This is a genomic window from Chryseobacterium glaciei (assembly GCF_001648155.1).
Lineage (GTDB): Bacteria > Bacteroidota > Bacteroidia > Flavobacteriales > Weeksellaceae > Chryseobacterium > Chryseobacterium glaciei.
On sequence record NZ_CP015199.1, the window covers coordinates 1,773,874 to 1,889,216 of the forward strand.

The 115,343-nt window shown below is 34.2% G+C and carries 104 protein-coding genes (2 of these 104 only partly in view); 75 read left to right on the forward strand and 29 right to left on the reverse strand.

Going from position 1 to position 115,343, the window contains the following annotated elements:
• Positions 1-1,911, reverse strand: partial view of a transcription-repair coupling factor gene (gene mfd / locus A0O34_RS07885; protein ID WP_066753465.1) — the 5' portion only. The gene continues 1,461 nt to the left of window position 1, outside the view; only the first 1,911 of its 3,372 coding nucleotides appear in the window; it begins with the start codon at positions 1,909-1,911; the stop codon falls past the left edge of the window.
• Positions 1,912-2,167: 256 nt separating this feature from the next.
• On the opposite strand from mfd, the gene A0O34_RS07890 reads away from it, so the two are divergent.
• From A0O34_RS07890 to A0O34_RS07990, 21 genes are all read left to right on the forward strand, one after another.
• Complete coding sequence (locus A0O34_RS07890) at positions 2,168-2,560, forward strand: hypothetical protein (protein ID WP_066753468.1); 393 nt, start codon at positions 2,168-2,170, stop codon at positions 2,558-2,560.
• 182 nt (positions 2,561-2,742) lie between these two features.
• Positions 2,743-3,033 (forward strand): hypothetical protein, encoded by a 291-nt coding sequence (locus A0O34_RS07895; RefSeq protein ID WP_066753471.1) that lies wholly within the window; start codon positions 2,743-2,745, stop codon positions 3,031-3,033.
• A gap of 127 nt (positions 3,034-3,160) precedes the next feature.
• The gene (locus tag A0O34_RS07900; RefSeq protein ID WP_066753474.1) at positions 3,161-4,660 is read left to right on the forward strand and encodes a GH3 auxin-responsive promoter family protein; all 1,500 of its coding nucleotides are present in this window, start codon (positions 3,161-3,163) and stop codon (positions 4,658-4,660) included.
• Positions 4,661-4,729: 69 nt separating this feature from the next.
• Positions 4,730-5,092 carry a hypothetical protein gene (locus A0O34_RS07905; protein ID WP_066753477.1) on the forward strand — a complete coding sequence of 121 codons (363 nt, stop codon included), beginning with the start codon at positions 4,730-4,732 and terminating at the stop codon, positions 5,090-5,092.
• 93 nt (positions 5,093-5,185) lie between these two features.
• The gene (locus tag A0O34_RS07910) at positions 5,186-6,421 is read left to right on the forward strand and encodes an MFS transporter (protein WP_066753480.1); all 1,236 of its coding nucleotides are present in this window, start codon (positions 5,186-5,188) and stop codon (positions 6,419-6,421) included.
• 90 nt (positions 6,422-6,511) lie between these two features.
• Positions 6,512-8,614, forward strand: a complete 2,103-nt coding sequence (locus A0O34_RS07915; protein ID WP_066753483.1) for a T9SS type B sorting domain-containing protein — start codon at positions 6,512-6,514, stop codon at positions 8,612-8,614.
• A 116-nt stretch (positions 8,615-8,730) separates the two neighbouring features.
• Positions 8,731-10,791 (forward strand): T9SS type B sorting domain-containing protein, encoded by a 2,061-nt coding sequence (locus tag A0O34_RS07920; RefSeq protein ID WP_066753485.1) that lies wholly within the window; start codon positions 8,731-8,733, stop codon positions 10,789-10,791.
• Between the two features lie 153 nt (positions 10,792-10,944).
• The gene (dnaB, locus tag A0O34_RS07925; protein WP_066753487.1) at positions 10,945-12,525 is read left to right on the forward strand and encodes a replicative DNA helicase; all 1,581 of its coding nucleotides are present in this window, start codon (positions 10,945-10,947) and stop codon (positions 12,523-12,525) included.
• Positions 12,526-12,785: 260 nt separating this feature from the next.
• Positions 12,786-13,262 (forward strand): ribonuclease HI, encoded by a 477-nt coding sequence (gene rnhA / locus A0O34_RS07930; protein ID WP_066753489.1) that lies wholly within the window; start codon positions 12,786-12,788, stop codon positions 13,260-13,262.
• A 167-nt stretch (positions 13,263-13,429) separates the two neighbouring features.
• Positions 13,430-15,688: a T9SS type B sorting domain-containing protein gene (locus A0O34_RS07935; protein ID WP_066753491.1), complete on the forward strand. Its 2,259-nt coding sequence runs from the start codon at positions 13,430-13,432 to the stop codon at positions 15,686-15,688.
• A gap of 244 nt (positions 15,689-15,932) precedes the next feature.
• Complete coding sequence (locus tag A0O34_RS07940) at positions 15,933-18,197, forward strand: T9SS type B sorting domain-containing protein (RefSeq protein WP_082891127.1); 2,265 nt, start codon at positions 15,933-15,935, stop codon at positions 18,195-18,197.
• A 181-nt stretch (positions 18,198-18,378) separates the two neighbouring features.
• Positions 18,379-20,379, forward strand: coding sequence for a T9SS type B sorting domain-containing protein (locus A0O34_RS07945; protein WP_066753496.1), 2,001 nt, complete (start codon positions 18,379-18,381; stop codon positions 20,377-20,379).
• A gap of 129 nt (positions 20,380-20,508) precedes the next feature.
• Positions 20,509-21,135, forward strand: coding sequence for an NAD(P)H-dependent oxidoreductase (locus tag A0O34_RS07950; RefSeq protein ID WP_066753498.1), 627 nt, complete (start codon positions 20,509-20,511; stop codon positions 21,133-21,135).
• A 31-nt stretch (positions 21,136-21,166) separates the two neighbouring features.
• Positions 21,167-22,738: an L-aspartate oxidase gene (gene nadB / locus A0O34_RS07955; protein WP_066753500.1), complete on the forward strand. Its 1,572-nt coding sequence runs from the start codon at positions 21,167-21,169 to the stop codon at positions 22,736-22,738.
• Between the two features lie 22 nt (positions 22,739-22,760).
• Positions 22,761-23,402 (forward strand): hypothetical protein, encoded by a 642-nt coding sequence (locus A0O34_RS07960; RefSeq protein WP_157885979.1) that lies wholly within the window; start codon positions 22,761-22,763, stop codon positions 23,400-23,402.
• Positions 23,403-23,412: 10 nt separating this feature from the next.
• Positions 23,413-24,273, forward strand: a complete 861-nt coding sequence (gene nadC / locus A0O34_RS07965) for a carboxylating nicotinate-nucleotide diphosphorylase (RefSeq protein WP_066759577.1) — start codon at positions 23,413-23,415, stop codon at positions 24,271-24,273.
• A 209-nt stretch (positions 24,274-24,482) separates the two neighbouring features.
• The gene (locus A0O34_RS07970; protein ID WP_066753504.1) at positions 24,483-27,119 is read left to right on the forward strand and encodes a TonB-dependent receptor; all 2,637 of its coding nucleotides are present in this window, start codon (positions 24,483-24,485) and stop codon (positions 27,117-27,119) included.
• A gap of 95 nt (positions 27,120-27,214) precedes the next feature.
• A complete protein-coding gene (locus tag A0O34_RS07975) occupies positions 27,215-27,655 on the forward strand; it encodes a hypothetical protein (protein ID WP_066753506.1) in 441 nt (146 codons plus the stop codon).
• A gap of 32 nt (positions 27,656-27,687) precedes the next feature.
• Positions 27,688-28,680 carry an aspartate-semialdehyde dehydrogenase gene (locus tag A0O34_RS07980; RefSeq protein WP_066753508.1) on the forward strand — a complete coding sequence of 331 codons (993 nt, stop codon included), beginning with the start codon at positions 27,688-27,690 and terminating at the stop codon, positions 28,678-28,680.
• Between the two features lie 54 nt (positions 28,681-28,734).
• Entirely contained in the window at positions 28,735-29,733 is a 999-nt protein-coding gene (locus A0O34_RS07985) for a cation diffusion facilitator family transporter (RefSeq protein WP_066753511.1), read from the forward strand.
• A 214-nt stretch (positions 29,734-29,947) separates the two neighbouring features.
• Entirely contained in the window at positions 29,948-30,841 is an 894-nt protein-coding gene (locus tag A0O34_RS07990; RefSeq protein WP_157885980.1) for a hypothetical protein, read from the forward strand.
• A 91-nt stretch (positions 30,842-30,932) separates the two neighbouring features.
• On the opposite strand, the gene A0O34_RS07995 is transcribed toward A0O34_RS07990, so the two are convergent.
• A complete protein-coding gene (locus A0O34_RS07995) occupies positions 30,933-31,367 on the reverse strand; it encodes an exosortase F system-associated membrane protein (protein WP_066753515.1) in 435 nt (144 codons plus the stop codon).
• On the reverse strand, positions 31,354-31,884 hold the full coding sequence (xrtF, locus tag A0O34_RS08000) for an exosortase family protein XrtF (RefSeq protein WP_066753517.1): 531 nt from the start codon (positions 31,882-31,884) through the stop codon (positions 31,354-31,356). Before xrtF ends, A0O34_RS07995 begins: the two co-directional genes overlap by 14 nt.
• Positions 31,885-31,934: 50 nt before the next feature.
• Here xrtF and A0O34_RS08005 point away from each other — a divergent pair, with 50 nt between their 5' ends.
• The 6 genes from A0O34_RS08005 (at position 31,935) to A0O34_RS08030 (ending at position 36,059) form a co-directional block, all read left to right on the forward strand.
• Positions 31,935-32,954, forward strand: coding sequence for an aminoglycoside phosphotransferase family protein (locus tag A0O34_RS08005; protein ID WP_066753519.1), 1,020 nt, complete (start codon positions 31,935-31,937; stop codon positions 32,952-32,954).
• Positions 32,955-32,982: 28 nt separating this feature from the next.
• Positions 32,983-33,393 carry a RapZ C-terminal domain-containing protein gene (locus A0O34_RS08010; RefSeq protein WP_066753521.1) on the forward strand — a complete coding sequence of 137 codons (411 nt, stop codon included), beginning with the start codon at positions 32,983-32,985 and terminating at the stop codon, positions 33,391-33,393.
• 95 nt (positions 33,394-33,488) lie between these two features.
• On the forward strand, positions 33,489-34,202 hold the full coding sequence (locus tag A0O34_RS08015; protein ID WP_066753524.1) for a nucleotidyltransferase family protein: 714 nt from the start codon (positions 33,489-33,491) through the stop codon (positions 34,200-34,202).
• Positions 34,203-34,210: 8 nt separating this feature from the next.
• The gene (locus A0O34_RS08020) at positions 34,211-34,963 is read left to right on the forward strand and encodes an LOG family protein (RefSeq protein ID WP_157886111.1); all 753 of its coding nucleotides are present in this window, start codon (positions 34,211-34,213) and stop codon (positions 34,961-34,963) included.
• Positions 34,964-35,021: 58 nt separating this feature from the next.
• Positions 35,022-35,492, forward strand: coding sequence for a DUF6702 family protein (locus A0O34_RS08025; RefSeq protein WP_228394368.1), 471 nt, complete (start codon positions 35,022-35,024; stop codon positions 35,490-35,492).
• A 69-nt stretch (positions 35,493-35,561) separates the two neighbouring features.
• Positions 35,562-36,059: a hypothetical protein gene (locus A0O34_RS08030; protein WP_066753529.1), complete on the forward strand. Its 498-nt coding sequence runs from the start codon at positions 35,562-35,564 to the stop codon at positions 36,057-36,059.
• 87 nt (positions 36,060-36,146) lie between these two features.
• Here A0O34_RS08030 and A0O34_RS08035 read toward each other — a convergent pair whose 3' ends face one another.
• Positions 36,147-37,568, reverse strand: a complete 1,422-nt coding sequence (locus A0O34_RS08035) for a DUF5689 domain-containing protein (protein ID WP_066753537.1) — start codon at positions 37,566-37,568, stop codon at positions 36,147-36,149.
• Positions 37,569-37,593: 25 nt separating this feature from the next.
• The gene (locus A0O34_RS08040; RefSeq protein WP_066753539.1) at positions 37,594-40,470 is read right to left on the reverse strand and encodes a carboxypeptidase regulatory-like domain-containing protein; all 2,877 of its coding nucleotides are present in this window, start codon (positions 40,468-40,470) and stop codon (positions 37,594-37,596) included.
• A 240-nt stretch (positions 40,471-40,710) separates the two neighbouring features.
• Between A0O34_RS08040 and A0O34_RS08045 the strand changes: the two genes are divergently transcribed.
• Positions 40,711-41,901, forward strand: coding sequence for an endonuclease/exonuclease/phosphatase family protein (locus A0O34_RS08045; protein WP_066753540.1), 1,191 nt, complete (start codon positions 40,711-40,713; stop codon positions 41,899-41,901).
• A 48-nt stretch (positions 41,902-41,949) separates the two neighbouring features.
• Complete coding sequence (locus tag A0O34_RS08050) at positions 41,950-42,375, forward strand: DUF6146 family protein (protein WP_066753542.1); 426 nt, start codon at positions 41,950-41,952, stop codon at positions 42,373-42,375.
• A gap of 48 nt (positions 42,376-42,423) precedes the next feature.
• Here the strand turns inward: A0O34_RS08050 and A0O34_RS08055 are convergent, their stop codons facing one another.
• Positions 42,424-43,020: a superoxide dismutase gene (locus A0O34_RS08055; protein ID WP_066753545.1), complete on the reverse strand. Its 597-nt coding sequence runs from the start codon at positions 43,018-43,020 to the stop codon at positions 42,424-42,426.
• 201 nt (positions 43,021-43,221) lie between these two features.
• Positions 43,222-45,141, reverse strand: a complete 1,920-nt coding sequence (gene rho, locus A0O34_RS08060) for a transcription termination factor Rho (protein ID WP_066753546.1) — start codon at positions 45,139-45,141, stop codon at positions 43,222-43,224.
• 144 nt (positions 45,142-45,285) lie between these two features.
• Here rho and A0O34_RS08065 point away from each other — a divergent pair, with 144 nt between their 5' ends.
• The 4 genes from A0O34_RS08065 (at position 45,286) to A0O34_RS08080 (ending at position 49,318) form a co-directional block, all read left to right on the forward strand.
• Positions 45,286-45,675, forward strand: a complete 390-nt coding sequence (locus tag A0O34_RS08065; RefSeq protein ID WP_066753550.1) for a DUF4293 family protein — start codon at positions 45,286-45,288, stop codon at positions 45,673-45,675.
• A 332-nt stretch (positions 45,676-46,007) separates the two neighbouring features.
• Positions 46,008-46,928 carry a M28 family peptidase gene (locus A0O34_RS08070; RefSeq protein ID WP_066753552.1) on the forward strand — a complete coding sequence of 307 codons (921 nt, stop codon included), beginning with the start codon at positions 46,008-46,010 and terminating at the stop codon, positions 46,926-46,928.
• Between the two features lie 178 nt (positions 46,929-47,106).
• Positions 47,107-48,945, forward strand: coding sequence for an ABC transporter ATP-binding protein (locus tag A0O34_RS08075; RefSeq protein WP_066753554.1), 1,839 nt, complete (start codon positions 47,107-47,109; stop codon positions 48,943-48,945).
• A 22-nt stretch (positions 48,946-48,967) separates the two neighbouring features.
• Positions 48,968-49,318 (forward strand): DUF1801 domain-containing protein, encoded by a 351-nt coding sequence (locus A0O34_RS08080; protein ID WP_066753558.1) that lies wholly within the window; start codon positions 48,968-48,970, stop codon positions 49,316-49,318.
• Between the two features lie 223 nt (positions 49,319-49,541).
• Here A0O34_RS08080 and A0O34_RS08085 read toward each other — a convergent pair whose 3' ends face one another.
• The 5 genes from A0O34_RS08085 to rsfS form a co-directional block, all read right to left on the reverse strand.
• Positions 49,542-50,195 carry a phosphatidylserine decarboxylase family protein gene (locus A0O34_RS08085; protein ID WP_066753563.1) on the reverse strand — a complete coding sequence of 218 codons (654 nt, stop codon included), beginning with the start codon at positions 50,193-50,195 and terminating at the stop codon, positions 49,542-49,544.
• A gap of 4 nt (positions 50,196-50,199) precedes the next feature.
• The gene (locus A0O34_RS08090) at positions 50,200-51,072 is read right to left on the reverse strand and encodes a phosphatidate cytidylyltransferase (protein WP_066753564.1); all 873 of its coding nucleotides are present in this window, start codon (positions 51,070-51,072) and stop codon (positions 50,200-50,202) included.
• Between the two features lie 23 nt (positions 51,073-51,095).
• A complete protein-coding gene (locus A0O34_RS08095) occupies positions 51,096-51,677 on the reverse strand; it encodes an LUD domain-containing protein (RefSeq protein WP_066753565.1) in 582 nt (193 codons plus the stop codon).
• Positions 51,678-51,812: 135 nt separating this feature from the next.
• A complete protein-coding gene (gene ftsH / locus A0O34_RS08100; protein WP_066753568.1) occupies positions 51,813-53,828 on the reverse strand; it encodes an ATP-dependent zinc metalloprotease FtsH in 2,016 nt (671 codons plus the stop codon).
• A gap of 16 nt (positions 53,829-53,844) precedes the next feature.
• Positions 53,845-54,213, reverse strand: a complete 369-nt coding sequence (gene rsfS / locus A0O34_RS08105) for a ribosome silencing factor (RefSeq protein ID WP_066753570.1) — start codon at positions 54,211-54,213, stop codon at positions 53,845-53,847.
• 84 nt (positions 54,214-54,297) lie between these two features.
• Here rsfS and A0O34_RS08110 point away from each other — a divergent pair, with 84 nt between their 5' ends.
• On the forward strand, positions 54,298-55,014 hold the full coding sequence (locus A0O34_RS08110) for a biotin--[acetyl-CoA-carboxylase] ligase (RefSeq protein WP_066753571.1): 717 nt from the start codon (positions 54,298-54,300) through the stop codon (positions 55,012-55,014).
• Here A0O34_RS08110 and A0O34_RS08115 read toward each other — a convergent pair.
• From A0O34_RS08115 to A0O34_RS08130, 4 genes are all read right to left on the reverse strand, one after another.
• Positions 55,008-56,120 (reverse strand): LptF/LptG family permease, encoded by a 1,113-nt coding sequence (locus A0O34_RS08115; RefSeq protein ID WP_066753572.1) that lies wholly within the window; start codon positions 56,118-56,120, stop codon positions 55,008-55,010. The genes A0O34_RS08110 and A0O34_RS08115 overlap by 7 nt on opposite strands.
• A gap of 90 nt (positions 56,121-56,210) precedes the next feature.
• On the reverse strand, positions 56,211-57,341 hold the full coding sequence (tgt, locus tag A0O34_RS08120; protein WP_066753573.1) for a tRNA guanosine(34) transglycosylase Tgt: 1,131 nt from the start codon (positions 57,339-57,341) through the stop codon (positions 56,211-56,213).
• Between the two features lie 66 nt (positions 57,342-57,407).
• Complete coding sequence (locus A0O34_RS08125) at positions 57,408-57,776, reverse strand: DUF4296 domain-containing protein (protein WP_066753574.1); 369 nt, start codon at positions 57,774-57,776, stop codon at positions 57,408-57,410.
• Positions 57,773-58,489: a polyprenol monophosphomannose synthase gene (locus A0O34_RS08130; protein WP_066753575.1), complete on the reverse strand. Its 717-nt coding sequence runs from the start codon at positions 58,487-58,489 to the stop codon at positions 57,773-57,775. Before A0O34_RS08130 ends, A0O34_RS08125 begins: the two co-directional genes overlap by 4 nt.
• A 178-nt stretch (positions 58,490-58,667) precedes the next feature.
• Between A0O34_RS08130 and A0O34_RS08135 the strand changes: the two genes are divergently transcribed.
• The 4 genes from A0O34_RS08135 (at position 58,668) to A0O34_RS08150 (ending at position 62,463) form a co-directional block, all read left to right on the forward strand.
• Positions 58,668-59,234, forward strand: coding sequence for a DUF4271 domain-containing protein (locus A0O34_RS08135; protein WP_236848498.1), 567 nt, complete (start codon positions 58,668-58,670; stop codon positions 59,232-59,234).
• A 12-nt stretch (positions 59,235-59,246) separates the two neighbouring features.
• Entirely contained in the window at positions 59,247-59,987 is a 741-nt protein-coding gene (locus A0O34_RS08140) for a uroporphyrinogen-III synthase (RefSeq protein ID WP_066759579.1), read from the forward strand.
• A gap of 89 nt (positions 59,988-60,076) precedes the next feature.
• Positions 60,077-62,125: a S9 family peptidase gene (locus A0O34_RS08145; protein ID WP_066753583.1), complete on the forward strand. Its 2,049-nt coding sequence runs from the start codon at positions 60,077-60,079 to the stop codon at positions 62,123-62,125.
• Positions 62,122-62,463, forward strand: coding sequence for a hypothetical protein (locus A0O34_RS08150; RefSeq protein ID WP_066753586.1), 342 nt, complete (start codon positions 62,122-62,124; stop codon positions 62,461-62,463). Before A0O34_RS08145 ends, A0O34_RS08150 begins: the two co-directional genes overlap by 4 nt.
• A 157-nt stretch (positions 62,464-62,620) precedes the next feature.
• On the opposite strand, the gene A0O34_RS08155 is transcribed toward A0O34_RS08150, so the two are convergent.
• Complete coding sequence (locus A0O34_RS08155) at positions 62,621-63,106, reverse strand: SRPBCC family protein (RefSeq protein WP_066753588.1); 486 nt, start codon at positions 63,104-63,106, stop codon at positions 62,621-62,623.
• 200 nt (positions 63,107-63,306) lie between these two features.
• Between A0O34_RS08155 and A0O34_RS08160 the strand changes: the two genes are divergently transcribed.
• The 11 genes from A0O34_RS08160 (at position 63,307) to fabF (ending at position 74,875) form a co-directional block, all read left to right on the forward strand.
• The gene (locus A0O34_RS08160) at positions 63,307-64,854 is read left to right on the forward strand and encodes a sensor histidine kinase (RefSeq protein ID WP_066753593.1); all 1,548 of its coding nucleotides are present in this window, start codon (positions 63,307-63,309) and stop codon (positions 64,852-64,854) included.
• A 95-nt stretch (positions 64,855-64,949) separates the two neighbouring features.
• Complete coding sequence (locus A0O34_RS08165) at positions 64,950-65,636, forward strand: response regulator transcription factor (RefSeq protein ID WP_066753598.1); 687 nt, start codon at positions 64,950-64,952, stop codon at positions 65,634-65,636.
• Positions 65,637-65,716: 80 nt separating this feature from the next.
• Positions 65,717-66,325, forward strand: coding sequence for a hypothetical protein (locus A0O34_RS08170; protein ID WP_066753601.1), 609 nt, complete (start codon positions 65,717-65,719; stop codon positions 66,323-66,325).
• Between the two features lie 19 nt (positions 66,326-66,344).
• Positions 66,345-66,713 (forward strand): hypothetical protein, encoded by a 369-nt coding sequence (locus tag A0O34_RS08175; RefSeq protein ID WP_066753603.1) that lies wholly within the window; start codon positions 66,345-66,347, stop codon positions 66,711-66,713.
• A 65-nt stretch (positions 66,714-66,778) separates the two neighbouring features.
• The gene (locus tag A0O34_RS08180; RefSeq protein ID WP_066753606.1) at positions 66,779-69,457 is read left to right on the forward strand and encodes a TonB-dependent receptor domain-containing protein; all 2,679 of its coding nucleotides are present in this window, start codon (positions 66,779-66,781) and stop codon (positions 69,455-69,457) included.
• A 133-nt stretch (positions 69,458-69,590) separates the two neighbouring features.
• The gene (locus A0O34_RS08185) at positions 69,591-70,463 is read left to right on the forward strand and encodes a helix-turn-helix domain-containing protein (RefSeq protein ID WP_066753609.1); all 873 of its coding nucleotides are present in this window, start codon (positions 69,591-69,593) and stop codon (positions 70,461-70,463) included.
• Positions 70,464-70,548: 85 nt separating this feature from the next.
• On the forward strand, positions 70,549-70,965 hold the full coding sequence (locus A0O34_RS08190; RefSeq protein WP_066753611.1) for an OsmC family protein: 417 nt from the start codon (positions 70,549-70,551) through the stop codon (positions 70,963-70,965).
• A 343-nt stretch (positions 70,966-71,308) separates the two neighbouring features.
• The gene (locus tag A0O34_RS08195) at positions 71,309-71,914 is read left to right on the forward strand and encodes a TetR/AcrR family transcriptional regulator (protein WP_066753614.1); all 606 of its coding nucleotides are present in this window, start codon (positions 71,309-71,311) and stop codon (positions 71,912-71,914) included.
• A gap of 10 nt (positions 71,915-71,924) precedes the next feature.
• Positions 71,925-73,193, forward strand: coding sequence for an acetyl-CoA C-acetyltransferase (locus tag A0O34_RS08200; RefSeq protein WP_066753617.1), 1,269 nt, complete (start codon positions 71,925-71,927; stop codon positions 73,191-73,193).
• A gap of 10 nt (positions 73,194-73,203) precedes the next feature.
• Positions 73,204-73,629 carry a PaaI family thioesterase gene (locus A0O34_RS08205; protein ID WP_066753624.1) on the forward strand — a complete coding sequence of 142 codons (426 nt, stop codon included), beginning with the start codon at positions 73,204-73,206 and terminating at the stop codon, positions 73,627-73,629.
• Position 73,630: 1 nt separating this feature from the next.
• Entirely contained in the window at positions 73,631-74,875 is a 1,245-nt protein-coding gene (fabF, locus tag A0O34_RS08210) for a beta-ketoacyl-ACP synthase II (protein ID WP_066753626.1), read from the forward strand.
• A gap of 175 nt (positions 74,876-75,050) precedes the next feature.
• On the opposite strand, the gene A0O34_RS08215 is transcribed toward fabF, so the two are convergent.
• The 3 genes from A0O34_RS08215 to msrB form a co-directional block, all read right to left on the reverse strand.
• Entirely contained in the window at positions 75,051-75,431 is a 381-nt protein-coding gene (locus A0O34_RS08215) for a cupin domain-containing protein (protein ID WP_066753627.1), read from the reverse strand.
• 1 nt (position 75,432) lies between these two features.
• A complete protein-coding gene (locus A0O34_RS08220; protein WP_066753630.1) occupies positions 75,433-76,188 on the reverse strand; it encodes a murein L,D-transpeptidase catalytic domain family protein in 756 nt (251 codons plus the stop codon).
• Between the two features lie 127 nt (positions 76,189-76,315).
• A complete protein-coding gene (msrB, locus tag A0O34_RS08225) occupies positions 76,316-76,759 on the reverse strand; it encodes a peptide-methionine (R)-S-oxide reductase MsrB (protein ID WP_066753632.1) in 444 nt (147 codons plus the stop codon).
• Positions 76,760-77,000: 241 nt separating this feature from the next.
• Here msrB and A0O34_RS08230 point away from each other — a divergent pair, with 241 nt between their 5' ends.
• Both A0O34_RS08230 and A0O34_RS08235 read left to right on the forward strand, forming a co-directional pair.
• Positions 77,001-78,245, forward strand: coding sequence for a DUF445 domain-containing protein (locus A0O34_RS08230; RefSeq protein WP_066753634.1), 1,245 nt, complete (start codon positions 77,001-77,003; stop codon positions 78,243-78,245).
• 26 nt (positions 78,246-78,271) lie between these two features.
• On the forward strand, positions 78,272-79,156 hold the full coding sequence (locus tag A0O34_RS08235; RefSeq protein ID WP_066753636.1) for a hypothetical protein: 885 nt from the start codon (positions 78,272-78,274) through the stop codon (positions 79,154-79,156).
• 31 nt (positions 79,157-79,187) lie between these two features.
• On the opposite strand, the gene A0O34_RS08240 is transcribed toward A0O34_RS08235, so the two are convergent.
• Together A0O34_RS08240 and A0O34_RS08245 are read right to left on the reverse strand one after the other, a co-directional pair.
• On the reverse strand, positions 79,188-80,225 hold the full coding sequence (locus A0O34_RS08240) for a quinone-dependent dihydroorotate dehydrogenase (RefSeq protein WP_066753638.1): 1,038 nt from the start codon (positions 80,223-80,225) through the stop codon (positions 79,188-79,190).
• Positions 80,226-80,634: 409 nt separating this feature from the next.
• Positions 80,635-81,330: a pseudouridine synthase gene (locus A0O34_RS08245; protein ID WP_066753640.1), complete on the reverse strand. Its 696-nt coding sequence runs from the start codon at positions 81,328-81,330 to the stop codon at positions 80,635-80,637.
• A gap of 436 nt (positions 81,331-81,766) precedes the next feature.
• Here A0O34_RS08245 and A0O34_RS22585 point away from each other — a divergent pair, with 436 nt between their 5' ends.
• From A0O34_RS22585 to A0O34_RS08270, 6 genes are all read left to right on the forward strand, one after another.
• Complete coding sequence (locus tag A0O34_RS22585; RefSeq protein ID WP_228394370.1) at positions 81,767-82,468, forward strand: hypothetical protein; 702 nt, start codon at positions 81,767-81,769, stop codon at positions 82,466-82,468.
• Positions 82,469-82,482: 14 nt separating this feature from the next.
• Positions 82,483-82,842, forward strand: coding sequence for a transposase (locus A0O34_RS22590; RefSeq protein WP_236848492.1), 360 nt, complete (start codon positions 82,483-82,485; stop codon positions 82,840-82,842).
• Positions 82,843-83,015: 173 nt separating this feature from the next.
• The gene (locus tag A0O34_RS08255; protein ID WP_066753642.1) at positions 83,016-83,216 is read left to right on the forward strand and encodes a hypothetical protein; all 201 of its coding nucleotides are present in this window, start codon (positions 83,016-83,018) and stop codon (positions 83,214-83,216) included.
• A 51-nt stretch (positions 83,217-83,267) separates the two neighbouring features.
• Positions 83,268-84,809: a glycine--tRNA ligase gene (locus tag A0O34_RS08260; RefSeq protein ID WP_066753644.1), complete on the forward strand. Its 1,542-nt coding sequence runs from the start codon at positions 83,268-83,270 to the stop codon at positions 84,807-84,809.
• A 108-nt stretch (positions 84,810-84,917) separates the two neighbouring features.
• Positions 84,918-85,736 (forward strand): lipocalin/fatty acid-binding family protein, encoded by an 819-nt coding sequence (locus tag A0O34_RS08265; RefSeq protein WP_066753646.1) that lies wholly within the window; start codon positions 84,918-84,920, stop codon positions 85,734-85,736.
• 100 nt (positions 85,737-85,836) lie between these two features.
• A complete protein-coding gene (locus tag A0O34_RS08270; protein WP_066753648.1) occupies positions 85,837-87,366 on the forward strand; it encodes a hypothetical protein in 1,530 nt (509 codons plus the stop codon).
• Positions 87,367-87,391: 25 nt separating this feature from the next.
• Here A0O34_RS08270 and A0O34_RS08275 read toward each other — a convergent pair whose 3' ends face one another.
• The gene (locus tag A0O34_RS08275) at positions 87,392-88,693 is read right to left on the reverse strand and encodes a M48 family metalloprotease (RefSeq protein ID WP_082891250.1); all 1,302 of its coding nucleotides are present in this window, start codon (positions 88,691-88,693) and stop codon (positions 87,392-87,394) included.
• An 83-nt stretch (positions 88,694-88,776) separates the two neighbouring features.
• Between A0O34_RS08275 and A0O34_RS08280 the strand changes: the two genes are divergently transcribed.
• Complete coding sequence (locus A0O34_RS08280; protein ID WP_066753650.1) at positions 88,777-89,916, forward strand: serine hydrolase domain-containing protein; 1,140 nt, start codon at positions 88,777-88,779, stop codon at positions 89,914-89,916.
• A gap of 24 nt (positions 89,917-89,940) precedes the next feature.
• On the opposite strand, the gene A0O34_RS08285 is transcribed toward A0O34_RS08280, so the two are convergent.
• Complete coding sequence (locus A0O34_RS08285; protein ID WP_066753652.1) at positions 89,941-91,212, reverse strand: Y-family DNA polymerase; 1,272 nt, start codon at positions 91,210-91,212, stop codon at positions 89,941-89,943.
• A 279-nt stretch (positions 91,213-91,491) separates the two neighbouring features.
• On the opposite strand from A0O34_RS08285, the gene A0O34_RS08290 reads away from it, so the two are divergent.
• The 16 genes from A0O34_RS08290 (at position 91,492) to A0O34_RS08365 (ending at position 107,896) form a co-directional block, all read left to right on the forward strand.
• Complete coding sequence (locus tag A0O34_RS08290) at positions 91,492-91,875, forward strand: hypothetical protein (RefSeq protein WP_157885981.1); 384 nt, start codon at positions 91,492-91,494, stop codon at positions 91,873-91,875.
• A 71-nt stretch (positions 91,876-91,946) separates the two neighbouring features.
• Positions 91,947-92,453 (forward strand): hypothetical protein, encoded by a 507-nt coding sequence (locus A0O34_RS08295; protein WP_066753656.1) that lies wholly within the window; start codon positions 91,947-91,949, stop codon positions 92,451-92,453.
• 147 nt (positions 92,454-92,600) lie between these two features.
• Positions 92,601-93,101, forward strand: a complete 501-nt coding sequence (locus A0O34_RS08300) for a M15 family metallopeptidase (protein WP_066753657.1) — start codon at positions 92,601-92,603, stop codon at positions 93,099-93,101.
• Between the two features lie 188 nt (positions 93,102-93,289).
• Complete coding sequence (locus A0O34_RS08305; RefSeq protein WP_066753659.1) at positions 93,290-94,327, forward strand: patatin-like phospholipase family protein; 1,038 nt, start codon at positions 93,290-93,292, stop codon at positions 94,325-94,327.
• A 476-nt stretch (positions 94,328-94,803) separates the two neighbouring features.
• Entirely contained in the window at positions 94,804-94,974 is a 171-nt protein-coding gene (locus A0O34_RS22325) for a hypothetical protein (protein WP_157885982.1), read from the forward strand.
• 312 nt (positions 94,975-95,286) lie between these two features.
• Complete coding sequence (locus tag A0O34_RS22550) at positions 95,287-98,952, forward strand: hypothetical protein (RefSeq protein ID WP_185097277.1); 3,666 nt, start codon at positions 95,287-95,289, stop codon at positions 98,950-98,952.
• Between the two features lie 29 nt (positions 98,953-98,981).
• Complete coding sequence (locus A0O34_RS08320) at positions 98,982-100,568, forward strand: hypothetical protein (RefSeq protein WP_066753661.1); 1,587 nt, start codon at positions 98,982-98,984, stop codon at positions 100,566-100,568.
• 65 nt (positions 100,569-100,633) lie between these two features.
• Positions 100,634-102,175: a hypothetical protein gene (locus A0O34_RS08325; RefSeq protein WP_066753662.1), complete on the forward strand. Its 1,542-nt coding sequence runs from the start codon at positions 100,634-100,636 to the stop codon at positions 102,173-102,175.
• 69 nt (positions 102,176-102,244) lie between these two features.
• On the forward strand, positions 102,245-104,368 hold the full coding sequence (locus A0O34_RS08330) for a DUF3990 domain-containing protein (RefSeq protein WP_066753664.1): 2,124 nt from the start codon (positions 102,245-102,247) through the stop codon (positions 104,366-104,368).
• A gap of 13 nt (positions 104,369-104,381) precedes the next feature.
• A complete protein-coding gene (locus A0O34_RS08335; protein ID WP_066753666.1) occupies positions 104,382-104,747 on the forward strand; it encodes a hypothetical protein in 366 nt (121 codons plus the stop codon).
• Positions 104,748-104,970: 223 nt separating this feature from the next.
• Positions 104,971-105,150, forward strand: a complete 180-nt coding sequence (locus A0O34_RS08340) for a toxin glutamine deamidase domain-containing protein (RefSeq protein ID WP_066753667.1) — start codon at positions 104,971-104,973, stop codon at positions 105,148-105,150.
• A 9-nt stretch (positions 105,151-105,159) separates the two neighbouring features.
• The gene (locus tag A0O34_RS08345) at positions 105,160-105,504 is read left to right on the forward strand and encodes a hypothetical protein (protein ID WP_066753668.1); all 345 of its coding nucleotides are present in this window, start codon (positions 105,160-105,162) and stop codon (positions 105,502-105,504) included.
• Between the two features lie 75 nt (positions 105,505-105,579).
• Positions 105,580-106,500, forward strand: a complete 921-nt coding sequence (locus A0O34_RS08350) for a helix-turn-helix transcriptional regulator (RefSeq protein ID WP_066753670.1) — start codon at positions 105,580-105,582, stop codon at positions 106,498-106,500.
• Between the two features lie 132 nt (positions 106,501-106,632).
• A complete protein-coding gene (locus A0O34_RS08355; RefSeq protein WP_228394371.1) occupies positions 106,633-107,178 on the forward strand; it encodes an energy transducer TonB in 546 nt (181 codons plus the stop codon).
• Between the two features lie 3 nt (positions 107,179-107,181).
• Complete coding sequence (locus tag A0O34_RS08360) at positions 107,182-107,613, forward strand: nucleoside deaminase (RefSeq protein WP_066753674.1); 432 nt, start codon at positions 107,182-107,184, stop codon at positions 107,611-107,613.
• Positions 107,614-107,701: 88 nt separating this feature from the next.
• Entirely contained in the window at positions 107,702-107,896 is a 195-nt protein-coding gene (locus tag A0O34_RS08365; protein WP_066753676.1) for a hypothetical protein, read from the forward strand.
• Positions 107,897-107,980: 84 nt separating this feature from the next.
• Here the strand turns inward: A0O34_RS08365 and A0O34_RS08370 are convergent, their stop codons facing one another.
• The 5 genes from A0O34_RS08370 to A0O34_RS08390 all read right to left on the reverse strand — a co-directional run bounded on the left by A0O34_RS08370 (position 107,981) and on the right by A0O34_RS08390 (position 113,744).
• Entirely contained in the window at positions 107,981-108,514 is a 534-nt protein-coding gene (locus tag A0O34_RS08370) for a GNAT family N-acetyltransferase (protein ID WP_066753678.1), read from the reverse strand.
• Positions 108,515-109,273, reverse strand: a complete 759-nt coding sequence (locus A0O34_RS08375) for a type III pantothenate kinase (RefSeq protein WP_066753680.1) — start codon at positions 109,271-109,273, stop codon at positions 108,515-108,517. It abuts the gene before it with no gap.
• A 74-nt stretch (positions 109,274-109,347) separates the two neighbouring features.
• Entirely contained in the window at positions 109,348-111,189 is a 1,842-nt protein-coding gene (locus tag A0O34_RS08380) for a M1 family metallopeptidase (protein ID WP_066753681.1), read from the reverse strand.
• A 216-nt stretch (positions 111,190-111,405) separates the two neighbouring features.
• Positions 111,406-111,873: a DinB family protein gene (locus tag A0O34_RS08385; protein ID WP_066753684.1), complete on the reverse strand. Its 468-nt coding sequence runs from the start codon at positions 111,871-111,873 to the stop codon at positions 111,406-111,408.
• Positions 111,874-112,055: 182 nt separating this feature from the next.
• Entirely contained in the window at positions 112,056-113,744 is a 1,689-nt protein-coding gene (locus tag A0O34_RS08390) for a DUF6909 family protein (protein WP_066753686.1), read from the reverse strand.
• Positions 113,745-113,959: 215 nt separating this feature from the next.
• Here A0O34_RS08390 and A0O34_RS08395 point away from each other — a divergent pair, with 215 nt between their 5' ends.
• A protein-coding gene (locus A0O34_RS08395; RefSeq protein ID WP_066753690.1) for a glutamine synthetase III family protein crosses the window boundary here: on the forward strand, positions 113,960-115,343 show its 5' portion. 812 nt of this gene lie beyond the right edge of the window; only the first 1,384 of its 2,196 coding nucleotides appear in the window; its start codon is at positions 113,960-113,962; its stop codon lies beyond the right edge, outside the window.

The window sequence follows — 115,343 nt, forward strand, 5'->3', positions numbered from 1 at the left end:
ATTTACCGGAAAATCTTTTAACCTTTCTTTAAAACTTCTGTAATGTTGAAAGGCCAAAATCGTTGTTGGAACTAAAATCGCAACCTGCTTCCCATCTGTCGCCGCTTTGAAAGCAGCACGAACAGCAACTTCTGTTTTACCGAAACCTACATCTCCGCAGACTAACCTGTCCATTACAGTATCGGCTTCCATATCTTTTTTTACGTCAATGGTTGCTTTTTCCTGATCGGGAGTATCTTCATAAATAAAACTTGCTTCCAGCTCATTTTGAAGGTAAGAATCTGGTGTAAAAGCGAAACCTTTTGCCGTTTTTCTTTCAGCATATAATCTGATAAGGTCGAAAGCAATCTGTTTTACCTTAGCTTTTGTTTTTTGTTTTAATGATTTCCAGGCGGGCGATCCCAACTTGCTTAGAACAATTTCTTTTCCGTCCGGCCCATTGAATTTTGAAATCTTATGAAGTGAATGAATACTTACATATAATAAGTCTCCATTTTTATAAGTCAGTTTAAAACATTCCTGAATTTTACCGTCATTATTCACCTTTACCAATCCCATGAATTTTCCAATTCCGTGATCGATGTGAGCAATGTAATCTCCAATTTTCAGAGACATCAGATCTTTTAGGGTAAGCTGTTCAGATTTTGCGAAGTTGTTTTTCGCTTTATATCTTTGGTAACGGTCGAATATCTGGTGATCTGTGTAGACCAAAAGCTTGTGGTCGTTATCTACAAATCCTTCATGAAGTTCAGATTTAAAGCTTTTAAAAGGTACTTCATGCTCCAGTTCTTCAAAAATAGATTCGAGTCTTTCTTTTTGCTTTTCTGTAGAGAAAGAAATCCAGGTTTCGAAACCTTCACCTTGTTTCTCTTCTAAATCTTCAATTAATAATTCAAAGTTTTTATGAAAAGTTGGTTGTGAAGTCTGCTCAATTTTAACCTCAGAAATATCTTTTAAACCTTCAATCGAAACACTGCTGAAATCAACTGTTTTAAATTTTTTATAATCAAACAAAAATTCCTGATCAGAAATAAATAATTCCTGTGGCGCTCTGTGAGCTATATCTTTACTTAATGTTTCAAATTTTTCCAGAGACTTTTCGTAGAATGATTTAATTCTCTGAAGTCCTACAACTCCATTTTTAGAAACAACAAAACTCTCTTTCGGCAATAATTGAAGCAAAGAAACTCTGGTTCCTGAAACTGAAAAGTTCATATTGGAAACCAATTGTAATTCTTTAACTTTCTCGATGGAAAGCTGGGTTTCAATATCAAAAGTTTTTATGCTTTCAACCTCATTTCCAAAAAAAGTTACACGGTAAGGCTTTTCGTAAGAATAAGAAAAAACGTCTACAATTCCTCCTCTCACAGAAAATTCGCCCGGTTCGGAAACAAAATCCGTCTGTTGGAAATTGTAATGCGTAAGTAATTCATCCACAAAATCAAAGTCAAGCTGGTCGCCCACTTTGATCTGATGAGAAATTGCTTTAAAATCTTCTTTCTTTAAAACCTTTTCCGATAAAGCCCCGGAATAAGCAACAATAACTTTCGGAGATCTGCCTGAATTTATTTTATTTAGAACCTCAGTTCTTAAAACCAAATTGGCATTCTGCGTTTTTTCAACCTGATAAGGCTCAAGATGAGTTGCAGGGAAATACAAAACCTTCTCTTTTCCCAGCAGATCTTCCAGTTCTGTATTGATGTATAAAGCATCTTCCTTATCATCAACTACATAAAGAATTGTATGTTTTTGCGTTAAGAAAAGTTCTGCTACAAAAATAGAACCCGAAGATCCTGCACTTCCTCTTACAGAAATGTGTTGATTATTTTCCAGTTGAGTAAAAATTTCTTTTCCAAATTCCTTTTTCAGTAAATCCGGAAGAAACTTTTCGTTGATTGTTTTTAACTGCATAAATAGTAATGGTGTAAAACGACAAAAGCGATTTCGGGAGTTTTCCGAAACCGTTTAAGACAACACAAATATAAGGATATTTTTTTCGACAATAAAAAATTGCGGATTACTCAAAATTTAAAATAAATAAGATAAAAATCATTAAATCTTAATTTTTTACTAAAAATTCTAATTAAAAGTTAAACTAATTCTATTATTTCCACTCGGCATAGAATTTGGCTAATCTACCTTACAAAACTCTTAAAGAAATAATATTATGAAAAAAGCAATTAAAATTTTAGGTATCTTTATATTGGTACTTGTCACGGCAATGTCATTCTCATCTTGTAGTGATGATGACGACCCAACAAACAATGATTTCTTCGCAGGAACATACAAGGGAAAGGTATCTTACAAAGATGGAAGTACAGATATTAACACCGACAACGGTAGCGTATTTGTAACAAAAATTGCGAGTGGTACAAAGTATAACTTCGCATTTTCGAACAGTATTCCTGATCTTAATGGGATCGAATTCAATCAAGAAGGTGATCATACATTAGTAATGATAGGATCAAACGGAACTTCTTACATAAGAATTGATAATAACGACTTGAAAATCGTATACATCAAGGATGGTAAAACCTGGACAGCCAACTGTACTCGTTAAACCAACTTTTCATACATATGTTAGGACCTGCTTTCGGAAACGGAAGCAGGTTTTGTTTTTTTAATAAAATACTTTAATATTTTTTTAATCTGTAATAAACTTTAGTTAAGTTTCTAAAAGTGAGTTTCTCAGTCCGATTTTTGCATAACTTTGATTCAAGAAAAACAAATAATACAATTATTATGAAAAAATTAATCACAGCAATGTCAATAGTATTAGGACTAGGATTTGCTACTGCTCAACAAACAGCTCCCGCAGCAGCTACCAAAGCTACTCATCAGGTAACAAAAACGGCTAAAACGGTAGATACAAAAGCTGCAAAAGTAGCAGATACTAAAATGGCAAAGCCTGCAGCTACCTCAACAACAGCTGTTAAAATGAAAAAAGACGGAACTCCTGACAAGAGATATAAAGAAAGTCAACATCTGAAAAAAGATGGTACCCCAGACAAAAGGTATAAGACAAACAAATAAACTCAACTTATAGTTGTTATTTTCATAATCAAATTTCGAAGAACCGATGATACTCATTCATCGGTTTTTTTATTTCATATTTCATTAAAATAGCATCAAATTATTTAGTTATTTATAAATTTGAACCATGTTAAACTTCCTAAAGAAAAATATAGCGCTGTCTTGGGCAAAAAAGCACGTCCGAAAGGCTGAAGAATTCAAGAAAAATGCAGAAAAAAACCAAGAAGATTTGCTTTTATCTTTAATAGAAACAGCAAAAAAAACGCTGTTTGGAAGAGAGCATGATTTTGAAAACATCCATTCTATTCAAGAATTTCAGGAAAAAGTTTCCGTTGCAGACTATGAAGATCTTAAACCTTACATTGAAAGAGTAAAAAAAGGTCAGGCCAATATTTTATGGACAGAAACTCCTGAGTATTTTGCAAAAACTTCTGGAACAACTTCAGGCGCAAAATATATTCCAATTTCTAAGGAAGGAATGCCATTTCAAATTGCCGGAGCTCAAAGCGCGTTATTCCATTATATTGCTCAGAAAAACAGCGCTGATTTTGTAAAAGGAAAAATGATTTTTTTACAGGGAAATCCCGAATTGGAAGAAGTTTTCGGGATAAAAACAGGACGACTTTCAGGAATTGTGGCTCATCACATTCCAAATTATCTTCAAAAAAACCGTTTACCGAGTTTAGAAACCAATATGATTGAAGATTGGGAAACTAAAGTCGATAAAATTGTTGAGGAAACAGAAAAAGAAAACATGACTTTGATCTCTGGAATTCCACCTTGGTTGATCATGTATTTTGAAAAATTAATTGAAAGAAACGGCAAAAAAATCAAACAACTTTTCCCAAACCTTCAACTTATCGTTACCGGCGGAGTTAATTATGAACCTTACCGCGATAAAATGGAAGAATTATTGGGTGGAAAAGTTGATATTATTCAAACATTTCCAGCTTCGGAGGGATTTTTTGCGTTTCAGGACGACTATAAAAAAGAAGGACTTTTACTTTTAACCAATCATGGAATTTTCTATGAATTTATTCCTTTAGAAGAATACGGAAAACCGAATGCGAAAAGATTAACCTTAAAAGAGGTTGAACTTAATAAAGATTATGCTTTAATTTTAACGACAAATTCAGGTTTGTGGGCGTATTCAATTGGTGATGTGGTAAGATTTATTGATAAAAATCCGCACAGAATTTTGGTAAGCGGAAGAACAAAGCATTTCACCTCAGCTTTCGGAGAACATGTGATTGCTTTTGAAGTTGAAGAAGCTATGAAAGCAACCGTAGAAAAATATCCCGCTCAAATCACGGAGTTCCATCTTGCTCCAGAGGTGAATCCTGCGGAAGGACTTCCCTATCATGAATGGTTTATAGAATTTGAAAAAGAGCCGGAAAATTTAGATTTATTTAAAAATGAACTTGATGAACAGCTCAGAAAACGAAATACTTACTATGATGATTTGATCTCAGGAAATATTCTCCAAAAACTTCATATCAGCAGATTAAAAAAGAATGCTTTTCATGAATATGCAAAATCTCAGGGGAAATTGGGCGGTCAAAATAAAACACCAAGACTGGCAAATGACAGAAAAATAGCAGATTTATTAGAAATCTATAAATTTTAAACACATTTTTTTGATTCCGGAAACATATATTCGAAAAAAATTATAAATTTGGAAAACTAAAAAATTAGAATGAAAGCATCTGTACTTTTAAAATCATCTTTGTTAACGTCTTTATTTGTAATTTCTTCTTGTGCAACTACAAAATACTCAGAAGACATTTCTAAGAATAATTATTCTAACCTTGAAGCAGGAAAAATGTATGTGGTTAAAATGAAAGACGGTTCTAAAAATCAAAAAATGTTGTTCCGTAACGTAGATGGCGACAACCTTATTGGTACAGCTGGAAAAAAAGACAGCACAGAGGTTATCATTCCAAAATCTAACGTAGCTTCAGTAAGAGACAGTAGAAAGGCAAGAATTACTGCAGGAGCTGTTGTGATTGGTGCGGCAGGTGTTGCGGCATTGGTTTTAAGTTCTTCAAGAGCTGACTAAAATAGATTTTATCTTTCAGCTTCTATTTGATTTATCATTTAAAAAATCATAATATCACTAGCCTTAAATGAATATTTAGGGCTATTTTTGTGAATGATTTCGTTTACCCCGCTAAAAACATTGCAAAATGTTGAATTCAGGAATCTTCTTACAGGAAGATTTTTTATTGTTTTAGCCTTTAGAATGCTCGCTACTTTACTTGGATGGTGGGTGTATCAATTAACAAAAGATCCGTTTTCCATTGGTTTGATCGGTCTTTCGGAAGTAATTCCGGCCGTAAGCTGTGCTTTGTACGCTGGCCATGTTATTGATATGAATGAAAAAAAGAGGCTTTTACTCATTTGTAATTACGCTTATTTTTTTCTGATCGGATTATTGCTTATTCCGGCTTTTCTGAATGTACAAATGCATTTTACAGGACATCAAATTACCTATTTTATCTACGCTGTTATTTTCTTTACGGGGATTGCAAGAGCTTTTATTGGACCAATCGTTCCTTCGATGATTCCAAAAATTGTTAAAAAAGATAACCTTCCCAATGCTGTAACTTTAAATCAGGCAACTTTCTTAATATCATCTGTTTGCGGACATGCCATTGGAGGATTTCTTATTGGTTATTTTGGAGTAAAATGGACATTAGTTGTTATCATTTCATTAATAATTTTCGCTTCAATATTTTTCTGGCAATTAAAAAAACAATACTCTGAACACAAAAAAGAAGAAGTAAATGTGGTGGAAAGTATGCGTGAAGGAATCTCTTACATCTTTAAAACCAAGGAAATACTAGGTGCATTATGCCTTGATATGTTCGCCGTTCTTTTCGGTGGCGCTGTTGCAATGATCCCTGTATTTGCTACTGATATTCTTAAATCAGGTGCTGAAGGTTTCGGATTATTAAATGCTGCCTCAGATATTGGCTCTATGTGTATTATAATAACTTTATCTATTATTCCGTTAAGAAAAAACCAAGGGAAAGTATTGCTTGGAGTGGTAACGGGATTTGGATTATGCATTATAGGTTTTGGATTATCTCATATGTATTGGCTTTCGTTCATGTTCTTAGTATTAAGCGGAATGCTTGACGGAATTTCGGTAGTGATAAGAGGAACAATTGTTCAGTTGAAAACCCCAGACCACATCAGAGGACGTGTTTTAAGTGTAAATTCTATTTTCATCATGTCGAGCAACGAAATGGGACAGTTTGAAAGTGGAGTTATGGCAAAATTACTAGGAGTAGTGCGCTCTGTAGTGTTTGGAGGAACAATGACGGTGCTTATAGCATTACTTGTGGGAACTACCAATTCTAAGCTTAGAAAAATGCAATATTAAACCAATATACCGCATTTCATTAAATATATAATAAAAACTTTAATTAAACGTTAATAATTTTTTATATTTGCTTTATAAAATTTCCCCTTTATGAAAAAACTTCTACTCATTTTTCTGATACCTTTATGTCAGATATTTTATGCACAAGAAGATTGTGCTACAGCTTTAGCTGTTTGTGGAAACTCAGGGTTTTCCTACACACCTTCCGGATTCGGAACACAGGAGCTTCCAGATGGGAACTGTGGTATTTATGTAGAAAAATACTCTGTTTGGTATAAATTTACAATTGCCACAGCAGGAACTCTAACTTTTGTAATTACTCCTTTAACAACAGCAGCAACAGATTATGACTTTTACGTTTGGGGACCAAATGTGAATTGTGCTACTAAAGGAAACACTATTAGATGCTCGACTCCCTATACAAGCGGGGCTACAGGTCTTAATATGACTTCAACAGATTTATATGATGGTGCCGGAACATCCGGTAACGGAGACGAATGGGTAAAATACATGGACGTTTTACCGGGTCAGACGTATTACCTTTTAGTAAATAACTATTCAGCTAATACCAACGGATTCTCTTTAACTTGGGGTGGAACAGCTACTTTGGCTTCTCCATTTAATGATCCTGCTCTTACTCCCAACCCGTTTATAGCACCTGGAACGCCTAACGCAAACCCGGCAAATCCAAATGAGGTAATTGTTTGTACAAGTCCTGCAGTTTTTGATTTCAGTACTTTATCAGCGGGTATCGTTAATAACAATCCAAACTTTACTGTAACTTATCATACATCTCAAAATGATGCATTGTCTGGAGCGAGTCCAATCGTAACACCAATTACAGTTAACACAACAACGACGTACTATTACAGCATCCATTATACGGATCCTACAAACCCTGCTAACCCGATCAACTCCTGTAGGCAGATAGGTACGTTTAAATTTAAACTCGGAAATATTACTGCTAATGATGTTACAATGAATGCTTGTAACAACAATAATGCAGGTATTGCAACATATGATCTTACTTCTACAGCTTTAGCCGTATTGAATGATCCTACTGCGACCCAGAAGTATTACCCGACAATGGCAGATCTTAATGCAGGAACTAATGAAATTACAAATCCTGCGAACTATGTATCTTCAACAGGTGTAGTGTATGTAAAAGTAACAACTCCTCAGGGTTGTGCCGATACCGCTACGATAACATTGAACTTCTTCCCGGTTGTCATTGTAAATGATGCAACATTAAGAGCTTGTTTTATTGAAACGAATCCTTCAACAGGTTTATTCAATCTTACCAACGCTTCGGTTACAACACAAGGAGGTATAACTAAAAAATATTATCCATCTTTAACAGATGCAATAAACGGTACAAATGAAATTAACCCTACAACGGCAGCGGCATATATCGCTCCAAATGGTGTAATTTACATTAAAGTAACAAACGGAAACAACTGTTACGCTATAGCTAAGGTGACTCTAATTGTAATTCCTCCAGTTTATTCTACGGTGTTACAAGACAAGATCATCTGTATGGAAGACAAGACTACACTAGATGCAGGTCCAGGATTCAATGCATACGAATGGAGCACAGGAGCTACCACTCAATCTATCAGCAACGTAGGGGTTGGAACTTATTGGGTGAAATTGAAAACAGGAGACTGTACAGCAATTCAAACGGTTAAAATTTATCCTTCTGAGCAACCTGTAATCTCTACAATTGATATTTCAACTACTACTGTTACAGTGTATGTTGTGGCTGGAACTGCTCCATATAAATATTCAATGGACAATATCAACTGGCAAGATTCTAACGTTTTCGCCAATGTACCAAGAGGTAACAATACGGTATATGTAAAAGATTCATACGACTGTGAGCCTATTCATGTTGAAATTGTAGTTCCAAATCTTATCAACGTGATCACTCCAAACGGAGATGGTGTAAATGATGTGATTGATTATTCTGCATTAGCAAATAAGCAAAATCTTATATTCAACATTTTTGACAGATACGGAACTAAGATCTTCCAGGCTGACAAAACGAATGGCTATAAATGGGACGGTACTTCCAATGGTGGTAAAAAAGTTCCTACAGGAAATTACTGGTACTCTGTGACGTGGAATGAGACTGATAAAAAAAGCACTCCTTTCAAATACTCAGGATGGGTAATGGTTAAAAACAGAGAATAATTAATAATATATTAAGAAAAACCGCTTTTTCAAGCGGTTTTTTTTACTTCACGAATACTATATTCATATTTTGTTAATATTTTCGTTATTTTTGTTTCATAAAAAGTCAGTTAAAAATGAAAAAATACCTACTTCTTTTAATCTTATTTTTTTCGCAGCTATATTTCTCACAGTCGGATTGTATTACAGCGATCCCCGTATGTGGAAATTCTGATTTGTCCTATACATCTTTAGGTCATGGTGACGTTACGGAAGATCTTATGGGATGTCTTGCATCGGATGAAAACCACTCAGTTTGGTACACATTCACTATTGCAACTTCCGGAACTCTAACTTTCATGATCACACCAAACGTTAATGCAACGGATTATGATTTTGGTGTATATGGCCCGAATCAGACTTGTGGCGCATTAAGTCCTCCTATCAGATGTAACTACGATGGTACAGATGGTCCTACAGGATTAAGCTTAGCAATCACGCACCCTACTGTAACAGGTAGATTGAGTGGTTTCATGAACGTAGTTGCAGGCGAAACTTACTATCTTGTAGTAGATAACTGGGATGGTAGTACAGACGGATTCTCTTTAACATGGGGAGGAACGGCTACTTTAACGTCTGCATTTACAGATCCTGCATTAACACCCAATCCTTTTGTACCGCCAGGTGTAGCAGGACCAACTCCAGACTCTCCACGCGAAATCTTGAGATGTGCGTTACCTACAACATTTGATTTTAGTACTTTAACTAATGCTATTATAAACGGTAATCAAAACTTTACGATTACTTATCATACTACAGGTAATGATGCTGTAACAGGTGACAATCCGATCACAGCTCCAATTACAGTAAACGCAGGAATAATATATTATTACCGAATAAAATATACTGATCCCGCGAACCCCACGAACCCTATTAATGGATGTTTCCAAACAGGAACCTTCAAATTTGTTCAGGGAAATATTACCGCCCGGGATGCCACAATATATGCCTGTAACAATAACAATATAGGTACGGGATTATTTAATTTGACAACAGCAGATGTTTATTCAGGTAATGTTACAAAAAAATATTACCCTACGATGGCTGATCTGAATGCCGGAACTAACGAAATTACAAACCCTGCAAACTATACTTCAGGAGAGAAAAAAATATTTGTAAAAGTAACCACAACAGATGGATGTTCTGATACTGCTGAAATCACATTAAAATTCTATCCTTTAGTAATAGTAACTGAAGCAAGCCTTGAGTCTTGTTATATTGAAACAGCTATCACAACTGCGGTATTCAATTTAACAACAGCAACCGTTTCTACGCTTACAAATCCACCTAAAAAATTCTATCCGACGTTAGCTAACGCAACAAGTGGAACGAATGAAATAGGAAATCCTACTATTTACATTGCTACAACAGGTTCTGTATATGTAAGAGTGTACAGTGCGGATGGATGTTATTCAATTGCTAAAATCAACCTTAAAGTTTTACCTCCAGTAAAATCAACTGTTCTAAAAGACAAAACAATCTGTCTTGAAGATAAAACGACTTTAGATGCAGGCGGAGGATTTGATGGATACGAATGGAGCACAGGAGCAACAACTCAATCTATCAGCAATGTAGGAGTTGGTGAATACTGGGTAAAACTGAAAACTGGAAAATGTTATACATTACAAGTAGTACATGTATATGCAACTCAACAACCTGTTATCTCAAGCATTGATATCACAAACAATACAATCACAGTAAACGTAAACGGCGGAACTGCACCTTACAAATACTCTTTAGACGGTATCACTTGGCAGGATTCTAATGTATTTTCAGATCTTCCAAGAGGAGAAGTAAAAGTATATGTAAAAGATTTCTACGACTGTAACCCTATCGATGTACAGGTAACTGTTCCTAATCTTCTTAACGCGATTACGCCAAACGGAGATAACAAAAATGATTTTATAGATTATTCTGCATTATCTTATAAGAAAAATCTACAGTTTATCGTTTACGACAGATACGGAAATAAGCTTTACACAGCCGATAAAACCAGAGATTACAGATGGGACGGTACAGCAAGCGGTAAGAAAATTCTTACAGGAACTTACTGGTACAGTATCTCTTGGAACGAAAATGACAAAAACAATACTCAAACAAAATATAGTGGATGGGTACTTGTAAAAAACAGAGAATAATTTAATTCTTATATATTTAAAAATCACCTCAATTTTGGGGTGATTTTTTTATTAACACAACCCGCCTTTTATTGATGGTATTTTAAAACAAATCTGGCGGAAAATGTTAGTTACTATTTTCAGATTATTTTTGAAATAACCTATCTTTGCACAATGGCGCAGAAAGAAACATTATCATCTCTTACCCACGGAAACTTCGCGAAAGAGTTGTCAATTGCTGATGGAAAAATGCCTCCTAATGCAGTAGATTTTGAAAGATTGGTTATCGGTACTTTTTTAATTGATAAAAAAGGGCTAGACCATTCCATTGACCTTCTTACTCCTGAAGTATTTTATGATCCGAGACATCAGGTGATTTTCACAGCCGTTCTAAAATTATACGAAGGAAACCATCCTGTTGATTTAATGACAGTTATTCAGGAACTTAAAAAGGAAGAGAAACTTCTTTTGGCGGGTGGTGATCACTATATTGTTGATCTTACGATGGGAGTCAGCTCCTCTGCGCATATTGAATATCACGTTCGTGTTATCCTTGAAAAATATATTTTAAGAAGTTTAATTAATGTTTCCGCCAACGTAATTGATTCGTCATACAAGGAATCTACCGACGTTTTTGAACTTTTAGATAAAGCCGAACAGTCATTCTTTGAGATCACCAACGGAACCATCAAAAAAGGTTTCGACACAGCAAACTCATTGGTAAAACAAGCGATTGAAACCATTAAATCCCTAAAAGACAAAGAAGGAATCTCCGGAGTACCTTCAGGATTTAGAGATATCGATAAAGAAACCGGGGGTTGGCAAAATTCCGACCTTATCATTATTGCTGCCCGTCCCGCGATGGGAAAAACAGCGTTTCTACTTTCGATGGCGAGAAATATTGCTGTAGGACATAAAATTCCGATGGTACTTTTCTCTCTGGAGATGGCGTCTGTACAGTTGATCACCAGAATGATCGCCTCTGAAACAAGAATTTCATCCGAAAAATTAAGAAAAGGAACTCTGGATGACGAAGAATGGCAAAGACTTTTCTCCAACGTTTCCGAGCTGGAAAATGCTCCGCTTTTTATTGATGAAACTCCTTCCCTTTCGATATTCGATTTCCGCGCAAAATGCCGAAGACTGGTAATGCAGCATGATGTAAAACTAATCATGGTCGATTATCTCCAACTGATGACAGCTGGTAGTGGTGGAAAAGGTGTTGGAAACCGTGAACAGGAAATTTCCATGATCTCACGTTCATTAAAAGCAATTGCAAAAGAATTAAATGTTCCTGTAATTGCACTTTCACAGCTTTCAAGAAGTGTGGAAACCCGTCCCGGAAAAAGACCTCAACTTTCAGATCTAAGGGAGTCCGGAGCGATTGAGCAGGATGCGGATATTGTGTCATTTATCTTCAGACCGGAATATTACAAAATTACTGTTTGGGATAATGATGATGAAGGACAGGAAACAACAACAGAAAACCAAGCCGAGCTTATTATTGCAAAACACAGAAATGGTGCTACAGCAGACGTTAGACTATCTTTCTTAAAACATTTTGCGAAATTTGGAGATATTGAACACGCGACAGGCGGAGGTTTCCCTTCTGATTTCGGCACACCTGAACCTAGTGGTTTTGATAAAATAAAAACGACCATTCAACCGGGTGCAGCATTTGACTTACCGGATAGTTCTAAACTTTCAGGTTCTTCGATGAATGACTTTGATGATGAAGATGATTTTCCTTTTTAAAATTTAAGGATAATTTTACTTATAAAGACTTTCATATTAAGTCCATATTTTTTTGACACTTAAGTATTTTAAGTTTAAAATAAAGCTCATTAAAGAACACTTAAGTTTTCAAAAATCTTTGATTTTTATCTTATTTGTACTTTTTATTTTTAAAGTAATAAACTCTAAAACTTAAGTGATCTAAAGTGTTTAAATAATAAAGCTTTTGTGGTTAATTATTTAAAAATTTCAAACGATTTTAATTTTTACATACAACAGATTTGAGAATCGAAATATACACAGACGGCGCCTGCAGCGGAAATCCCGGAAAAGGAGGTTACGGAATCGTCATGCGCGTACCTGAAAAAAATTATCAGAAAACTTTCTCAAAAGGCTTTCGTAAAACAACCAACAACAGAATGGAACTTCTGGCTGTCATTACAGCGTTGGAAAAATTAAAATCTCCCGACAACGACATTCACGTCTTCACCGATAGTAAATATGTATCTGACGCCATCAATCAAAACTGGATCGCCGGATGGATAAAAAGAGGCTGGAAAAATGTAAAAAACCCTGATCTCTGGAAAAAATTCATTGAACTTTACAATACCCACAAACCCAAAATGCACTGGATTAAAGGGCATGCAGGGCACTTTGAAAACGAGTTATGTGATAAATTAGCTGTTGCTGCCGCTGCTTCAGGCAATTTGGAGATTGATACCTATTTTGAATCTCTCGAAAACAACTCTCTCTTTTAATTTAATTTTAATAAATCTAAATTTAGGTTAACAATTTTAATTATTTCGCCACTCAAACTACTTTTTATTACAAAATAATCATTATTTTCTGTAAGATTAACATTGAATACATATTTATTGATTAGGATTTAATATCTTTACGCGTCTAATTTAAAGTGCGTTACTAAATGATAAAAAAACTACTCGCTTATTCTACTATTGTTTTTTCCAGCTTTTTCGGAAAAGCTTCTGCTCAAACGTATCAGCTCACAGGAAATCCTGTTACTACAACAGGATGGACAATGGTTTCTCCCACACAGGTAAACACTGATTTTATTCAGCTTACCCCGGATACGAACAACCAATCGGGATCTATAAGACTGAACGATCCAATCAACTTAAAATACTGTGATAAATGGAGGGTTGAATTTGATTTCAGAATGGACTCCAACCAAACCGCTAACGGAGATGGTCTTGCATTCTGGTATCTGGCAAATCCGCCTGTAGCAAGTGTATTAGGCTCAGGTCTTGGAGTTTCTCAAAATGCCGTTGGTTTAATTGTAGGATTCGACACTTACAACAACACAACTACCGCTGTAATGAGCAAAGTTCACGTTGCATACGGGCAGGTTGTTAACACTACCGACACCAACAACGTAGAATTCTTTAATGTCGCAGGAAGTTCTTTCCACTCCCCGGATATGAATACAACTTTACCATTTCAGGGAACAACTTATAAACATGTTGAAGTAACGGCTGAAGTAAATTCTGCCTCTCCTACTGGCTGGACGATCAAGATTACAATTGATGGAAACATTATCTGTAATCAGCCTTTTGTTCCTTCAGGTGCAGCTGCTGCAATGACGATCGGATATTTCGGATTTTCTGCTTCAACAGGAGGAAACAGATCAAGACATTCTATTAAAAATGTAAAAATTTACACCGATAAAGTTCCAATTCTACAACCAACTGTTACACAATCTTTCTGTCCTAACCCGGGAACAGGATCCGCAACTGTGAATTTGACTTCATATAATAATCAGTTTGTTGCGACTCCAGCTAACTACACTTTTACTTATTATGTATTAGGAAGTTCAACGCCAATTGCTAACCCGACAGCGTATCAATATAACGCCAATACAACAATAACAGTTGTTGTAAAAGATAATGCCGGAATACTGTGTGATAATGCTGATGGTAAGATACAGTTATCACTATCGCCATTCAGCGCAAATAATGCAACACTTACAGAATGTAATAACAACAATATAGGATCTGCAACATTCAACCTTACAACAACGAATGTAACCGGTGTTCTTGGAGTTACCAAAAAGTACTACAAAACAATGGCAGACCTCAACGCGGGAATCAATGAGATCACCAATCCTTCAGCGTATACTTCTGGAGCAGGAGTTGTTTTTGTAAAAGTAACAACCTCACAAGGATGTACTGGTTCAGCACAAATTACACTAGCTTTCCACCCGCTTGTTGTTGTAACTGATGCTACTTTACGATCATGTTTTATTGAAACTGCACCAACAACGGCAGTATTTAATTTAACTACAGCAAATGTCACAGCGCTTGGCAGTACTACAAAAAAATACTACCTAACATTAGCAGATGCAACAGCAGGAACCAACGAAATTGTAAATCCTACAACATATATTTCGGCTAACGCAACGATATATGTAAAAGTAACAACTACAGCAAACGGCTGTTTCAGTTTTGCGAAAATAAATCTTGTCGTTTTAACTCCGGTTACATCATCAGTTTTAAAAGACAAAATCATATGTATTGATGCTAAAACTACTCTTGATGCAGGGGCAGGTTTTGACGGATACGAATGGAGCACCGGAGCAACAACTCAGACTATCACTAATGTTCCTGTAGGAATTTATTGGGTAAAATTAAAAACCGGAGGCTGTATCACAACTCAAATTATAAAAGTAAATCCTTCTGCACAACCTGTAATTTCAAGCATTGATATTAATAATAATACAATTACTGTAAATGTAAACGGAGGAACTCCACCTTACAAATACTCTCTGGACGGAATCACTTGGCAGGACTCTAATTATTTCGAAAACCTTGCAAGAGGAGAAGTAAAAGTTTACGTTAAAGATTTCTACAATTGTGAGCCTATCCAAGTACAAATCACGGTTCCTAATTTGATCAATGCAATTACTCCAAACGGAGATAACATTAATGATTTTATTGATTATTCTGCGCTTGCCTACAAGAAAAACCTAGTGTTTACAGTATTCGACAGATATGGAAATAAGCTTTTCCAAGCTGATAAAATCAAAAATTACAGATGGGACGGCACTGCTTCCGGCAAGAAAATAGTTACAGCCACTTACTGGTACACTATCTCTTGGAATGAAAATGATAAAAACAATACTCAAACAAAATATTCTGGCTGGGTACTTGTAAAAAATAGAGAATAATATATTTAAAACTCACTCCATAATCGGAGTGAGTTTTTTATGAACTATATATCTGCCTTTCAAGCCAATCTCAATTTGGGAACATTGTGGTTTATATTTTTAACTAGAATTACGTTTTTAACTATATAAATGATTTTTTATTACAATTATAATAAATTAAATTACATAATTAACATTTTTAGAATGTTAAATAATAGAAATTCAATATATTTACAACATTAATAATCTAACCAACTTGCTTCAAATGAAAAAAACTTTACTCACTTATTTTTACATCATTTTACTCTGCTTGTCTGGAAAAATGTTTTCTCAGACTTATCAGCTTACAGGAAACCCTGTGGTAACCACAGGATGGGACTTGGTCTCAAGCGCGAACATCGCTGGTGGTGATTTTGTACAGCTCACAGCAGATACGGGAGGACTTTATGGCGCAATAAAACTGGCAGCTCCTATCAATTTGAAATATTGCGATAAATGGAAAGTAGAATTCGATTTCAGAATTGATGGAAACGGAACTACTGCATTCGGAAGAGGAGACGGATTTACATTTTGGTATCTTGCTAATCCTCCGGCAGGATTTGTATCAGGAGGAGGACTTGGAATTCCTGCAAATGCAAATGGTCTTATGGTAGGTTTTGATATTTTTAACAACACTACTGAAGGACAAATGAGTAAAGTTCACGTTTTATACGGAACAAACAATGGTCTTAATAATAATATTGAATACAATACAACTCCTGGAAGTACTTTCCATTCTCCGGATCTTATCGCAACTCAGCCGTTTGTAGGGCCTACTTACAAACATGTTGAAGTAAATGGAGAAACCGATCCTGCCATCCCAACAAACTGGCTTATCAAAATAAGAATCGATGGAGTATTAATTACTGATCAATCGTTTGCACCATCAGGAGGAGCAATAGGGATGACAACCGGATATTTTGGGTTTTCAGCAGCAACAGGAGGTGCCAGTGCAAGACACTCAATTAAAAATGCAAAAATTTTCATCGATAAAGTTCCTATTTTAACAAATACGATCACTCCTTTTGTATGCGTAAACCCTGCAACAGGAACAGGAACTGTAGATTTAACATCATACAACACTCAATTTGTAGCTAATCCTGCCAATTACATTATCACTTATTTTGGACCTGGCGGAGTACCTATTACCAACCCAACCAACTTTCCATATTCTGGAAACACAACAATAACGGTAGTGGTTAAAGATCCATCATCTACATTATGTGATAATGGAGATGGGGTCATTAAATTAAATCCAACTCCTTTCGCTGCCGTTGATGCAACATTAACCGGGTGTAACAACAATAATGCTGGAGTAGCAATATTTGACCTTACAACAGCAGCTGTAACAACAGTTACCGGAGTAACAAAAAAATTCTACCCAACATTAGCAGACCTCAACGCAGGAACTAACGAGATTTTAAATCCAACTACATATTCTTCTGCTCCAGGTTTTATCTATGTAAAAGTAACAACTCCCCAAGGTTGTGTTTCTAATGCAAAAATTACACTAAACCATTTCGCCGTTGTAACAGTAAATGATGTAACATTGAGAGCTTGTTTCATTGAAACAAATCCTTCAACGGGTTTATTTAATCTTACGAATGCTTCTGTAACAACACTGGGAGGAATTACTAAAAAATATTACCCGTCTTTAGCTGATGCACAAAACGGCACAAATGAAATTCCGGCTACAGCAGCAGCGGCATATACAGCTCCAAATGGTGTAGTATACATTAAAGTTACAAACGGAAACGGATGTTATGCGATTGCAAAAGTAACCTTAATCGTAATTGCTCCGGTTTATTCAGCTGTTTTGAAGGATAAAACAATTTGTATGGAAGACAAAACCACTCTGGACGCAGGGCCTGGATTTAGTTCATATCAATGGAGTACAGGAGCTACAACTCAATCTATCAGCAATGTAGGAGTTGGAACATATTGGGTGAAAATTAAAACAGGAGATTGTATAGCAACTCAAAAAGTAACAATTTTCCCTGCAGAACAGCCTGTTATCACAAATGTTGATATTTCAACTACAACAATCACCATTAATGTAATGGGAGGAACTCCGGCTTATCAATATTCAATGGATAATATTAACTGGCAGGATTCTAACATATTCAAAAATGTACCGAGAGGTGACAATAAAGTATATGTAAAAGATGCTTACGATTGCGAACCTATTGATATCACGATTGTTGTTCCTAATATTATCAACGTAATTACTCCAAACGGAGACGGAATAAACGACGCTATTGATTATTCTGCATTAGCTAATAAGAAAAACCTTGTCTTTAATGTATTCGACAGATACGGAGCTAAGATCCATCAAGGCGACAAATCTACAAGATACAGATGGGATGGAACTATCGCAGGAAGAAAAGTTCCCACAGGAAGCTACTGGTATTCTGTAACATGGAATGAAAATGATAAGAAAAATACGCCTTTCAAATACTCAGGATGGGTATTGGTTAAGAATAGAGATTAAGACAGAATTATTCTATATAAAAGAATCACTTTAAAAGTTTAAAGTGGTTCTTTTTAGAATAGACCCCTAAAAGCGGAACGGTGTATTAAATTTACGTTTAATCTATTTTTCACTAATTATTTACTGATAAATCGCTAAAACACTGAATATTAATTATATCACAAAAAACAACCTATACAAAATGAAAAAACCTATACTTTTTTATTTATTTATCATTTTAGTTTCCTTTCCTGCACATCTTTTTTCACAAACTTATCAACTTGCAGGAAATCCTGTAAACACAACGGGATGGACAATGGTAGCGCCTACAGTTGTGAATACAGATTTTGTACAGCTTACTCCGGACACCAATGATAAATCCGGTTCTATACGCCTAAACGACCCAATTAACTTAAAATATTGTGACAAATGGAGAGTAGAATTCGACTTTAGAATGGATTCAAACCAAACCTACAACGGTGACGGAATAGCATTCTGGTATTTAGCCAACCCACCCATTGCCAGCGTATTGGGATCAGGAATCGGAGTTTCTCAAAACGCAATAGGTTTCATTACAGCTTTTGACACTTACAATAATGCAACAGGAAGTTCAGGAATGAGTAAAGTGCATGTCGCTTACGGACAGGTTGCCAACACTTTAGATACCAATAATTCTGAATTCTTTAATGTTCCGGGAAGCTCTTTCCATTCGCCAGACCTTAACGCAACATTACCATTTCAGGGAACAACTTATAAACATGTTGAAGTGAGCGGAGAAGTAGACCCAGCCGCTCCGGCCAGTTGGATTGTAAAAATAAGCATTAATGGTACGTTGATCGTCAATCAATCCTTTGCTCCATCTGGTGCAGCCGCAGCAATGACTGTGGGATATTTTGGATTTTCAGCTTCTACAGGAGGTGCAAGATCAAGACATTCTATTAAAAATGTAAAAGTTTATGTAGATAAAATTCCTCTTTTACAAACCGCAATTACTAAGACTCTCTGCCCAGACTTAGCAGGAATGTCAAGTATTGATTTAACATCATTGAACCCGCAGTTTACAGCAAACCCTAATAACTACAACTTTACATATTATATTACAGGAAGCGGAACTCCAATTCCCAATCCTACCAATTTTCAATATAATTCAACCACCAATATTTCTGTTGTCATAAAAGATCCAACATCTGTATTGTGTGATAATAATGATGCAACGGTAGTTTTAAAAGTCGCCCCAACCGTGACAGTTAACGATGCAACATTGAGAGCCTGTTTCATTGAAACAAATCCTGCAACAGGTTTATTTAACCTTACTAATGCTTCTGTAACATCAACACCCGGAACTACTAAAAAATATTATCCTTCATTAACAGATGCGCAAAACGGAACAAATGAAATCAGTTCCACCTTGGCAGCAGCTTATATCGCTCCAACTGGTGTTGTATACATACGAGTAACCAATTCAGATGGCTGTTTTTCAATTGCGAAAGTAAATTTAATTGTACTCGCTCCGGTTTATTCTACCGTTTTAAAAGATAAAACAATCTGTATTGAAGACAAAACGACACTAGATGCAGGTTCTGGATTCGGTGCTTACGAATGGAGCACAGGAGCGATAACACCATCCATCAATAATGTTAGTGTTGGAACGTATTGGGTAAAACTAAAAACAGGAGACTGTACTGCCATTCAGACTGTGAAAGTTTATCCTTCAGAGCAACCGGTAATTACAAGTGTTGATATTTCAAGCAATGATGTAACAGTACATGCAATGGGCGGAAGTGCTCCTTACAAATATTCAATGGATAATGTTAACTGGCAGGATTCAAATGAATTTAAGGATGTTCCGAGAGGAGATAATAAAATTTATATAAAAGACGCTTACGATTGCGAACCTATCGACATTACGATTGTTGTTCCGAATATCATCAACGTAATCACTCCAAACGGAGACGGAATAAACGACGCTATTGATTATTCATCTCTTGCAAGCAAACAAAATCTTGTATTCAATGTTTTCGACAGATACGGAGCTAAAATCCATCAAGGTGACAAATCCACAAGATACAGATGGGACGGAACCATCGCAGGAAGAAAAATTTCTACAGGAAGCTACTGGTATTCTGTAACATGGAACGAAAATGACAAGAAAAATACACCAATTAAATATTCAGGTTGGGTACTGGTTAAGAATAGAGATTAATACAATATCCATTTCAAATAATAAAAGAATCACTTCAATTTTTTTGGAGTGATTCTTTTTTGCATAATTTAGTACGAGATATTTCGTTTTAAGCTTATTTTATTCACATCCAATTCCTAAATTTGTCATATGAATTATTTGGAAGCTTTAAGCAGAAGATATTCTGTAAAGAAATTCAACCACGAAATTATTCCTCAGGAAACACTTCACAACATTCTTGAGTCAGGAAAGCTGTCTGCAAGTTCGCTAGGCCTTCAACCCTACAAAATTACAGTGGTGGAAAGTGAAGAAATGAAGCAAAAATTAATTCCGGCATTTTATAATCCATCACAAATATCTACATGCTCTCATCTTATTGTCATTATTTCAAAAAAGACAATTGGAGAAAGCTATATTCAAGGTTATTTTAATCATATTTCTGAAGTAAGAGATGTTCCGTTAGAGAACCTCGACCTCTTCAAAAACAGCATCAATCAACATATTACTCAAAAAAACAACGATGAAATTTTCAATTGGGCAGAAAAACAATCTTATATAGTTTTGGCTAATTTAATGTATGCCGCAGCTATAGAAAATGTTGACACTTGTCCTATGGAAGGCTACCGTCAAGATCTGATTGAAGAAATTCTAAACATCGATCCCGAAACAGAAAAAGTGACTGTCACTCTGGCATTAGGTTACCGTTCTGAGGAAGATCATTTCCAACACATGAAAAAAGTAAGAAAACCAAACGAAAAATTGTTTAAATTTATTTAATTATTTAGACGATTGTACTTAAAGCAAGCATATGATAAAAGCGGATGTATTAGTAATTGGTTCCGGTATTTCGGGACTTTCTTATGCCATAAAAGTTTCTGAGCAACTTCCCGATGCCAAAATAATCATAGTTACAAAATCTGATGAAGACGAAAGCAACACCAAATATGCACAAGGCGGTTTAGCAGTAGTTACAGATTCTAAAAATGATAATTTTGAAAAACATATTGAGGACACCATGCGTGCCGGAGACGGTGAAAACAAACGCGATGTTGTAGAAATGGTCGTAAGGGAAGCTCCGGCAAGATTCAACGAAATCGTAGAATGGGGCGCTAATTTTGACAAGAAAAATGGAGAATTTGCTTTAGGAAGAGAAGGCGGCCATACGGAAAACAGAATTGTTCACCATAAAGACATTACTGGTTTCGAGATCGAAAGAGCCCTTTTGGAAACAGCTAACAAGAGCCCAAACATTGAGATCCTAGATCATCATTATGTAATCGATATCATTACACAACACCATGTGCCGGGCAAAGAACTAAACCAAGGCGACATCCATTGTTATGGAGCTTATATTTTAGATGAAAAATCTAAAACGATAAAAAAAATCACGTCCAAAATCACTTTGGTTGCTACGGGAGGAGCAGGACATGTTTATAAAAACACCACTAATCCAAAAATTGCAACAGGTGACGGAATTGCTTTTGTAGCCCGTGCGAAAGGTCAGGTTTCCAATATGCAGTATTATCAGTTTCACCCAACAGCTTTATATAGCAAAATTGATGGAATGTTATTTTTAATTTCAGAAGCTGTACGTGGAGATGGTGCAAAATTAAGAACAAAAAGAGGCGAAAAATTCATGCAGAAATATGATGAGCGTGAAGAATTAGCCTCAAGAGATATTGTTGCAAGAGCAATTGACAATGAAATGAAAGTTTCCGGTGATGAATATGTCGGCTTAGACTGTCGCGACATGGATCATGAAAAGTTCTTGGAACACTTCCCAAATATTTATAAAAAATGTAGAGAAGAAGCAATCGATCCTTTCACTCAATTGATTCCTGTAGTTCCAGCTTGTCATTATTTGATGGGCGGAATTGAAGTTGACAAAGATGGACAATCATCCATCAAAAACCTTTTTGCTGTGGGAGAATGTACAAACTCAGGATTACACGGAGCCAATAGACTTGCTTCCAATTCTTTACTTGAAGGTTTAGTTTTCGGACACAATGCCGCCATGAAAACAATGGCATTACTTAATGAAAATAATTTCAACTTTGATGATTTAAAAGCCGTTCCGGAATGGAATGAAGAAGGCATGAAAATCATGGACGAAATGGTAATCGTTTCATATTTAAGAAAACAACTTCAGGAAATGATGAGCGACCTTGTCGGAATCGTAAGAAGCAACAAACGTTTAAATATGGCGCTACAAAAACATCAGGAAATTGCCGCCGCTGTTGACGAGATCTACCACTACTCTATTCTTTCTCCACAATTGTCTGAACTGAGAAATTTAACAACCGTTGCTCACCTCATCATCACCCAATCTATGGAAATGACTGAGAATAAAGGAGCATTTTATAATAAAGATTTAGCTTAAAAAAGTTTTAAAGCAAGGATCAATGGAGATATTCAGCTTGAGAATTTTGACAATTGTTAATATTTTATACTTTTTAAGGGTATTAATGCTGGCAATTGTTTTTGGAATTTTTTGGCTTCTTATTTTCGTTTTAAAACATCACAGTTTAGGCTATTTTATGGGATGGGCATTTTTTTTCCTCTCCGTATTTTTAGGAAAAGATCTATTTAATTATTTAAAAAAAATCATTATTTCCAGAGCAAAACATCCACTTCCTTTAAATCTACTATGCAACATTATTGGATTGGGAAAATCGTATAATTTTGGAAAAGATAAATTTGATTTAGATGAAATCATTAATGACAATAAACTTCCTTTAACTTTTAATTACATAAATAATCATCAACATCCGATTTTACAATTTAATAAAGACAAAATCCTCTTTCACAATCAGGAATATGACTGGAAAGATTTTCGCTGGAAATATTTTTTCTACTCCGAAAACCCTAATGCATATAAACCAAAAGGTGAATATTTAATAGAATTTTCAGGTATCAACCAACACAATATTCGAATAAAAAATAAAATAGAGTTCGGAAAAATAAAAGCTAAAGAAAATGAAGTAATTTTGCTTTTCGTAATTCATGATTTGCTATTCGGAAACAGAGCATCTTACTATTACTAAAATTAAAAATATGAAAAGACCAGCTTACGTTACAGATAAAGTTTTAAAACAATTCATAAAAAACGCTTTAGAAGAGGATATTCAGGATGGAGATCACTCTACCCTTTCTACAATTCCGAAAGATCTTGAGCAGAGTGCGAAACTTTTAGTAAAGCAAAACTGTATTTTGGCAGGTGTAGAATTGGCTGAAATCATTTTTAAAACTTTTGATAAAAACTTAAAAGTTGAGAATTTCATCAAAGACGGAGCTCCTGCAAAAGTTGGAGATGTTGCTTTCATCGTCACTGGAAGCGCAAGATCTATACTTTCCACAGAAAGGCTTGTCTTAAACTGCATGCAGAGAATGAGCGGAATCGCAACCCTTACCAATGACTGGGACTCTCGATTAGTAGGTACTAAAACTAAACTTTTAGATACAAGAAAAACAACTCCTAATTTCAGAGTTTGTGAAAAATGGGCAGTTGCAATCGGTGGCGGAACCAATCACAGATACGGACTTTACGATATGATCATGCTCAAAGACAACCACATTGACTATAATGGAAGCATTACCAATGCAGTGAAAATGGCTAAAGATTACATCAAAAAGAACAAGAAAAAACTAAAAATAGAGGTGGAAACCAGAAACCTTGAAGAAGTTGAGGAAGCCATCAAAGCAAAAGTTGACAGAATCATGCTTGATAATATGAATGTAAAGATGATGAAACAAGCCGTAAAAATGATTAATGGCTCTTGTGAATCCGAAGCATCAGGAGGAATTACCCGCGATATGTTAAAAGAAATCGCTTCTACAGGGGTGACTTATATCTCTGCAGGAGCCTTAACTCATTCCGCAGAGAATATGGATTTGAGTCTCAAAGCCGTGAAATAGCGTTGTATTTTTAATAAAAACAACCCCTATTTGTTAAAAATTCAATAATATGATTTTTTTCATGCGAAAATTCGATTTTAGTTTAAATTTCTAACAATCAATAGCTTACAAGTTATTAAGATTGAGTAAAAATTAACATACAGTTAATATTAGTTAAAATTTATTTCCCCAATTTTGCAGAAAATTAAATCTAACTATTACTCACGATTATGAAATTAATCAACAAATCGATGCTAACTGCGATAATTACTTTATCAACTGCTAGTGTCTATTACGCTCAACAAGTTCAGGATTCAACAAAAACAAAATCCAAAGACATTGAAGAAGTGATATTAACCGGTGTTGCAGATATCGCAAAAGATAGAAAAACACCAGTTGCTGTTTCAACAATCAAAGAAGCACAAATTGTTGAAAAATTAGGAAATCAAGAATTTCCTGAAATTTTAAATACTACTCCATCTGTATATGCAGTTAAAGGAGGTGGTGGTTTCGGTGAAGGGAAACTTAACATTAGAGGTTTTGATCAAAGAAATATTGCAGTAATGATTAATGGTGTTCCTGTGAATGATATGGAATCAGGAGCTGTATATTGGTCTAACTGGGCAGGTATGTCTGACGTAACTTCTGCTATGCAGGTACAAAGAGGACTAGGTTCTTCTAAACTTGCAATTGCGTCTGTTGGAGGTACGGTAAACATCTTAACAAGAGCTGCTGACAAAAAACAAGGTGGTACTGTTTCACTTGGTTTAGGAAATGATGGTTATTTAAAAACACTTTTCGCATATAACACAGGTAAATCTGCTAGCGGATGGTCATCATCATTCTTAATGAGCAGAACAGCAGGAGCAACTTATGCTAACGGAACAGATTTCGAAGCTTATAACTATTATTTTGCATTAGGTTATAAAAAACCTGGAGGCAAACATGAGTTCCAATTTACAATGACTGGAGCTCCACAATGGCATAATAACAGATTTACATTTGTTCCTATGTCTGATTATTTTAAATATGGAGGACAAGATGGAGAACCAAATAGAAAATACAATCCAGACTGGGGTTACAGAAATGGAGAAGAACTTTCTAATAGAAGTAACTACTACCACAAACCTGTTTTATCTTTAAACTGGGATTGGAATATTTCTGAAAAATCTAAGTTAAATACAGTATTTTATGGTTCTTTCGGTCGTGGAGGCGGTGTAAACGGTAATGTTGGACGACTAGGAACTAAAGCATATAATGATGCTACTTTCAAAACAGCTGACGGTCAAATTAACTGGGATGCTATTTTTGCTGCAAATGCTGCAACTCCAGTAAATGCAACAACCCCTAGTGCAAATACAATAGCTCAGGTATCTTCAGTAAACTCTCATAACTGGTTTGGTGCAATTTCTAGTTTCAACCATAAAATTAATGATAACTTCAATTTCTCTGTAGGTATTGATGCAAGATATTATTACGGTTATCACTATCAGCTTATTTCAAATCTATTAGGAGCTAGCGGATTCAAAGATACAGGTAATAAAAACCAACCTTACAATATTGTTTCTAATTCGTTTAATCCAAAACCATCTTGGAATCCGTTTGGAGGAAAAGTAAACGATATCAACGATATGGTAACTTTTGACAATGATGGAGAAGTATTATGGTATGGTGGATTTGGTCAATTAGAATATACTAATGACAAATTATCAGCTTTCGTACAAGGTGCTATTTCTAATCAAGCTTTCCAAAGAATTGACAACTTTATTGTAGATGGACAATCTCTTCTTAATGGAACGTTAATAAGCCCGACAAATCAACCGACAGCTACTAACCCTGTCCTATATCAAAAAACAGGATTTAAAAATATCCTTGGTTACAATATTAAAGCTGGAACTAACTATAATATTGATGAGCACCATAATGTTTTCGCTAATATTGGATACTACTCTAAACAGCCGTTTTTAAACTCTGTATATCCAAATAACAAGAACTTTCTTAACCCTAACTTGACCAATGAAAAAATCTTTGGAATTGAATTAGGATATGGTTTCAGATCAGGAATATTCAATGCTAACGTTAACCTTTACAGAACTTCTTGGAAAGATAGATTCTTAAGAAGAACAGGTATTAATTTTACAGACCCTAATACGGGTACTGTTTACAATAATGCTTATGCTAACATTCAAGGCATTACTGAAATTCACCAAGGTATTGAAATTGACGCAACTGCTAATGTACACAAAATGTTATCCCTAACAGGTATGTTGTCAATGGGAGATTGGTATTACAAAGGGAATGCTACAAGTAACCTTTTTGCAGAAACTAATGAACCTATTAACGTAAATAATGCACCAACAACAACTTTATACCTAGACAAAGTGAAGGTTGGAAGCTCAGCGCAATTTACTGCTGCTGCAGGATTTACATTCAAACCTACAAACTGGTTCTCATTTGATGGGATGTATAGAGGTATCAAAAATCTTTATGCTAACGTAAACCCTATCAACTTCCAAAATGAAGCTTCTGGAGAGAAAGGTGCACTAAAACTTCCTACATTTGGTTTAGTAGATTTAGGGATTACTTTTAAAATTAAATTAAAAGATCCTAAACAATACTTTACTGTAAGAGGAAACGTATATAATGTATTGGATAAAATTTATATTTCTGAATCAAATACCAATACCTTTGCAGACCTTACTAAAACAGAGTATGGAGCAATTAATTCAACTCTTACTCCTGCACAACTTACTACAAACTATGCAGCTTATCAAGCAGCAGGAAATTGGAATGGAGTTAGTCAACAAAACCAAGTTTATTTCGGATTCGGGAGAACATGGTCTGCAACATTATCATTCAACTTCTAATAATATAAAAACATTAGATTTTATAAATATCAATCCCGGCTTATCGCCGGGATTTTTGCTATATTTGTGACTAGAAAAAAAGAAAAAATAGGATTATGGATTTTTACAAGATTTTTCTTAGTGCTCATAAAGGATTTGGGTATTTAGAGTTACTTTTAATAACATTATTTGTTATTGCCCTCTTAACCACAATGTTCGGATACAGTGGAAAAGTGAATAAATTTCTAAAGAAGACTACACTCTTCACAATGATTTTTTTCCACGTGCAGTTCTTAGTTGGAATATGTTTATTATTCATATTCTCACCAGGTTTCAAAGCCGCTTTAGATGCTGGAACATTGATGAAAGATGCATATAGCAGACAAACATTTGTAGAACATCCATTCTCTATGCTAATTGCAGCAGTATTAATGACAATCATTAATAAAAAAGTAAAATCTAGCGATACTATTTCTTTGAAAATTGTAATTATGGGATTAATTGCAGTTGGTTTATTTGCATTCGCATTTCCATGGACAAGAGTCTTTGGAGCTTAATTATATATTAATTTAAATTTTTTAATCAAACAATGAAAGTAGCTGTAGTAGGTTCAACAGGAATGGTTGGACAAGTGATGCTTAAAGTTCTCGAAGAGAGAAATTTCCCTGTAACAGAATTAATTCCGGTAGCTTCGGAAAGATCTATTGGTAAACAGGTGAAGTATAAACAGGTAGATTACACTATCGTAAGCATCGACGACGCTATAGCTGCCAAACCTGATATCGCAATTTTCTCGGCAGGAGGTTCAACATCGCTTGAATATGCACCAAAATTTGCAGAAGCAGGTATTACAGTGATCGATAATTCTTCTGCTTGGAGAATGGATCCTGATAAAAAATTAGTGGTTCCGGAGATCAATGCAAATGTATTGACGAAGGAAGATAAAATCATTGCAAACCCGAACTGTTCTACGATTCAGTTGGTGATGGTTTTAGGTCCGCTAAACAAAAGATATGATTTAAAAAGAGTAATTGTTTCTACCTACCAATCTGTAACAGGAACTGGAAAAGCTGCTGTAGATCAATTAAACGGAGAAATAAACGGAGACGATTCTGTTGCAAAAGTATATCCTTATCAAATTTTTAAAAACGCACTTCCACATTGTGATGTTTTTTCCGATGATGATTATACGAAAGAAGAAATTAAATTAATGAAAGAGCCTAAGAAGATTTTAGGTGACGATACATTTAATTTAACGGCAACGGCAGTAAGAGTTCCGGTTCAGGGAGGACATTCTGAAAGTGTAAACATCGAATTTGAAAACGAATTCGAACTTGATGAAGTAAGAAAGATCTTAGCTGAAACTCCCGGAGTAATTGTAATGGACAACGTTAAGAACAACGAATATCCAATGCCTCTATATTCAGAAGGAAAAGATGAAGTATTCGTCGGAAGAATCAGACGAGACCTCTCGCAGCCGAAAACACTGAATCTCTGGATCGTAGCAGACAATCTGCGAAAAGGAGCTGCAACCAACGCAGTACAGATCGCAGAATACCTGGTAGCAAACAACTTAGTATAAACTAACAAAATAAAAAAGAGTCTCAAAATTGAGATTCTTTTTTTTATCAAACTTATGAACGTTCAGAAGAATATCAATAAAGATAAAATAGGCTTCCAAAAATGGATCGCTGCTTTTGGAGTTATCTTATTCATCGGAAAACTCGTTGCATGGAAACTTACAAATTCCGATGCCGTATTTTCTGATGCGATGGAAAGTATCGTCAATGTCATCAGTGCATTTATGGGGCTTTACTCTTTACATCTTGCTGCAAAACCAAAGGACGAAGACCATCCTTACGGCCACGGAAAAGTAGAATTCGTAACAGCGGGAATAGAAGGTGCTTTGATCGCTATTGCGGGTATCATGATTATCTATGAAGGTGCAAACAGCTTAATAACTGGCAAAATATTAAATAAACTTGACTGGGGAATCTGGATCATTGCCGCCACTGCAATCGTTAATTATTTTCTGGGTTATATTTCCATTAAAAAAGGAGAAAGCGAAAACTCATTAGTTCTTATCGCTTCAGGAAAACATTTGCAGTCGGACACTGTTACAACATTGGGTGTTGTGATCAGTTTAGTGATTGTTTATTTCACTAAAATTTATTGGATAGATTCTGCTGTTGCCTTACTTTTTGGAGCTTACATCATTTTCGTAGGCTATAAAATAGTCCGTAAATCTTTAAGCGGAATTATGGATGAACAAGACCCAGATCTTTTAAACCAAATCGTTAAAGTTCTGGAAAACAACAGAAAAATTGAATGGATTGATGTTCATAATATGAAAATCCAGCAATTTGGAGCCTCGCTGCATATCGATGCGCATATTACGCTTCCTTGGTATTACACACTTCGTGATGCCCACAAAGAAATGGAAAACGTGATTATTCTTTTAGCTAAAAATACAAAACGTACCGTAGAGTTTAATTTTCATATGGATGATTGCAGAACGATTTCATGTCCAGTTTGTCAGATCGCAGACTGTCCTGTTCGCGAAAGAGAATTCGTAAAAAGAGTTGAATGGACGGCAGAAAATGTTACCCGAGAGGTTAAACACACGATAAATTAATTTGAAAGCAATCATTTTTATTAAAATTTCTTTTTTTTCCATCCGTTAAACAATACTACAAACAAACTTCAACACATCCAAAACAAACTAAAAATCAATAACTTACAAAATGTAGTATAATTGTAGAAGCCCAAAAATAAAGATTCATTATACATATTGTTATAATTTTGCTCTTAAATATTAAGACACTTTTTTAACTAAAAAACAAAGTATAATGAAAAAACATTTTCTTCTCATCATATTATTAAACATCATGACTTTTGGACAAGTTGGCATAAATACAGCTGACCCAGAATCCACATTTGATATAAAAGCACAAAATCCATCTGGAATCTCGACAAGGCCTGAAGGGCTTCTTATTCCAAGAGTAGACAGAGAAAGAGCACAATCTATGATTGGTGTAAAAAATTCTACTCTCATTTATGTAGATGATGCAACAACAGGTACGCAAGCAGATACAGCTCAGAACATCAATAATCCCGGATATTATTATTTCAATGGAACAGCTTGGGCAAAACTTGATAATGAAGCAACATTAGCAAATAATGGAGACGGAACTTATACATATATTTCTGAAAATGGAAATACAACATCTATAAAAGGTAACGGAACCTTAAGCGGTACAGGAATAATACAAGTAAATACAGGTACAAATGCTACTGATGCATTATTCACAAATGCATCTATCAGTATTAGCGGTGGAACTCCGGGACAAGTATTGACTACCAACACCTCAGGACAACCTTATTGGAATACCCACAAAAACGTTTTAAACATTAGAAGAGTTAATTCAAATCAAGCATTTAATCCTTTAAGTGATGACGTATTACTTGTTGATTTAATAGGCATGCCAAGCACTGGTACAGTGACCATAACCTTTTCAACACATCCACTTTTCCGAGGTACTAAAGGAAGAGTATTTACAATAAAAAGAGTTGACGATGGGCCCGCAAATCTTGTTATCGGAGGAGGGATCGCATCAGGTGTAGTAAGTATTTTTGATGATACAGAGACTCAAATTGTTGTTCCTCCAAAAACTACAATACAACTTCTACAGGAATCTGATGACTTAACCGGATTTAAGTTTCAGACAATTTCAAAATTTTAGTTCTTTCAATTTTTAATTGTTTATTGCAAACTTCGGCTTTGTAAAAATTACACTTACGGGGTCGAAGTATTTTATATATATAGAAAGGAAGCTAGTTTTTCTTCAGCATTTGCTTTCTATAATAAAAAAGTGGTATAATCAATAGCAAGATCAAAGGCTGAATCACAAATCTTCTCATATAAAAAGAAAACAGATAACCAACTTCAAATCTGTCATAAATACAATACAGATAAATCGGGAAGGTAATTGCGAAAATTATTGTTATTAATAAAGCTCCTTGAATCGTCCATTCTTTATTTTTAAATATAAAATGAATGATTACACAAGAGAATAATAAGTTTAAAATAAATCTGAAAAGATGCCCAATAATTAATTTTCCCCACTCAAAATCGGGAAATGGAATATTTTTATTGGCTTCATGAAAATAGTTGAGAAAAGGATCATAGAAGATTTTGTCCTCAAGCGCTCTCACACCTATAAGTCCGCACACTCCTATTATTACGAGAAACCAACTAAGAATTTTCATTTTTTAAAGCAAAGAATTTAATCCAAACAAGCCAAAGCAGAACCACACTACCATAAATAACAGCCGGAAAAGCATAATCATGTGCAATTTTTCCGTATTCTTTATGATCTGTAAATACAATATTCAAACCTGCAATCCTCAGAACATTCATAACATGAAGCAGTAAAAGACCGATTAACGCAAAAGCAAATGTCTTGAAACCTTTATAAAAAGCAAAAACAAAAGATACAAACAAAATCATGACAGAAACAGCATTACACCCCTCCACCATTTTTGTTGCATAACCCGTTTTCACATGAAACCAAACCGATTCGCCTGCAACATCATCATGTAATTTTGTAGGATAATTCATAGTATTCTGAACATACATCACCTGATCCGCGATCATTTTTGAAAAAGAATCGAGACCTTTTCCTTTAAAACCATTCAGATAAAACTGATACCCAAAAAGCAACACCAGATAGATGATGATGAAACGCAATAAAATGCTTAAAACTGGTTTAAAATCCTTTAGCATATCGCAAAGATAAAAAATCAACTGATAATTAGTATATTTGTTTCCATATTATGACTTCCGAAAACGCAAAACGATTTTTTGAAAACTATATCGGTGAAAAATCTTATGAGTTCATCACATTGGCCCAAAGCGGTTCTGCGAGGGTAAATTTCGTGGCAACATCCGATAACAAAAAGTACATTATCACTTACAATGAGAATCTTCCGGAGAATGAAAGTTTTTTTTATTTTTCAGAGATATTTTCTCAACTAAACCTCAACACTCCAACTATTTTCGCCATTTCTGATGACCGAAAAATATATATTCAGGAGTTTTTGGGCGGGAATACACTTTCTGAAATTATCTCAAAAGAAGGTTTATCCGAGAATGTAAAATCTTTGGTAAAACAGACGCTTGAAAAACTTTTTCAGCTTCAAATTCAGACTCAGGGGAAAATAGACTTTAATCAAACTTTTGAATATGAGAGTTATGATGAGCTTCCCGTGATACACGATTTATATTACTTTAAAAACTTCGTGGCCGATATTCTTGAACTTGAATATCACAAGTCTACTCTACTAAAAGAATTTAAAAAGATCGTCAACCTCATCGAAAACCTTGAACCAAAAGGATTAATGATCCGTGATTTTCAGGCAAGAAATATTATGGTGAATGAAAATAATGATGTTTCATTTATCGATTATCAGTCTGCAATGAAAGGTCCGTTGATGTATGATGTTATTTCTTTTCTATTTCAGGCTAAAGCTAATTTTCCTGAAGATTTTAAAAATGAAATGCTTCAATTCTACATTCAACAATTTGAAAATAAAGAAACCCAACTTCAACTAAAAGGTTCGGTTAAGCCAATTCAGATGATGAGATTCTTACAGGTTTTGGGAGCTTATGGTTTCAGAGGATTAATTCAAAGGAAACAACATTTCATTGCAAGCATAGAAAAAGGCATTGAAAACATTACAGAATTTGCTCAAAATTGGGAAAATATGAAAGATTATCCTGAAATTGAAAAAGTGATACAACAGTTGAATTTGGAGAAAACGAAGTTGAAAATTGAGGAAGTTTTAAACCATTAAAATCCACAACAATTAAATATAAAAGAAAATGCTACACATAGACATTCACAGTTTTTCATACAAAAAAGGAGGAATTCCTAAGGACGAATCAGGAAACGGAGGTGGTTTCACTTTCGACTGCAGAGGAATTTTGAATCCCGGAAGAGTTGAAGAATATAAAATTCAGACAGGAAACGACATCGGCGTTCAGGAATATCTTGAAACAAAAACCGAAATGCCTCAATTTTTAGAACTCATAAAAAGCATGGTTTCAATTAATATCGATAATTATCTGGGAAGAGGATTTGAAAACTTACAGATCAATTTCGGATGTACGGGCGGACAACACAGATCGGTTTATTCAGCAATAAAAATTGCTCAGTTTATTGAAGAAAAATATGGTGAAAAAGTTGAGATCAGCCTTCACCATGACGAACAACACCAACTGAATCATAAGTAATAAGTAATGTGCAATAGGTAATATTTTTAACTTCGTTAATTTATTATTTATATATTCATCATTACTCATTACCAATTACTCATTACCCATAAAATATGAAGGCTTTAATTTTTGCAGCAGGAAAAGGTACCCGTCTGAAACCTTTTACAGATCATCATCCAAAAGCTTTGGCTAAGGTAAATGGCATTCCGCTTTTAGAAAGAAATATAACTTATCTTAAAAGTTTTGGAATCACGGATTTTGTCATTAACATCCATCATTTTGGAGATCAGATAGTTGAATTTTTAAAGAAAAACAATAATTTCAATTGCAATATTGAAGTTTCGGATGAAGCCAATGAATTGTTGGAGACCGGCGGTGGTTTGATTTTTGCTAGAAGATTCCTTGATCATGGGGAAGATTTTTTAATCATGAATGCTGATATTTTAACAGATATAAACATCACTGATCTTGTAAACTATCACAAAAAGATAAAAGATTTCGCTACTTTAGCCGTTTCGGATAGGGAAAGTTCAAGAAAATTACTTTTCAATGATGAACTGGTTTTAAGAGGCTGGCTCAATGTCCAAACCGGCGAACAAAGACTTGCAGAATTTAATAAAGGATTCAAGGCGTTGGCTTTTAGCGGCGTGCATTGTATCAACCCTATCATTTTTAATAAAATAAAAAGAACAGGCAAATTTTCTATTATGGAAGAATATCTGGATCTGATGCATACCGAGAAAATACACGGTTTTGTACACGACAACATCCTGGTGGATGTGGGAAGACCAGAATCTATAATAGTAGCCGAAAAACATTTTAAATAATCTTCATGATGGAACTTGATGGAACGAGAGATGAAAGTTTGGTAAATCCGGAACTTGATATTAACGAAACAAAACTTCACAATAGTTTAAAACAAAAAGCCTGGGACGAGATCATTACCAAGGATAGTTGGATGGTTTTCAAGGTGATGGCGGAATTTGTAGACGGTTATGAAAAACTGGCTAAAATTGGCCCATGTGTGTCTATTTTTGGGTCTGCAAGGCTAAAGCCCGAAAGCAAATATTACGAAATGGCCGTAGAAATTGCCGAGAAAATCACAAAAATCGGTTTCGGAATCATCACCGGAGGCGGTCCAGGAATTATGGAGGCCGGAAATAAAGGTGCTTTCAATGCAAAAGGAAAATCGATCGGTTTAAATATTGATCTGCCTTTTGAGCAGCATTTCAATCCTTATATCAACAAGTCTTATTCAATGAATTTTGATTACTTCTTCGTAAGAAAAGTAATGTTCGTAAAATATTCTCAAGGTTTTGTCGTAATGCCGGGAGGATTCGGTACCTTGGACGAGCTTACGGAAGCAATGACGTTAATTCAAACCAACAAAATAGGGAAATTCCCAATCGTTTTGGTAGGATCTGAATTTTGGGGCGGATTACTGGATTGGTTTAAAGCAACTTTGTTAAAAGAAAAAATGATCGCAGAAGATGATCTTGATCTTTACAGAGTGGTAGACACGGCTGACGAAGCTGTTGCACATATCAAAGCGTTTTACGATAAGTATTCTGTGAACGTAAATTTTTAATTGGCATATTATTTGTGAACTATAAACTACAAACATGATTGTAAATCTATTAATTAAAATGAAAAAACTTATATATATATCAGGAATATTAACATTTTTTACGTTAATGAGTTTCATGAATGTAGACTTTTTCTCTTCAATGACTAAAGTTGATTATATTGATGGAAGCAAGACGTTGAAGTTTACCACAAAGATGAATACGAACCATATTTCGGATGCCATAAAAATAAATCCTAACACAGCAGGATTTGAAGCAGAAGTAAAGAAATATGTAAATAATAACTTTGACGTGTACGTTAATGGCTCTCCAAAGACAATTACCTTCACAGGTAGCCAGGTAAGCGGAGAAACAGTTTGGGTATATTTTGAAACCAGCGGAGTTTCAGACATAAGTACCATGAAAATTAAAAATACAATACTTTTAAGCGCTTTTCCAAAGCAGATTAACTTGGTTAATATTGCTTATAAAGGAAGTCAGAAAACAATGAACTTCCAACGAGGAAAAGAAGTGAATGAAGTTTCTTTTTAAAAGAAAAAATTTAGTTTAAATAATAGACCACTGTTTTTTGCAGTGGTTTTTTTTGTTAAGATTTAGATTATGAAATATTATTTATTAAACAATAAACAGACTGTATTCTTTTATGCATTTTTTAGGCAGATCGATTTATCATTAGATAGATCGAGATGGACATCCTTTAATGATTTACAATATTACTACTCCGATAAAATTTCTCCGGAACATGTAATTAAATATTCTGACAATATTCCTTTTGAAGAAAAATCAATAACAAGAATTAATAAATTTAAGTTTTTTTTCAAAAAAGGATTAAGAGAAGAAGAATTTGAATATTTCAAGAATCTTCTATTATTATTTGATAAATTTCTTAAATCTAATGAGATAAATTACATTATACAGATGGAAAAATTAAGAATAGATATAGCAGTATTTTACAATAACGTCTTGGGTTCAAAAATGTCAAGAAAAGACTTGAAAAGAACAATGAAAATTGAGCATTATTACCAAAACCCTTTAATACAAACCATTGAATTAAAAGAATTCGTACCAAATGATTTTGAAGATAAATTAATAGTTTAAAATTATGATAAACAATAAATCCGCCTCATTGCTGAGACGGATTCGTTTATTTATATAAGAATATTGCTATTCTAAACTATATTGATATTACTCAATTCTGATATTATCAATCTGAAGATCATAATTTCCTGAAGTACCTGTTTTGATCGCAAACATATCTTTTCCAGCAGTTAGGTTAAGATCTGTTAAACCTGTAAGATTTAACTCAACCAGTCTCCATTGTCCATTTGTATTGATTGATCCTGTATATGCGTTAGCACTTTCAGTATCTAAAATCGCACCAGTTGTAAATGTTCCTAGGTTGAATGTATAGAAGACAGGCGTACTACCCGTTGTTTTATATACGTTGAAAGAAAGCGATTTTCCTGTTGCTGTACCTTTGATATAAAACGTAATTCTTTTCGGAACTGCAGGCAATCCTGTAGCAGCCGTAGAGGTAAATACATAATCGTTTGCTGTAGGAATCCCTTTAATCTGAAGTGAATTTGTTCCGTTAAATCCTAAACCAGTACCTTGAGTTGCATAAGGCTTAAGTCCGAAACTATTTACACCTGATAAGAAAGTCGCCCAGTTTTCAAAATCAGAACCAGGGAAAAGGTTCACAGCAGAAGCTGAAGGGTTTTCCGGCGCTCCTGGAGAGAATCTTTCACCAGTGAACACCATATCATCCAAACTTCTGATATAAGCCTGCTCTGTAAATACTGTAGCAGTAGGGTTACTTGGATTTGTATAACGGCTCAGGCAAAGAACGATATCTCCACTTTTTGCATATTTAGGAGAGATTGGTGATTTAGCAAACGTTGCATAATTACTGAAACGAAGGTCTAATCTCGCAGCTTTTTTATCTGTAATATAACGATCTCCTGTTGCCGTATCATCACCAAAATTCTTTGTTAATTCAGCATCTTCGAACTGAACATTTTTAATTTTGATAAGTTGGTTGATGTGCGCCCCATTTTTAAGAGCATCAGCGATAGAATTAAATTCTAATGGCTTCATTACAGCAACTATCGGTTTTTGTCCATCACAAACTCTTGCAATGTAATTAGAAACTTTATTTGGATTAATCCTTCCTACAGAGTAGCTTGGATCATATGAACCAATTTTAATATTCCCATTAGAAGCCTGAACAATAAGTCCCTTTAAGTTAATTCTAACCAAAGCTCCTGTAGGAAAATCTAAATACTGATTTCCTCCATCAATATCAATCTCTATACCTTGTGTTGGATTTTCAGGCTTATCCTGAAGGAACATCATTTTATAAATGTTTCCAGATTCATCATTTGAACCTACATAAGCTTCAACGATATAATCTTCTTTAACAATATCAGCATCAGTAGGTTTAGGTTTTGCAATTGTTGCAAGATCTGTTAATTTATGATTAGCTGCAGCAAATTTGTTTGTACACTTAATTTCCGGAACATCATAATCATCGGATTTTACACAAGACGATAACGTCAACATTGAAAGGGCACTAAATACAGCCGCTTTAAAATATATATTTTTCATTGTTTTCGATTTTTAAAGTTATTTATTAGAATCTAAATTGAAGATTAACAAAATAAGATCTTCCTTGAGAGTACCAGTATTTAGGAGCAAATACCATATTTCCACTATCATAATCATTTGCATAATCATTATAGTTAACGTTTCTGGTCTGTTCAAATCCTCCTGTAATATAATTTTTATTATTAAGAATATTATTAACAGAGGCAGACACCAATACATAATACTTTCCGAACATCCACGATTTACCTGCATTGGCATTCAAGAAGAATGAGCTAGGCAGTTTTGTAGGTGTAAGAACTCTTGCTAACTCTTCATCAGTTACATTGTCATAAGGTACTCCCGGTGTATTTGGATTGGAATAAAATCTTTCCGTTCTCGTTACCGGAGAAGGATCTAGATATGAATGTCCGAAATAGTTCCAGTTTGCACCAACCCACCAGTATTTAGGGCTGCTATATCTTAGACCTATGTTATATGCCTCTTGAGGCGTTCCTCCTTGTTTGTAATTTTTTAACGTAGCCTCACCCATATTAGTATATGATCTTGATACTAAATTACCGTTACCATCAAGCTCTCTGAATGTTCCAACTGCGTCAGAAGCAAAATAAACTGTAGGGTTATTGGTATAAGTATATTGTCCTAAACTTAATAATCCACTAGCCGTTAATGTAGGAGTAATTTTAACTTGTGCACCAAGCTCAACACCCATATTTCTCTTATTCGCGCCTGCAAGTACCTGAGTAATAAATGCACCGTCCTGAACAGGAGTCTGGTCGCCATTTTCACTCAATGTAGTCAACTTAACTCCTTGTGCAAAGTATCTTTGAACACTTGTCTCATTCTGAGTATTAACAAGATAACCTGTCAATCTCACCTTAACAATCGGAGTAGCTATTACATAACTCAAATCATTGGCATCAATAACAACGTTTTTGATATTTGGAGTTACAACCCCACTTACTCTTGCATTGAAATAAATATCATTTAAGAAAGGTGACTGTGAGAAGTAAGCTCCATTATAAACTAGGAAATTTCTACCGTTGATTCTATAGGTAATCTGACCTTTAACACCAACATTCCAAAAGTTTTTCTGTTCTCCTTTTCCGTAAGATGACGGATATAAATAATGTTGGAATAAGCCCTCTCTGCTATTATTTGTATATCCGAATAATCCAGAAACAAAAATATCAAATTTCCCTGTTGAGAATTTAACTGCCGGATTTACTTTTACCTCCTGTCTTCTGAAAATATAATCATACCCAATCTTGTCTCCTTCTCTTTTAGCAACAGAAGCATCGGATTCTTGTATATTATATTTCCCCCAAACGCTTCCTGCATCAGTATTAGAAGCAAATGCGTCCATATTCAGTGCAAAATCAGCACCTAACAAATCATTTACCTCTCTGTACTGCTCAGATTTATAATTTTGATAAGACACATTTAAAATAAAACGAGAAGTATCATTAAAGTTATACGTATAATGTGTTGATACATTGAATGTTTTATCATCTTTCACATCATCCACAAGGTAATATGCAGCTCTTCTTCCTCCAAATTGAGGCATATAAAGATCTCCGTTTCTATTGGCATTATAAAGATTATCCCAGTTGATTTGCGTATGTGATTGATCATCATTGGTCCACCAATCAGTAGTAATTCCAATATTCTCAGCTTGTGCAGGAGCTGGATTTTTATAATTCAACCAATAACTTGGCAAATTACGGTAGTATGTTGGCGAAGGGTTGTTCGCTCTATACCAATCCAATCTTGAACTATAGTCCTTACCGAACTGATAAGATACAGATGTCCATAGTTGAGATTTCTTATTGATTTTCCAGAAATCCTGTAATTGAAGCAATGGCTGGAAACCTCTTCTTACTCTCTCACTTCTTTTTTCTCCATCTTGCCAACCCCAGTAAGAGTTATAATGAATTCCTCTGAAATCATATACTTCCTGAGTATTTGGGCTGGAAGTACTTCTATTATATTTAGAACCAATGGCATTGAATGTCATGGAATGGTTGTCATTGAATTTTTTTTCAATCCCAAGATAACCGCTGTATGCGTCATAGAAAGTACCATCCTGTATTCCTTCCTGAGCCCATCTTCTGGCAATCATTCCAGTAAAAGCCCAGCCTTTACTACTCATTCCAGAAGAATATCTATAAGATAATCTATTGGTATAGTTTCTGTTCGTTAATGAGTATGTCAGCTGACTTCCTTTTCTATAATCACTCGCTTTTGTATTTTTATAAATAACCGAGCTGTTTCCACCAAATGCATATTCTGAAGGAGCATGATTTGCTGAAATTTCAGGGTATCTTGTGATTTCGTTAAGACCACCCCAGTTTCCAAAATCAACATTACCATTATCAGATTCAACCATAGAAACACCATTCAACATTGATTCTACAGACCTTCCGTCAATTCCTCTTGGACGGAACCAGTAAAATCCTAGATCAAATGCCGCGATTCTACTGAAGACATCCTGAGAAGACTGTAGCAAACCTACTGTTGAAGATTGGTTGTTACCACCTTCATCACTATTGTCGCTGTCTATAATTGTCAATCCCTGATCTGCGTTTGTAAGGGTCGGATAAAGAGTAATAGATCCTAGATCCTTTCTTTTCTCGTCACTGGTTACGTCAAACTCCATTACTTTTGTTTCGTAATTCGGTTTTGCAATCAGAATTTGGTAATGCCCCGGCTGCAAATCAACAAACTGGAAATATCCAATTTTATCGGCCGTTACATCATTGTCATTCCCTTTAAGATCTACTTCTGCCCTTTCAATGGGCTTCCCGTCAGCATCTTTAAGATACGCAAATACAGTAGTCTGCGCAAAATAGAATGAAGCGGGAAGTAAAGTAAATAAAGAGACTAATGATAGTTTTTTAATCATGAGTATATTATTTTTTTTTAAATACTTTTTACCTTAATTATCAATAGGTTAAAACTTGGGGGCACAAATTTAGTCAAAATTTATAATTAACAATTTTTTTAACATTATTTTTTCTTAACATTGCAAGCTTTTAAGATAAAAACGAGTAGCTCTTCATTAAATTATTATAAATTTACAAATAATTAAAACTGAAAGAGTTAAAAAAAAGTAAATTTGTCGATTAATTAATTTTAATATTAAATGAGAAAATTTTTAAGTTTTATTGCTGTGATTTGTGCGGTAATGACTTTTGCACAACAGCAAGGTAAATTAAGAAAAGTTGCCGCAGTAGGCTTTTTAAATGTAGAAAACCTTTGGGACACGATACGTTCCGCAGACTATATAGACGGCACGAAAGACATAAAAAATCCGGCTTTCCATAGAAGTATTCCTTTGGATTCGATTAAATTTTTAGAAGCCGAAAAATATGATGGAAATTGGAGCGACAGTTCTCTAAAAGGTAAAAAAGCAGTAAGATATCAAAGTGGATCTGAGGAATTTACGCCAAGCAGCGGTAAAAATTACAATACTAAAATTTACAAAGCAAAATTGGCTAATGAAGCTAAAGTAATTTCAGAACTTGGTTCACAATACACAAAAACGGCTCCGGCAGTTGTTGGTTTAATCGAGGTTGAAAACAGACAGGTTATTCAGGACTTAATTAAGCAACCAGCTCTGGCAAAATTCGATTACGGAATTATTCATTACAACTCTTATGATTACAGAGGAATTGATGTCGCTTTGATCTATCAAAAAAGAAGATTTACAGTAACAAATTCTCTTAAAAAAGAATTGAAAGTTTACGGTGACGACGGAAGAAGAGAATACACAAGAGATATTTTGGTAGTTACAGGCTTCCTAGATAATGAAAAAGTAGCATTCTTCATGAATCACTGGCCTTCAAGAAGAGGTGGTGAAGCGATTTCTTTACCAAAAAGAAACGCAGCCGCAGCTTTGCTAAAACAACAAATGGACAGTATAAGAACCGCAGATCCTACGACGAAACTTTTCGCAATGGGTGATTTTAATGATGATCCTGTGAGTTCAAGTTTAAAAAATCATTTAAAAGCTCAGGCAAGTCCGAAAGATTTAAGTGATGCAAATCCTTATCTTAACTTAATGTATCCTTTATACAAAAAAGGAGTTGCTTCTTTGGCTTATCAGGATGCACCGAACTTATTTGATCAGATTATTGTTTCTAAGAATTTAATTTCTGATCAAGTAATGAAAGAATATTCTGTTTTCAAGGCTGAAATTTATGCCCCGGCATATTTAGTCAATAAAGAAGGAAATTATAAAGGCTATCCTTTCAGATCCTGGAATGGGGATCAGTTTACAGGAGGCTACAGTGACCACTTTCCTGCATTTGTGATACTTCAAAAAGAACCTTAAAATATAAAGCACTCGATTCGGGTGCTTTTTTTGTGTAACTTTATGAATATGAAAAATTTAATTCTACTATTATTCATCATATCTATTCCTTTTAGTTGTTCAGCACAAGCAAATCATCCTAAGAGCGATAAAGAAAAATCAGAAATGAAAGCTGAAAAGAATGATGATGGTGAATGGGACCTTACAGTAATAGATACCCAATTTGATTATTTCCTGAGCGCAGTTGCAAAACCGATAAGTCAATATTCAGAATCATATTTAAAAACTAAAAATACTTTTCTGGTTAGTGAATGGAATTCCTATTACACTTCAGGAAGATATCGAAATGTAATTGAATCTTCCATAGATTATGATCCGAAAGAAAATTATGGCTTGAAATTCGAATATAAATTATACCAGGTTTTCGCTTATGTAAATTGGAAATACGGATTACGCATGAACGGACTTTCCGGAAGTGATGCTATAAGACAATAAAAAAGGTTCAGAATTTTCTGAACCTTTTATTTTTATATAGTCTGAAGATTATTTGTTGAATAATTCCTCAACTTTATCCCAGTTTACAACAGAGAAAAACGCTGAAACATAATCAGGCCTTCTGTTTTGGTAGTTTAAATAATAAGCGTGCTCCCAAACGTCTAATCCTAAAACCGGAGTTCCTTTAACGTCTGCAACAGGCATTAATGGGTTGTCTTGGTTTGGAGTAGAAGAAACAGAAACAGAACCGTCAGCATTCTTAACTAACCAAGCCCATCCAGATCCGAATCTTGTTTTAGCAGCTTCAGAAAAATCAGTTTTGAATTTTTCAAGACCACCGTAAGCTTCGATAGCAGCTTTTACATTTCCTACAGGCTCATTGCTTCCTCCTGGAGTTAAAACTTCCCAGAATAAAGAGTGGTTGAAGTGACCTCCACCGTTATTTCTTACTGCAGGCTTGTCAGTTCCAGTCTGGCAGATCTCTTCGATCGTTTTTCCAGCTAATTCTGTACCTTCGATTGCTTTATTTAAATTGTCGATATATGCTTGGTGATGTTTTGTATGGTGAATCTCCATAGTTTTTGCATCAATAGTTGGCTCTAATGCATCGTAAGCATATCCTAATTTTGGTAATTCAAATGACATAATTTTATTTTTAATGTTATAATTCAAAGTTAGCCAATAAATGACCGGTTATCAAAAATTGGGGATTATTTTAATAAATCTTTAACATTGATAGACTAGATTCTATAATAGTTTTAATTAAAAAATTTAAGTTTAGAAAAAATCAAAACAAAAAGCACAGATATAAAACCTGTGCTTCTCATTTAACAATATTAAATTAAATTATTTATTCATGGACATCAAGAACTCTTCATTATTTAAAGTTCCTCTGATGTTTTTATTTACAAATTCCATTGCTTCAATAGGATTCATTTCAGAAAGATATTTTCTGAAGATCCACATTCTCTGAGAAGTAACCTCATCTAGCAATAGATCATCTCTTCTTGTACTGGAAGAAATAAGATCAATAGCAGGATAAATTCTTCTGTTAGCAATTTTTCTGTCTAATTGAAGTTCCATGTTTCCGGTACCTTTGAATTCTTCAAAAATAACTTCATCCATTTTAGAACCTGTATCGATAAGTGCTGTTGCAATAATCGTTAAAGATCCACCACCTTCAATTTTTCTTGCCGCTCCGAAGAATCTTTTCGGCTTGTGAAGAGCATTCGCATCAACACCTCCAGAAAGAACTTTACCAGAAGCAGGCGTTACCGTATTGTAAGCTCTTGCTAATCTTGTAATTGAGTCTAATAAAATCACAACATCATGTCCGCATTCAACCATTCTCTGAGCTTTCGCTAAAACAAGGTTGGCAACTTTTACGTGTTTATCTGCCGCTTCATCAAATGTAGATGCAATAACTTCTGCATTTACACTTCTTTCCATATCGGTAACTTCTTCAGGACGTTCGTCGATCAAAAGAACCATCATATATACTTCCGGGTGATTGGATGCGATAGAATTAGCAATATCTTTCAACAACATCGTTTTACCGGTTTTCGGCTGTGCAACGATCATTGCTCTTTGTCCCTTCCCGATTGGTGCAAATAAATCAACAATTCTTGTAGACATTGTAGAGTTATCTCCTGCCAAGTTGAATTTCTCTTCAGGAAAAAGTGGAGTTAAATATTCAAAAGCAACACGATCTTTAATAAATGCAAGATCACGGCCGTTCACTTCTACTGGTTTTAATAAAGAAAAGTATTTTTCACCTTCTTTTGGAAGTCTTACAATACCTCTTACCGTATCACCAGTTTTCAACCCGAAATTTCTGATCTGTGCAGTAGAAACATATACATCATCCGGAGAAGAAATATAGCTAAAATCTGAAGAACGTAAAAATCCGTAGTTATCCGGTAATATCTCTAAAACCCCTTCAATACTAACCATTCCATCAAAGTTGAACTCCTTTCTATGGTGTTCCTGATGATCTTCGTTTCTGTCAGAATTCCTGTTTTGATTTTGATTAGGGTTCTGGTTTTGATTCGAATGTTGGTTTTGGTTTTGATTCTGGTTTTGCCCTTGGTTAGGGTTTTGAGCCTGTCCCTGATTAGGATTTTGATTTGAGCTCTGACCTTGGTTCGGGTTTTGATTTTTATGTTGGTTTCCACTGTTCTGTGGATGGTTTTGTCCTTTTTGAGGTCTTGCCTGCGGTTGTTGTTGAGGGTTGCTAGGCTTTTCTTCTGCTGCTGGAGCAGATTCCTGAGGTTCTGTGTTTTTAGGAGCTTGAGGTTTTTCCTGAACAGGACTTTCTACATTACTTGTATTTGTAGGAAGTCTTTTTCTTTTTTTCCTTGCAGCTTCTGCCTTTGCCGCTGCATCATCATTTGCAGTTTCAGCTTTTGGAGCTTGAGGTGTTACTTCTTCGGAAACAATCTCTTTTTCAACAGCTTTTTCTTCTTCTTTTGGTTTTGTTTCTACCGGAGCTTTTGCCTCAGGCTTTGGTTTTGGCGTCCTTTTCGGAGCAGCCTTTTTTACAGGAGCTTTCGCTTCTTTCTCTGGCGGATTTTCTTCAGTATTCATACTGCTTTCTGTGGCGTTGAAATAATCTTTTGCAACTTTAGGGTTAGAAGCCTGAAAATCAAGAACTGCAAAGATTTTATCATTCTCATTGCTGTTTCTTGCAACTTTAACGCCCAAATCCTTTAAGATTTTAGTCAGTTCCGTTACGGATTTTGACCTTAACGTTTCTATGTTAAACATATTTAATGTAAAAATGTAATTAATTGTGAGTAAGAAAAGTAAGTCCGGTGACTATTGTTTTCAAGTACATTGTATAATGCAAATCTACACTTATTTTTGAATTGTGCAAAATTTATGCTACTTTTGCCTAGAATTAAATATTCAATGCTACAAAGAATACAGACTATATGGGTTTTTCTGGCAGTTTTAGCTGCTGTGTTTCTGTTCGTTACAGGACAAGATGTTGCCGTTTTCGGCAGTATTCCTGTGATAAATATTGGTAGTGTGGTACTTGTTTTGGTTGGATTACTAAGTGTATTTAGCTTTAAAAACAGAAAAAGACAAATTTTGCTTAATCATATCAGCATCATTATAAACGTTTTGTTGATTGGTGTATTGGCGTACTGGATACTAAACTTACCCGGAGGAATTCAACTTCCTGAGAAGGGTATTGAGCCGATTTTTCCTTTGATTGCGATTATCTGTCTGCTTATTGCAAACATTTATATCCGCAAAGATGAGAGGCTCGTGAAATCTGTAGACAGACTTCGATAACCGAAACAACGATTTTTTGAGTAAGAACAGCTTCCCTTGGGAGCTGTTTTTTTATGTTTTTATTATATTAATTTATCACAAGGCTAAACAAAGTCTTTTTATTATTGAATATTTTAAAAGAAAAACAAAGCCGCTTCGCCTATTTTTGAAAGACAAAATAATTATCCGATTGTATTACTCTGATAAGTTTACGCCTTAGTTTATCTTAAAAAACAGAGAATTAAAGAAAATCTTTGTCTATCCTTGCGATAAAAGAAGTTTGCAAAAAATTTAATAAGATTTATTGCAACATTTTATTTTAAATTGCGACAGATTATTAAAATTATCTATTCATGAAAAAACTAGCTTATCTTACTCTATCCCTTTTCTCAGCATTTACTTTCGCTCAGGAAGTTTCTAAGGAAAGAATAAATACCGTAATTTCAACGTTGGCATCAGACGAAATGAAAGGCCGTGAAATCGGAACTCCTGAAAATGAAAATGCAGCAAATTATATCGCCAAGCTTTTCAAAGAAAATAATTTAGAATACTGTACAGGAAATTCTTATCTGGTTCCATTTACTTATAAAGGAAAAACTGTTTATAATGTTTGTGGAGTTCAAAAAGGAAAAACAGATAAATATCTAGGTTTCTCAGGACATTTTGATCACATTGGAATGAACAATAAAAGTGGAGATAACATCTATAACGGAGCTGATGATGATGCAAGCGGAATCACAACTTTAGTTGGAATTTCAGATTATTTCAAAAACAAAAAGCCTGAATTCTCTATGGTTTTCATGGCATTTAATGGAGAAGAAAAAGGAATGTTAGGTTCTACAGCGATTGCTGATGATAAAAATTTAGATAAAATTTACAATAACTTATATGCTCTTTTCAATTTTGAAATGGTGGCTACAGAGTCTCAATTCGGGAAAAATGCAGTTTTCATGACGGGTGATGAGTTTTCTGATCTTGATGAGCTTTTCAATAAAAGTGCAGTGAACGGATTAAAAATCAACGCTGATCCTTACGCTTCAGAACAATTATTTTACAGATCGGATAATGTGAACTTTGTTAAGAAAAAAATTATTGCTCACTCAATCTCAACAGCTGATATGACGAAAATTAAACATTATCACCAAGTGAATGATGATGTAAGCATTGTTGATTTTGATAATATGGGCCAAATAATCAATAATTTTGGGAAGACTTTGGAAAAATTGAGTCCTAAGAATTTCGCACCAAAATATAACGATAAAGTAAAGTTTTAATAAAAAATAAAAGAGTGTTACCCTATAAAAGTAGTACTCTTTCTTTTAAATATAGATTTTAACAAAATCACGCTGTAACAAAAAAGATTCTATTGGGACATATTACTTAAAGTAAAATAGGATTTAGAACGTCTTATCATTATATTTTAATTAATTTTGCTATCCAATTTTTCATTGAATGAACGAATATAAAAAAATACTAAAGTTCGCGAGGCCGCACCAAAAATATATCTACGGAAGTTTATTTTTCAACATATTATATTCTGTATTTCAAATAGCTTCTTTAGGAACTATTTTACCGGTTTTGGGAATGCTTTTTGGCACCATAAAGCCTGAGAAATACGAATCTGCTCCCATCTATTCGGGAGATATCTTAGATCTTTTCACTTATTTAAAAGAATATTCTAATTATTATGTACAAAAATTAGTCACGGATCATGGTGCGTTGACAGTACTTGCATGGTTGTGTGTTATTACGGCTTTTACTTTTTTATTGAGAAACGTATTTCGATATTTGGGATCGTTTTTATTGATTAATTATCGTGTCGGCGTTACCAAAGATCTTCGTGGCGCTATGTACCGCAAAATACTTTCTTTACCCGTTTCATTTTTTACAGAAAGCAGAAAAGGAGACCTTATGTCTCGTATGTCTAACGATGTAGGCGAAGTTGAAGGTAATATTTTAGGAAGTTTAGTTGAGCTTATTAATGCTCCATTCATGCTAATCAGTACGCTGGTTACTTTATTTTTCTTAAGTACAGAAATGACCCTTTTCTCTTTATTGGTTTTGCCTGTAATGGGAACAATGATCGCTTTGGTTGGGAAAAGCCTTAAAAAAGACTCACACGAAGCTCAAAACGAAATGGGAACTATATTTTCCATTGTAGATGAAACCTTGAAATCATCAAAAGTCATTAAGATTTTTAATGCTGAAAAAATAATGGATAATCGTTTTATGCAGTCAATGCAAAAATGGATATCCAGCTCAATAAGATTAGGCAGAAAAAAAGAACTGGCATCGCCAATGAGCGAATTTTTAGGATCAATTACATTCTTAATCATCGCTTGGTACGGAGGAAAACAAATCATTGTAGAGCAAAGTATTTCACCAGCTGATTTCCTTGTGTTTTTAGGTATTTTCTTCCAAATTTTACCTCCTGTAAAAAGTTTATCAACGTCTATTTCTAACGTTCAGAAAGGAGAAGCTTCTCTTAAAAGAGTATTGGAAATTCTGGATGCAGATGTGAAAATCGAAGAAGTAGCAGAACCCGTTTCAATTACTACACTTCAACAAAATATCGAGTTTAAAGACATCGGATTCTATTATGATAAAGATAATTTAATTCTTAAAAATTTCAACTTAACCATCCCGAAAGGGAAAACGGTTGCTTTGGTTGGACAAAGTGGAAGTGGAAAAACGACCATTGCCAATCTTTTAGCAAGATTTTACGATGTTTCTGAAGGTGAAATTTTAATTGATGGCGTTAGCATTAAACATTTAAAATTACAGGAATACAGAAAACTGTTGGGAATGGTAACTCAGGAATCAGTATTATTCAATGATTCTGTTTTCAATAACATTTTGATGGGTAAGCCGGATGCAACGAAAGAAGAAGTAATTAATGCTGCTAAGATTGCCAACGCAGACGCTTTCATCACGCAGCTTCCTAATGGATACGACACCAATATCGGAGATGATGGCGGAAAGCTTTCCGGAGGTCAAAAACAAAGAGTTTCTATCGCAAGAGCAGTTCTTAAAAACCCACCAATCATGATTTTGGATGAAGCAACTTCAGCTTTGGATACAGAATCTGAAAAATTTGTTCAAGATGCTTTAGAAAAAATGATGGAAAACAGAACTTCTTTGGTTATTGCACACAGACTTTCAACCATTCAAAAAGCCGACTGGATTGTAGTAATGGAGAAAGGCGACATCGTAGAACAAGGAAGCCACCACGAGCTTATTGCAAAGAGAGGTGTTTATCACAAACTTGTTGAGCTTCAAAATTTTGATTAAATCTTTTTAAATTATATTTAAAATGAACCCAATACAAGAGTACTTCTACAGAATTAAAGAGCCTGAAAGAAGTACTCTTCTTTTTTTAAGGAAAAAAATATTAGAATCTGACACAGAAAATATTACTGAAACATTGAGTTTTGGGCTTCCATTTTTTAAGTTTAAAAAGAAAATGCTGTGTTATCTATATTACAGCAAAAAACATCAGAAGCATTATGTAAGTTTTTACCACGGTGACAGGCTCGAGCATCCGGAATTGATTCAGGAAGGCAGAAAGAAGTTTAAAATCCTTTTAATTGATATGGAAGAGGATTTACCTGTGGAGCTGATTTTGAGGTTGATTGATGATGTTAAACAGTATATTAGGGCTTAGGATTTAGAACTTTAAGCTACTTTGTGTTATTAAGTTTTGGCTATTTTGGTTTAATTGTTAAACGGGCTAAAGCCCGTTCCTATTGATGAAAAATATTACGTTTAAAATTCTTATTACAATTCGAATTCGTGTTCATTCGTGAAAAAATTTGCGTCATTTGTGTTTAAACAAAAAAAGACCGCTCCTCTCGAAACAGTCTTATATATATTTTTTTGATTAAATCTTAATCTTTCATTCTTGCAATAACATCCAATCCACCTTTTGTGATATCTCCGATCTTACATGTGATTTCCGTATCTAAAGGCAAGAAAACATCCATTCTTGAACCGAATTTGATGAAACCGAATTCATGTCCAGCTTTCGCCTGATCTCCTTCATTACAATAGAAAACGATTCTTCTAGCCACATATCCTGCGATCTGTCTGAAAACTACTTTATGGTTCGTCATACTTTCAACAGCAACGGTCGTTCTTTCATTTTCTGTAGAAGATTTCTCGTGCCATGCAACAAGATATTTTCCCGGGTGATATTTTTTGTAAATCACTTTTCCAGAAACCGGATATCTACAGATATGAACATTCAAAGGTGACATAAAGATGGAAACCTGAATAGCTTTCCCTTTGATAAACTCGTCTTCGTCTACTTCTTTGATCATTACTACTTTCCCGTCAACAGGAGCAATAACGTTCTCTCTGTGTTCCAAAATGTCACGGTTCGGAACTCTGAAGAACCAAAATACCAAACTGTAAACAATCAATAATGGCATAATGATCAGTAGTGACCACATTTTAAGAAAATAAATAGCCAACACACTAATAATAATAAATAGTATCGTTGCTACAGTGATCGTCCCTTTTGACTCCTTATGTAATTTCATGAGATTAAATAAATTTTTCTAAAATAAAGTACAAATATACGACAGGTGCGCAAATTAAAAAACTATCAAGCCTATCTAATACGCCACCATGCCCCGGAAGGATGTTTCCGCTGTCTTTTACACCGAAATTTCTTTTCAGTTGGCTTTCTACCAAGTCTCCTAATGGTGCAAATGCAGCCACCAAAAATCCAACAACCATCCAATTTCCTCTAAGCTCCGGCTGATAATGTTCGATGAAGTATGATAAAACTAAAGTTAATACTACTCCACCAATATATCCTTCCCAAGTCTTTTTAGGAGAGATTTTGGGAGCCATTTTATGTTTTCCGAAGAACTTTCCTGTTAAGTACGCAAAAGTATCGCTGCTCCATATCAGAACAAATAAGAAAAGAACTTCTAAAGAGAATGTATTATCGTAAGTCGAGAACTTTGGTAAACCTAATGCAAAACTAAACGGAAGAGCCACGTAAATGACTGTAAAAATCAGTTTTCCGCTATCGAAGTACAATTCGTTGGCATATTTAAATAAAGTAATAACAGCTATTAAAATCAAGGCAAGAGCCAATATTTCGCTCAGTCTGAAATTAAAATAAAAGTCGTGGTAGAAATATCTCTTGGAAAACATGTAAAAAATAACAAGGATAACAGGAAATACCACCCATTTTTCATATCCGTTTCCAAATTTCATGATCTTCACACATTCCCACGATCCTACGATCATTAGAAAAGAGATCAAACCGTAATATAAATATTGCTGTTTAACGAGATCCGGAGAAATACTGTTGATCAATTGAGCTCCAAGCGGAGTTGTACAAAGAATGATAACTGCAACGTAAACAATTCCGGAAAGGGTTCTTTGAATAAGATTTTTGTCCAAGATTTAAATTTTAGAAGTTGATGCTAATCTTCAAGCAGCAATAAAAACAGTTTTGTATTGGCATTAGAAGAAGTATCTAATTTTGACTGATTTCCGCTGATGGAAGTAAGGTTTTTAATATTTCCGTTCCTTTTAATTTTCCCCATAGCATCATTAAGATTATTCACGATCTGTGATACATTGGCCATAATAATGATCTTATTCGGCAGTCTTGAAGAATGATAGTGCAGGATATTATTGTGAGAAAGCATGATTCTTCCATCGTAAGCAATAAGATACTCACAGGTGATGAAAGCCGCATCATTGGAATGCTCAAAATCTGAAGTATAAGGAGTTTTCACAACATTCAGAAAATTCTGAAGTTCTTTATCCCAACAAAACATATTGTTGATCCCTTCTATCTTTACAATTTGATTTAAAGTCTGTAGAGCTTCCGCTTCATCTGCACAGTAATTGAAAAAGCCTCCGGAATGCGTAAATAATTGCGCAAACTTATAGTCGAGATCCGCATTTTTAAGCGAGTCCCCTAGTTTCTCCAAACTCTGTTTGTCTTCTTCCTCAGGTTGGTTGGTAAGTTTGCTTACAATTCTCTTGAATAAACTCAACTTAATTTATTTTTAGTCAACTTTATACAAAAATAGAAAATTAATTACAATAGATTCTAAAAATGTACCCTTAAATATGAAAAAACCTGACAATTTTGTGTTGTCAGGTTTTTGTAATATGTTTTTTGAAGTATTTTAAAGTTGAGTCGGGCTTTCTGGAGCCTGAATTTCACTTCCCTCTTCTTTGTCTTTGATAATGATTTCCTCATTCGGTTCTTTCGCTGCTGCGATCGTGCTTGTAACAGGTCTTTCTGTTAACTCAGGATCCCATGCTCTTTTTCCGAAGATGTCCTCAAGGTCTTCACGGAATATCACTTCTTTTTCTAAAAGTTTATTCGCCAAAGCATCAAGCTTATCTTTATTCTCAGTAAGAATCTGAACTGCTCTCTGATATTGATTTTCAATAATTGATTTTATCTCAACATCAATTTTATTAGCTGTTTCCTCAGAATATGGTTTACCGAAGTTATATTCAGACTGGCCTAAACTATCGTAGTAAGAAATGTTACCGATATTTGGACTTAATCCATACACAGTAACCATTGCCTGAGCTCTTTTCGTTACACTTTCCAAGTCAGATAATGCACCTGTTGAAATATTGTTGAAAATAACCTGCTCTGCTGCTCTACCTCCTAACGTTGCACATAATTCGTCCAACATCTGTTCAGTCGTTGTCAATTGTCTTTCCTCAGGAAGATACCAAGCTGCTCCTAAAGAACGTCCTCTCGGTACAATCGTTACTTTTAACAATGGAGCTGCATGCTCTACTAACCAAGAGATTGTAGCGTGACCAGCTTCATGATAAGCAACTCTCTTCTTTTCTGAAGGTTTGATCGCCATATTTTTCTTCTCAAGACCTCCGATGATTCTGTCTACAGCATCAAGGAAATCCTGTTTTGTAACTGAAGTATGACTATTTCTAGCTGCGATCAATGCCGCTTCGTTACAAACGTTAGCAATATCCGCTCCACTGAATCCAGGAGTTTGTTTTGCTAAGAAATCTCTGTCAACTGTATCATCAAGCTTAATTTTAAGCAAATGAACATCAAAAATCTCTCTTCTTTCGTGTAATTCCGGAAGGTCTACATAAATAGAACGGTCAAAACGACCTGCTCTCATCAAGGCTTTATCTAAGATATCAGCTCTGTTGGTTGCAGCCATTACGATTACGTTCACATCTGTTCCAAATCCGTCCATTTCTGTAAGAAGTTGGTTCAATGTATTTTCTCTTTCGTCGTTTCCGCCTGAGAAATTGTTTTTACCTCTTGCACGTCCGATAGCATCAATCTCATCAATAAAGATGATTGCCGGAGATTTTGCTTTTGCCTGAGCAAACAAATCTCTAACTCTTGAAGCACCTACTCCTACAAACATTTCAACAAAATCAGAACCTGAAAGCGAGAAGAACGGAACCTTAGCTTCACCTGCAACAGCTTTAGCCAATAATGTTTTCCCTGTTCCCGGAGGACCTACTAATAGAACTCCTTTCGGAATTTTACCTCCCAGTTTTGTATATTTTTCAGAATTTTTCAAGAAGTCTACCACTTCCTGTACTTCTTCTTTTGCTCCTTCCAATCCTGCAACATCTTTAAATGTTACCTGAATTCTTTCTTTTTCGTCGAAAAGTTTAGCTTTAGACTTACCGATAGAGAAGATTTGTCCGCCAGGGCCTCCGCCACCCCCCATCTTTCTGAAAAGAAGGAAATAGAATAATCCTAAAATCGCGATCCAGATCAAAGCTGAAAATAAGATATCCATGAACGGGTTTTTTCCCGCGCCGTAATCTTTAGTCGTTTTAATCGCCGGATTTGTTGCTTTTACCTGTTCAAATTTTTGAAGGAAAAGTTGAAGATCTCCATATTTCACAGAATAATCTGCTTTTGGAGCCATCTCAAAACCTGATAACGGATTGTTGTCTTTGGCTTCTTTACTTACCATTGCTGTTTTTGCAGCTTTAGTTAAGAAAATATCAGCCTTTTCGGTGTCTTTGTATATAATAATGTTCTGAACTTTCCCCGTCTGCAATTCTCTGAAGAAACCATCTTCATCAATAGATTTTGCACTATCGCCTCCTAAAAAATTGGAACCGAAGAATAACAAAAGAGCTATGATCGCAATCGGAAAAAACCAGTTAAATCCTTTATTGTTCATTTATACTTTTTAAAATTTAATATTCATATTCAATTTTTGTGATTGCGGCATCTCCCCAAAGTTCCTCAATGTCATAATACTCACGAGTTTCTTTCTGGAAAATATGAACCACTACGGTAACGTAATCTACCAAAACCCACATAGAGTTTTCGGTACCTTCTACATGCCAAGGCCTATCCTGAAGATCGTTTCTCACTTTTTTCTCAACACTTCCTGCCAATGCAGATACCTGTGTGTTTGAGTTTCCGCTACAAATTATAAAAGTCTCTGCTACAGAGTTCTCAATTTTTGAAAGATCAAAAATCATGATATCTTCACCCTTTACGTCTTGGATGGCTTCAACAATTTTATCTATTAGTGCCTGCTTTTCTGCTGTTTTATTCATTAAAATATCTATAATCTGCAAATTTATTGTTTTTCTTTTACTTTAGCCTTACTTTTAGCCTTTTAAAGTCTTAAAGTTTTCTTAATGGGTCAACTATTCTATCAAAAAGAGTCTCTTTCTACTAATGACGAAATATCTCAGTATTTACTTTATGATAATTCGGATTTTATTGGTCTTCATACTTTCAACCAGACAAGAGGTCGCGGACAGTATGGAAATACGTGGATTTCAACAGCTGAAAAAAATTTAGCTTACACTTTAGCCGCTAAAGCCGAAAATTTCACGCTTACTGATTTTTTGTTCAATTATTATACCGCAATTGCCATCAGGGATTTCCTTGCCAATTTGACTGAAAATATAGTGAAAATAAAATGGCCGAACGACATCATCCTTAAAAATAAAAAAATCGTCGGAATTTTAATTGAGAAGAAAAAAATCAACCAAAGCAATTATTATATTATTGGATCGGGTATTAATATTTTGCAGGAAGAATTTGATGACATTTCGAAGGCCGGATCACTTCTAACCCAAACTGGGATACGATTTGACTTAAAAGAATTCACGGAAAACTATCATAAATTCTTAATTGAAAGATTAAAAAACATTCCGTCTGAACAGGAAATAATGGATCAATTTAATGAAAATCTATTCCGAAAAGATGAAATTTCAGTTTTTGAAATTAATGGAGAGAGACAAAATGGCATTATAAAATATGCCGATGAAAAAGGTGAGTTATATATCGATCTTGAAAATGACGGATTAAAATCTTTTTATCATAAGGAAATAAAACTGCTTTACTGATTCGCTCTTTTCAGGTATAAATACAATGCAATCGGGAAGAAGATGATGTTCGGAAACCACATGGCCAAAGCCGGTGACATACTTTTATTTTCCGAAACAACCTTTAAAGCTTCGAATGAAAACACAAATAAGAAGGCTAAGGAAATTCCTATTGCTAAGTTAATTCCCAATCCTCCTCTTTTCTTTTGAGAAGATAAAGATAGCGCCAAGAAAGTTAAAATAACAATGGAAATAGGCATTGAAGTCCTCTGATGAAGCTCATTAAGATGGGCATTCAGGTTACTGTTCCCTTTTTCTGTTTCTCTTTGGATGAATTTCAGAAGTTCGGGCGTTGTTTTATTCTGACCCAACAATTCATTCGGGAAAAGTTCGTCAGGATTGTGCCCGAAGCTTTTTCTTAATTCAGGGCCGTTTCCTAGTTTTTCGGTATCGTCTTTATTGATTGTTTTTTCGAAATAATTACTTAAAACAAATTGTTTTTTAACCTTGTCCCAAAGCACATCAGAAGCTTTAAGTTCGTAAGTCATCTTTCTATTCTTATCAAATTTTTGAAAGACAAAACCGGAACCTCTTTTTTCTCCTTTGTTCCAGGAATTAACAAAAATATATTCCGTTCTGCTTAATTGCGCGGAAACCGGAGCTGTACCCAAAACTTTCTCTTTATTCCTCGCATTATAAGTGTATGCCTCAAGCTGATTTTTCTGAATATTCGCCCAAGGAAGCACAAAATGATTGATTACCAACGACAAACAAGCAATAAACAGAGACGTAATTAAGTACGGCTTTGCAAACCTGTGAAAGCTTGCTCCACTACTGATAATGGCAACAATTTCCGTATTATTTGCCATTCTGGATGTGAAATAAATCACAGAAATAAACACCAAAATGGACAGGAAAGTCATGACCAAGTTGATGATCCAGAAAGGATAAAAATGAATAAGAAAATAGGTTAAATCTAATTTTGGATCTATAAGTTTAGCATTTTCAATTCTCGGAATTTTCTGCTGAACATCGATTACCAAAACTACTACAGACAGCAATATCAACATGAAACTGAAAGTCCCAAGGTATTTTTTAATGATATATCGGTCTATAATTTTAAGCATTATTTTCTTTTTTTTAATGCGTTTTTGCAATTTAATTTAATAGGATTTCATCCTATTCTCTGGTAAGTCGTCCCTTTGGGACTCCTTTTCTTACAATCTTTGTCTAAGAATCGGAACTACAGAATTTTTCCATTGATAGAAATCTCCTGCAACAATATGTTCTCTCGCCACTTTTACCAAATCTAAATAAAATGCCAAGTTATGAATTGATGCGATTTGTTTTCCTAAATATTCTTTAGAAACAAACAAATGGCGCACATACGCTTTTGAATATTCTTTATCTACAAAACTCGTCCCAAATTCATCCAAAGGCGAAAAATCGTTCTTCCATTTTTCATTTTTCATGTTCATAACACCTTGCCAAGTGAACAACATTGCGTTTCTGGCGTTTCTTGTAGGCATTACACAATCCATCATATCAATTCCTAAACCAATGGATTCCAGAATATTCCACGGAGTACCAACTCCCATTAAATATCTTGGTTTATCTTTTGGTAAAATATCGGTAACCTCATCGGTAATTCTGTACAATTCATCTTCAGGCTCACCAACGGAAAGTCCGCCAATTGCATTTCCTTCTGCACCTGCTTCCGAAATTACTTCCGCTGAAATTTTTCTTAAATCTGAATAGGTAGAACCCTGAACGATAGGGAAAAATCTTTGTTTGTGGCCGTATAATTCTGGATTTTGTTCATTCCAATCGATACATCTTTTTAACCAACGATGCGTCATTTCCATGGAAGCTTTTACCTGATTGTATCCACTTGGATAAGCAACACATTCATCAAAAGCCATAAAAATATCTGCACCGATCTGTCTTTGGATTTCCATAGATTTTTCCGGAGTGAATAAATGATAACTTCCATCGATGTGAGACTTGAATTTCACCCCTTCCTCAGACATTTTTCTGCTTCCTGAAAGGGAAAAAACCTGAAAACCTCCCGAATCCGTAAGAATAGGAAGATCCCAGTTCATGAATTTATGTAAACCTCCCGCATTCTGCATCGTTTCCATGCCGGGACGAAGGTATAAATGATAGGTATTGCCCAGAATAATTTGAGCTTTAATGTCTTCTTTTAATTCTCTTTGGTGGACTGTTTTCACACTCGCAACAGTTCCCACAGGCATAAAAATAGGTGTTTGCACTTTACCGTGATCGGTCATAAGTTCTCCTGCTCTTGCCTTACCTTCAGAGGTTTTTTCTATATTAAAAAATTTCATTCGTATACTTTTAAATCATCGCCATTGGCCGTTTTATTTTGCCTAATGGAATACGTTTCTGCATTGTTATCTTGCAAAAGACGGTACATTACCATCTTTTTTTAATTTGTCTTTTATATATTGATCCGCTTTTGGATCTTTTTCCAACAGTTTTTTCTGAGCATCGTCTGCGATACCCTTCATCTGGTCTTTTACAACATAATATTTAAAACTTTCAACAAAATCTGTAGATTTTATGTTGTGAGCTTTAAGGATATATCTTGTTCCGGCCTCCAGATTTTTATTCTGATACATGAAAGTTGCCTGATCGTTGATTGACAGGTCAGCAAGAATCTCGGCCATCGTATCTTTATCCACCAAGTTCTTTGGTTTATCTACATAATCACTGCATGAAAATATGCATGATAAAACGAAAATGAAGATCAGCTTTTTCATAATCTGTTGATTAATGATTTCCACTTTAAATTTAAAACACCAAAAACCGCTTCATGAATGATTCCTCCATTCATTTTGCTTTCTCCCAATATTCTGTTTGTAAAAATAATAGGTACTTCTACAATTTTATAGCCTTTTTTAAAAGCTCTGAATTTCATTTCGATCTGAAATCCGTACCCTTTTAATCTAACATTATCCAATCCTATCTCTTCTAAAACTTTTCTTGAAAAACAGACAAAACCTGCTGTTGTATCATGAATCGGAAGTCCTAAAACAAACCTCACATATTTCGAAGCAAAATAAGAAAGTAAAACTCTTCCCATTGGCCAGTTTACCACATTTACTCCTTTTGAATAACGGGAACCGATCGCCATATCTGCATTTAAACAAGCTTCAAACAATTTAGGAAGATCACTTGGATTGTGAGAAAAATCGGCATCCATTTCAAAAATATAATCATAATTGTTTTGAATTGCCCATTTAAACCCGTGAATATAGGCCTTTCCCAAACCGTCTTTCACATGTCTTATCGACAAATGTAAAGTGTGAGGAAACTTCTTCTGAAGATCTTTTACAATGTTGGAAGTTCCGTCCGGAGACGAGTCATCCACCACCAAAATATGAAAGTCATCTTCCAACGCAAAAACCGCGGAAATTATACTTTCTATATTTTCCTTTTCATTATAAGTTGGGATGATGACGAGTTTTTTCATTTCAATTTGCAAAGATAGTTTATTTAACCTTTTTATTTTATACAAAATAATCTATAATTTTGCAAAAAACATTCCTTTGCCGTTATCACAAAATTTTATTAATAATGTAAGAATACCTGAGAACAACGATTGGGTAATCTTTATATTGTTGGGTTGTATATTTTTATACCTATTTATGATGAATATCATAGAAAGAGGCGCCAACCTAAAAGACTTTTTGCTTCAAAAATATTTTGACGCAAGCAATAACCTTCCGAGTTGGATCATTACGTCCTGTGTAATGGCTCTTACTTTGGCAGTTTTAATCTCTCAATATATTCCGATTGTACCTAAATATGTTGCCGATCTGAGTGTTTTGGGGTATCAATTGAATAAATTTGGATATAGTTTAACAATAGTTATTCTATTTTATTTCATAAAAACGACTTTAGGGTTTGTTTTTTATCAAAGCATAGGTGATGGTAAAAAATGGCTGGTTTTTTATTTTACCTCCACCAAATTTTATTTCGTTTTGTCATTTTTATTAATAATTTTATGTGTAACCCACTACTATTTCCCTATTGACAGAAATAAAATGTTTTTATACTATTTGTTCTTCTTTTCTTTTGTATTCATTTTCAAAGTTTTTTTCTATTTATTTCACAAGAACAATGTTTTACCTGAAAAATGGTATTATAAATTTTTGTATATTTGCACCCTCCAAATCGCACCTTTATTGTTGCTTTGGAAACTATTATTTTTTTAATAAATGTCAATGATGAGAATAAAGTCTATATTGGTTTCTCAACCAGCGCCTAGTGAGTCTTCTCCATATTTGGAAATAGCGAAGAAGGAAAAAATAAAGATTGACTTCCGCCCTTTTATCCACGTCGAAGGAGTTGACAACAAAGAACTTAGAACACAGAAGATAGATCTAACGCAATACACTGGAATTATTTTTACCAGCAAAAATGCGATTGATCACTATTTCAGACTTGCAGAAGAATTGCGTTTCAGCGTACCAGATACGATGAGATACATCTGCCAGTCCGAAGCAGTTGCCAACTATCTTCAAAAGCATATTGTGTACAGAAAAAGAAAGATCAGTTTTGGGGAGAAAAACTTCTCAGACTTGGCTCCGCTTTTCAAGAAATTCCCTACTGAGAAGTATCTATTACCTTCTTCAGATGTTTTAAGTCCGGATATCATTAAAACTTTAGATACCTCAAACGTAGATTGGACAAGAGCGATCATGTACAGAACAGTTTGCAGTGATTTAACGGATATTACGATTAAAGATTACGACATGTTGATCTTCTTTAGTCCACAAGGAATTAAATCTTTACAACAAAATTTCCCTGAATTCAAACAGGACGAAACTAATATCGGTGTTTTCGGTAACACAACATTAGCAGCAGCCGAAGAAGCAGGATTAAGAGTAGATTTAATGGCGCCTACAAAAGAAACGCCATCCATGACAATGGCCCTTGAAAAATACATTAAAGCGCTTCATAAATAGCTTTTACTATAAAATATAAATCAGCCGTCTTTTCAATTAAAGGAAAGATGGCTTTTTTTTAACTAAATTTGAACAAGAATTAATATTGAATGGAAGCTCCACAGGCAAAAAAAATAGAAAAAACACTAGAAATACACGGAGATAAAAGAACTGACAATTATTTCTGGCTCAATGAAAGAGAAAATCCCGAAGTCATAAAATATCTTGAAGAAGAAAACGCTTACGAAGAGTTTATGATGAAGGACACCGAAGAGCTTCAAGAAGAGCTTTACGAAGAAATGAAAGCCCGCTACAAAAAAGACGATGAGTCTCTACCCTATTTCTTCAACGAATATTGGTACATTGTACGTTATGAAGAAGGAAAAGAATATCCTATTTTTTGCAGAAAACATAAAAGTTTAGACAATACAGAAGAAATTATTCTTGATGTAAATGTACTTGCAGAAGGCGAAACATTTTTCGAAGTAGGAAGCGTTGCCGTAAGTCCGAATAATAAATTAATGTCCTTTTCGTCCGATAATGTTGGAAGAAGAATTTATGACATTAATTTCAAAAACCTAGAAACAGAAGAAATTCTTTCTGATAAAATAGAAAACACAACAGGTAAAGCTGTTTGGGCGAATGATAACGAACATGTTTTTTATATCAGAAAAGATGATAGTTTACGTGCATTTCAAGTGTACAGACATAAATTAGGAACAGAACCTTCGGAAGATATTTTAATTTTCCATGAAGAGGATGATACTTTTGATGTGAATGTTTTCAAGACAAAATCATTGGAATATATTTTCCTGGCGAGTTCAAGCACGATTTCAGATGAACACCGTTTTATTCCTGCTGATGATGTTTTTGCAGAATGGAAAATGATTCAGTCAAGAATCGATGATCTTGAATATTCTGTAGAACATTATGAAGATGAATTTTACATTATCACCAATGCCGACGACGCGATCAATTTTAAAATTGTAAAAGCAAAAATCGATAATTGTGGAATGGAAAACTGGGTAGACGTAATTCCGCACCGCGCAGAAGTTCTATTGGAAGGTTTTGAAATATTTAAAGATTATCTTATTCTCGAAGAAAGAGAAAGAGGTCTTTTACAGATAAAAATCATCGAAGAGAAAACAAACGAATCTTATTATCTTCCTTTCTCGGATCCAACTTACACCGCTTACATCGGAACCAATTTAGAATTTGACACCGAAGTTTTACGTTACGGTTATACCTCGCTTATACAACCAAATGCAACTTACGAATATAACCTTAAAGACAAAACAACAAAACTGTTGAAGCAACAGGAAGTTTTGGGAGGAAAATTCATTGCTGAAAATTATATTTCTGAGAGAATTTGGGCAGATTCAAGAGATGGGGAAACAAAAGTTCCAATTTCTTTAGTTTATCATAAAGACACGAAAAAAACAGCTGATACTCCCGTACTTCTATATGGTTATGGAAGTTACGGACACACAGTTGATGCAAGTTTCTCGAATGTGAGATTATCAATTTTAGATAGAGGTTTCATTTACGCGATCGCTCATATACGAGGTGGAGAATATCTAGGAAGAGAATGGTACGAAGACGGAAAAATGCTGTTTAAGAAAAACACATTCTTCGATTTTATTGACGCAGGGAAATATTTAATTAAAGAAAACTATACTTCATCAAAGCATTTATACGCCATGGGCGGAAGCGCAGGTGGATTATTGGTTGGAGCGGTTATCAATTACGAGCCGAAACTTTTCAACGGAATTGTTTCTCAGGTTCCTTTTGTGGATGTTGTGACAACGATGTTGGATGAAACGATTCCATTAACAACCGGAGAATATGACGAATGGGGAAATCCAAACGACAAAGAATATTATCAATACATGAAAGATTATTCGCCTTACGATAACGTAGAAGCAAAAGAATATCCTCATATGCTGATTACTACAGGTCTGCACGATTCTCAGGTTCAATATTGGGAGCCTGCAAAATGGACTGCGAAATTAAGAGAATTAAAAACTGACAACAATCTTTTGCTATTCAAAACCGACATGAGTTCAGGTCACGGAGGTGCAAGCGGAAGATTTGAATCATTAAAAGAAGACGCACTAGAATATGCCTTCTTGTTAAAATTAGAAAACGAAAAAGGATGATTAACGAATCTGAATACTGGAAAAAAGTAGAACAATTTTTCGAGGACAACTTTGAGACTGAAAAAAATCCGCCAATCGAGACGATATTATTTCTGATTGGTCTTCAGGAACTTGGAAGTGGTCAACAAAAATATACGAAAGACGATAAATTAAACATTCTTCATATTGCTGTTTGCAGATTATTAGAGCCATTTGGTTATTATAAATTCACGCATTACGAAGACGGATGGCCTCATTTTGAAAAATTGGAAGGACTGCCGGAATTAAAGCCCAATGAGCAATCATTGCTTATGAAAAAAGCGGTTATTCAATATTTTCAGGATGAAGAATTGATATAAATAAAAACGGAAAGTATTAGCTTTCCGTTTTTTTATTTTAAACCATTAAGGTCAATTTAGGAGTTAAGTTTAATTAAGAAAATCATTTTGATCTTTAAGTCTTACACGAAGCAAGCTTAATACTCTTAACAACTTAACTAAATCTTAATGGTTCAAATTATTTTAAAATTTCCTCAAGCTGATTCAAGCCCATTTTGAAACCTTCTTCAAAACCCATTTCCAACTGCTGTTTTATACCTTCCGGAGATGCAAAATGAATATTGACAGTCACTTTTGCACCTTCTTCTACCCCTGTAAATCCAAACAGCCATTTTGATTGCCCAAAATCTTGATTAATATTGCCATTTTCATCACAGAAAGCATCTGTTCCATCAAAACTACGATGCTCCGTGATTTCGCCATATTTTACCTGTGCATAATGCTTCTCTCCTTCCGGGCCAACCATTGAGTACAGCCAAATTCTACCTTCCTTAAAATCCTGTTCTTTTGTTTCACACTTCCATGGTTTTGGAGCCCACCATTGATCCAATAATTCTGATTTTGTAAAATAATCCCATACTTTTGACACATCTGCATTAAAAATTTTCATTACATACACTGTATTAGAATCAAAATCTTTGTTAAAAACGATATTAGATTTCATAAGTAATTATTTTTAACAAACTTAATATATTATTCTCTCACAAGGCTTTTCCTATGACAAGTATTTAAAAATTTATAATAAAATGTTAAAAAACGTGGTTTTAAGAAAAATTACACAATTTTTTGGCTCGTTTTTTGTTTATGAAGTCTTAAAATAATTAATTTTAACATTCATAATTCCAAAATTTTTAAAATAAAATAATGAATAATAAATTCATCCCAATAATTTCAGTGTTTATGACGATCTCACTGATTGTCTTTGTTACGCTCCAATTTTATTGGTTGAAAAGATATTATAATGTCCTAGAGCAAGATTTTACAAGTAAAGTATTTTCTACCTTAGAAAGTACCGCCAAAAGCGTTACCGAAATTGAGATAGAAAAATACATGAACGAGAATAATAAAAACTTTCGAAATAATATTCTTGCCAACAATAAACAGCCTTCTTTAACCACCATTCAGCAGGTTGAAGATTCTGGTACTCAGAGACAAATTATTTATTCTAAAAATATTATTGAAAGAAGCCAGCTTCCGATCTCTCAAAGTGGAGATTCAATAAAATGGACAACACTTTACAGCGATGAAGCTGCCTATAAAATAAAAAGGGATACCACAAAACCTCAACAGCTTACCTCAGAACTTAATAATGAAATTGAAAATGGAGATTATACCATAAAAGAATTTGCGAAAATTTATGGGAATAATTTACCCATCACCAAAAGAGTTGATGACAAAGTGCTGGATTCTATTATTTCAAAAGAGCTTAAAATTAGAGGAATTTCCGCAAAATTTGGTTACGGAATTACGGATAAAAACAATAAACTTACGAGCATAGTCAACAAAGACTATAAAGACAAAAAAGACAATACGCCTTACAGCTACCCTCTTTTTACAGACAATAAAGACCGTACCTTATATTCTTTGGCTTTAGTTTTTCCTAAAAAAGAATATTCTTTGGCGATGAATAACTGGCCGATGCTTTTGGGGACTTTCCTTTCGTTATTGACGATTTTGGGAATTTATATTATTTCCATTAATTATATGATGAGACAGAAAAAATTGGCTGAAGTAAAAACGGACTTCATCAACAACATGTCGCATGAATTCAAGACTCCTTTAGCAACAATTTCGGTAGCAACAGACTCTTTAGCGAATGATAAAATTGCCACCAATCCTGATAAGGTTAAATATTATTCAGAATTGATTAAACAGGAGAATCTGAGGATGAAAAAACAGGTAGAAAACGTTCTCAACATGTCTAAACTGGAGAGAAACGAGGTAAATCTATTCCTAAAAGAAGCTAACGTAAGAGAATTAATCAAAAGAACTACAGAATCATTTAACCTGATCGTGAAACAAAGAAACGGTTCATTGACACAAGAGTTCAACGCAGAGAAATATATTTTTAAAATTGATGAATTTCATATTTCAAATATGTTGGTGAATTTATTGGACAATGCCAATAAATATTCTCCGGAAACACCTGAAATTCATGTAAAAACAAGAAATGAAGGCAATTTCTACGTCATTGAAATTTCCGACAAAGGAATGGGAATGGAAACCCAGAATAAAACGAAAATTTTCGACAAATTCTTTAGAGAAGAAACCGGAAATATTCATAATGTGAAAGGACAAGGGTTGGGACTTTCTTACGTTAAGAAAATCGTAGAACTACATAAAGGACAGGTTATTGTAGATTCTGAGAAAGAATCGGGAAGCACGTTTACGATCAAGCTTCCAATGAGTTAAAAAAAATAAGTATTAAATCACAAAACAAAATATTACAAAAAAAGAAGGAATAGCTAGTTCATTCTTAATTTATTAATTATTAATTACTTGAAATTATGAGCAACAGAATATTATTAGTAGAGGACGATCAGAGTTTCGGCGCAGTGTTGAAGGATTATTTAACGATCAATAACTTTGAAGTTACGCTGGCTGTAGATGGAGAACAGGGATTAAAAGAATTTACAGAAAACGAATTCGATATCTGTATTTTCGATGTCATGATGCCTAAAAAAGACGGGTTTTCATTGGCAGAAGATGTTAAAAAAATCGATAAAAATACACCAATCATTTTCTTGACAGCAAGAAATATGAGAGAAGATATATTAAAAGGATATCAATTGGGAGCTGATGATTACATCACGAAACCATTTGATACTGAATTACTTTTATATAAAATCAAAGCAATCCTTCAAAGAAGTTCTACATTGGAAAATGAAGAGCAGGAGCAATTCAAGATCAGCAATATTTTCTTTGATTCTATGTTGAGACAATTGAGAGTTGGTGATAAAGAATACAAACTTTCTCCAAAAGAAAACGAATTGTTGAAACTTCTTTGCATCCACAGAAACGACTTCATGCCGAGAGACTTAGCATTAAGAAAGATCTGGAAAAAAGAAAACTACTTCACCGCAAGAAGTATGGACGTTTACATCGCAAAACTTCGTAAATTATTAAAAGATGACGAAGGATTGGAAATTATCAACGTTCACGGAGAAGGATTCAGACTTTTAGTTAAGAATTAATTCCAGATTAAGATTATAAATATAAAATTAGCAAAACAATTAAAAATGTTTTGCTAATTTTGTTTCATACCATTTTGGATATGAAGAATACATTTTTAGGATTAATTGCTATTTCGATATTGACAGTTTCTTGTAAAAAAGATGAAAGCGCAACATATATTGAAGAGGAAGCCAGCGTTCAGTCGAATGCAGTTGCTAATGCACCTCAAACATCCCTTTTAGATCAGGCCGGAATTTCAAGCCAAAACGCAACTGCCGTAGCAGCAGGAATTAATCCTGCCCACGGACAGCCGGGTCACAGATGTGACATTCCTGTCGGACAGCCTTTGAATAGCAACCCTGCACCGACAGCTCAAAATACACCTGTTAATAACGTTCCGAATGCGGTTCAGATCGATCCGAATACTTTACCTGCAGGACAATTCGTTGTTCCGGACAAGAAACAGGTAAAAACAGCGCCAGGAATGAATCCTCCACATGGAGAACAGGGACATAGATGCGATATTCCTGTTGGACAGCCCTTAAACAGCAAACCTGCTCCGCAAACGACACCAGCCAATGTAGTTCAATCTACTCCGGCTCCGGCACCTCAACAGGCTCTTGCAGTTGGTGAAAAACCAAAACTGAATCCGCCTCATGGTGAGCCTTTTCACAGTTGTTCACTAAAAGTGGGAGATCCTTTACCATAATTTTTGTAAATTTGCACTCGTGAAGCTAGTCCAGATTTTGACGATCATTTTCTGCCTTGGGATTTTTTTGATTCCTAAGGATAATTTCTATGCTCAGGCTTCACAGGAAACTTGCTGCAAAAAAGAGTCTAAATCAGACGATTGCTGTAAAAATCATCACACTTCATCCAAAGAAAATCACTCTAAAGAAAGTAAATCATCTTGTAATGATGACTGCTGTACTTTTTGCGTGTCTTGCGCACCGTTTTTAGAAATTACATCTTCTAAAAGCTTGTTATCTTTAGACTTTTCGAATTTTAATCTTACTGAAAATTTACAATTTCAATATTCTGATCCTTATGTTTCAGATGGTTTAAAAGATATCTGGCAGCCGCCTAAACTGGGTTAATTACATGTCAACCAGTTCATTATTCTATAATGAACCGATTTTTAATTAATCTAAATTTTAAACAAATGAAATTATATATTTCCAAGGTCATTCTTGGTGCATTCTTACTATTTACCCAAATTATTTTTGCTCAAAATCTTTCTAAAAGTCAGTTTAAAGTTAAAGGAAACTGCGAAATGTGTAAGGAAAGAATTGAAACAACCGCTAAAAAGGCAGGCGCAAAAGAAGCCAGATATTCTATTGATTCTCAAATCTTAACTTTAGAAACTGACAGTAACGTTTCAACTGACGAGATTTTAAATAAAGTTGCAGAAGCGGGACATGACAATGAAAAATTCAAAGCATCAAATGAGACGTATGAAAATCTTCCGGGATGTTGTCATTACGAAAGAGATTTACAACCTAAAATTGCAGAAAATCATGAACATCATTCCAAAAAAGAGAATGAGTTTTATGTAAAAGGAAACTGTGCGTCTTGTAAAGCAAGAATTGAAAAAGCAGCCAAAGACGCTGGTGCAAAATCTGCGGATTGGAATGCAGAAAAGCAAACCGTTACATTAGATTTTGATTCATCAAAAACCTCAGCAGATAAAATTTTAAAGAAAATTGCAGACGTTGGTCATGATAATGAAAAGTATAAATCCAGCGACAGCACTTATAAAAATCTGCCATCATGTTGTTTGTACGACCGAGAAATCGCGTTAGGAGAAAAGAACCCTAATGTACATTATGAAGAAGATACAAAGTCTGAACATTCAGAACACGCTGATCAAAACGCTTCAAACGAAAACCATGAAAAACATATTGAAGGCGTAATTGTAACAGGTGGAAAAGCAGCAACTTCTTTAAGCAAGAAAGAAGCAGGGCTAGTTTTTAATATTGATAAAAAAGAATTATTAAAAGCAGCTTGCTGTAATTTATCCGAAAGCTTTGAAACCAATGCGACGGTTGATGTTTCTTTCAGCAATGCAGTTACAGGAACCAAACAATTGAAAATGTTAGGCTTGGACCAGAAATACACAAGCTTAACTAAAGAATTACTTCCTGAGATTAGAGGTTTGGCTTCTGCGTATGGATTAAGTTTCATTCCCGGAAGATGGATCGAAAGCATCCAGCTAACCAAAGGAGGAAGTACGGTTACCAATGGCTACGAAAGTATTACAGGACAGATCAATACAGAGCTTTTAAAAAATGCTAAAGAACCTGAAACTTCATTAAATCTTTTCTCTGATTTTAATGGAAGAGCCGAAGCTAATATTACTAACGTATCCAAAATCAATGAAAAATGGTCTCAAACATTTTTACTTCACGGAAACGGAACTTTCGGCAATACCGACATGAATGATGACGGCTTTCTTGACCGTCCAAAAGGAACGCAGATCAACGCAGCTTATTTATTGAATTATAATGATTTAGAGGAGTCAGGTTTCGGTTCGCATTTTGGAATTAATTTCATTAAAGATGAGAGAACGGCAGGCCAAACTGATTTCAACAAACAATTGGCTCAGGACAAACAAACCGCTTACGGCGTTGGAATTGACATCTCAAGATTTCAGGTTTGGAATAAAACAGGATACGTTTTTAAGGGAAAACCTTACCAAAGTTTAGGCTGGATGAATCAATATGTTTATCATCAGCAGGACAGCTTTTTTGGTCTTAGAAATTATTCAGGAAAGCAGCAAACGTATTACTCTAATTTAATTTTTGAAAGTATTTTAGGTAATACCAATCATAAATATAAAGCAGGTGCAAGTTTTATGTATGATGGTTATGACGAAACATATTTGATTGATAATTTTAAAAGAAACGAGATCGTTCCCGGAATTTTTGCTGAATATACGTTGACAGGTTTAAAATATACTTTAGTCGCCGGAGCAAGAGCAGATTTCCACAATTTAGCAGGAACTCAGTTTACGCCAAGATTGAATTTTAAATATGATTTCACTCCACAGACTATTTTGAGACTTTCCGCAGGAAGAGGTTTTAGAACCGCCAATGTTTTTGCTGAAAATCAACAATATTTTGCGTCTAATAGAAATATCCAGATCTTACAAAATAATGGAGATATTTATGGTTTAAAGCCGGAAATCGCTTGGAATTACGGGGTAAGTTTACAACAGGAAGTCAAATTATTTGGAAGAAAATCTTCGATTATTGCTGATTTCTTCAGAACAGATTTCCAGAACCAGGTTTTGGTTGATTTAGATCGTTCACCTCAGCAATTGACTTTTTATAACTTAGAAGGTAAATCTTTTGCGAACTCTTTCCAAACGCAGTGGGATTTTACGCCTTTCAAAAACTTTGATGTGAGATTAGCCTATAAATATTATGATGTACAGGCTGATTATCTGGATGGAAGAAGAGAAATTCCGTTCATGGCCAAGCACAGAGGTTTCGTGAATTTGGCTTATTCAACCAACAAAAATAACAATGGCGCATTTTGGAGTTTTGACACCACTTTAAACTGGGTCGGAAAACAAAGACTTCCTAACACATCAAGCAATCCCGAAGAATTTCAATTGCCAACCTATTCAGAATCTTATGCAGTGTTGAATGCTCAGATCTCAAGAAATTTCAACAAAAAGATCAGAGCTTATGTTGGAGGAGAGAACTTAACTTCATATTATCAAAAAAATGCGATTGTAGATTTCAAGAATCCTTTCGGAAATTATTTTGATGGCGGAATGGTTTACGCTCCGATCATGAAGGCTAATTTCTATGTTGGATTGGATGTAACATTCTAGGTTTGAGAGTTTGAGAATTATAGAGTTTGAGTGAAACAACAAAACTCAATCAAATCAAAATATATAAGCATGATTTCAATAATTTAATATCTTGAAATCATGCTTTTTTGTATCTTTAAACTAAAGTAAAAGTATGGGATTACAGGATCTTGTTTTTGAAGACAATTATAAAAAATTCGGGCTCAGTGTATTTTCTAATGAAAACCTTGAAACCATCAACAAAATAAAGTCTCAGCCTTATATCAAAATACTTTTAGTTCCTGCAGGTTATGAACTTACCATAGATTTCAATCATTATAAAACAGAAGCTCCCACTCTATTTTTTCTTACCTATCAATATTTAGATATTAAAAATGAAGATTCTGAAGTCGCTTCTCTTCTCTATTACAACCGAGATTTTTATTGCATCCAAATTCATGATAAAGAAGTAGCTTGTGACGGTCTGCTTTTTCATAATATTTTTGAAATTCCAAAAGTTGATCTTGATGATTCTGAAACGATTATCATTAAAAACTTATTTCAAAATATCAACGAAGAACTTGAATGGAAAGAATCTTCCAGCGAAGAAATGATAAGAACGTATTTAAAACAAATCATCATCCGCGCTACCAGAAAATGGAAAAAGCAAAATCTGGACAACGATATAGTAAAAATTCCAAGCAATGAATTAGATGTTTTCAGAGATTTCAGCAGACATCTGGAAATCCATTTCAGAGAGAAGCACAATGTGGCTGATTATGCAGACTTGCTACACTTAGCACCGAAAACTTTAACCCATAAATTTAAAAACTTAAACCTAGATTCGCCCAATCAGTTTATCATCAATCGAATTTTATTGGAGGCCAAAAGATTGTTATTTTACACCGATAAACCTGTTAAAGAAATTGCATACGATTTAGGCTATGAAGATCCGGCCTATTTCAACCGACTTTTCACCAATAAAGTTGGAAATACACCTGTAAATTTCAAGAAAAATTACACTTCGGGAAAAAAGTACAATAGTTAAGTCTTTTTATCTATTTATTTGGACAAACATCTGACATATCTTTGTATCATCAAAAACAAACAATATTAAATAAAACAAAAACATTATGAAACGTAACGCAACAGCCGTTTGGAACGGTAACATCAAAGAAGGAAACGGTCACATCACTACTCAAAGCACAACGTTGAACGAAACTCAATATTCTTTCAACAGCCGTTTTGCTGACGGAGTGGGAACAAACCCAGAAGAATTATTGGCAGCCGCTCACGCAGGATGCTTTACAATGAAACTGAGCGCAGAACTTTCTCAAGCTGGTTTTACTCCAGAAGAATTAGTTACAAAATCAGTAATCACTTTAGATCCAAACATCGGAAAAATTACAAAATCTGAATTGACTTTAACTGCTAAAGTTCCCGGACTTTCAGACGAAGATTTTCAAAAATATGCTAAAATTGCAGAGGAAGGATGTCCTGTAAGTGCAGCTTTCAATTTTGAGATCACTTTGAATGCTACTTTGGCTTAAAAATTATCTATAAAAAGATATTTTTGTCATCCTATGTTTGCATTTCGAAAGTATTTTTAACGCAAAGATTTATTTTTAATTCTGATTATTTAAGGGAGCAAAGGATTGAATCAATTACATTGATTCTTAAGAAGCATCCTTCATCAGCGACTTTGTCGCATTTCTTTGCTTCCTAAAAATAATGTGCTTTTTATATTAAAACTTTGCGTTTAAATAACAAACTAGGTGTATAGATAATAAAAAATTAAATCTGAGTTTATTCAACAGCTCAGATTTAATTTTAAAACAAAATATACCAAATGGTATATTTTTGTATCTTTGCAGAATAATTTCATTACAAGAAATGTCAAAAGCAGAAAAGACAAAACAGTTTATTATTGAAAAAACAGCCTCTTTGTTTAATACGAAGGGCTATACTTCTACGTCGCTTTCAGACATAACGGAAGCTACAGGATTAACGAAAGGAAGCATCTACGGAAATTTTGAGAACAAAGATCAGGTTGCAATTGAGGTCTATAAATACAACTCAAGCTTACTGGCAAAAAGTATGGCAAGATCTTTAGGCGATGAATTTACTACTACCATTGATAAACTCAATGCATTTGTGAATTTCTACCGAAAAAACTGGGAAATGGTTTTTGAAAGTGGCGGATGTCCCTTAATGAATGCAGCGACTGAAGCTGACGATACTTTTCCTGCGTTAAAAAAGCAGGTTTCTCACTCCTTTGAAGTTTGGATCAAAAAAATTGTATCTGTTATTGTTGATGGACAGCAAAAGAAAGAGATTCATCAACATATAAATGCTGATGAATACGGAGCACTGTTTATTATGATCGTTGAAGGAGGCATTCTGCTTTCCAAAACAACAGATGATGAAAAATATCTCAACCTTGCTTTAGACAGGATTTTATTAATGATTGACAAAGAGCTAAAACTCCTTCCATCATAAAATTGAACATATGGAAACAAAAAAAGTAGCAATCGTAGGATACAACAGAATCCCATTTGCCAGAATGAATACCGCCTACGCAGACAAAGGAAATCAGGATTTACTGCTTTCCGCTCTGGATGGTTTGATCAATCGTTACAACCTTAAAGGAAAACTTCTCGGTGAAGTTGCCGGAGGTGCGACCATCAAGCATATTTCTGAAAGCAACCTCATCAGAGAAACAGTGATGAATACTTCTCTTGATCCTGCAACTCCAGCGTGCGACCTTCAACAAGCGTGTGATACAGGAATTGAATCAGCAGTATACATCGGAAATAAGATTGCTTTAGGTCAGATCGAAAGCGGAATTGCCTGCGGTGTTGAAGCCATGAGCAATATCCCGTTTGAATCCTCACCAAGATTAAGAAAAGCTTTATTAAAAGCCAACAAAGAAAAATCTGCTTTCGGAAAACTAAAACAATTATTAAGTCCAAAACTGAAAGACTGGATGCCGATTCCTTACAAAGGTCAGGAACCGAAAACAGGTTTGGTAATGGGCGGTCACACAGAAATTACCGCTAAATATTATCAGATTTCTCGTGAAGATCAGGATGAATTAGCTTTCAAAAGTCACCAAAATATGGCAAAAGCTTATGATGAAGGATTTTTTGATGATATGATCACTCCGGCTTTTGGTTTAGATAAAGACAATAATCTCCGTCGTGATACAAGTTTAGAGAAATTAGCTTCATTAAAACCCGCTTTTGATAAACAAAACGGAACTTTAACAGCCGGAAACTCAACTCCATTTACCGATGGAGCTTCTGCCGTTTTATTGGCCAGTGAAGAATGGGCAAAAGCCAATAATTTACCAATTTTAGCATACATCACATTCTCAGAAATTGCTGGAATTGAATATGTTGAAAATAAACAGAACTTATTGCTCGCTCCCGTTTTTGCAGCAGATAGAATGCTTAAAAAAGCAGGAATGAGTTTGGAAGATTTTGATTATTATGAAATCCACGAAGCTTTTGCAGCACAGGTTTTAGCAACATTAAAAATTTGGGAAAATGACGATTTGGCTAAAAAATTCGGACTGGAAAAAGCATTAGGAAAAATCGACAGAAACAAATTAAACGTAAAAGGCGGAAGTCTAGCAGTAGCACATCCTTTTGCCGCAACCGGCGGAAGAATTATCGGAACTTTAGCTAAAATTTTACACGAAAAAGGAAGCGGAAAAGGATTTATTTCCATCTGCGCTGCTCGTGGACAAGGCGTAACGATGATTTTAGAAAAATAAAAATTGAAAAATGGACAGATTAGAACAATTAAAACAATTCATCGGAAAAGAATTTACCCAATCTCCTTCTCCTTTTATGAAATGGCTCAACCCCATCGTACTTTCTGTAGAGGAAGGACAGTTGGAGTTTCAATATAAAGTAAGAGCCGAATGGCTAAATCCGATCGGAAATCTTCATGGCGGAGTGACCGCAGCGATTGTTGATGACATCATTGGAGCGACAATGTTCTCTCTAAATGAAAATTCTTTTATAACAACCATCAATAATGTCATAGATTATTTCTCCACTGCAAAAGAAAATGATAATATTGTAGCCGAAACAAAAATCATTAAAAGAGGAAAGCAATTTGTAAACGCACAATGCGAAATATGGAACGCAGACAAAACGCGTTTAATTGCAAGGGGAACCTCTAATCTATTTAAAATCAATAACTAATATGAAAAGAGTTGTCATTACAGGACTAGGTGCAGTTACACCTTTGGGAAATAATGTCGAAGATTTTTGGCAAAACAGTATTAATGGAGTTAGTGGGGCCAACTTAATTACCCATTTCGATACCGAAAAATTTAAAGTACATGTGGCTTGTGAGGTTAAAAATTTTGATCCAAAAGCACATTTGACTCATCAGGAAATTAAAAGAAGTGATTTATTTTCACAATATGCCATGTATTCTAGTGCGGAAGCGCTTAAAGATTCAGGACTTGAACTAGAAAATATGGATCCATTCGATACCGGGGTAATCTGGGGAACCGGACAAGGCGGAATGTGGACTTTCGAAAGTGAAGTAATGGAATTCACCAAAGGCGACGGAACACCAAGGTTTAATCCTTTCTTCGTTCCGAAATTCATTGCTAACATGGCGTCAGGTATGATTTCTATGAAATTTGGCCTTCAGGGTATTAATTATACTACTATTTCAGCTTGTGCTACAGGAAATACAGCAATAATGGATGCTTTCAATTATATCAGATTAGGAAAAGCGAAAGTAATCGTTAGTGGTGGTTCTGAAGCAGCTATTACTCCGGCTTCTGTTGGAGGTTTTTCTATTATGAAAGCAATGTCTACAAGAAATGATGATTTTGCAACAGCAAGTCGTCCATATGACGCTAACAGAGATGGTTTTGTTATGGGAGAAGGTGCCGGAGCATTAATTCTTGAAGAATATGAGCACGCCAAAGCAAGAGGTGCAAAAATCTACGCAGAACTAGTAGGAGCAGCGATGACTGCGGATGCTTATCACATGACAGCACCTCATCCAGATGGTGTTGGAGCAATTAAAGCAATGCAATTGGCACTTAATGAAGCAGGAGCGAATATAGAGGATATTGACTATTTAAATCCTCACGCAACTTCTACTCCGATGGGAGATTTGGTTGAATTAAAAGGAATCAATAAATTATTCAAAGGAAGTAAAAACCTTGATATCAGTGCTACTAAATCAATGACGGGTCACTTGTTGGGAGCGGCCGGAGCAGCGGAAGCTATTCTTTCTATAAAAGCGATCCAACATGGAATTATTCCACCAACGATCAATCTTCATAATATTGATGAGAATATTCCGAAAGACGTGAATATTATTTTCGGTGAAGCTAAAGAAAAAGATATTACGTTTGCTCTAAGTAATGCTTTCGGTTTTGGAGGACATAATGCTACTTTGGTTTTTAAGAAGTTTACTTCGTAAAAATCTGTGAGAGGTAAAATATTATAGTTTAGATTCTTCCTTCGTCAGAATGACAAACGTACTGGAAAATCTTAATGAAAAATCTTATTTTAGTTAAAATAAAAAAGCAGTCAAAATTTGACTGCTTTTTGCATAATACTATTAATTCAGATAAAATTAAATCTGGAATAATTCTCTACTTTAGATCGGGAATAAAAAAACTTTCAGCATTTTCAGCAATTGGAATATATAGTCTTTCCCATTTCTCTCCTTCTTCTATTTCCCAACTATGTCCTTCTCCTTCGACATCTTCAGCTAAAAGAATAAATCCAGGCTCAATAAGAAATGTTGAACCATCGCTTACCTTAAACCTGACCTTTCCTTTCAAAGTCACTACATATTGCCGTCTTGGAGCCGGATGATCTGCTTTTTCCCATTCTTCAGTTTTATTGCTGATCCAAAAAGCAGTGGTATTCATCGGTTTTAAAACAGGAATTTTCCCATTTTCAAACGTACTTGTCCCATCAGGATTATTCATTAATCTTACTGCAAAAATAAATTCTGAGGCGTCAATCATCTTAAACTGATGTTTTTAACCATTCCGATTTGGAAAGATAATTCTGATCGGGATAATAAATGAAAAGGCAATTTCTTCCTTTTATTGTATTAATGATTGGTTGTGTAAGATCTCTTGGAACAGCAGGACATCCCCAACTTCTTCCGATCCTCTTATGCACTGCGGCAAAATCATCACTTACATAATCAGCTCCGTGCATTACGATGGCTCTTTTGTAAGCTGCATCATTAAAGCCTTTATCCATTCCCAGCAATCTTAAAGAATACCCGTTGTCTCCGTTATAAGTAGCATCTGTGATATAAAATCCTAAGCTGCTTTGAAGTGAACTGTTGGTATTCGAAAAGTTAGTGGCAAATTCTTCACCCGTATTCTTTCCGTGTGCTACCAGTGAATTGAATAATACTTTCTTTTCTTCTGTGTCAATCACCCAAAGTCTTTTCGTGTTAGAAGACATCGAAAAATCGCATACCGTTAATAAGTGAGCATCCTGATTAAGCAAACCAGCTTTCTTTAAATTCTCAAAACCTGTTAAAGCTTTAAAGAAAACTTCTTCGTTAAGTTCGTGCCCTGCTTCAAATGTAATTGATTTGTACAATGCTTCTGATGAAGATACTGTAGTGATTTTTTCAGTTTTAGTTTCGTTTAATCTTTCAATTTTTGTAGTGATTTCATTCTTTACTACCGCTTCTTTTGGAGACAGATAAAATGAAGTCGTAACCATGTAAACAATACCTAATACGCTATAAAATCCTTTCATTCAATATTATGTTAAATTCAAATTAGTAGGCAAATTTATAAAAACATAATTACCAAGCAGTTAAAAACGAAAGAAGTTTAACTCAATTTAAGAAACTTTAACTTCCTGATTCTGTGAATTAAAAGGCTTATTTTTGCGAATCAGGAGCAAATTCTAAGCTTACGGAATTCATGCAATAACGCAGTCCTGTAGGCTTCGGACCATCATCAAAGACGTGCCCCAAATGCGAGTCACACCTTTTGCAAAGCACCTCTACTCTTTCCATTCCGTATGCATTGTCTTTTTTATAATATACGCCTTCTTTATCTGCTTCAAAGAAACTTGGCCATCCGCAACTACTCGAAAATTTTGAAGTAGAACGGAATAAATGATTTCCACAAACGGCGCAATAATAATCTCCGATTTCGTCAAATTCATTGTATTTTCCGGTAAAAGCTCTTTCTGTTGCGGCTTCTCTGGCGATCGCATATAAATCTGGAGCTAAGATCTTTTTCCACTCTTCATTGGAAATATCAAGTTTAGTAGTATCTGTTCTTGAATAATATGGATTGTTTTTTGCTTCGTTTTCCATAAGAATTATTTAAATATTTAAATTAAACCACAAAAGAGACAAAAGTTTTTAACGCTTTTAATCTTTGAAGTTTAAAAATTAACAATCTAAAGTTCACAGAAGTAGAAAATCTTAGATTTTAAAAAAACTAATGTGCTCTTAAAAAACTTTTTTAATACAGCAAAAACTTTTGTGCCTTTTGTGGTTAAAGCTTTTACTTAATATTAAATAGTTTCATACCAAATTTAGTAAATTTGAGAATATGAATGATGAAGCGAAAAGAAAACAGTTAAGAAAATATAAAGCATTTGCCACGGGACTCTTTGTGTTGATGGCCATTGTGTTTATTATTACCACGATTCTCCAGAAATCAAATGATTCACATTGGATTGGATATGTGCGTGCTTTTTCTGAAGCGGCAATGGTTGGTGCGTTGGCCGATTGGTTTGCTGTTACCGCTTTATTTTGTCATCCGCTTGGTTTGCCGATTCCACATACTAATTTGATTGAAAACAGCAAAGAAAGGCTTGGAGACAACTTGGGAAGCTTTGTCGTGTCTAATTTTCTTTCCCCTCAAAATATACGTCCTTATATTCAGAAACTTAAAGTTTCAAATTTTGTTGGAGAATGGCTTACTAAGGAGAAAAATCAGGAAATTTTAATTAAAAACCTTTCCGATATTGTGTTGGATATTCTGAATAAGCTAGATGATTCTACGGTAAGCAGTTTCATCAGTAAAAAGGTTTCGGAAATGACGGATGATATTAAATTGAACAAAATCATCGGAAACGGAATCAACTATCTTTTAGACAAAAACGATCATCAGAGAATTATCACCAACCTCTCCAAACAAATCAAAGATTATATTATTGAAAATGATGAAATGATTCAGAAACGCGTAAAAGAGGGAAGTTATTCTTTTATTCCGTCTTTTGTTGACAATAAAATTGCAGATAAGATTGCCAGCGGGCTTGCAGATTTTTTCAAAGAAGTGGAAGAAGATCCTGAACATGATATCAGAACTTTGATCACAAAAAAGATCTATGAATTTTCAACTGATTTAAAAGAAGATCCAAAATGGGAAGATGAATTTAAAGACATTAAAAATAATTTTCTTAAAAACGATAAACTAGACGAATATTCTAACGATATCTGGTTTTCCATTAAAAAAACTTTGATGAAAGAACTTCAAGACGATGAATCTTCATTAAAAAATTATCTTTCTAAAAACCTGAATGAGTTTTCGGAAAATCTTAAAACTGACGAAAAACTTCAAAATAAAATAGATCATTGGGTTCGTGTCACCGCTTACAAATACATTCTTAAAAATACCCATCAATTCGGAAACCTCATCAGTTCAACCGTTGGCAACTGGAAAGGTAAAGAATTAAGCGAAAAACTGGAATTAGAAGTCGGAAAAGATCTCCAATTTATTCGCGTTAACGGAACTTTGGTCGGCGGATTGGTTGGTTTGATTATCTACACGATCTCTCATTTCTTCATCTAATAAACTAAAACTACGATAACCAAACCATGAAAAAACTTTTAACGCTATTATTATCTTTAAGTTTAACACTATTTCTCTGTCAGAAAGTTGAATTAAAGAAAATAACAGATTCATCTCAGATTTTCAAAGGAGAAATTGCAGGCGTTCCTGTCACAATGCAACTTTATTATGCAGGAATTGCCGATTGTAGTCTCTATCAATATTTTGTGGACGGATGGTATTATTACGATAAATATCAGAAGAAAATTCCGTTAACAGGCATTTACGATTATGGAAAATTGTCTTTGTATAATTTTGGGACTAAGCAAAAGCAGAATTCTAAAAAATTCAGAGACAGCATTACTTCACCTCAAAAAGTAGAGAAAACTTCAGAAATCGCAGAAGCTTTGCATCCTAAAGAGTCTATTATTTTTGAGCAAAATGATAAAGAAAATCCTATTTTGGGTAATTTTTATTTGAATGAAAAAACTCAGCCAGCAAAATTATTCACCGGCAATGATATGATTTACCGTTACAATAATTATTTGATTTTACCCAATAATAAAAAGATCAACACCTTTGATTTTATTAATAAACATGGAGGAAATCAATTAATTTCTTACGCTTCGGGAGAAAACGGAAATCGTGTTTTGCTGTATTTTGAAGAATCATCAAATTTCAATGCATGTGGAAGATGTGGTGCAAGTGAAGGCGAAAAAGGGTATCGGGTTTTGTACTTCACAAAAGATTGGAATTATAAAAGTTACGAAGAATTTCTCACAGAAAGCTGCCTTGAAAATATGTACGACACGAAAGAAACAAAATCCAAAGACAGAAAAACTTTAACTTTTAAAGTAAACAAAACGGAATCTACACCAGATTATACATTTACGGTTGATATAAAAAATGCATCTGTTAGAAAGTCAAAATAAAAAAAGAGAGTTTTAAAAACTCTCTTTTAATTTATCTAGGCAATCTACTTGCTCTTTTTAAAATTTCTTTGTTGATTTCGTTGATCAATTCAGGGCCTTCATAAATAAATCCGGTGTATAACTGAATTAAAGTAGCTCCTGCATTTAATTTTTCAATCGCATCTTTTGCAGAGTGAATTCCGCCAACTCCGATGATTGGGAAAGCTCTGTTGCTTTTATCTGAAAGATATTTGATCATTTTTGTACTTCTCTCACGAATTGGTTTTCCGCTTAAACCTCCATTTCCTATTTGTTCTAAAGCCTCAGCTGAAGTTTTTAATCCTTCTCTATTTACCGATGTATTGGAAACTACAATTCCGTCGATTTTTGTTTCTGCAATCAATTCAATGATTTCATCAAGCTGCTGATTGTTCAAATCCGGAGCTATTTTCAGCAATATTGGTTTCTGTACAGATTTCGATTGGTTGATTTTTTTAACCTCCGTAATCAATTCACGTAAATATTCTACATCTTCTAGTTTTGCATGACTTCCGACATTCGGACAGCTTACATTCAGTACAAAATAATCTACGTGAGGATGAAGACCTTCGAAACAATCCAGATAATCTTGCGTGTAATTTTCCGGGTTTGTATCTGTATTTTTTCCGATGTTTCCACCGATGATTATTTTTCCTTTATTGCCTTTCAGTTTTTCGATCGCTGCTTCCAAACCGTCGTTGTTGAAACCCATTCTATTAATGATTCCGCCGTCTTCTATTAAACGGAACAATCTTTTCTTAGGATTTCCGGCTTGTGCTCTTGGCGTTACCGTCCCGATTTCTACAAATCCAAAACCTAAATCTCCCAGTTCGTTAAACAACACGGCATTTTTATCAAAACCAGCTGCCAATCCAACAGGATTTTTAAATTTTAATCCGAAAACTTCTCTTTCCAGACGTTTATCTTCAATAGGTTTAGGAAAAAATAATTTGGTAAGAAATCCAAAATTTTTAAGCATTGAAAAAGTAAAGTGATGAACTTCTTCAGGATCAAATTTGAAAAGGATCGGGCGAATAAGCGATTTGTACATTGAAAAAAAGTTTTACAAAAATACTCATTTTAAAATTAATGTTTGATTAACGTATGATATTTTATGTAAAAATGTTTTATAAGTATCATCTATAAAACACAATCTTATGCAAAATCAGCGGGATATTTTTAACGCAAAGGTTTATTTTACTGAAATACATATTTTAAGGAGCAAAGAATTAATCAACAAGTTGATTTGATGAAGGTATATTTTCAAGCTTCGCGCAGCAAATTTATTTGCCTTTGCTTTTCTAAAATCAAAATTTTGAATAATTAAATCTTTGCGTTTAAATAACCGTAAAGTTTGTCATTTCGTAGAAATCTAGACTCGAATCTTTCATCTGATTTTCTAATACTATGCTTAGATCCTTTCAGGATGACAAAATGTATGGTAATAAAAATGTGAAAATTTAAGAATAAGCGCTCAAATCGAACTTCAAAATATCTCCTACTCTTTTGAACTCATCATCTATAGTGGCATTCACCGTAATTCTTTCGTTGGAAATAGGATGATTGAAAATCAATTGATGGGCGTGAAGTGTCATTTTGTTGATTTCGAATGTTTGAAGCCACAATTTATTCTGTTTATTGCAACCATGTTTTCGACAACCTAAAATCGGATGCAAAATATGTTTAAAATGTTTTCTCAGCTGATGAAATCTTCCCGTTTCAGGAATGGCTTCAACTAAACAATATCTTGAAGTTTGATGCTTTAAAAATGGCAAATCTATTTCCGAAGTCTGTAAGCGGTGATAATAGGTAATCGCGTTTTGCTTGACTTCGTTTTCATTAACCAAATCATAATCTATGGTTTCCTCTTCTTTCGCCCAACCCCGAAGAATAGCGATGTATTTCTTTTCCACTTCTCGTGATGCAAACTGATCGCTCATAGTTCTCAAGGTTTCTTTATCTAAAGTGAACAACAAAACACCCGAAGTTTTTCGGTCAAGACGATGAACAGGATAAACTTTTTGTCCAATCTGGTTTCTTAATTCCTGAATAGCATAAGTATCGGCTTCTCCTGCATAAAAAGATTTATGAACCAATAATCCGCTTGGTTTATTGATGGCAATAAGATGTTCGTCGCGATAAAGAATTTCTAACATTCGACAAAAGTAGAAATTTCAAATCTATTCAATAAAAACCTTCGTTAAAAATTACTCTTTCGATTTTCGCAAACTTGTGTTGTTGAATAAAAACCTAACGGGTGTTGGAAACCCGTTAGGTTTGAGTTTTGCGGTAAAAGTAGAACCTTTCAGCTGATTTAGCCCTGATTGAACGGCATGTTTGAGCTCATTTTTCATGAATTGGCGCGGCGGCTCCGCCGTAGTTGTGGTCGGAAGATTTTTTTTTCGACTTTTTCGTTTTTCGTTTGAGTTTATTTTTTATATTTATCTGTGATACTCCTTAATTATGTCAGTTTTTAAAGACCATAAAATTTCTCTCAAAAACATTTTAAATTTTATTCCAGAAGCTCTTTTATGTCATCTTTCCTCAACCACTAAAGTAGATTACTACAGTAAGGTCTTACATGGAAAGTAAATGTTTTATTTGCTTTTGTTCTGTATTTTCGATAATGAAAAATTAAGCCAAAGAACTTTAGAAGATACTTTTAACAGTAGTGGCTTTAAAGCTTTATTTGGATTAGGAGAAGAAGAGAAAATCCGTCGTAGTTCAATTTCGGAAAGACTGTCAAAAATAGATGTCAATTATTTCAAAGAAATCTACGAACAAATGTACGGACAGTTCTCGGAACTTTATGATAAAACGGAAATCGAAAAATACAATTTGATTCGGGTAGATAGTACCACTGTTTCTGAAGCTTCATCAAGATTGAAAGAAGGAATGAGTAATAATAGTGGAAAGAAACTATTAAAATTCAGTTTTTCATTTGACGGAATTCTTCCTTCCGGAGTTGAAGTTTTTAATGAACAACAATATTCATCAGAAGATATAGCCCTTCCCGAAGTTATCCTTAAAGAAAAGAAAAAAGAAGAACATTATTGTAATATTTATGTAATGGACAGAGGCTTGCAGTCTGCCAAAACAATGATGAACTTTGACGAGAAATCGATAAAATTCATCATCAGATTAAAGGAAAACCGAAAATTTGAGGAAATGGAATCTTTCTTAACCTCGGAAGCATCCGCAAATGGGATGAATGGGAGATCATTAAAGACAGCAAAGTACAAATTTTTGCACGAAGACCTATTGAAAGCAAGAACGGAAAATCTTGTAAACTAGAAACAGAGTTTCGTTTGGTTATTATTAAAAACCAGAAAACAGAAAAAGAATTTTGGTTTCTGAGCAATGAATTTGAACTCTCAGCTAAAGAAATCTCCGATTATTACAGGAAACGATGGGATATAGAAGTATTTTTCAGGTTTCTCAAACAAGAACTGAACCTTACCCATTTGGTTTCACTCAACAAAAATGGGATCCAAGTAATGGTTTATATGACCATGATTGCTTCAATGCTTCTCCTGATCTATAAAAAAGCAAATAATCTGGGGTATAAAACAGCTAAAAGAAGAATTGCTATGGAATTAAGAGATATGATCACTGCCATATTAATCATTTTTGCCGGTGGAAATCCCGATAAGGTTTTTAAAACATAAACCTATCGGAATTTCTTCCGACCATGACTAGCGGCAAAGCCGCCGCGCCAATTCATGAAAAATAGCGAGTAGAGAAAGCAGGTTCCAGGCTCCTGAAAATCTTAATTCTCATATTTCAATTAAATATCAGCTAAATTTCTTTACATTCGTAGAAACAGAAAAGTCTAAAAATTATGGTAGACTATTTTAATTTTTTCAAATCACTGATAATCATCTCGATCATTACAGGTGCTCTTACCTTGGCTGCCACAGATCCTAAAAAGCACCGAACAATAAGAATATTATTATTGATTATTGCAGTTATTTTATTCATTATCGGTTTAGGCGGATACTTTTTAATGTCTGTCTCGAATGTAGGTTCTTACCGATATTAATATTTTCCCAATAAAAAACATTATTTTTGTGCTTCAGACGTTAAAAAAATTATGGCAAAGCAAGAAGATGTTTTCAAGAAAGTGATTTCTCACGCTAAAGAATATGGTTTTATTTTCCCTTCAAGTGAGATCTATGACGGTTTATCCGCTGTTTATGATTATGGACAGAACGGAGCCGAATTAAAAAATAATATCAAACAATATTGGTGGAAAGCGATGGTACAGCTTAACGAAAATATTGTGGGTATTGATTCTGCAATCCTTATGCACCCAACAACTTGGAAAGCATCTGGCCACGTAGACGCTTTCAACGATCCATTGATTGATAATAAAGATTCTAAAAAACGTTTCAGAGCAGACGTTTTGGTGGAAGATTACTGTTTGAAAATTGAAGATAAAGAGAACAAAGAAATTGAAAAAGCAGCAAAAAGATTCGGTGAATCTTTCGATAAAGCTCAATTTGAAGCGACAAATCCTAAAATTTTAGAATACAGAGCAAAAAGAGAAACTATTCTTTCAAGACTGGCAAAATCATTGGAAAATGAAGATCTTGCTGATGTAAAATCTTTAATTGAAGAATTGGAAATTGCTGATCCTGACACCGGTTCTAAAAACTGGACAGAAGTAAGACAATTCAACCTAATGTTCGGAACTAAATTGGGCGCTTCTGCAGACAGCGCAATGGATCTTTATTTAAGACCTGAAACTGCTCAAGGTATTTTCGTTAATTTCCTGAATGTTCAGAAAACTTCACGTCATAGACTTCCTTTTGGTATTGCTCAAATTGGAAAAGCATTTAGAAATGAAATCGTTGCAAGACAATTCATTTTCAGAATGCGTGAATTCGAACAAATGGAAATGCAATTTTTTGTAGCTCCAGGAACTGAACTTGAATTCTACGAACAATGGAAGCAAAAACGTCTTAACTGGCACTTAGCTTTAGGTTTAGGAAATGATAATTACAGATTCCACGATCATGAGAAATTAGCGCATTATGCGAATGCTGCAGCTGATATTGAATTTAATTTCCCATTCGGATTTAAAGAATTGGAAGGTATTCACTCTAGAACGGATTTTGATTTAAAAGCGCATGAAGAATTCTCAGGAAGAAAACTTCAGTTCTTCGATCCTGAAAGAAATGAAAATTATGTTCCTTATGTTGTAGAAACTTCTGTTGGTTTAGACAGATTATTCCTTTCAATTTTCTCTCATTGTTTAAGAGACGAAGTATTGGAAGACGGTTCAGAAAGAACAGTTTTATCATTACCACCGGCTTTAGCACCAATTAAAGCAGCAATTCTTCCATTAATGAAGAAAGATGGTTTAGCAGAATACGCAGAAAATATCTTTAACGATCTAAAATACGATTTCAACTTATTCTACGAAGAAAAAGATGCGATCGGAAAACGTTACAGAAGACAAGATGCAGTTGGAACACCTTATTGTATCACCATCGATCACGATTCTTTGACAGACCATACGGTAACGATAAGAGACAGAGACACAATGCAGCAGGAAAGAGTTCCGGTTTCAGAACTGAGACGAATTATCGATGAGAAAACGAATTTCAGAAATTTACTTTCTAAACTATAGATCAAAAGCCTTGAGAAATCAGGGCTTTTTTTATTTCATACCACATTCATTAATTATCTCGTAGAATTTATTATTTTAGCGAACTTTTTAACACTCTAAATAATAACTATGAAAAAATTAATTATTTCGTCTTTGGCATTGTTTGCCCTGTCCAACTGTACCTCATCGGATGATACGGTAGAAGAAATCCAGCCAGTTGATCCAACAACCATCCTTCCAACAAAATTTACCGAAATTACTCAGGATAACCAGACTTATGTGGTTACTTTTAAATATGACGGAACAAAATTAGTAGAATCAAACGATGTTGGTACCAACGAAAAAACAGTGTATACTTACAATGGAGATAATATCGTAAAAACTCAGGATTTTGAGGGTACTGCGATAGTTTACACAAGAGAATTCACTTATACCAACGGAAGAGTTACTGCTGAAAAAATCACCAACAAACATTCAGGAGGAACGTTAGTTTATACAAAAAACTTCGAGTATTTGAGTGATAATCATGTGAAATACAATGAATATTCATCATCTACCTATAATCCCGGAACAGGAGTGCATACCAATATAAAATCGACTTTGTATGATGTTTATATCTCCAATAATAGTAATCTTATTACTGCAACATCTACGTATGAAGGGCAGACAAGAACTTATAACTATTCTTATGACGGGCAAAATAATCCAATGAAGAATGTAAAAGGATTTTTAAAAATAAATTTTCTATTATCTCCTGAAGGCGACGTTGCCAGCAACAATCTTTTAACAATGAACAGCACTTATACTGGCCCAACCAACGGACAATCAAGCTCTTCATCTGTGCATACTTATAATAATAACAATTTCCCTACAAAAACTGTTACTACTTATACAAGCACGCTATTTCCTACAAATGCTCACACATTTCTTACTGAATATAATAAGTAATCTTTTACTTTTTTAAAATACAGCCTTGATTTTTTCAAGGCTTTTTATTTTTCTTCAACTTTACACTTAAATTATTACTTTTGGAATTCAAATTTCAACCATGAAAAAAATAACGTTATTAATGTTTGGCCTTATCCAGACATTTTCATATTCTCAAACACAGGATTTAGCCTCTTTAGCTTCAGGAAAAAATATCGGAATGAATGCCTTGTTTGATACAAAAGACAATCTCTATGGCTATGTTTCTCTCTATTCCTACGGAAATACAGATAAAAAAATACAAAAGTTTGAATATGTAATTTTAGATAAAAACCTTAATCCTGTTGCTAATAAAGAATTTGAAGCAGGCCCTCTTGTTTCTAATTATTACGGATATGTAGATTTTAAGGGTCAGATTATTCTTCGTCCTTCAGATTTCCATTATTTACAGGCTTTTGCAAAAGATGTGACGGCTCCTGTCTCGATGGTCATTGATCCTAAAACAAATACTGTAAAGCCAAAAGTTTATTACGATTATCAGGAAGATGGCAAATTTAAGGAAATCACTCAGCCTAAAAGCTTCAAGGAGGAAAGAAAAGAGAACCGTGCGGAGAAAAAAGAAAAAGGCTACAATTACGTTTCTGCCGTTGGCGAAATTAAAGAAGGAGGTTATCTTGCCACTGAATACAATGATTATGGTAAATATATCAACAAAAACAGTCTGATTAAATTTGATGAAAATAAAAAAGAAATCTGGAGATACAGCTACAATACGAATGGTGATAAAAAAGTATTCTCTGATCTTACCGTTCTTGAAAGAGATGAAAATCGCCTGTACGGAATTCTAAGAAAAGTAAATGATGACGATAAAACGTTCTCCCTTTTAGTAATTGATATGAAAACAGGTAAAGAGCTTTCCAATAAGCCTATTACGGGACTTTCACCGGACACTATTTATAATATTGATATTCTAAATTCCGGTACCGGAAGCATTGACAATGACAAAACTTTTGATGATAAAATTGTTTTATTAGGAAGAAACTATGTTCCGAGAGACGACAGAGGTTTTGCAAGATTAATGGTTGATAAAAACAATTATAATGTAGATCTCAAAACATTAAGCTACAAACCGGATCTGTCCAATCATATTCCGAAGCTGAGTGCAGACGGAGGGGTAGAAAACGGATATTATCTGCAGACAAAGGATGTGTATTTCATGAGCGACGGAAGCGTGGGGATTCTTTCTGAAAAGTTTAAACCTGCAGGACAATACAATGCGCCTAAAACCACGGATTTAGTATATATAAATACAGATAAAGACTTCAAAGTAAAAGAGGTTCAGGTTTTTGAAAAAGAAAAATCAAAGTGGGTAAATAGCGATTATCTTTTTTCTCAATATTTAAATGACGGTAAAGATGTTGTGTTTTTCTTCCGGGATTATCAGAAAGATCAGGTAACGAAAGAGAAAAAATGGAATCTTTTCATTAATACAATTATTGATGGGAAATTCAAACAGGAAGTCGTTCCTATTTCAGAGAAAGACAATTACAGTGTAACACCATATGTTGCAAAAGAAGGCTATATTTTACTTCGAGAATATAATGAAAAGGAAAAATTCAATAAAATTCGTTTAGAAAGATTAAATTATTAAGATAAATAAGAATCCTGGCTGACTGTCAGGATTCTTTATTTTGATAATAATCGGCGATATTTTTTATTTCATCCAGACTCAGATTCCACATAAAATTCAAAAACTGCTGATAACTTTCACTCTGGTTTTTGGGGTCTACCCTATCCAGATATCGGTTTAAGTTATAATTTTTCCGAGCTTCATAAATTTTAGCGAAACATTTTCCGAGCCATTTTTTATAATATTCCTCTTCTTCTCCATCCTGTAAAAACTGAAGACTTGAATAAATTCCAACCCCATAATCTTCCGAATAATAAAAATTGGGCAATGTTTCCATTCTTGCTATTTTTTCCAGAACAGCGTAAGATTCCGAAGGTTTTCCATCTGCATTTTCAACCTTCAGTTCCGGAAATATTTTTTTAAGCCTATCAATTCTTAAGACAATTTCTGGATGTGATTTCAACGAATCTTTATTCAGTTTTTCTTTAAAATTATTATAATTATAAAGTGAAAAATCTTCTTTTTTCAGCCACTTCTCTTTAAATTCCTGCTTGGGAAGACCAAAATATTTTTTATAGGTTTCTACTTTTAATACTCTTGGCGAAATCGTATCAAAATCTTCCAGTCTTTTTAATGCATTAACAAATTCGGTTTTCTTAAAATCACTATTTTTAAAAATAACATAGCCTAAAGAATCGGCCTGCATTTCCTGCTTTCTATTTTCAACACCTTTCCTATAAATTCGGTTTTTCAGTACATCAAAAGCCCTTTGATTACGGTTTTCTTTGGTTGATTTAATATTCTGAACCACCGCCTTATCCATTTGATCCTGATCAATCATATTCAGAAAAACCTTCAGCGTGTGTTCCGAAATTTTGTGTCCCAGCTCATGGGAAATCACCGCCGCCAGCTGATCATCATTATTTAGCCAACTGAAAAGCCCCATATTGATCACAAAGGTTCCGTCTGCAAAGCAATAAGCATTTGGCGTGTTGTCTCTGGCAATAAGAATTTTTAAATTTTGAGGAATTTGAGGGTTATTTTTTCTTAATCTTTCTATCAGGCTTTTTACTTTAGAATCAAATTCAGCGTTAAAAACAAAGCTTTTTTCCTTTACCTTTTTTTCAAACTCTTTGGAGAATTCTTTATAGATTTTTGATAATTCGGATCCCTTTTTTCCCGGAAAATCAGATTTGCTTTTTTTGCTTAGATTTTCAATATCTGAAGAAAAATTTCTGAGAAAATCTTTTCTTTTTGCATAATCTGCGGTATCCATAGGTTTATATACCTGTCCGAAAGTCACTATGAAAAAATAGAAAAATAAAAAGGAAATTAGTTTTTTCATCATATTTTGCATCAAATAATCACAAAAATAAATCATTCCGTTTCATATTTTCAAATTTATTTTAAATTTGTTGAAGACCAACTCACATGAAAGCACTAAAATACATCATTGGCGGAACAGCCCTTACAGTAGCAGCAGCCTATATTTTCGGATATGATTACTTATTCAGCGGGATTTCCAAAACGTATCTGAAAGGAAAAACGAGTGCTAATATTGATGATGGGAAACTTTTTCCGAGATATCTTATTGCAACGGAAGAGCCCAAACTTTGGGAGGAAGATCCGGAATACAATAAAGAAGAGCTACCGGAAAATATAGTTGAAAATTTAAAACATTCTCACACCGCTGCTTTTGTTGTCATTAAAAACGGGAAAATTCTTCATGAGCAGTATTGGGACGGTTATAATCAGCTTTCAAAAACCAATTCTTTTTCGATGGCTAAAGCTGTGACGGTGATGCTTTTGGGGAAAGCTTTAGAAGAAGGTAAAATTGAAAATATTGATGCTCAATTTTCTGATTTTTATGATGAATTTAAAACTAAAGAATTCGGAAATAACGTAACGATTAAAAATCTTGCTCAAATGGAGGCAGGACTTGATTGGGATGAAGATTATGCTAATCCTTTTCGCCCCAATGCTAAAGCCTACTATGGAAGAAGCCTTGCCAAAGCGGTTTTTTCAAGAAAATTTAAAGAAGAACCGGGGCAACGATATGAATATCAAAGTGGTTCAACACAATTGCTAGGTTTTGCAGTGAGAAAAGCTATTAATCAGTCTTTAGCCAGTTATTTATCTGAGAAATTCTGGATTCCGCTCGGAATGGAACAAAATGCAGAATGGAGCGTTGACGACAATGGAATGGAAAAAACCTATTGCTGTATTCATTCCAATGCTAGAGATTATGCAAAATTGGGACAATTATTTTTGGATGACGGAAAAGTTGGGGATGTTCAATTATTAAATTTAGATTTTATTAATTTAATGAGAACTCCGACTCAAAAATCTAAAGAAATATACGGAATGGGACTTTGGATCAATTATGACAATCCTATTAAACATTATTATTTCTTAGGACTTCAAGGCCAATATATTATTATGGTTCCTGAACATAATATGGTGATTGTAAGAACGGGAAGCTACAGCAATAATCCGAAAAATGACAGAGGAAGACCGGATCAGGCTAAATTTCTGGTGAATGAAACGGTGAAATTATTTCAGACAACATAAATTCACCCCTTTTAAACTAAAACTTTAGTGGAAACGGAAATTAGCTTCCGTCAAAGTATTATTTTTTAAGAAAGCTTCGTATTCCGGGGATAATTGCGCGCGCCCAAAAGTATTTTCGCCGCTCATACTTCCTAAACGAACTTTATCTTTTCCGTATTTTTTATTCATTGCGTCCATTGCTTTCATGACTGGTAGATGTTGATTTTGAGTATCTTCTTCGAAAAGGCTGATCAATCTTTGATCCTCAGGAACAAAATCATTAACGATAACTCCGGCTTTTTTATAATGAAAACCTTCTTTAAAAATCGCTTCGAAAAGTTCATTCACAACCCGACCGATAATAATGGAAGAATTAGTAGGATTCGGAAGAACTTTGGTCATTGCATTTCTGTATTCCGGCAAATCTTTTCTGAAACGATTGGTCTGAACGAAAACGGTAACCATTTTACAGCAGGTATTTTGTTTTCGCAATCTTTCAGAGCAATACATTCCGAAAGTTTCTACGCGTTCCCGTACCTCATCTTTTTTCATCAGCATTTCCATGAAGCTTCTGGTAACGGCGATTGATTTTTTCGGAGAAGGAGAATCCAGTTCAAGCTGGCGAATTCCTTTTAGCTCGTTGATCATTCTTACGCCATGAATTCCCATCACTTTTCGAACCCACATTTCAGGCTTTTGAAGTAAGTCCCATGCTTTATAAACTCCGCTGTCATTCATTTTTGCGGTAAGTTTTCGTCCGATTCCCCAAACATCTCCGATGTTTAGCCACCTTAGAGCTTTTTCAATTTTTTCTGGAGTATCCATAATATAAACGCCATTAAATTTCTCGGGAAAATCTTTTACAATTCTATTCGCAACTTTACACAAGGTTTTAGTGGGAGCAATCCCGATACTTACAGGAATGCTGGTTTCTTTTTGAATTTTATTTCTAATTTCCAGACAATAATCGTAAAGATTAATGTATTTAAAACCTGTCAGATCTAAAAACAACTCATCTATACTATAAGTTTCATATTCTAAAACATACGATCTAGCAATCTCAATAACCTGTTGACTTTTAAAATTATATAATTCAAATTTTGCGGAAAAACTTTTAACATCGTATTTCCTAAAAAGCTCTTTATATTTAAATGCAGGAGCAGCCATCGGAATTCCCAAGTCTTTCGCTTCTTTACTTCGAGACACAACACATCCGTCGTTGTTGGAAAGCACCACAACGGGCTTGTTTTCGAGCGAAGAATCTAGCGTTCTTTCACAGGAAACAAAGAAATTATTGCAATCTACTAAAGCGTACATGACTTAATAATGAAAATTTGAATACACAAAATTATAACTTTTAAAATGGAATATTATGTTTAATTGAGACTTTAACATAATACTCAATACATTGATAAATAGTAAATTAATTAATTTAAAATACGTCAAGTTTTGTCGCATCTCTTATCTATACACCTATTACAGCAAATGTAAAATTTTAAGATTATCAATAATTTATTTAAAAAATAATCACAAAATATCACCATTTAATGAAAAATATACTAATTTTAAACTCGTTAAACAAAATCAAAAATAATTATGAAAAAACAAATTTTATCGTTGGTACTATGCGGATTTTGCATACTTTCCTGTTCAACTGAGAATATGGCAGTGAACAATGTTGAAAGTATGAAGTCTGATGAAATGGTACACTTCGACAAAGCCATGAAAAGTCTTATGAACCCAGAAAACCTTTCTACTCCGGAAGAGAAAGCTAAAAATGGGAATTCTACAGAGCTTAATGACAGAAGTAAAGAGATCCTTTATTTAGCTTCAAAAAAATTAATCTCCGCCAACGGGATTTCCGAACAGGAACTAGCTTCCAGAACTTCCAACAGCAAAGAACAAGCAATTTCGTTAGCCCAAAAGATATACTTCGAAAAGTATAATGAGATTCAGAAAAAAATTAAATCTGAAAATTAATTTATCAATCACATCAAGCGTTTTACATTAATTCAGAAGGTAAAACATCAATAATTATTAAATTTATTTATATGAAAAAACTAATATATCTTATTGCATTATTCTTAGGTTTTACAAGTTTTGCGCAGGGTACTTTGCATATTTACAACTACTCCAGTTATGATATTGAAGGCAGATTATTTGCTAATTCTCTTACGAACTGTACTCCGGAAGTATTTACTTTTTATAAAGTTCCGGCAGGAACCTTGGTAGACATAAAATCATTTAATCTTAGTAACTTAGCCAATCCACCAATCAATTCATGGGCAGTTCGAACGTCCACTCCTGTAATGAATATACCCGTACCTTCGGGTTTATTAATAACTATGGGCAATCTTGCACGTTGGCATTTTTACTGGTTTAGAACCAAAGTTGCAGGAACTTCACTCGATACCGGTGATCCTGCTTTTAATATGGGAGACCAACATTTTTGTGGCGACACAACTTCTCAGGATTACATACACGGCGTAGTTACAGAAGCTAAATGGTATTACGACTCCATAACAAATGAAACGACCCTCATTGTCAAAGATATTTAATATCACTTTATACAAAAAAAGGTTACTCGGTTGAGTAGCCTTTTTCTTTTTAATACCAATTCAATGAAATAATATTTATAAAAAACACGTCAAGTTTTGTCGTACCTCAAGCCTACTTTTGTTTTTCAAAACCACAAAATTTAAATTATGGATAAAGTGACTTTACAGAGAATAGAAAAACTTCACCCTGCCGTCCGAGAGGAAGTGAAACAAATCATCAAAGACTGCGATGAAGCTCTTACCGGAAGAGCAAAAATAAGAATCACACAAGGATTAAGAAGCTTTGAAGAACAGGAAAAACTATACGCCATCGGAAGAATTACAAGCGGAAAAAAAGTAACCAACGCCAAAGCCGGACAAAGTATTCACAATTATGGTCTTGCCGTTGATATTTGCTTAATGATCGACGGAAAAACAGCAAGCTGGGACACTGTAAAAGACTGGGATAACGACAAAGTAGCTGATTGGTACGAATGTGTGAAAATTTTCGCCAAATACGGCTGGGACTGGGGTGGAAACTGGAAAACCTTCAAAGACCTTCCCCACTTCGAAAAAAAGAGCATTATTACCAAAAAAGGTGTGATAAAAACAAGCTGGAGAACACTTGCTAAAATGGCTCGGGATAAATCAAATTATATCATACTATAATTCTCTTTTATTTGAAATTAATTTTTAATACGACACGTTCTGTCGCCACCTCCGCCTACCTTTACTTTACAAGAAAAACATTAAAAGCAATGATATTTTAATGCTTAAAACCAACAGTTAATTATAAAAAGCTGTTGGTTTCGTTATCTAAAATTGTTAATAATTGTAAAAAAACAACCAAAAACATCATGAAAAAGACAACAATTCTTTCTTTGGACGGAGGCGGAATAAGAGGCATTATCACCTGCATTATTCTACGCTACATAGAGGAGCAGCTTCAGTATTATGATAAACCAAGCGCAAAACTTGGAGATTATTTTGATCTTGTGGCAGGAAGCAGTACGGGAGGACTGATTGCGTCTATTATTCTATGCCCCGATGAACACCGAAAAGCAAAATATTCCATCCAAAAAGGATTGGAATTATATGCAGAAAAAGGTGGCGACATATTTCAGGTTTCTTTTTGGGAGAAATTGATCAATCCATTCGGTTTGCTTAATGAAAAAATCTCTCAGGAAGCCCTTGAAAAAAACCTGAATGACTTTTTTGGACACCTTGAATTAAAAGAACTAATAAAACCATGTTTAATAACAAGTTATGACATCGAAAACAGAAGAGCCAAGCTTTTCAATTCTTGGGAAGCCAATATCAGTACAGATAATTTTTATGTAAAAGACGTTTGTAGAGCGACTTCAGCGGCGCCGACTTATTTCAGTCCGGTTCAGATAAAATCGATGTACGGACAGATTTTCAGCTTAATTGATGGCGGAATGTTCGCAAACAATCCCGCTCTTTGCGCTTATGCTGAAGCGAGAAAAATTCCGTTTGCGGAAGTTTTGAAAAATCATCAGAAAGCCAATCATCCGATGGTAAACGATATGATCGTTGTATCGATCGGAACAGGAATTGAAGCAAGACCTTATTCGTTCAAAAAAATGGAAAAAGCAGGAAAAATAGGTTGGGTAAATCCAATTATTGATATTTTAATGTCCGCTAATGCAGAAACCGTTGATTATCAACTTTGTCAAATGTTTCAGACGTTAGGTTTAAGGAATCAGAAAAATTATTATCGTTTAAATCCATCTTTGAAAAATGCTTCTCCGGGAATGGATAACGTAAGAAGATCAAACATCGAAAATCTGATTCAAGCCGGACTAAGTTATATTGACGATAATAGAGAAACCCTGAACCAAATCGTTCAGAAACTAATCAGAAATAAAATATAAGCTTTTTTACTTATAACAAACCATTATAAGCTTTTTAGATTATATTTGATTTTAAATTAAAAATGAATAACAAAATGAAAGCAACATTCGCATCTCTTTTTATGAGTACACTATTTTTCATTTTTGGTTATGTCATTTTATATTTATTATTTGATTTTTTTAATCCTCCAATTACAGACGAAGGACATCGGTATATGCCAATCGGGAATGTTTTATATTCAGGAATAATTACATTTTTTACTTCAATTTTGTTTTTTATTCTTATCAGAAAATATTTAAAAAGAAAATCATAAATTTTTCTAAAACATTTTAAACACGTCAAGTTTTGTCGCTTTTGAGGACTACTTTTGAAATATAAACAAAGACACAAAACATAATCATTTAAAAACTTTTAAACGCCTTTGAATTCAACATTTATAAATGCTGGACAGCCAGAAACATGTTCAAATTTTAACCTAATTACTAAAACACAAGACATGGAAGCACCCAATCACAATCCAGATATAACCTTTGATGAAGGCCTCTACACTGTAGAATGGAGCGACATCGAAAACGCAGAGATAGACTATGAAAATCATCTTGATGACATTGAAAATTTTTTCAGACAAGATTTCGAAAATGATGCTTTAGAAGAAGAAATTGATTAATAAAATTTTTAAACACGTCAAGTTCTGTCGCTTTTCAACACTACTTTTGAAGTAACAATAAAACACAACAAACAATCAGTTAAAATTCGCAAAATACCTTTGAATTCACCATTCACAAAATGTTGAACAGCCAGAACTGTGTTTAAAAAATCCTGATGAACTAAAAATTACAATAAAGATGAAAAATTAAAAATTCGTGTGGAAAATTTCGCCAAAAACCACTTAAAAAATAAGGCAAAATCTGAAGTAGCCCTAATAAAAAGAGCCTTCGAATCTTAACTTTTTAAATTAATTAAAACCAAAAATTACAAAATGGCAGATAACCAAAACCCTACTGAACAGCCAGTAGAAAACACACCTACACAAACATTATTTCGATTTGTGAGCCTAAGAAGTCCTCAACTTTCAGACGAAAAAGGACAAGACAAAAGATTTGTACTTATTCCTGAAGAGCTAAAAGATGACACCAAATTTTATAAACCTGTTACAGAAGGAACCGGAACCAAAAGAAAACTCCTGCAGGAACGCGCAGCTGCTTACGGACCTACAACAGAATGTATTTCTAAGGACAAGCCAACCAATAACTTAGATTCATTTAAAAGATCTTATAAAGTTATCTATGATTTTTCATCATGGCTGGCTCGAAATAAGAGCACGTGCACGTATCAGGAATTTGTAAGCAAAAGAGATGAAGTACTTGCAGCTCAATATACCGCTCCAAGTGATGTTGTACTATGGAATAACCTTATTTATCAGGTTGTTACTCAAAAAGATTTCTACATTAAAGAAGTCATGATGCAGGTGATATTAGCTCTGCATACGCTTCGCAACCCTTCAACCAACGAAGATGAAACTAAAATCTTATTAAACGCAAGAGTTGTTCTTCCTAAAGAATTAATATTGGATGAAGAAACGCTTCCTGTTTCTCAATCAGTTTCAAGAATGGCTTCAAATGAGACTAAAGAAAGCTATCCAAGTGAAGAAATGAAACAACAGCAGGAAATCTCTTCTGCAAAATTGAAATTGAGCAGAATTGAAAGCTTAAAAAAGAACCTATCTGCTACAGAAAAAAAGTACAATAAAGAGTATCAGGCAGAATACCAGTCTCAGGATGAAGCTTATCAGAGACAAGTTGCTCCGATTATCACCGCCTACAACGAAGCCGTTGAAGCTGCTAGGGATGAATATTGTGGAGTAAGACCTCCCGGAACTGAATATGATCCAAAAGATCCATGTCAGCAACCTAAAACAGTTCCTTATCCATCATTACCTAAATTTGATTTTACTTTCAGAGACGAAGTAAGTGCAGAAAACCTTGTTGCATCTTTAAAACCAGAAAGCGTTGAAACACTTCTCGATGTTTTAGGATATAAATTTGATCCTCAAAATATTACAGGACGTGCCGCCGGAGATGATACGAGTAACCTAGACGATCTATTGGAAGGTAAAAATACATTTTTAGAACTAACATCTGTTATTAATGAAAATGTAGAAAAGCTAAATAATGTTATTGTTGAAAATACACAAGGTAATGAAGAAAGCTATACGAGTATTGGAGGAATAATTATACCTACAGCAAAAACCGTAACCTTTCCATTTATTTATCAGATATGTACGAGACCTTTATACAAAGCATATGTTCTTGATTTATCATTAACTATTCCGGATGCATCTTGGGATATTAGCTATGTTTCGTATGCTCTAACACCAAATAATACAAATACAGAGATTTTTGGAGATTATTATGTAAAATCTAAAACAGGCAATACGATCTTTTTAAAAGATATGTATAATCAGGGCTTAGATTTTAATACTATTCAGGATTCAGCGATTCGAATTAAAGTTGCCTTTACAAATGGTCAAGTTACTGAGTTTGGCACATCAGGAATAAGTACTAGATATTGTGTAACCGGAGATTTTGCCCTTCAAGTTGAAGAAAATGAAAACCCTGAAATTATTGATGATGGAAAAGACTTCATCCCATCAGGATTCGGTTTTAAAAATATTGGTGTTGCAGATTATTTAAAAGTAGAACAAAGCACCCACGCCTATGTTGAAGGTGAAGTAGCTCACATCGAAAATGTAATGGCAAGAGAGTATCGCGAGAAATCTACAAGAAGATTGAGAAGAAGCGAAAATACTTCAACCACATCTTCTGATACAGAAAGAGAGCAAATTAATGATACCACGACTGCCAATCGTTTTGAAATGCAGAGCGAGATTTCTAAAATGTCACAGGAAGCAACAGATATTGGTGTAAATACTCATTTTGATGCATCTTGGAAAACTCCGGGCGGAAATGGTAATTTTAGTACAGGAATAGCTGCAAATTACGCAAACCATAAATCAAAAGAAGAAAGTACAAGACAAGCAACAACCCAAGCTCAAGATATTACTTCAAGAGCAATGGATAGGATTGTCAATAAAGTACACGAAGAAAGAATTGAGAAAATCATTGAAGAATTTGAAGAAACAAACTCTCATGGTTTAGACAACAGAAAAGGTGATAAACATGTAGTCGGAGTTTACAGATGGGTTGATAAATTGATGAAAAATCAGATCTACAACTATGGAAAACGTATGATGTTTGAGTTTATGATTCCTGAGCCTGCTAAATTACATATTTTAGGAATGTCTTTAAATAAAAGTGCCAATCAAACTTCTTTGGTAAAACCTGAAGATCCAAGAACTGCGACCTCATTACCGATGACTGATTATAGTTCATTAAGTACAGAAGCCATATTAAAACGTTGGTCAAGCAAATATAATGTAGACATCTCAAAAAAACCTGCTGAATATTCGAATGTCACAAAATCATTTAGTCTGAGTAAAGGTGAAATTGGAGATAGTGAAATGGGTGCAAAATCTGACTCATTAGATATTCCTGAGGGATATTCAACAACAGGAGGTAAGTTAATTGTCGGACATTTCTTTCAACCTAGTAGATATGAGTGGACCCATGTAGGTGTTACCGTTGGTGATTTCTACTATATGGTTGGTCAAAACTCTTCTCATATTATCATTGAAAGAAATATTACGTTTAATAGGAATTATTCAAAAAAAGTAGGTGTTTCAATAGAAACAGCAGATTCTGCAGGTGTTGTATTTAGTGTTTCTTTAGAATGTAAATTAGATAATGAAGTAAGAACTCAATGGCAACAAGAAACGTTTAACTCAATCATTACTGCTTATGAAGAAGCATTAGTAGAATACAACAATAAACTTTCTGAAGAACAAAACAAAGCCGTAGTAATCAAAGATTCAAACCCTAATTTCTACAGACAAATAGAAAACATAGTATTACGTAAAAACTGTATTTCTTACATGGCTGATAGAGCAACCGATTCTACTCATGGATATGGACTTACAGGGTTAACTCAAGGAAGTACATTTACAGATTATGAAACGAACCTAACTTCTAAATTAGATAAATACACCGCCTTTGTGAAATTCATGGAACAGGCTTTTGAATGGGAAAATCTTTCTTATTATCTGTACCCATATTATTGGGCAAATAAACAAAACTGGACAGAATTATATCAAGCTGAAAATACAGATCCTTTGTTCAGATCCTTTCTACAAAGTGGCATGGCAAGAGTGGTAGCAACCGTTCGACCAGGTTTTGAAGATGTTGTACAATTCTATCTGGCAACAGGTAAAATCTGGAATGGTGGTGAAGTTCCTGTAATTGGCGATGAACTATATCTATCTATTGTTGATGAAATGAAAGAACCAAAAGGTATTAAACAAGGAAAAGCTTGGATCACAAGACTTCCAACGACTTTAAATATTCTTCAGGCAGAAAGTATCGGACTAAAAGTAGCTCACGCTTTACCATTTACAACAGAAAATCCTAATGATTTTGAAGTTCCTTCTGAAGTTATTACTGAAGAGAAATTCAATTTTGAACCAAATGATAATCTTCTTGGAGTTCAAGATAATACAACAGAAAAAATAATTACAGGAGACTGGGTTTAAATCAATTATTAACTAAAAAATCATAAAAAATGTCCGATATAGGAAAAATTATAAGGGTAAATGCATTACCTCCTGTTGAATCAAGAGAAAAGAATGTGATTTACCAAGTAGCTGCACCAGGTGCAGCTACTTACACAGACTACGCAATTGATATAAATGGAGATTTAAAAACCCATGCTGTAGTTGACGGAACAGTTCCTTTAGAACTGGCAGACAGCCATATCAGCATTACCAATCAGGAGTTTATAGCTGAAGGAATTGCAAGTCAGGCTCAATATAATGTCGATACAAGAGAGAAATTAGAACAAAAACTAGAGATTCCCACAACAGAAGGAAATGCTCAAGATTATCCTAAAATCATCGGCTTGGATGATAATGGAAATATTGCCAAATTACCTGCCGGAGATCTAGGAAAAAACATGATGAATGCAGACCTGTCAAACAGTTCTGCAAGAAATCATACGCTTCATGCTCCTTTTTCCATCAATACATTAGGAAATTCATATACAGTGGTCGGACTGCCTAATAAAAATTCTGACACGACTAATTTCAATAAGGTCGTGGTACAGAACGTCAATGGAATCAATGCAGTGATAGACAGCAAAAACATGATGGTAGGAATTCCCAATCAAATGACAGAAGCTGAAAGAACAGCATGGAAAACAGCTATGAATGGTGGTTGGACTACGAATACGATGAGTGTTGCCAATGTATTTCCGAACATTGTAAAATCTGTTAATTATGGCGTTTTTGTAACAATTAATGGCGCAAATCTTAATATCAATCCCAGCTCTTCAGTAATCAGCCTTGTGAATAATATATCAGGAGTTGAAAAGGTAATTCCCAACTCGCAAATTACGTATGGTGATGCTAATTTAATTTCTATCTGGTTTAAGCCAAACACTTTCACAGATGGTGAATACAGAATTAAAATATTTAATGGTGTTGCAATTATTCAAACTAGCGGACTTAATAATATATTAATTACAAGCAATGCTAATTCTGTTGATATTAATGCACTTACATGGGACAAAATCGCCCATACGCAATCAGAGGTAGACAATGTAATGCAGATTAATGGAAGTAATATAGACTTTGTAACAAATGCGGCCAATAAACCTTTGGCAACAGATTTTTCAATTGTAAGTTCTGCAAAATCAAGCCAAATATTTACTGGAGCAGATAATTTCTCTTTAAAAGGCTATATGATCCTAACGGGAAATATAAATCTTTATGGAGGAGGATTAATCGGCTTAGTAAATGCTAACAATAACAATAGTTTAATTATTGATGCTTTAGCTTCTTTAAAAATTACGATTGAAGGAGGTAACTGGGCGGATCTTAAAAAGTCTATCAATGAGCAATCATCCGTACCTCTTTATAGCATTCCTAACTTTAACCAAGTCCGTGTAGATTTTGTTATTTCAAAAAGAGATAATATGATTAGTATGAGCCTAAATCACAATACAGCATATAACAATACGATCCAGATCTATCAAACGGTTCAAAAAACAATTCCAGAAGGGATTCCTTTATCTATTGGATTAAAAGGACTTAATGCTAACAGTCCTTCTGTTAAGGTAAAAACAGTATTGGAGGAAGCATATAAATTCTAACATTTAAATCATAATGGCAGAGCCTAAAAACTCTGCCTTTTATCTAACAAAAAAATTACAAAAAGATGTCCAATTTAGGAAAAATTATAAGGGTAAATGCATTGCCTCCTGTTGAATCAAGAGAGAAGAATGTAATTTACCAAGTAGCTGCACCAGGTGCAGCTACTTACACAGACTACGCAATTGATGCCAATGGAGATTTAAAGACTCATGCAGTAGTTGACGGATCTATTCCGGTAGAATTGTCGGATGATCATGTAAGCATATCTGATCTTGATTTAATTTCTGAAGGAATCACAAGTCAGTCAGATTACAATACTGACACCAGAGAAAAATTAAATAATAAACTAGACAAACCATTAATTGACGGAAATGTTCAGGATTACAACAAAATTGTAGGACTTAACAGTAATGGAGAAGTTGCAAAGCTTCCAGCCGGAGATCTTGGGAAAAATGTAGCCAACTCTGCTTTAACATCTATCGCTGGTGCCGGATTAACTCTAGGAGCCGATTGGACGATGAATACTTCAGGGCGTAATTATTCAGTTACAGGATTAGCAGATGTTTCAAGTGATTCAACCTTTAATATATTCCTGTCACAAAATCCTGCCGGAAAAGTTGGTAAGACAAATGGTAAACAACCTTTCTTAAGCTTACCAACAACCCTTTCCAATGCTGAAAAAACAGCATGGAAAACAGCTATGAATGGTGGTTGGACCACGAATACGATGAGCGTAGGTGCTATTTCACCTCTTCTTATTAAATTAGAAAATGAAATAACATATATATCATTAAGAGGAGCTAATTTAAACCTAAATCCTACAAGTTTCAAAGTTGAAATTATGGACGTAACGGGTTCTACTGTTTTAGCAACTATTCCAAATTCTCAGGTACAATTGGATACAACAGGTTTAAGTTTAACGTTTTATCACAATTTTTATTCGTTAGGTGTTAATGAATATAAAATAAGACTTTGGAACGGAGTCGCTTATTATGTAACTCCAACAAGCTTTGAAATTGTAAATAATGTAAACGAGATTGATCTTCATGGTTTAAGTTGGAATACAAAAGTTTATAACAACAATGTGACAAGTAAGGCTTATGCCACCAATAATATCATATATTTTAATCCGGACAACTCTATAAAGCCTCCTCTCTTTGAATCAGAGTATGTATTTAATGCAAAAACACAATTACCATTGTTCAATGCAGGTGATAATTGGTATTTAGAAATGAATATTTCTACTAACCTTAGAATTTCTCCGATTCAGTCAATAGGATTTTCCACTGGCAATTCAACTAATCTAACGAATGATCTTTTTGGAAGTCTTGATATAACTGGTTATGGTTATGTTTCAGCATTAAATTCCAATTGGGCTTATTCACAAACATTTAAATTTGTTTTAATAAAAAAAGGACAACTATTAACCAAAGTCCTATCTGGGGTTACTAATAACGGAGTACCCAATGTTGTAATTAATACTGAAACCATTCTGAATAATGATGATTTATACCTAGGTGCTATTTTTAATAATACAACAGAAACAGGAGATACTTCATTTGAAACTTATATGAATTTTAATTTAATTAAAGCATACACGTTTTAATTTTTAACCTCAACATTTGGCAGAGCCTAAAAACTCTGCCTTTTATCTAACACACCAAAAAATCACACAATGAGTTTAGAAATATTAAATAATAAAGGCAGTGGTGATCTCTCCGACTCTAAGCTACTTTCCGAAAACGATATACAAAGTGGAATATTTCGCAAAGAAAGCTTTTTTAAAAAGAATACATTCGACGAAATAAGCGCTTTCAAAGACAGTCCTTTTGGACAATATTGGGAAAAACGATTACCGCCATGGGCAGTGACAGATTACGGGCCTTCTAGGGTTTTTCACGAATCAAATTTTAGTATTATTGATTTATCTAAAAAGTTTAGTGCCGCTCCTGCAAAATTATATAATTCTTTAACCAATGAAAACTGGGATGATATTAAGTTTATTGTATTAGCAAACCCCGATGGTCAAAAAGTTCTAAAAGATTACGCCGATCCTCAAAAAATACCAAAAGATGATGAGGTTTACTTTTTCATAGAAAGTGATGATGGAAAGTTTGACTTTGGAAGGATTGTCCGAGTAAAATTAGGAAAAAATGCAATACTGAAAATACAACTGCAATTTTCTTTTTTTAATAAAACTGAAAAAGAATTAGCAGATGAGTTCTTGAAACGCCCTTTTGAAATAAAAAATGGGGAACAGTATGATTTTTTCAATCAAATAAAAACAGAAACAAAATACAAACCTACAAATCTTACTGATCTTTTAGTAAAAGCTATAAAATATGATTACAATCAAAAAAAGTTTGATGACATGTCCTGGTTTTTACTTTTTTTGAAAGGTGAAGAATATGTAGGATTAAACTTGCCAAAAAAACTACTGGAAATCTCACAATGGATGAGAACAAAAAAATATGAAGAAGAAAAGTATTGGAACGCTTTTCTTGTAAAAGACTTTACCCCCGCTTTTCTTCCAAATGCTTTTACTCCTCAAAATCGAAAAAACTTAAAAGAGTCAATCAAAAATAAACTTAAACAACAAATTGAAAATTTAAACAAATATGATAAAGAAACTGGAGCAGTAGAAAAAGTATTTAAAGAAATTCTAAACAATGTTTTATTATATTTGTTTGATAAATTTTCTTCTTTACTAGATGATGGTCTTAAAAAATTGGAAGATATTTTACCAGAAGAAGAAATGTTTAATGAGATTTATAATCTCAATGCTTTTTTAGTCGGTCTTTGGAATGGTTGTATAGAATTTACGGCCGGAATTGTTGATTTGATAGCTTTATTAATGATGATTGCTAAAGATGGAGCAGGTTTCATTCTTACAGATGCATTGAAAGAAGCTTTTGAAAACCTTTTAAATGAACTTGTTTACAACTTCGAAGATTTCATAAAAAAACTTTGGAAAAAATTTTATATTGCAGTAAAAGAAATTCCTGATTGGTATTTAAAGAAAGGGGGTAATCAATACTATCGTTACAAAGAGCTTGGTGAACTTACTCCAGATATAATTACTCTTCTTGTTCCTGCATTAAAAGCAGGGAAAGCAACAAAAGCCGCAGAAGAGATTTCTTTATTAAAGAAAGTTTCAAAAGCAGATCAAGACTTAATTACAGATCAAAAATATCTAGAGAATTATTATCAAACTTTAAGAAAACAATCTGATGATTTCTCAAAAAAATTAGAGGAAAAAACTCTTCAAAAGGTAACAAAAGAAGCTTTTGAGAAAGCACAACAGGAATTAGATAAAGAGATCTCTAAAAATTCTTTAATAAATTTATTTCATGGAACAAGTCCAGGAGCTGCCAATTCTATAAAGAAAGATGGAATTCAACTATCTGCAAATAAACCTAATTTAGATTTTAATTCTAAAGGCAATGGTTCTTTCTATACAAGTTTTTCATTAAAAGAAACAGATAAATATAACAAATATAAATTTGGAAGAAATGGAGATCCTTCTGAAATTTTAAAATTTACTATTTCTGAAAAAGATTTATTAAGCTTAAAAGTAAAGAAGTTCGACGGACCAACTGAAGAATGGGCAGAATTTGTGACCAATGCAAGAAAGGGGGATTTAATCCATGATTATGATATCGTAATCGGGCCAAAGCTTAAAAATCCTTGGGACGTACTCTTAGGTAAGGAAAAACCTAAGGCTATAAAAGAAACTCAAGTAGCAATAACAAGTGAAAAAGGAGCAAAACTTCTTACAAAATATCTAGATAAAAATTAAAATAAGTTAAATTATGAAACATATTAAAAATGATAAATTTTCATTTATTGATGATGACGGTCAAGAGAAAATATTCTTAAGAGAAAAATATTTTGAATTTGTATGTCTTTTAATTACAGAATTTTTCAAAAAGAAAATTATTGAGAATGAATTTTACAATTATTTTATATCTATGCTAAATAATCTTGAAGATTATGACGGAGTAGATTATATAAACCATCAAATACCATATCACTGGGCTCTTTCCATTATTCAAAATAAAAACACTACAGATTCTTATACTTCAGAAGAATTAGAAAAATTACTTGAATTCTATGCGAAATTCGAAAAACAAAATAACCTTACGTCTTTTATTGTAGTTAATACAATACCATCATAATTATTTATAAATATTCTTGCCCAGTCCACAAAGTCTACCGGTTTTGCGGACTGGTCTGTTTATAACAATGAAACCTTTGAAATATTTTTAAAACAAAATAAAATCAAAATATAAATCATTATGAGTTTACAATATTTTCAAAATCTTAATGAATATTTGATTTAAAATAAATGGCAAGATTCTAAAGTTATGCCTTCATCCATAAATGATCTAGAATTAAAAATTGAAAAAAGACTTAAAGCCTGGTAAAAGGGGAATTATATTTGGAATTAAAAAAGGTAAAAATATCGGACATTATTTCAACGTAATTAATGAAAATGGAGTAATTAAGTATCTTGACGGACAAACTGGCAAACGCGCAAAGCTAGTTTATGATTATTATCAGTTTTTACCAACAAATTAAAAATGATTTATGTATACAGAAGAACAAGCAAAAGCAAAAATGCAACGTTTTGTAGATTATCAGAACAACTTAATAGTTTGGAATGAAGAGGGAGAACCAAATATTATAATCTATGAAGAACTTACAGAAAGGCACCCTTTTGGATGGGTATTCTATTGGCAAATTAAAGATGATTATTCTAATTTCTTAGCAGGAAATGGACCTATAATTATTGAAAAAGATACTCTTAATATGTTTAAAATGATGACAGCAATTTCAACTGAAGAAAATATAACTTTATATAAAAAAGACAAAAATAAATTATTACAATTGGAAGAGGATCAGGACGGTTTTTTCGATCCTGTAAATATTTAAAATTCCCCAACAAAAAATAAAACACGACACCTTTTGTCGCATTAACCCCATATATTTGTCTTATAAAATTCATTCATGAAAAAAGACTTTTACCTGACAAGATATGCCTTAATTATAAAAAGATTAGAAAGTTCTCCAGCGACGTATTCGCAGCTGGAGGACTATCTTTTAAACTCTTTTGAATTTCAGGATGCGGATATTAAGAGCTACTCTATCCGTACCTTGCAGAGGGATATTCGTGAGATTTTAGGTCTTTTCAACCTTTCCATTCATAACAAAAAGAAAGGTGACAATCGTTATTATATCGAGAGTCGACCGATCATGGAAGTGGATGAATACAACCAAAAATTGTTAGAATCTTTTCAGGTAAGTAACGCGCTGAATCTTCATCCGGATTTTTCCAATTTCATTTTTTTTGAATCTCGAAAACCGACCGGAGTAGAACATTTTTATGATCTTTTCTTCGCCATTCGTAATAAAAGAGTGGTGACTTTTGAGCATTACAATTACAAAAATAAACTGATGACTTCCCGAAAAGCTCATCCTTTGGCGTTGAAAGAATCCAAAGACAGATGGTATCTTATTGCAATCGACACCAAGGATAAAGCGTTGAAATCTTTCGGTTTAGACAGAATTAATTATCTTGATGTTGATAAAAATAAGTTCCGTGAAAAGTATAGTTATAATTTCAGGGAGCATTTTAAAAATGCTTTCGGAGTAATGAATTTAACGGAGCAAAATCCTCAGAAAATTGTTCTTAAATGTACTAAACATCAGGGAGAATATATTAAAAGTTTTCCGCTTCACCAGTCACAACAAGAGACAAAAGCAACCCTTGAAGAAACTTTTTTTGAATTTTTCTTACATCCGACTTACGACTTTATGCAGGAAATTCTGTCTTACGGAAAAGAAGTTACTGTTTTAGAACCTAAAACCTTAGTTGATGACATCCGCAATCATTTGCAGGAGTCTTTAAACAGATACTCAGAGCTCTAAAAATATTTATTATTTTTCATATTTTTTTGATTATTTTTACATAAATATATCAATTTGAAAGCATTATTTCTTTACCTGTTTTGCCTCATTTCTTCCTTTTGTTTTTCGCAACAGACGGAGGATTTTAAACAAGTGAAGAATTATTACAACAATCACCGAAGCATGTTGGGAACCGAGTTTAAGAAAAAATTCGATGCTGAAAGCAATATGTTTAATAAGTCTGCCATAAAAAATGATTTCCGTTTTTTCATGAAGAAAATGGACAGCATTGAAAATGTAGCCTTGATCGGAGCTTTATTAAAAGTGAAAAACATTGAAGATCTTGCCAGAATTCAAAAGAAAAATACCAATCCTCAAGATCCTTCCGAACTCAAAGCAACGACAGATAAAACAGCAGCCTATCCTGGCGGAGTTGATGCTTTAAGAAAGGAAGTTGTCAATCTTTTTTATTCAGAAGGCGTTCATTCAGATTTAAAAATAATTAAAACCAATGTTGCTTTTATTGTTGAAAAAGATGGAAGCATTAGCAATGTTCAGGCTCAGGGAGATAATTTCACCTTCAACAGACAAGCCGAGATCGCTTTATATTCTGTTTCGTCGAAGTTTTCGCCTGCAACAATTAATGGGGATGCCGTAAGATTTCGTTTTAAACTTCCTCTAACCTTGAATATCGAATAATTAATGTTTACCGACGAATATTACATGAAAATGGCTTTTCAGGAAGCTGAAATTGCATTGGAAAAAGATGAGGTTCCTATCGGATGTGTCATAGTTTCTAATAATCGAGTGATTGCGAGAGCCCATAATCTTACAGAAACGCTGAATGATGTTACGGCTCATGCAGAAATGCAAGCCATAACCTCAGCAGCAAACTTTCTTGGCGGAAAATATTTAAAAAACTGCACACTTTATGTTACACTGGAACCCTGCGTGATGTGTTCGGGAGCCCTTTCCTGGTCGCAGATCTCAAAAGTTGTGATTGGCGCTCGAGATGAGCAAAGAGGATTTATCAACAAACACCTTTCTCTTCATCCAAAAACAGAAATGGTTGTCGGAGTCATGGAAAACGAGTGTTCTTCTATCGTTAAAGAATTTTTTAAATCTAAAAGATAAATTATTTACACTTTTAATAAAGATTAACGCAATTTTTCTCATCATATTGAATAAATAATTATATTTGAATACAACAAATCAAAACAATATGAGAAAACTATCAAGAAAAGAAACTGCAAAAATCAACGGAGGTCTAATGCCGGGACAATGCTTGTATACAGATCCAAATACTGGTAAAAAAGTTATTGGATGTAGATTACAACCTATTCCGGATTGTTGCGGAGGATGGGTCTACCCAATACCAGGACATGATTGCGTATCTTGTACCACCGGTGATCTTTAAAAAATTAAACAGCCTTAAAAAAGGCTGTTTTTTATTTATATTTCTTGAAAGGCAAGAGCTTTTTTTAATATAGTATTCTGTGAATCAATTTCTATTTCTGAAAACAGAATACATCGGAATATCAAAATATTCTCCGTTTTTCTTTAAATGTTGTTTCAATAAAGCTTCTTTTTCCATTCCTATTTTTTCCAATACTTTTCCTGATGCTGGATTGTGTAGTAAATGGGTGGCGTAGATCTTGTTTAAATTCAATTCATTAAATCCAAAATCGATAATCGCTTTTCCTGCTTCTGTAATATAACCTTTGTTCCAAAACGAAGCTCCAAGCCAATAGCCTAATTCAGCTTTATCATCTCCCCTATCGTGAAGTCCGATTGCACCAATAATTTGATCGTCTTGATTTCGGATCGCGAAAGTAAATCCTGATCCATTTTCAAAGGCCTGTTGAGAGTTTTTTAACCAAAATTGAGCATCATCTTCTGTATAAGGAGAAGGAATATTTGAGGTAAGATCAGAAAAAATTTTTGATTGAAGATATTCAACCACCAAAGGAAGATCCTCCTCTTTCAATTGAGAGAGAATCAGTCGTTCTGTTTCTATTCTTGGAAATTCTTTCATTTATAAATCTTTTTCTAAAAAGTATAATCCTTTCAAGGTATGAAGTCTGTCTGTGATATGTATTTTATTCGTCAAAGGTTTGTAAACATGCGAAACTCCACCAGTTGCGATCACAAAACAATCGTCATTCACTTCATCATTAATTCTGTCGATAAAACCTTCTACCATTCCTAAAAATCCGTACACCATTCCGCTTTGCATACAGGTTACGGTGTCTAATCCTAAAACAGTTTTTGGTTTTTTTAATTCAATTTCAGGAAGCTGAGCTGTTTGGCTGATTAAAGAATTCAATGCTGTAATAATTCCCGGAGCGATAATTACGCCCAAAGTTTCACCTGTTTCCGTTACGCAGCTTGCCGTAAGAGCAGTTCCAAAATCTATAATGATTTTCTTTCTATCAGGATACAAATTGTGTGCAGCAACAAGATTGGCATAAATATCCGTTCCCATCTGTTTAGATTTTGCCACAACTCCTGAAGGCGTACTTCTGTCAACAATCACGGGAAGAATTCCGTGGATCTTTTTTATCGCTGAACTCACCACTTTAGTAAGCTGAGGAACCACAGATCCTATGATAACTTTAGTGATGTCTTTTGGCTCTACTTTATAGGTCTGATACAACATCAACATCTGAACATAAAGCTCGTCTGCCGTTCTGTAAGGTTTTGTATTGATCACCCACGAAATATCACAATTGTCATCGTCAAAAAGACCAAATCTGATATTGCTGTTTCCTACGTTGATTACGATTGAATTCATTTATTTAAAAATAATTTCAAATTTATAAAAAATAAAAGGAGTATTTTCCAACACTCCTTTATATATTCTATTTTTTACTGTTTCACTTCTAAAAAGTTATCCTTCATATTCACATCCGCAATTCTCTGACTGAAATCTATTCCCAGAACAGATAATTGAGACTTCGTGTAAGGAACTGTCAACGTATATTCTTTCTGAGTCCAAGGCCAATACGCTACTGTTTTAAAATCACCGTAAGCATCTTTCGACTTCCAGGTGTGAGTAAGATTTGTTGGAATCTGGTAAGTAACAATTTTCTTATCCGTAGTCATTACACTGAAATCGATCGGCATTGGAACTTGTCCGTTATTAACCAAAGTAATCGTTGTAGATTTTGCATCGTATTTTACATCTTTAATTCCGTAATCGATCGTTTTTGTGGTGTTGATCCAATAATGATGGAACCATTTCAAATCCATTCCTGAAACTTTCTGTGCAATGTGAAGAAAATCTCTGTCTGTAGGATGTTTCATGCTCCATTGATCGTAGTATTGTTTCAAGGTTTCAGCTAGGTTTTGTTCACCCATGATGTAGCCTAATTCAACCAAATATAACTCTCCTTTTATATAAGTTGAATAGGTATAAGAAGTTCCGTTATCGTGGTGATCTCCTAACCAAACTGCAGGTTCTTCAATCTTCTTTTCAAGGAATTTTCTGTAAGCATCCAACCTTTCAATAAAAGGATTCGGTAATTCTTCAGGGAATAACTGATGCATGGTGTACCCTTCCGCATAGCTTGTAAATCCTTCATCCATCCATGGTCGCATAGATTCGTTGGTTGCCAACATTTGCTGATACCATGAATGAGAGCCTTCGTGAGCCATTAATCCCATTAAATCTTTACTATTTTTAGCTTCACCTAAAATCATGGTACACATCCCATACTCCATTCCGCCGTCTCCACCTTGGATGAAAGCGTAAGTCGGATAAACATATTTTCCGAAGTGACCATTCATGATCTGGAAATATTTTGTAAGATAAGCCGGAGCTTCTTCCCAAGCTTTCGTTTTGTCATTGTTTTGATAAACCAAGAAAACTTTTGGACCTTCCGGAACATCAAAACTTTTTACAATGTAGTCTCTGTCGGCACTCCAAGCGAAATCCAGCATATTTTTGGCTGTCCATCTCCAAGTTGCTTTTTTATCTTTTTCGGTTTTGATTTTTGCATTGGCATCGTAACCTTTAACTTCTGTCGGATTTTCAAGGATTCCCCCTGCTCCAATTACATAATCTTTATTAATTTTAATCGTCACATCAAAATCAGAGAACGGCGAATGAAACTCCCTTCCCAAATAATCGAAAGTTGCCCATCCGTCATAATCGTATTCTGAAATTTTAGGATACCATTGCGTCATGGTCATATCAACGCCTTCTTTGTTGTTTCTTCCGCTTCGTCTGATCTGCTGAGGTATCACAGCGTTCCATTCCATTGTGAAATTGGTTGTAGAATTTGGTTTGATAGGTTCTGCCAAATATACCTTCATTATCGTTTCCTGAATTTCAAACTTCAGGTTTTGTCCATTTTGTTTGATCCAGTGAATATTTTGAGCTCCTTCTTCATTTTTTGGAATAGAAGGCAATCTTGAAATACCATCTTTTTGCAATCTTGAATCACCATTTTTACCTTGGCTTGCCACTCTTTGATCCATCATTGAATTAGATTTAAAAGCATTCCAGTATAAATGGAAATACACAACGTTCAGTTCGTCCGGAGAGTTGTTGGTATATTCTAAAGTTTGATTTCCCTGATAAGTAAATTTTTCCGCATTAACATCAATATCCATCTTGTACTTCGCAGCCTGCTGATAATAAGGCGTCTGCTGTGCCTGAAATTGAGAAATGATAAATGCAAATAGGATTGCAACCGATTTTTTCATTTAAAATTTTATTTTTTTAAAGATAAGTAATTAAAATAAGACCTAAAAAATGGAGTTATGTTGAGGTTTTATTTCGTTTGATATGGTTTTAGATGAATTTTAATTGGGTTTGTTAAATATTTAAACACTAATATCACAAATGAATTCACAATTTTAAACACAAATAATATTCGTGTTATTTGTGAAAAGATTAGTGCTAATTTGTGTTTAAAAGAATTAATTACTCAATAGCTTTTTAATCAATGTAATCTGACCCAAATGATAATAAGAATGTTCAATCATTCCATCAATATTTCTAAGGTAAGTTCCGTACTTTTCATCAACAAAAACTTCATCCATTTTAGAATCAGGCATTTGTTCTAATAGTGTTGCAAACTTTTCAGAATCGATCCATAATTGACTTAATAATTCTTCCCATTGTTCCTGAGATTCAATTGAAGAAAGGTCAAAACTATATTTATCTTTAATTTCAAGCTCACCACCTTCAAATACATTGATAAGTCCTGCAATATAATAATGAATGTGAAAAGTAAGCATTGCAATCGTATTCAAAGAACTGACTTTTGTTGTTGCCTGTTCCCAGTTTACATCTTTAAGCTGATCTTTAAAATTGGTATTCGCAATCCAGAAACCATCAAGCAAAACCTCTCTGAATCTTTTTGATAATTGTGAAACTGAACTCATTATTTTAATTTTTTTAAAGATAAAGTTTTCTTAAACACGAATAACACAAATAAAAAAGCACAATTTTAAACACAAATGAAATTCGTGCTATTCGTGAAAAAATTAGCATTATTTGTGTTTAAAGAAAACAAAAAACCTCAAATGCAGAACACTTGAGGTTTATATTTAATGTAGAATCAAAATTATTTTTTAGCAGGTAATTTTTTACCGCTTTCTAAAATCTTTTCTAAAATTTTCAAGGTAATCAGATACGTTGGTTTTACCCCTGTAAGTCCTAAACCTCCTGAAGACAGTGTACTTCCCGTTTCCAAAGGATTATCCGAAGCATAGTAAGCGTAGCAAACAAAAAGATCCGGTGCAATATGATGTCTGATTTTAGACGCCACCTGAATTGCTTTCTGGTAATGCGCTCCTTCCATTTCCAGTCCGATTGCCTTCCAAGAAGTATGCATGAAATATGACAAGATATCTCTGTTTTGAAGTGATGTTCCTAAAACTGTGATCATCGTTCCTTCAAAAGCTTTTAATTCGTCATCTTTAAAATCATCCAGCTTCAAAGCATTTTCAAAAGGATAGTTATCTGCTGTTCCTTCAAAAATATGAGAAGTTGGAATCATGACATCCCCTTTTGCGCCTTCTAGAATTCCAGCTTTCCCCATGATGGAAACAGATTTCACTTTCATCATATAAACCTCTCCTTTTTGTTCGAAAGGTCTTAATAATTCATCCATTACCTCAAAAGCCTGTTCTCCGAAAGCATAATCAAAAACCATAATTACATCGTCTCCGCCATATTTAATATGCCCGAACGGTGTGTTTTTAAGTTCTGTTTTGCTTAAGTCAATGATCTGAACATCGATGTTACTTCCGCTTTTGTCATCAATATAAATTAAACCTTGGTCTAATGCATATTTTGAAACCTTATCACGTAGATCTTTTTTGTCGGAAATATCTCCATACATTTTATAGTCTACTTCTTTGTGATCTTTTTTCTTCAGAGCATCATTTCCGTACAACATATTTTTCACTGAGTGCATGTTGGCAGAAATAATATGTAACGGACGCATGTGAAGATCGTTTTCAAATAAAACATCTTTCACTTTGTTCGCCCATTTTTCACCAAAATAATGGTGACCTACTCTTTCCTTTAATATAGCACTGAAATGAATTTCTCTTTCTCTGCTTTGTTTAGCATCTTCTAAACTTACTTTTCCTAAGTTGTAAATGATCTTAAACAAACGGTCTGGATTGTTATCGTCTCCGAAAGTGTTGTAAGCTCTCAACGTTTCATCAAAAGTTCTTCCTATTAAAGAAGATAAGTGAATAAGAGCAACCTCTTTCTCCTTTCTTGTGAATTGTTTTTCGCCTTTTACTACTTCTTCAATAATTTTAAAAGCGCGTGTCGGCTTCCAGTTTTCGTCCTGAATGAACGCCAGATTACGGATTTTGTCCGCTTCTATAAATAAGAATGTTAAGTGAGTAAGAATGTCATAGATTTCTGAACGTCCCAAAAGAACTTCGATATTCATCTGGTGTTCGTCTATTCTGTAACAGTTTCTTCTTCTCTTTTTAGGTACAATTGGTTCGAAACTTCCTTTATCAAAACCCTCATCTGATGTAAGATGAATAAAAGCACATTCCTCAATTCCCTCTGGAAGTCTGTCTAAAACATACATCAAACCATCTAGCTCCAATTTGTTTGGAACATTCATGGTACCATAAATTTCAGGATTGATTGTTTTCAACAAACTTCTAATACTTTCTCCAGAAACACCCGCTGGCTTGAAAAATCCTCTATAAAATAAATGTCTCATAGAGATGTATAGTCTTTCAATTGCCTCTGTTGTTTCTCTTGCTCTAGAATTTGTCATAAAATAAATTTCACACAAATATACGAAATCTCCCCTCAACTTATTTTAAGTATCTTTTAACAAACTACTTGACATAATAAGAATTTGATGAGGTTAAAAAATTAAATTATTGTTTAAATTTTAATAAATTTCACAGATACCCCTAAAAAAATCAGGGTAAAAATATTTTTAATCTATTTTTTTTGTAAATTTGCCCCACAAAATACAACCTTAATATGTCAACTTTAAGATTTAAAGCATTAGAAACATTACCATTCAAGGACTTTAGAAAAGATAATTCGGTAGAAATTCCTGCGAAATTGTCAGAATTATTTTGTGAAAATGTATTCTCTGAGAACACAATGAGAGAATATTTAACAAAAGAAGCATTCCAATCTATTATGGATGCTATTAAAAAAGGAACGAAGATCCAAAGATTAATTGCAGATCAGGTAGCAGTAGCTATGAAAGATTGGGCAATGAGCAAAGGAGTAACGCATTACACGCACTGGTTTCAGCCTTTAACAGGAAGTACTGCAGAAAAGCACGATTCATTCTTCACACCGATTGAAGGCGGAAGAGCAATCGAGAGATTCAGCGGAAACTTATTGATCCAGCAAGAGCCTGATGCATCTTCTTTCCCGAACGGAGGAATCAGAAACACTTTCGAAGCTAGAGGATATACTGCTTGGGATCCTACATCTCCTGCTTTTATTATGGGAACTACTCTTTGTATTCCTTCAATCTTTATCTCTTATACAGGAGAAACTTTAGATTACAAAGCACCTCTTTTAAGAGCTTTGAATGCTGTAGATGAAGCTGCAACAAACGTAATGCAGTATTTCGACAAAAACGTAACAAAAGTAACTCCTACTTTAGGTTGGGAGCAAGAATATTTCTTGGTTGACTCTGCATTATACCAATCTCGTCCTGACTTGGTATTAACCGGAAAAACTTTATTAGGACACTCTCCTGCAAAAGGGCAGCAGTTAGATGACCATTATTTCGGTTCAATTCCTACAAGAGTAATGAACTTCATGAAAGAATTGGAAATCGAATGTATGAAATTGGGTATCCCTGTAACAACAAGACACAACGAGGTTGCGCCAAACCAATTTGAGCTGGCTCCAATGTTTGAGGAAGTAAACGTTGCTGTAGACCACAACTCTTTGTTGATGGATGTTATGGCAAGAATTGCTCACAGACACCATTTCCACATTTTATTCCACGAAAAACCATTCGCAGGAGTAAACGGAAGCGGAAAACATAACAACTGGTCTTTAGCTACTGATACAGGTGAAAACCTATTAAGCCCAGGAAAAAATCCTAAGAAAAACTTACAGTTCTTAACATTCTTCGTTAATGCAATTAAAGCAGTTCATGAATATGCTGACCTTTTAAGAGCAAGTATCGCTTCTGCAAGCAACGACCACAGATTAGGTGCTAATGAAGCTCCACCGGCAATTATTTCTGTATTCATCGGAAGTCAGTTATTCAGAGTGTTGGAAGAATTAGAAAAAGTAACTGAAGGAAAACTTTCTCCGGACGAAAAAACAGATCTAAAATTAAATGTAGTTGGAAAAATTCCTGAAATTCTATTAGATAATACTGACAGAAACA

Coding starts and splice junctions, on each gene's coding strand:
- A0O34_RS07890 (WP_066753468.1), top strand. CDS start 2,168: ATGAAAAAAGCAATTAAAATTTTAGGTATCTTTATATTGGTACTTGTC.
- A0O34_RS07895 (WP_066753471.1), top strand. CDS start 2,743: ATGAAAAAATTAATCACAGCAATGTCAATAGTATTAGGACTAGGATTT.
- A0O34_RS07900 (WP_066753474.1), top strand. CDS start 3,161: ATGTTAAACTTCCTAAAGAAAAATATAGCGCTGTCTTGGGCAAAAAAG.
- A0O34_RS07905 (WP_066753477.1), top strand. CDS start 4,730: ATGAAAGCATCTGTACTTTTAAAATCATCTTTGTTAACGTCTTTATTT.
- A0O34_RS07910 (WP_066753480.1), top strand. CDS start 5,186: ATGATTTCGTTTACCCCGCTAAAAACATTGCAAAATGTTGAATTCAGG.
- A0O34_RS07915 (WP_066753483.1), top strand. CDS start 6,512: ATGAAAAAACTTCTACTCATTTTTCTGATACCTTTATGTCAGATATTT.
- A0O34_RS07920 (WP_066753485.1), top strand. CDS start 8,731: ATGAAAAAATACCTACTTCTTTTAATCTTATTTTTTTCGCAGCTATAT.
- dnaB (WP_066753487.1), top strand. CDS start 10,945: ATGGCGCAGAAAGAAACATTATCATCTCTTACCCACGGAAACTTCGCG.
- A0O34_RS07935 (WP_066753491.1), top strand. CDS start 13,430: ATGATAAAAAAACTACTCGCTTATTCTACTATTGTTTTTTCCAGCTTT.
- A0O34_RS07940 (WP_082891127.1), top strand. CDS start 15,933: ATGAAAAAAACTTTACTCACTTATTTTTACATCATTTTACTCTGCTTG.
- A0O34_RS07945 (WP_066753496.1), top strand. CDS start 18,379: ATGAAAAAACCTATACTTTTTTATTTATTTATCATTTTAGTTTCCTTT.
- A0O34_RS07950 (WP_066753498.1), top strand. CDS start 20,509: ATGAATTATTTGGAAGCTTTAAGCAGAAGATATTCTGTAAAGAAATTC.
- nadB (WP_066753500.1), top strand. CDS start 21,167: ATGATAAAAGCGGATGTATTAGTAATTGGTTCCGGTATTTCGGGACTT.
- A0O34_RS07960 (WP_157885979.1), top strand. CDS start 22,761: ATGGAGATATTCAGCTTGAGAATTTTGACAATTGTTAATATTTTATAC.
- nadC (WP_066759577.1), top strand. CDS start 23,413: ATGAAAAGACCAGCTTACGTTACAGATAAAGTTTTAAAACAATTCATA.
- A0O34_RS07970 (WP_066753504.1), top strand. CDS start 24,483: ATGAAATTAATCAACAAATCGATGCTAACTGCGATAATTACTTTATCA.
- A0O34_RS07975 (WP_066753506.1), top strand. CDS start 27,215: ATGGATTTTTACAAGATTTTTCTTAGTGCTCATAAAGGATTTGGGTAT.
- A0O34_RS07980 (WP_066753508.1), top strand. CDS start 27,688: ATGAAAGTAGCTGTAGTAGGTTCAACAGGAATGGTTGGACAAGTGATG.
- A0O34_RS07985 (WP_066753511.1), top strand. CDS start 28,735: ATGAACGTTCAGAAGAATATCAATAAAGATAAAATAGGCTTCCAAAAA.
- A0O34_RS07990 (WP_157885980.1), top strand. CDS start 29,948: ATGAAAAAACATTTTCTTCTCATCATATTATTAAACATCATGACTTTT.
- A0O34_RS07995 (WP_066753515.1), bottom strand. CDS start 31,367: ATGAAAATTCTTAGTTGGTTTCTCGTAATAATAGGAGTGTGCGGACTT.
- xrtF (WP_066753517.1), bottom strand. CDS start 31,884: ATGCTAAAGGATTTTAAACCAGTTTTAAGCATTTTATTGCGTTTCATC.
- A0O34_RS08005 (WP_066753519.1), top strand. CDS start 31,935: ATGACTTCCGAAAACGCAAAACGATTTTTTGAAAACTATATCGGTGAA.
- A0O34_RS08010 (WP_066753521.1), top strand. CDS start 32,983: ATGCTACACATAGACATTCACAGTTTTTCATACAAAAAAGGAGGAATT.
- A0O34_RS08015 (WP_066753524.1), top strand. CDS start 33,489: ATGAAGGCTTTAATTTTTGCAGCAGGAAAAGGTACCCGTCTGAAACCT.
- A0O34_RS08020 (WP_157886111.1), top strand. CDS start 34,211: ATGGAACTTGATGGAACGAGAGATGAAAGTTTGGTAAATCCGGAACTT.
- A0O34_RS08025 (WP_228394368.1), top strand. CDS start 35,022: ATGAAAAAACTTATATATATATCAGGAATATTAACATTTTTTACGTTA.
- A0O34_RS08030 (WP_066753529.1), top strand. CDS start 35,562: ATGAAATATTATTTATTAAACAATAAACAGACTGTATTCTTTTATGCA.
- A0O34_RS08035 (WP_066753537.1), bottom strand. CDS start 37,568: ATGAAAAATATATATTTTAAAGCGGCTGTATTTAGTGCCCTTTCAATG.
- A0O34_RS08040 (WP_066753539.1), bottom strand. CDS start 40,470: ATGATTAAAAAACTATCATTAGTCTCTTTATTTACTTTACTTCCCGCT.
- A0O34_RS08045 (WP_066753540.1), top strand. CDS start 40,711: ATGAGAAAATTTTTAAGTTTTATTGCTGTGATTTGTGCGGTAATGACT.
- A0O34_RS08050 (WP_066753542.1), top strand. CDS start 41,950: ATGAAAAATTTAATTCTACTATTATTCATCATATCTATTCCTTTTAGT.
- A0O34_RS08055 (WP_066753545.1), bottom strand. CDS start 43,020: ATGTCATTTGAATTACCAAAATTAGGATATGCTTACGATGCATTAGAG.
- rho (WP_066753546.1), bottom strand. CDS start 45,141: ATGTTTAACATAGAAACGTTAAGGTCAAAATCCGTAACGGAACTGACT.
- A0O34_RS08065 (WP_066753550.1), top strand. CDS start 45,286: ATGCTACAAAGAATACAGACTATATGGGTTTTTCTGGCAGTTTTAGCT.
- A0O34_RS08070 (WP_066753552.1), top strand. CDS start 46,008: ATGAAAAAACTAGCTTATCTTACTCTATCCCTTTTCTCAGCATTTACT.
- A0O34_RS08075 (WP_066753554.1), top strand. CDS start 47,107: ATGAACGAATATAAAAAAATACTAAAGTTCGCGAGGCCGCACCAAAAA.
- A0O34_RS08080 (WP_066753558.1), top strand. CDS start 48,968: ATGAACCCAATACAAGAGTACTTCTACAGAATTAAAGAGCCTGAAAGA.
- A0O34_RS08085 (WP_066753563.1), bottom strand. CDS start 50,195: ATGAAATTACATAAGGAGTCAAAAGGGACGATCACTGTAGCAACGATA.
- ftsH (WP_066753568.1), bottom strand. CDS start 53,828: ATGAACAATAAAGGATTTAACTGGTTTTTTCCGATTGCGATCATAGCT.
- rsfS (WP_066753570.1), bottom strand. CDS start 54,213: ATGAATAAAACAGCAGAAAAGCAGGCACTAATAGATAAAATTGTTGAA.
- A0O34_RS08110 (WP_066753571.1), top strand. CDS start 54,298: ATGGGTCAACTATTCTATCAAAAAGAGTCTCTTTCTACTAATGACGAA.
- A0O34_RS08115 (WP_066753572.1), bottom strand. CDS start 56,120: ATGCTTAAAATTATAGACCGATATATCATTAAAAAATACCTTGGGACT.
- tgt (WP_066753573.1), bottom strand. CDS start 57,341: ATGAAATTTTTTAATATAGAAAAAACCTCTGAAGGTAAGGCAAGAGCA.
- A0O34_RS08125 (WP_066753574.1), bottom strand. CDS start 57,776: ATGAAAAAGCTGATCTTCATTTTCGTTTTATCATGCATATTTTCATGC.
- A0O34_RS08130 (WP_066753575.1), bottom strand. CDS start 58,489: ATGAAAAAACTCGTCATCATCCCAACTTATAATGAAAAGGAAAATATA.
- A0O34_RS08135 (WP_236848498.1), top strand. CDS start 58,668: ATGAATATCATAGAAAGAGGCGCCAACCTAAAAGACTTTTTGCTTCAA.
- A0O34_RS08140 (WP_066759579.1), top strand. CDS start 59,247: ATGAGAATAAAGTCTATATTGGTTTCTCAACCAGCGCCTAGTGAGTCT.
- A0O34_RS08145 (WP_066753583.1), top strand. CDS start 60,077: ATGGAAGCTCCACAGGCAAAAAAAATAGAAAAAACACTAGAAATACAC.
- A0O34_RS08150 (WP_066753586.1), top strand. CDS start 62,122: ATGATTAACGAATCTGAATACTGGAAAAAAGTAGAACAATTTTTCGAG.
- A0O34_RS08155 (WP_066753588.1), bottom strand. CDS start 63,106: ATGAAATCTAATATCGTTTTTAACAAAGATTTTGATTCTAATACAGTG.
- A0O34_RS08160 (WP_066753593.1), top strand. CDS start 63,307: ATGAATAATAAATTCATCCCAATAATTTCAGTGTTTATGACGATCTCA.
- A0O34_RS08165 (WP_066753598.1), top strand. CDS start 64,950: ATGAGCAACAGAATATTATTAGTAGAGGACGATCAGAGTTTCGGCGCA.
- A0O34_RS08170 (WP_066753601.1), top strand. CDS start 65,717: ATGAAGAATACATTTTTAGGATTAATTGCTATTTCGATATTGACAGTT.
- A0O34_RS08180 (WP_066753606.1), top strand. CDS start 66,779: ATGAAATTATATATTTCCAAGGTCATTCTTGGTGCATTCTTACTATTT.
- A0O34_RS08185 (WP_066753609.1), top strand. CDS start 69,591: ATGGGATTACAGGATCTTGTTTTTGAAGACAATTATAAAAAATTCGGG.
- A0O34_RS08190 (WP_066753611.1), top strand. CDS start 70,549: ATGAAACGTAACGCAACAGCCGTTTGGAACGGTAACATCAAAGAAGGA.
- A0O34_RS08195 (WP_066753614.1), top strand. CDS start 71,309: ATGTCAAAAGCAGAAAAGACAAAACAGTTTATTATTGAAAAAACAGCC.
- A0O34_RS08200 (WP_066753617.1), top strand. CDS start 71,925: ATGGAAACAAAAAAAGTAGCAATCGTAGGATACAACAGAATCCCATTT.
- A0O34_RS08205 (WP_066753624.1), top strand. CDS start 73,204: ATGGACAGATTAGAACAATTAAAACAATTCATCGGAAAAGAATTTACC.
- fabF (WP_066753626.1), top strand. CDS start 73,631: ATGAAAAGAGTTGTCATTACAGGACTAGGTGCAGTTACACCTTTGGGA.
- A0O34_RS08215 (WP_066753627.1), bottom strand. CDS start 75,431: ATGATTGACGCCTCAGAATTTATTTTTGCAGTAAGATTAATGAATAAT.
- A0O34_RS08220 (WP_066753630.1), bottom strand. CDS start 76,188: ATGAAAGGATTTTATAGCGTATTAGGTATTGTTTACATGGTTACGACT.
- msrB (WP_066753632.1), bottom strand. CDS start 76,759: ATGGAAAACGAAGCAAAAAACAATCCATATTATTCAAGAACAGATACT.
- A0O34_RS08230 (WP_066753634.1), top strand. CDS start 77,001: ATGAATGATGAAGCGAAAAGAAAACAGTTAAGAAAATATAAAGCATTT.
- A0O34_RS08235 (WP_066753636.1), top strand. CDS start 78,272: ATGAAAAAACTTTTAACGCTATTATTATCTTTAAGTTTAACACTATTT.
- A0O34_RS08240 (WP_066753638.1), bottom strand. CDS start 80,225: ATGTACAAATCGCTTATTCGCCCGATCCTTTTCAAATTTGATCCTGAA.
- A0O34_RS08245 (WP_066753640.1), bottom strand. CDS start 81,330: ATGTTAGAAATTCTTTATCGCGACGAACATCTTATTGCCATCAATAAA.
- A0O34_RS22585 (WP_228394370.1), top strand. CDS start 81,767: ATGTTTTATTTGCTTTTGTTCTGTATTTTCGATAATGAAAAATTAAGC.
- A0O34_RS08255 (WP_066753642.1), top strand. CDS start 83,016: ATGGTAGACTATTTTAATTTTTTCAAATCACTGATAATCATCTCGATC.
- A0O34_RS08260 (WP_066753644.1), top strand. CDS start 83,268: ATGGCAAAGCAAGAAGATGTTTTCAAGAAAGTGATTTCTCACGCTAAA.
- A0O34_RS08265 (WP_066753646.1), top strand. CDS start 84,918: ATGAAAAAATTAATTATTTCGTCTTTGGCATTGTTTGCCCTGTCCAAC.
- A0O34_RS08270 (WP_066753648.1), top strand. CDS start 85,837: ATGAAAAAAATAACGTTATTAATGTTTGGCCTTATCCAGACATTTTCA.
- A0O34_RS08275 (WP_082891250.1), bottom strand. CDS start 88,693: ATGATGAAAAAACTAATTTCCTTTTTATTTTTCTATTTTTTCATAGTG.
- A0O34_RS08280 (WP_066753650.1), top strand. CDS start 88,777: ATGAAAGCACTAAAATACATCATTGGCGGAACAGCCCTTACAGTAGCA.
- A0O34_RS08285 (WP_066753652.1), bottom strand. CDS start 91,212: ATGTACGCTTTAGTAGATTGCAATAATTTCTTTGTTTCCTGTGAAAGA.
- A0O34_RS08290 (WP_157885981.1), top strand. CDS start 91,492: ATGAAAAAACAAATTTTATCGTTGGTACTATGCGGATTTTGCATACTT.
- A0O34_RS08295 (WP_066753656.1), top strand. CDS start 91,947: ATGAAAAAACTAATATATCTTATTGCATTATTCTTAGGTTTTACAAGT.
- A0O34_RS08300 (WP_066753657.1), top strand. CDS start 92,601: ATGGATAAAGTGACTTTACAGAGAATAGAAAAACTTCACCCTGCCGTC.
- A0O34_RS08305 (WP_066753659.1), top strand. CDS start 93,290: ATGAAAAAGACAACAATTCTTTCTTTGGACGGAGGCGGAATAAGAGGC.
- A0O34_RS22325 (WP_157885982.1), top strand. CDS start 94,804: ATGGAAGCACCCAATCACAATCCAGATATAACCTTTGATGAAGGCCTC.
- A0O34_RS22550 (WP_185097277.1), top strand. CDS start 95,287: ATGGCAGATAACCAAAACCCTACTGAACAGCCAGTAGAAAACACACCT.
- A0O34_RS08320 (WP_066753661.1), top strand. CDS start 98,982: ATGTCCGATATAGGAAAAATTATAAGGGTAAATGCATTACCTCCTGTT.
- A0O34_RS08325 (WP_066753662.1), top strand. CDS start 100,634: ATGTCCAATTTAGGAAAAATTATAAGGGTAAATGCATTGCCTCCTGTT.
- A0O34_RS08330 (WP_066753664.1), top strand. CDS start 102,245: ATGAGTTTAGAAATATTAAATAATAAAGGCAGTGGTGATCTCTCCGAC.
- A0O34_RS08335 (WP_066753666.1), top strand. CDS start 104,382: ATGAAACATATTAAAAATGATAAATTTTCATTTATTGATGATGACGGT.
- A0O34_RS08345 (WP_066753668.1), top strand. CDS start 105,160: ATGTATACAGAAGAACAAGCAAAAGCAAAAATGCAACGTTTTGTAGAT.
- A0O34_RS08350 (WP_066753670.1), top strand. CDS start 105,580: ATGAAAAAAGACTTTTACCTGACAAGATATGCCTTAATTATAAAAAGA.
- A0O34_RS08360 (WP_066753674.1), top strand. CDS start 107,182: ATGTTTACCGACGAATATTACATGAAAATGGCTTTTCAGGAAGCTGAA.
- A0O34_RS08365 (WP_066753676.1), top strand. CDS start 107,702: ATGAGAAAACTATCAAGAAAAGAAACTGCAAAAATCAACGGAGGTCTA.
- A0O34_RS08370 (WP_066753678.1), bottom strand. CDS start 108,514: ATGAAAGAATTTCCAAGAATAGAAACAGAACGACTGATTCTCTCTCAA.
- A0O34_RS08375 (WP_066753680.1), bottom strand. CDS start 109,273: ATGAATTCAATCGTAATCAACGTAGGAAACAGCAATATCAGATTTGGT.
- A0O34_RS08380 (WP_066753681.1), bottom strand. CDS start 111,189: ATGAAAAAATCGGTTGCAATCCTATTTGCATTTATCATTTCTCAATTT.
- A0O34_RS08385 (WP_066753684.1), bottom strand. CDS start 111,873: ATGAGTTCAGTTTCACAATTATCAAAAAGATTCAGAGAGGTTTTGCTT.
- A0O34_RS08390 (WP_066753686.1), bottom strand. CDS start 113,744: ATGACAAATTCTAGAGCAAGAGAAACAACAGAGGCAATTGAAAGACTA.